107 protein-coding genes and 1 tRNA gene (1 of these 108 cut by a window edge) are annotated in these 112,849 nt (G+C 70.7%); 67 read left to right on the plus strand and 41 right to left on the minus strand.

Going from position 1 to position 112,849, the window contains the following annotated elements:
• Positions 1-88: 88 nt before the first annotated feature.
• Positions 89-445 carry a cupin domain-containing protein gene (locus AB0C73_RS18735; RefSeq protein ID WP_362531023.1) on the minus strand — a complete coding sequence of 119 codons (357 nt, stop codon included), beginning with the start codon at positions 443-445 and terminating at the stop codon, positions 89-91.
• Between the two features lie 450 nt (positions 446-895).
• Between AB0C73_RS18735 and AB0C73_RS18740 the strand changes: the two genes are divergently transcribed.
• From AB0C73_RS18740 to AB0C73_RS18755, 4 genes are all read left to right on the plus strand, one after another.
• Positions 896-1,804: a hypothetical protein gene (locus AB0C73_RS18740; protein ID WP_362531026.1), complete on the plus strand. Its 909-nt coding sequence runs from the start codon at positions 896-898 to the stop codon at positions 1,802-1,804.
• On the plus strand, positions 1,788-2,984 hold the full coding sequence (locus AB0C73_RS18745; RefSeq protein WP_362531029.1) for a hypothetical protein: 1,197 nt from the start codon (positions 1,788-1,790) through the stop codon (positions 2,982-2,984). Before AB0C73_RS18740 ends, AB0C73_RS18745 begins: the two co-directional genes overlap by 17 nt.
• A 74-nt stretch (positions 2,985-3,058) precedes the next feature.
• On the plus strand, positions 3,059-3,979 hold the full coding sequence (locus tag AB0C73_RS18750) for a pseudouridine-5'-phosphate glycosidase (RefSeq protein ID WP_362531032.1): 921 nt from the start codon (positions 3,059-3,061) through the stop codon (positions 3,977-3,979).
• Positions 3,976-4,890 carry a PfkB family carbohydrate kinase gene (locus AB0C73_RS18755; protein WP_362531035.1) on the plus strand — a complete coding sequence of 305 codons (915 nt, stop codon included), beginning with the start codon at positions 3,976-3,978 and terminating at the stop codon, positions 4,888-4,890. Before AB0C73_RS18750 ends, AB0C73_RS18755 begins: the two co-directional genes overlap by 4 nt.
• Here AB0C73_RS18755 and AB0C73_RS18760 read toward each other — a convergent pair.
• The gene (locus AB0C73_RS18760; protein WP_362531038.1) at positions 4,887-5,522 is read right to left on the minus strand and encodes a uridine kinase; all 636 of its coding nucleotides are present in this window, start codon (positions 5,520-5,522) and stop codon (positions 4,887-4,889) included. The two genes, AB0C73_RS18755 and AB0C73_RS18760, sit on opposite strands and share 4 nt — an antisense overlap.
• Positions 5,523-5,649: 127 nt before the next feature.
• Positions 5,650-6,309: a winged helix-turn-helix transcriptional regulator gene (locus tag AB0C73_RS18765; protein ID WP_362531040.1), complete on the minus strand. Its 660-nt coding sequence runs from the start codon at positions 6,307-6,309 to the stop codon at positions 5,650-5,652.
• 84 nt (positions 6,310-6,393) lie between these two features.
• Here AB0C73_RS18765 and AB0C73_RS18770 point away from each other — a divergent pair, with 84 nt between their 5' ends.
• From AB0C73_RS18770 to AB0C73_RS18780, 3 genes are all read left to right on the plus strand, one after another.
• Complete coding sequence (locus AB0C73_RS18770; protein WP_362531042.1) at positions 6,394-7,605, plus strand: pyridoxal phosphate-dependent aminotransferase; 1,212 nt, start codon at positions 6,394-6,396, stop codon at positions 7,603-7,605.
• Between the two features lie 106 nt (positions 7,606-7,711).
• The gene (locus AB0C73_RS18775) at positions 7,712-8,170 is read left to right on the plus strand and encodes a hypothetical protein (RefSeq protein ID WP_362531044.1); all 459 of its coding nucleotides are present in this window, start codon (positions 7,712-7,714) and stop codon (positions 8,168-8,170) included.
• A gap of 60 nt (positions 8,171-8,230) precedes the next feature.
• A complete protein-coding gene (locus AB0C73_RS18780) occupies positions 8,231-8,896 on the plus strand; it encodes a DUF2293 domain-containing protein (RefSeq protein WP_362531046.1) in 666 nt (221 codons plus the stop codon).
• A gap of 383 nt (positions 8,897-9,279) precedes the next feature.
• On the opposite strand, the gene AB0C73_RS18785 is transcribed toward AB0C73_RS18780, so the two are convergent.
• Positions 9,280-10,086, minus strand: coding sequence for a chaplin (locus AB0C73_RS18785; protein WP_362531048.1), 807 nt, complete (start codon positions 10,084-10,086; stop codon positions 9,280-9,282).
• A 180-nt stretch (positions 10,087-10,266) separates the two neighbouring features.
• Between AB0C73_RS18785 and AB0C73_RS18790 the strand changes: the two genes are divergently transcribed.
• On the plus strand, positions 10,267-10,707 hold the full coding sequence (locus AB0C73_RS18790; protein WP_362531050.1) for a hypothetical protein: 441 nt from the start codon (positions 10,267-10,269) through the stop codon (positions 10,705-10,707).
• 46 nt (positions 10,708-10,753) lie between these two features.
• Positions 10,754-12,112 (plus strand): hypothetical protein, encoded by a 1,359-nt coding sequence (locus AB0C73_RS18795; protein ID WP_362531053.1) that lies wholly within the window; start codon positions 10,754-10,756, stop codon positions 12,110-12,112.
• On the opposite strand, the gene AB0C73_RS18800 is transcribed toward AB0C73_RS18795, so the two are convergent.
• The 4 genes from AB0C73_RS18800 to AB0C73_RS18815 form a co-directional block, all read right to left on the minus strand.
• Positions 12,109-13,011 carry a tetratricopeptide repeat protein gene (locus AB0C73_RS18800; protein ID WP_362531056.1) on the minus strand — a complete coding sequence of 301 codons (903 nt, stop codon included), beginning with the start codon at positions 13,009-13,011 and terminating at the stop codon, positions 12,109-12,111. The genes AB0C73_RS18795 and AB0C73_RS18800 overlap by 4 nt on opposite strands.
• 478 nt (positions 13,012-13,489) lie before the next feature.
• Positions 13,490-13,975, minus strand: a complete 486-nt coding sequence (locus tag AB0C73_RS18805) for a hypothetical protein (protein WP_362531058.1) — start codon at positions 13,973-13,975, stop codon at positions 13,490-13,492.
• A 44-nt stretch (positions 13,976-14,019) separates the two neighbouring features.
• The gene (locus AB0C73_RS18810; RefSeq protein WP_362531061.1) at positions 14,020-15,381 is read right to left on the minus strand and encodes an SWIM zinc finger family protein; all 1,362 of its coding nucleotides are present in this window, start codon (positions 15,379-15,381) and stop codon (positions 14,020-14,022) included.
• Entirely contained in the window at positions 15,378-18,263 is a 2,886-nt protein-coding gene (locus tag AB0C73_RS18815) for a DEAD/DEAH box helicase (RefSeq protein ID WP_362531063.1), read from the minus strand. The genes AB0C73_RS18810 and AB0C73_RS18815 overlap by 4 nt, the downstream gene beginning before the upstream one ends.
• Before the next feature lie 204 nt (positions 18,264-18,467).
• Here AB0C73_RS18815 and AB0C73_RS18820 point away from each other — a divergent pair, with 204 nt between their 5' ends.
• Positions 18,468-18,803, plus strand: coding sequence for a hypothetical protein (locus AB0C73_RS18820; RefSeq protein ID WP_362531066.1), 336 nt, complete (start codon positions 18,468-18,470; stop codon positions 18,801-18,803).
• Here AB0C73_RS18820 and AB0C73_RS18825 read toward each other — a convergent pair.
• Positions 18,793-19,524 carry a class I SAM-dependent methyltransferase gene (locus tag AB0C73_RS18825; protein ID WP_362531069.1) on the minus strand — a complete coding sequence of 244 codons (732 nt, stop codon included), beginning with the start codon at positions 19,522-19,524 and terminating at the stop codon, positions 18,793-18,795. The two genes, AB0C73_RS18820 and AB0C73_RS18825, sit on opposite strands and share 11 nt — an antisense overlap.
• Positions 19,525-19,657: 133 nt before the next feature.
• Between AB0C73_RS18825 and AB0C73_RS18830 the strand changes: the two genes are divergently transcribed.
• A complete protein-coding gene (locus AB0C73_RS18830) occupies positions 19,658-19,927 on the plus strand; it encodes a DUF6343 family protein (protein WP_362531071.1) in 270 nt (89 codons plus the stop codon).
• Positions 19,928-19,977: 50 nt separating this feature from the next.
• On the opposite strand, the gene AB0C73_RS18835 is transcribed toward AB0C73_RS18830, so the two are convergent.
• From AB0C73_RS18835 to rpsA, 4 genes are all read right to left on the minus strand, one after another.
• Positions 19,978-20,349 (minus strand): tetratricopeptide repeat protein, encoded by a 372-nt coding sequence (locus tag AB0C73_RS18835; protein WP_362531074.1) that lies wholly within the window; start codon positions 20,347-20,349, stop codon positions 19,978-19,980.
• A 148-nt stretch (positions 20,350-20,497) separates the two neighbouring features.
• Positions 20,498-21,103 carry a dephospho-CoA kinase gene (coaE, locus tag AB0C73_RS18840; RefSeq protein WP_362531077.1) on the minus strand — a complete coding sequence of 202 codons (606 nt, stop codon included), beginning with the start codon at positions 21,101-21,103 and terminating at the stop codon, positions 20,498-20,500.
• A 31-nt stretch (positions 21,104-21,134) separates the two neighbouring features.
• Positions 21,135-22,073: a PAC2 family protein gene (locus AB0C73_RS18845; protein ID WP_362531079.1), complete on the minus strand. Its 939-nt coding sequence runs from the start codon at positions 22,071-22,073 to the stop codon at positions 21,135-21,137.
• 173 nt (positions 22,074-22,246) lie between these two features.
• The gene (gene rpsA, locus AB0C73_RS18850; protein WP_362531081.1) at positions 22,247-23,740 is read right to left on the minus strand and encodes a 30S ribosomal protein S1; all 1,494 of its coding nucleotides are present in this window, start codon (positions 23,738-23,740) and stop codon (positions 22,247-22,249) included.
• Positions 23,741-24,097: 357 nt separating this feature from the next.
• On the opposite strand from rpsA, the gene AB0C73_RS18855 reads away from it, so the two are divergent.
• Positions 24,098-24,931, plus strand: coding sequence for a methyltransferase domain-containing protein (locus AB0C73_RS18855; RefSeq protein WP_362531083.1), 834 nt, complete (start codon positions 24,098-24,100; stop codon positions 24,929-24,931).
• Positions 24,932-25,044: 113 nt separating this feature from the next.
• Positions 25,045-27,615 (plus strand): ATP-dependent helicase HrpB, encoded by a 2,571-nt coding sequence (gene hrpB, locus AB0C73_RS18860; protein WP_362531086.1) that lies wholly within the window; start codon positions 25,045-25,047, stop codon positions 27,613-27,615.
• On the opposite strand, the gene AB0C73_RS18865 is transcribed toward hrpB, so the two are convergent.
• The 3 genes from AB0C73_RS18865 to AB0C73_RS18875 all read right to left on the minus strand — a co-directional run bounded on the left by AB0C73_RS18865 (position 27,599) and on the right by AB0C73_RS18875 (position 30,650).
• Positions 27,599-28,591 (minus strand): DUF3068 domain-containing protein, encoded by a 993-nt coding sequence (locus AB0C73_RS18865; RefSeq protein ID WP_362531088.1) that lies wholly within the window; start codon positions 28,589-28,591, stop codon positions 27,599-27,601. The genes hrpB and AB0C73_RS18865 overlap by 17 nt on opposite strands.
• Before the next feature lie 11 nt (positions 28,592-28,602).
• Positions 28,603-28,743 carry an SPW_0924 family protein gene (locus tag AB0C73_RS18870; RefSeq protein WP_362531091.1) on the minus strand — a complete coding sequence of 47 codons (141 nt, stop codon included), beginning with the start codon at positions 28,741-28,743 and terminating at the stop codon, positions 28,603-28,605.
• Between the two features lie 161 nt (positions 28,744-28,904).
• Complete coding sequence (locus AB0C73_RS18875; protein WP_362531093.1) at positions 28,905-30,650, minus strand: lytic transglycosylase; 1,746 nt, start codon at positions 30,648-30,650, stop codon at positions 28,905-28,907.
• A gap of 194 nt (positions 30,651-30,844) precedes the next feature.
• Between AB0C73_RS18875 and AB0C73_RS18880 the strand changes: the two genes are divergently transcribed.
• The gene (locus AB0C73_RS18880; RefSeq protein ID WP_362531095.1) at positions 30,845-31,708 is read left to right on the plus strand and encodes a DUF4184 family protein; all 864 of its coding nucleotides are present in this window, start codon (positions 30,845-30,847) and stop codon (positions 31,706-31,708) included.
• Between the two features lie 350 nt (positions 31,709-32,058).
• Here the strand turns inward: AB0C73_RS18880 and polA are convergent, their stop codons facing one another.
• A complete protein-coding gene (polA, locus tag AB0C73_RS18885; protein WP_362531098.1) occupies positions 32,059-34,779 on the minus strand; it encodes a DNA polymerase I in 2,721 nt (906 codons plus the stop codon).
• A 189-nt stretch (positions 34,780-34,968) separates the two neighbouring features.
• Here polA and AB0C73_RS18890 point away from each other — a divergent pair, with 189 nt between their 5' ends.
• The 9 genes from AB0C73_RS18890 to AB0C73_RS18930 all read left to right on the plus strand — a co-directional run bounded on the left by AB0C73_RS18890 (position 34,969) and on the right by AB0C73_RS18930 (position 45,784).
• Positions 34,969-37,251 carry an FdhF/YdeP family oxidoreductase gene (locus AB0C73_RS18890; RefSeq protein WP_362531100.1) on the plus strand — a complete coding sequence of 761 codons (2,283 nt, stop codon included), beginning with the start codon at positions 34,969-34,971 and terminating at the stop codon, positions 37,249-37,251.
• Positions 37,252-37,323: 72 nt separating this feature from the next.
• Positions 37,324-37,833: a hotdog fold thioesterase gene (locus AB0C73_RS18895; RefSeq protein ID WP_362531103.1), complete on the plus strand. Its 510-nt coding sequence runs from the start codon at positions 37,324-37,326 to the stop codon at positions 37,831-37,833.
• A gap of 188 nt (positions 37,834-38,021) precedes the next feature.
• Positions 38,022-38,906: a trypsin-like serine protease gene (locus AB0C73_RS18900; RefSeq protein ID WP_362531106.1), complete on the plus strand. Its 885-nt coding sequence runs from the start codon at positions 38,022-38,024 to the stop codon at positions 38,904-38,906.
• On the plus strand, positions 38,903-39,343 hold the full coding sequence (locus AB0C73_RS18905; protein WP_362531109.1) for a hypothetical protein: 441 nt from the start codon (positions 38,903-38,905) through the stop codon (positions 39,341-39,343). The genes AB0C73_RS18900 and AB0C73_RS18905 overlap by 4 nt, the downstream gene beginning before the upstream one ends.
• A gap of 481 nt (positions 39,344-39,824) precedes the next feature.
• Positions 39,825-41,060: a branched-chain amino acid ABC transporter substrate-binding protein gene (locus AB0C73_RS18910; protein ID WP_362531112.1), complete on the plus strand. Its 1,236-nt coding sequence runs from the start codon at positions 39,825-39,827 to the stop codon at positions 41,058-41,060.
• A 131-nt stretch (positions 41,061-41,191) separates the two neighbouring features.
• Positions 41,192-42,124: a branched-chain amino acid ABC transporter permease gene (locus tag AB0C73_RS18915; protein WP_362531114.1), complete on the plus strand. Its 933-nt coding sequence runs from the start codon at positions 41,192-41,194 to the stop codon at positions 42,122-42,124.
• Between the two features lie 5 nt (positions 42,125-42,129).
• The gene (locus tag AB0C73_RS18920) at positions 42,130-44,013 is read left to right on the plus strand and encodes a branched-chain amino acid ABC transporter permease (RefSeq protein ID WP_362531508.1); all 1,884 of its coding nucleotides are present in this window, start codon (positions 42,130-42,132) and stop codon (positions 44,011-44,013) included.
• Positions 44,014-44,018: 5 nt separating this feature from the next.
• Positions 44,019-45,071: an ABC transporter ATP-binding protein gene (locus AB0C73_RS18925; RefSeq protein ID WP_362531116.1), complete on the plus strand. Its 1,053-nt coding sequence runs from the start codon at positions 44,019-44,021 to the stop codon at positions 45,069-45,071.
• Positions 45,068-45,784: an ABC transporter ATP-binding protein gene (locus AB0C73_RS18930; RefSeq protein WP_362531118.1), complete on the plus strand. Its 717-nt coding sequence runs from the start codon at positions 45,068-45,070 to the stop codon at positions 45,782-45,784. Before AB0C73_RS18925 ends, AB0C73_RS18930 begins: the two co-directional genes overlap by 4 nt.
• A 113-nt stretch (positions 45,785-45,897) precedes the next feature.
• Here the strand turns inward: AB0C73_RS18930 and AB0C73_RS18935 are convergent, their stop codons facing one another.
• Entirely contained in the window at positions 45,898-46,569 is a 672-nt protein-coding gene (locus AB0C73_RS18935) for a response regulator (protein ID WP_362531120.1), read from the minus strand.
• Positions 46,570-46,693: 124 nt separating this feature from the next.
• Here AB0C73_RS18935 and AB0C73_RS18940 point away from each other — a divergent pair.
• Positions 46,694-46,766: transfer RNA gene (locus tag AB0C73_RS18940), tRNA-Leu, on the plus strand.
• Positions 46,767-46,844: 78 nt separating this feature from the next.
• On the opposite strand, the gene pyk is transcribed toward AB0C73_RS18940, so the two are convergent.
• Positions 46,845-48,275 (minus strand): pyruvate kinase, encoded by a 1,431-nt coding sequence (gene pyk / locus AB0C73_RS18945; RefSeq protein WP_362531122.1) that lies wholly within the window; start codon positions 48,273-48,275, stop codon positions 46,845-46,847.
• A 135-nt stretch (positions 48,276-48,410) separates the two neighbouring features.
• The gene (locus AB0C73_RS18950; protein WP_362531124.1) at positions 48,411-49,112 is read right to left on the minus strand and encodes an SIMPL domain-containing protein; all 702 of its coding nucleotides are present in this window, start codon (positions 49,110-49,112) and stop codon (positions 48,411-48,413) included.
• A gap of 115 nt (positions 49,113-49,227) precedes the next feature.
• Here AB0C73_RS18950 and AB0C73_RS18955 point away from each other — a divergent pair, with 115 nt between their 5' ends.
• Positions 49,228-51,024: a 5'-nucleotidase C-terminal domain-containing protein gene (locus tag AB0C73_RS18955; RefSeq protein WP_362531127.1), complete on the plus strand. Its 1,797-nt coding sequence runs from the start codon at positions 49,228-49,230 to the stop codon at positions 51,022-51,024.
• A gap of 19 nt (positions 51,025-51,043) precedes the next feature.
• On the opposite strand, the gene AB0C73_RS18960 is transcribed toward AB0C73_RS18955, so the two are convergent.
• From AB0C73_RS18960 to AB0C73_RS18985, 6 genes are all read right to left on the minus strand, one after another.
• Positions 51,044-52,468: a SidA/IucD/PvdA family monooxygenase gene (locus tag AB0C73_RS18960; protein WP_362531129.1), complete on the minus strand. Its 1,425-nt coding sequence runs from the start codon at positions 52,466-52,468 to the stop codon at positions 51,044-51,046.
• Positions 52,465-53,838 (minus strand): aminotransferase class V-fold PLP-dependent enzyme, encoded by a 1,374-nt coding sequence (locus AB0C73_RS18965; protein ID WP_362531131.1) that lies wholly within the window; start codon positions 53,836-53,838, stop codon positions 52,465-52,467. Before AB0C73_RS18965 ends, AB0C73_RS18960 begins: the two co-directional genes overlap by 4 nt.
• 261 nt (positions 53,839-54,099) lie before the next feature.
• Entirely contained in the window at positions 54,100-56,583 is a 2,484-nt protein-coding gene (gene pepN / locus AB0C73_RS18970) for an aminopeptidase N (protein WP_362531133.1), read from the minus strand.
• 113 nt (positions 56,584-56,696) lie between these two features.
• The gene (locus AB0C73_RS18975; RefSeq protein WP_362531136.1) at positions 56,697-57,692 is read right to left on the minus strand and encodes an asparaginase; all 996 of its coding nucleotides are present in this window, start codon (positions 57,690-57,692) and stop codon (positions 56,697-56,699) included.
• 104 nt (positions 57,693-57,796) lie between these two features.
• Positions 57,797-58,102 carry a chorismate mutase gene (locus tag AB0C73_RS18980; protein WP_362531138.1) on the minus strand — a complete coding sequence of 102 codons (306 nt, stop codon included), beginning with the start codon at positions 58,100-58,102 and terminating at the stop codon, positions 57,797-57,799.
• A 262-nt stretch (positions 58,103-58,364) separates the two neighbouring features.
• On the minus strand, positions 58,365-59,171 hold the full coding sequence (locus AB0C73_RS18985) for a serine protease (RefSeq protein ID WP_362531139.1): 807 nt from the start codon (positions 59,169-59,171) through the stop codon (positions 58,365-58,367).
• Positions 59,172-59,403: 232 nt separating this feature from the next.
• Between AB0C73_RS18985 and AB0C73_RS18990 the strand changes: the two genes are divergently transcribed.
• From AB0C73_RS18990 to AB0C73_RS19000, 3 genes are all read left to right on the plus strand, one after another.
• On the plus strand, positions 59,404-60,237 hold the full coding sequence (locus tag AB0C73_RS18990; RefSeq protein WP_362531140.1) for a hypothetical protein: 834 nt from the start codon (positions 59,404-59,406) through the stop codon (positions 60,235-60,237).
• Between the two features lie 59 nt (positions 60,238-60,296).
• Complete coding sequence (locus AB0C73_RS18995) at positions 60,297-61,283, plus strand: ankyrin repeat domain-containing protein (RefSeq protein ID WP_362531142.1); 987 nt, start codon at positions 60,297-60,299, stop codon at positions 61,281-61,283.
• Positions 61,284-61,363: 80 nt separating this feature from the next.
• Positions 61,364-61,834: a HEAT repeat domain-containing protein gene (locus AB0C73_RS19000; protein ID WP_362531145.1), complete on the plus strand. Its 471-nt coding sequence runs from the start codon at positions 61,364-61,366 to the stop codon at positions 61,832-61,834.
• Here the strand turns inward: AB0C73_RS19000 and AB0C73_RS19005 are convergent.
• From AB0C73_RS19005 to AB0C73_RS19015, 3 genes are read right to left on the minus strand one after another with little or no spacing between them, the layout of a single operon-like run.
• On the minus strand, positions 61,831-63,393 hold the full coding sequence (locus AB0C73_RS19005) for a PE-PGRS family protein (RefSeq protein ID WP_362531146.1): 1,563 nt from the start codon (positions 63,391-63,393) through the stop codon (positions 61,831-61,833). The genes AB0C73_RS19000 and AB0C73_RS19005 overlap by 4 nt on opposite strands.
• A gap of 31 nt (positions 63,394-63,424) precedes the next feature.
• Positions 63,425-64,318: an SDR family oxidoreductase gene (locus AB0C73_RS19010; protein WP_362531148.1), complete on the minus strand. Its 894-nt coding sequence runs from the start codon at positions 64,316-64,318 to the stop codon at positions 63,425-63,427.
• Position 64,319: 1 nt separating this feature from the next.
• Positions 64,320-65,123 carry an SDR family oxidoreductase gene (locus tag AB0C73_RS19015; protein ID WP_362531151.1) on the minus strand — a complete coding sequence of 268 codons (804 nt, stop codon included), beginning with the start codon at positions 65,121-65,123 and terminating at the stop codon, positions 64,320-64,322.
• Positions 65,124-65,187: 64 nt separating this feature from the next.
• Between AB0C73_RS19015 and AB0C73_RS19020 the strand changes: the two genes are divergently transcribed.
• From AB0C73_RS19020 to AB0C73_RS19035, 4 genes are read left to right on the plus strand one after another with little or no spacing between them, the layout of a single operon-like run.
• On the plus strand, positions 65,188-65,940 hold the full coding sequence (locus AB0C73_RS19020) for an enoyl-CoA hydratase family protein (RefSeq protein ID WP_362531154.1): 753 nt from the start codon (positions 65,188-65,190) through the stop codon (positions 65,938-65,940).
• A gap of 11 nt (positions 65,941-65,951) precedes the next feature.
• Entirely contained in the window at positions 65,952-66,797 is an 846-nt protein-coding gene (locus tag AB0C73_RS19025) for a CoA-transferase (protein WP_362531510.1), read from the plus strand.
• Positions 66,794-67,519 carry a CoA-transferase gene (locus AB0C73_RS19030; protein WP_362531156.1) on the plus strand — a complete coding sequence of 242 codons (726 nt, stop codon included), beginning with the start codon at positions 66,794-66,796 and terminating at the stop codon, positions 67,517-67,519. Before AB0C73_RS19025 ends, AB0C73_RS19030 begins: the two co-directional genes overlap by 4 nt.
• 10 nt (positions 67,520-67,529) lie before the next feature.
• The gene (locus AB0C73_RS19035; RefSeq protein WP_362531159.1) at positions 67,530-68,576 is read left to right on the plus strand and encodes a nitronate monooxygenase; all 1,047 of its coding nucleotides are present in this window, start codon (positions 67,530-67,532) and stop codon (positions 68,574-68,576) included.
• Positions 68,577-68,616: 40 nt separating this feature from the next.
• Here the strand turns inward: AB0C73_RS19035 and AB0C73_RS19040 are convergent, their stop codons facing one another.
• The 4 genes from AB0C73_RS19040 to AB0C73_RS19055 all read right to left on the minus strand — a co-directional run bounded on the left by AB0C73_RS19040 (position 68,617) and on the right by AB0C73_RS19055 (position 72,453).
• On the minus strand, positions 68,617-69,774 hold the full coding sequence (locus AB0C73_RS19040; RefSeq protein ID WP_362531161.1) for an acetyl-CoA C-acetyltransferase: 1,158 nt from the start codon (positions 69,772-69,774) through the stop codon (positions 68,617-68,619).
• A gap of 19 nt (positions 69,775-69,793) precedes the next feature.
• Positions 69,794-70,384: a TetR/AcrR family transcriptional regulator gene (locus AB0C73_RS19045; protein ID WP_362531513.1), complete on the minus strand. Its 591-nt coding sequence runs from the start codon at positions 70,382-70,384 to the stop codon at positions 69,794-69,796.
• Positions 70,385-70,474: 90 nt separating this feature from the next.
• On the minus strand, positions 70,475-71,260 hold the full coding sequence (locus AB0C73_RS19050) for an SDR family oxidoreductase (protein WP_362531163.1): 786 nt from the start codon (positions 71,258-71,260) through the stop codon (positions 70,475-70,477).
• Positions 71,257-72,453: an acyl-CoA dehydrogenase family protein gene (locus AB0C73_RS19055; RefSeq protein ID WP_362531515.1), complete on the minus strand. Its 1,197-nt coding sequence runs from the start codon at positions 72,451-72,453 to the stop codon at positions 71,257-71,259. The genes AB0C73_RS19050 and AB0C73_RS19055 overlap by 4 nt, the downstream gene beginning before the upstream one ends.
• A 68-nt stretch (positions 72,454-72,521) precedes the next feature.
• Between AB0C73_RS19055 and AB0C73_RS19060 the strand changes: the two genes are divergently transcribed.
• On the plus strand, positions 72,522-73,685 hold the full coding sequence (locus AB0C73_RS19060; protein WP_362531166.1) for an acyl-CoA dehydrogenase family protein: 1,164 nt from the start codon (positions 72,522-72,524) through the stop codon (positions 73,683-73,685).
• Positions 73,685-74,671, plus strand: coding sequence for an acyl-CoA dehydrogenase (locus tag AB0C73_RS19065; RefSeq protein WP_362531169.1), 987 nt, complete (start codon positions 73,685-73,687; stop codon positions 74,669-74,671). The genes AB0C73_RS19060 and AB0C73_RS19065 overlap by 1 nt, the downstream gene beginning before the upstream one ends.
• Here AB0C73_RS19065 and AB0C73_RS19070 read toward each other — a convergent pair.
• Positions 74,668-75,204: a pyridoxamine 5'-phosphate oxidase family protein gene (locus AB0C73_RS19070; RefSeq protein ID WP_362531172.1), complete on the minus strand. Its 537-nt coding sequence runs from the start codon at positions 75,202-75,204 to the stop codon at positions 74,668-74,670. The genes AB0C73_RS19065 and AB0C73_RS19070 overlap by 4 nt on opposite strands.
• A gap of 195 nt (positions 75,205-75,399) precedes the next feature.
• Between AB0C73_RS19070 and AB0C73_RS19075 the strand changes: the two genes are divergently transcribed.
• Together AB0C73_RS19075 and AB0C73_RS19080 are read left to right on the plus strand one after the other, a co-directional pair.
• Positions 75,400-77,115, plus strand: a complete 1,716-nt coding sequence (locus AB0C73_RS19075; protein WP_362531174.1) for a recombinase family protein — start codon at positions 75,400-75,402, stop codon at positions 77,113-77,115.
• 1,027 nt (positions 77,116-78,142) lie between these two features.
• Entirely contained in the window at positions 78,143-78,295 is a 153-nt protein-coding gene (locus AB0C73_RS19080) for an HNH endonuclease signature motif containing protein (protein WP_362531177.1), read from the plus strand.
• On the opposite strand, the gene AB0C73_RS19085 is transcribed toward AB0C73_RS19080, so the two are convergent.
• Both AB0C73_RS19085 and AB0C73_RS19090 read right to left on the minus strand, forming a co-directional pair.
• The gene (locus AB0C73_RS19085; RefSeq protein WP_362531180.1) at positions 78,285-78,803 is read right to left on the minus strand and encodes a hypothetical protein; all 519 of its coding nucleotides are present in this window, start codon (positions 78,801-78,803) and stop codon (positions 78,285-78,287) included. The two genes, AB0C73_RS19080 and AB0C73_RS19085, sit on opposite strands and share 11 nt — an antisense overlap.
• A 38-nt stretch (positions 78,804-78,841) precedes the next feature.
• Positions 78,842-78,985, minus strand: coding sequence for a hypothetical protein (locus AB0C73_RS19090; protein ID WP_362531183.1), 144 nt, complete (start codon positions 78,983-78,985; stop codon positions 78,842-78,844).
• Positions 78,986-79,956: 971 nt separating this feature from the next.
• Here AB0C73_RS19090 and AB0C73_RS19095 point away from each other — a divergent pair.
• From AB0C73_RS19095 to AB0C73_RS19140, 10 genes are all read left to right on the plus strand, one after another.
• The gene (locus AB0C73_RS19095) at positions 79,957-80,250 is read left to right on the plus strand and encodes an HNH endonuclease signature motif containing protein (RefSeq protein WP_362531518.1); all 294 of its coding nucleotides are present in this window, start codon (positions 79,957-79,959) and stop codon (positions 80,248-80,250) included.
• A 15-nt stretch (positions 80,251-80,265) separates the two neighbouring features.
• Entirely contained in the window at positions 80,266-80,748 is a 483-nt protein-coding gene (locus AB0C73_RS19100; RefSeq protein WP_362531186.1) for a P27 family phage terminase small subunit, read from the plus strand.
• Positions 80,723-82,426: a terminase TerL endonuclease subunit gene (locus tag AB0C73_RS19105; protein WP_362531188.1), complete on the plus strand. Its 1,704-nt coding sequence runs from the start codon at positions 80,723-80,725 to the stop codon at positions 82,424-82,426. Before AB0C73_RS19100 ends, AB0C73_RS19105 begins: the two co-directional genes overlap by 26 nt.
• Positions 82,427-82,481: 55 nt before the next feature.
• On the plus strand, positions 82,482-83,912 hold the full coding sequence (locus AB0C73_RS19110; protein WP_362531191.1) for a phage portal protein: 1,431 nt from the start codon (positions 82,482-82,484) through the stop codon (positions 83,910-83,912).
• Positions 83,913-83,953: 41 nt separating this feature from the next.
• Positions 83,954-84,892: a hypothetical protein gene (locus AB0C73_RS19115; RefSeq protein WP_362531193.1), complete on the plus strand. Its 939-nt coding sequence runs from the start codon at positions 83,954-83,956 to the stop codon at positions 84,890-84,892.
• Between the two features lie 9 nt (positions 84,893-84,901).
• Positions 84,902-85,507, plus strand: a complete 606-nt coding sequence (locus AB0C73_RS19120; protein ID WP_362531195.1) for a hypothetical protein — start codon at positions 84,902-84,904, stop codon at positions 85,505-85,507.
• Positions 85,508-85,586: 79 nt separating this feature from the next.
• Entirely contained in the window at positions 85,587-86,543 is a 957-nt protein-coding gene (locus AB0C73_RS19125) for a major capsid protein (RefSeq protein WP_362531196.1), read from the plus strand.
• Positions 86,544-86,737: 194 nt separating this feature from the next.
• Positions 86,738-87,271, plus strand: a complete 534-nt coding sequence (locus tag AB0C73_RS19130) for a hypothetical protein (RefSeq protein ID WP_362531198.1) — start codon at positions 86,738-86,740, stop codon at positions 87,269-87,271.
• Positions 87,268-87,612 (plus strand): hypothetical protein, encoded by a 345-nt coding sequence (locus AB0C73_RS19135; RefSeq protein WP_362531201.1) that lies wholly within the window; start codon positions 87,268-87,270, stop codon positions 87,610-87,612. The genes AB0C73_RS19130 and AB0C73_RS19135 overlap by 4 nt, the downstream gene beginning before the upstream one ends.
• Positions 87,612-87,860, plus strand: coding sequence for a hypothetical protein (locus tag AB0C73_RS19140; RefSeq protein ID WP_362531202.1), 249 nt, complete (start codon positions 87,612-87,614; stop codon positions 87,858-87,860). Before AB0C73_RS19135 ends, AB0C73_RS19140 begins: the two co-directional genes overlap by 1 nt.
• Before the next feature lie 398 nt (positions 87,861-88,258).
• Here the strand turns inward: AB0C73_RS19140 and AB0C73_RS19145 are convergent, their stop codons facing one another.
• Positions 88,259-88,834: a hypothetical protein gene (locus tag AB0C73_RS19145; protein WP_362531205.1), complete on the minus strand. Its 576-nt coding sequence runs from the start codon at positions 88,832-88,834 to the stop codon at positions 88,259-88,261.
• Positions 88,835-88,903: 69 nt separating this feature from the next.
• Between AB0C73_RS19145 and AB0C73_RS19150 the strand changes: the two genes are divergently transcribed.
• From AB0C73_RS19150 to AB0C73_RS19240, 19 genes are all read left to right on the plus strand, one after another.
• Positions 88,904-89,467, plus strand: coding sequence for a hypothetical protein (locus tag AB0C73_RS19150; RefSeq protein ID WP_362531208.1), 564 nt, complete (start codon positions 88,904-88,906; stop codon positions 89,465-89,467).
• 30 nt (positions 89,468-89,497) lie between these two features.
• On the plus strand, positions 89,498-89,812 hold the full coding sequence (locus AB0C73_RS19155) for a hypothetical protein (protein WP_362531209.1): 315 nt from the start codon (positions 89,498-89,500) through the stop codon (positions 89,810-89,812).
• A 388-nt stretch (positions 89,813-90,200) separates the two neighbouring features.
• Complete coding sequence (locus AB0C73_RS19160; protein ID WP_362531211.1) at positions 90,201-92,597, plus strand: phage tail tape measure protein; 2,397 nt, start codon at positions 90,201-90,203, stop codon at positions 92,595-92,597.
• Between the two features lie 6 nt (positions 92,598-92,603).
• The gene (locus AB0C73_RS19165; protein WP_362531213.1) at positions 92,604-93,458 is read left to right on the plus strand and encodes a hypothetical protein; all 855 of its coding nucleotides are present in this window, start codon (positions 92,604-92,606) and stop codon (positions 93,456-93,458) included.
• Between the two features lie 568 nt (positions 93,459-94,026).
• Positions 94,027-95,679 carry a hypothetical protein gene (locus AB0C73_RS19170; RefSeq protein ID WP_362531216.1) on the plus strand — a complete coding sequence of 551 codons (1,653 nt, stop codon included), beginning with the start codon at positions 94,027-94,029 and terminating at the stop codon, positions 95,677-95,679.
• Between the two features lie 13 nt (positions 95,680-95,692).
• Positions 95,693-95,950, plus strand: coding sequence for a hypothetical protein (locus tag AB0C73_RS19175; protein WP_362531218.1), 258 nt, complete (start codon positions 95,693-95,695; stop codon positions 95,948-95,950).
• An 80-nt stretch (positions 95,951-96,030) separates the two neighbouring features.
• Entirely contained in the window at positions 96,031-96,750 is a 720-nt protein-coding gene (locus AB0C73_RS19180; RefSeq protein ID WP_362531220.1) for a peptidoglycan-binding protein, read from the plus strand.
• 172 nt (positions 96,751-96,922) lie between these two features.
• Positions 96,923-97,180, plus strand: coding sequence for a hypothetical protein (locus AB0C73_RS19185; RefSeq protein WP_362531223.1), 258 nt, complete (start codon positions 96,923-96,925; stop codon positions 97,178-97,180).
• The gene (locus AB0C73_RS19190) at positions 97,177-97,758 is read left to right on the plus strand and encodes a hypothetical protein (RefSeq protein ID WP_362531226.1); all 582 of its coding nucleotides are present in this window, start codon (positions 97,177-97,179) and stop codon (positions 97,756-97,758) included. The genes AB0C73_RS19185 and AB0C73_RS19190 overlap by 4 nt, the downstream gene beginning before the upstream one ends.
• Before the next feature lie 142 nt (positions 97,759-97,900).
• Complete coding sequence (locus AB0C73_RS19195) at positions 97,901-98,737, plus strand: hypothetical protein (RefSeq protein ID WP_362531228.1); 837 nt, start codon at positions 97,901-97,903, stop codon at positions 98,735-98,737.
• A 92-nt stretch (positions 98,738-98,829) separates the two neighbouring features.
• A complete protein-coding gene (locus AB0C73_RS19200) occupies positions 98,830-99,528 on the plus strand; it encodes a hypothetical protein (RefSeq protein ID WP_362531230.1) in 699 nt (232 codons plus the stop codon).
• 110 nt (positions 99,529-99,638) lie between these two features.
• On the plus strand, positions 99,639-100,118 hold the full coding sequence (locus AB0C73_RS19205) for a DNA cytosine methyltransferase (protein WP_362531521.1): 480 nt from the start codon (positions 99,639-99,641) through the stop codon (positions 100,116-100,118).
• Positions 100,119-100,627: 509 nt separating this feature from the next.
• Complete coding sequence (locus AB0C73_RS19210) at positions 100,628-100,909, plus strand: hypothetical protein (RefSeq protein WP_362531232.1); 282 nt, start codon at positions 100,628-100,630, stop codon at positions 100,907-100,909.
• Positions 100,910-100,977: 68 nt separating this feature from the next.
• On the plus strand, positions 100,978-101,163 hold the full coding sequence (locus AB0C73_RS19215; protein ID WP_362531235.1) for a hypothetical protein: 186 nt from the start codon (positions 100,978-100,980) through the stop codon (positions 101,161-101,163).
• Positions 101,156-101,680 (plus strand): hypothetical protein, encoded by a 525-nt coding sequence (locus AB0C73_RS19220; protein ID WP_362531237.1) that lies wholly within the window; start codon positions 101,156-101,158, stop codon positions 101,678-101,680. The genes AB0C73_RS19215 and AB0C73_RS19220 overlap by 8 nt, the downstream gene beginning before the upstream one ends.
• On the plus strand, positions 101,667-104,102 hold the full coding sequence (locus AB0C73_RS19225; protein ID WP_362531239.1) for a phage/plasmid primase, P4 family: 2,436 nt from the start codon (positions 101,667-101,669) through the stop codon (positions 104,100-104,102). The genes AB0C73_RS19220 and AB0C73_RS19225 overlap by 14 nt, the downstream gene beginning before the upstream one ends.
• Positions 104,103-104,170: 68 nt before the next feature.
• On the plus strand, positions 104,171-106,024 hold the full coding sequence (locus tag AB0C73_RS19230; RefSeq protein ID WP_362531244.1) for a DNA polymerase: 1,854 nt from the start codon (positions 104,171-104,173) through the stop codon (positions 106,022-106,024).
• A 396-nt stretch (positions 106,025-106,420) separates the two neighbouring features.
• Complete coding sequence (locus tag AB0C73_RS19235) at positions 106,421-107,227, plus strand: hypothetical protein (protein ID WP_362531246.1); 807 nt, start codon at positions 106,421-106,423, stop codon at positions 107,225-107,227.
• Between the two features lie 903 nt (positions 107,228-108,130).
• Positions 108,131-108,313: a hypothetical protein gene (locus AB0C73_RS19240; protein ID WP_362531249.1), complete on the plus strand. Its 183-nt coding sequence runs from the start codon at positions 108,131-108,133 to the stop codon at positions 108,311-108,313.
• A 51-nt stretch (positions 108,314-108,364) separates the two neighbouring features.
• On the opposite strand, the gene AB0C73_RS19245 is transcribed toward AB0C73_RS19240, so the two are convergent.
• Both AB0C73_RS19245 and AB0C73_RS19250 read right to left on the minus strand, forming a co-directional pair.
• Positions 108,365-108,565 (minus strand): DUF397 domain-containing protein, encoded by a 201-nt coding sequence (locus AB0C73_RS19245; RefSeq protein ID WP_362531251.1) that lies wholly within the window; start codon positions 108,563-108,565, stop codon positions 108,365-108,367.
• The gene (locus tag AB0C73_RS19250) at positions 108,562-109,401 is read right to left on the minus strand and encodes a helix-turn-helix transcriptional regulator (RefSeq protein ID WP_362531254.1); all 840 of its coding nucleotides are present in this window, start codon (positions 109,399-109,401) and stop codon (positions 108,562-108,564) included. The genes AB0C73_RS19245 and AB0C73_RS19250 overlap by 4 nt, the downstream gene beginning before the upstream one ends.
• 1,391 nt (positions 109,402-110,792) lie before the next feature.
• On the opposite strand from AB0C73_RS19250, the gene AB0C73_RS19255 reads away from it, so the two are divergent.
• Positions 110,793-111,371 carry a hypothetical protein gene (locus AB0C73_RS19255; protein WP_362531256.1) on the plus strand — a complete coding sequence of 193 codons (579 nt, stop codon included), beginning with the start codon at positions 110,793-110,795 and terminating at the stop codon, positions 111,369-111,371.
• A 3-nt stretch (positions 111,372-111,374) separates the two neighbouring features.
• Here AB0C73_RS19255 and AB0C73_RS19260 read toward each other — a convergent pair whose 3' ends face one another.
• A complete protein-coding gene (locus AB0C73_RS19260; protein ID WP_362531259.1) occupies positions 111,375-111,779 on the minus strand; it encodes a hypothetical protein in 405 nt (134 codons plus the stop codon).
• A 469-nt stretch (positions 111,780-112,248) separates the two neighbouring features.
• Here AB0C73_RS19260 and AB0C73_RS19265 point away from each other — a divergent pair, with 469 nt between their 5' ends.
• A complete protein-coding gene (locus AB0C73_RS19265; RefSeq protein WP_362531262.1) occupies positions 112,249-112,653 on the plus strand; it encodes a hypothetical protein in 405 nt (134 codons plus the stop codon).
• Here the strand turns inward: AB0C73_RS19265 and AB0C73_RS19270 are convergent.
• On the minus strand, positions 112,650-112,849 hold the 3' portion of the coding sequence (locus AB0C73_RS19270; RefSeq protein ID WP_362531264.1) for a GntR family transcriptional regulator. Its footprint extends 67 nt past the window's final position; 200 of the gene's 267 nt are visible here — the last part of the coding sequence; its start codon lies beyond the right edge, outside the window; its stop codon occupies positions 112,650-112,652. The two genes, AB0C73_RS19265 and AB0C73_RS19270, sit on opposite strands and share 4 nt — an antisense overlap.

A 112,849-nucleotide genomic window follows, 5' to 3' on the forward strand; every position in this document is an offset into this window, starting at 1 on the left:
TTTCCTACCAGACCCGCGAAACCCCCTCGGAAGGAGGGGCGTTCGCGGGGCGGCGCGGCCGGAGCGGCCGGAGCGGCCGGAGCGGCCGTCAGAGGCTGATGTGGTACGCCTTGCGCAGGGTCTCGTGCACGGTCCAGGTGGTGCGGTCGCCCTCGCGCAGCACACACGCGTCGCCGGGGCCGACCTCCAGCGTCTCGCCGCCCTCGACCTCGACCGTGGCCCGGCCGCTCACGACGACGAAGAGCTCGTTCGCCTCGGTGTCGGTGACCACGCCGGGGGTGATCTGCCAGATGCCGCGGATCTGCTTGCCGTCGGCGGACTCCCACAGGACCTTCCCGGTCACCTCGGGGGTGCCGGAGACGACCTGACCGGGGTCGAGCGGCTCGGGCTCGAGCTCGGCGTCGGGGATGTGGACGGCGAAGGACGGCTGTGCGTGAGTGGTCATGGGCGGTGACTGTAACGGGGGTTCGGGGTCGCTCCGCCTCCGGGACCTGCTGGAATTCCGCCCTCCGTCCGCCGCTCCGACCAGGCACTTCGTCAACCCGCACGACACGACGGAATCCGCACGGGGGGTTTGCGGCGCGCCCGTGCGCCAAGGAGCGGCCCGGGGGTGCGTGGCGGGTCCGGCCGGCACTGATTCCGCAGTCGTTCGCACGCGCGTGTGATGGGTTGCGCGACGGCGCGTGCGGGTGAAGCACACCGAAAACCGTCCGCCGTACGGGCGGTGCCCGTGGGCATCACCGCTGGTCCGGGAAGGCGCCTTTGGTAGCGCCAATGTTGGTCCGGGGGATCGCGTCGCGCCCCCTGGCAGTGCGGGCGCACGGACGTCACACTCCCCCAGAGCCACACTCCCCCACAACCCCACAACTCCCCCCACTCCGGACAGGAGAGTGCGATGTCGGCCACCCCCACCCTTCTCCGCGCCGCCGTCCTCGGCGCGGCGGCCCTGCTGACCGCCGCCACGACCGCCCCCGCCGCCACAGCCTCCGCAGCCGATCCCGGCGCCGGCGCCGGCGCCGACTACAAGGCCGCCCACGACACCCTCGGGCCGCAGCGCCTGACGCCGGCCCAGCTCCGGCTCTCCGCGGTCAAGCAGGCCGCAGCGGCGAGATCGTTCGAGGAGGCGGACGCCCTCGGCGCCTCGGGGGCCATGGGTGCCCCGGGCACCACAGGCACCGCGGACGGCACGGGAGCGAACGGCGCCCTGGGCGCGCTCGCCGGATACAAGCTCTCCGGCGGGATCCACCAGTCGCAGCAGACCTCCTATTGGTGCGGCCCGGCCGCACTCGTGATCACCCAGTCCGCGCACGACGAGGTCGGCGGACGCTCGCAGAAGGACGCGGCGACGCTTCTGAAGACGACCACGTCGGGCACCGCCTGGTACGGGATCGACATCAACGTGCCCGATCCCACCGGCTATCCGATGGCCGACGCCCTCAATTACCGGCTGCCCGGCGCCGGATACGTGCCCAAGGCCCTGCCCTACACCCCCACCGCGGCCGACAAGACCGCCTTCAAGCAGCACATCACCCACGACACCGACTACGACTACGCCATCGCGGGCAACGCCTGGGAGGTGCCCGGAGGCCCCCATCTGGCCGGACATCCCAACATCGAGATCTTCCACTGGGTCGCGATCGACGGCTACAACACGGACACCGCCGCCGGCGAGGTCAACTACCTCGATCCGGTCGGCGGGGTGAGCACCAGCGTCATCTCCTGGGCGGGCCCGGTGCCGAAGTCCGCGCACATCTCCTCCGACACCCTGACGACGATCATGGGCGGCCGTGGCTACGTCTGGTAGCCCCACGCCCGGTCGGCGGGCAGGCGTCCCGGCCCGGTCGCTGCCGCTCCTCCTGGCGGGCGCCCTCCTCGCGGGGTGCTCGCCGGGCGGCGGGCCACGGCCCGACCCGCCGGGCCCGTCGCCGACGCGGGCCGCCGCGTCGGCGGCGGGCCCCGCCTGCGAGGTGCCGCTGCCGGACACCTGGCAGCGGGCCTTCGCCGCGGGCGAGTACCGGCAGCCCGCCGGGCAGCGCGCGGTCCTCACGGACACCGGCCCCGGCTGGACGGCACTCCAGCTCACCGGAAGCGGTCAGGAGGGCGGACGCCGGGCCGTGCTCGTACGGGGCGGCGAGGCCGCGCCCCGCACCCTGCTGAGGTTCGCCGACCCCGTCGAGCACCAGCTGCTCGCCGCCGACTTCGACGGGCGCCGGTGGGCCGCGTTCGCCGTCCTGGAGGGCCGGACCCTCGACAGCCCGTGGAGTCTGTACGTGTGGGACGCCGTCACGGGTACGGCCCGGCGCCTCGCCCGCGCCGACCGGCCCGGCCCGCTCCCCCGCCCCGTGGTGCGCGACGGCACCGTGGTGTGGGCGCAGGGCACGGGCGCGGGGCGCGCCACGGTGTTCGCCGCGCCGGCGGCCGGCGGCGGGCACGCGCGCGCGTGGCGCACGGCGGTCCTGGACACGCCGTTCACGGCGGGCGGTCTGCTGGTGTGGCGGGAGGCCCAGGGCGGCCACACCCGGCCGGTGGCCGTGACCCTGAAGGACGGGCGTCCGGCCGCGCTGCCCCCGCCGATCGCCGCCCTGCGTGATGTCCGCGCCCTCGTCTCGGACGGCACCACCTGGGCGTGGGTGGCGGGCGAGGCGGCACCGCGCCTGATGGTCTGGCGCCCGGGCGACGTCCGGCCCTTCGCCGCCGTGACCGCCTCCCCCGCCGTGGACGGCATGGACCAGCTGCGGATCGCGGGCCGGTTCGTCACCTGGCGCACGCCGGAGACCTCGTACGCCCTGGACCTCGGGCGCCCGGTCCGTACCCCCGGCTCCGGCTCGTACACGCGGATCACGCCCCCGTACGGCTACGCCGCGGCCTCCGGGAACGCGCTGGCCGTCGCGTACAGCCTCGGGAACGCCAAGACCGCCGACGCCCGCCCGGTGATCCGGGTGGTGGACGCGGCCCGGCTGCCCGGACTTCCGGGCTGTGGCTGAGGAGCCCTGTGGCCGATGTTCGCCATGTTCTTCGGTGAGGTTTGCGGGGCGGGTGGCCGCGCCAGAGATCCAGCATGTCCACGATGTCCACACAGGTGTCCGAAGAGGTACGGGAGGCGCTCCACGCGGGGCGTCCGGTCGTCGCGCTCGAGTCGACGATCATCGCCCACGGTCTGCCGCGCCCGCGCAATCTGGCGGTGGCCGGGGAGCTGGAGGCGCTGGTCCGGGACGGCGGTGCGGTGCCCGCGACGATCGCGGTACTGGACGGCACGGCCCGGATCGGTCTGGACGCGGCGGGCCTGGCCCGGATCGCCGAGGACCCCTCGGTGCGCAAGCTCGGCCACCGCGACCTGGCGCCCGCGCTCGCGAGCGGTGCGTCGGGCGCGACGACCGTCTCGGCGACGGCCTGGCTCGCCGAGTCCGCCGGCATACGGGTGTTCGCGACCGGCGGCCTCGGCGGGGTGCACCGGGAGTGGACCGAGACCCAGGACGAGTCGGCGGACCTGCGGCTGCTCGCCGAGGTCGGCATCACGGTGGTGTGCGCGGGCGTGAAGTCGATCCTCGACGTGCCCGCGACCCTCCAGCGCCTGGAGACGCTGGGCGTGACCGTCGTCGGCTACGGCACGGAGACCTTCCCCGGTTTCTATCTGTCCTCCTCCGGCGAGGGCGTCGACTGGACGGTACGGACCCCGGCGGAGGTGGCGCGGGTGATGCGTGCCCGGGACGAGCTGGGCGGGCCGCGCGGAGCGCTGGTGGTCGGCAATCCCGTACCGGCCGGGCAGCAGCTGGACCCTGCCCTGCACGACCGGGTCCTCGCGGCGGGGCTCGCGGCGGCGCGGGAGAAGGGGATCACGGGGCAGGCGGTGACGCCGTTCCTGCTGGAGTATCTGACGGTGCACACGGACGGCGCGTCCCTGGAGGCGAACCTGGCGGCGGTACGGGGGAACGTGGCGCTCGCGGCGCGGATCGCCGCCGCGTACCGCGACCTGCCGTGACCGGCGCGGGCCCCGGGCCCGGGGCGCTGCTGGTGGTCGGGGACGTGGTCACGGACGTGGTCGCCCGGTACGACACCCCGCTCGCGCCGGCGACCGACACGGCGGCCCGGATCCGTACCGTGCCGGGTGGCGCGGGGGCGAACGTGGCGTGCTGGGCGGCGCGTTCGGGCTGCGCGGACGTGCAGCTGCTCGCCCGGGTCGGCGCCGACTCCGTGTCCTGGCACGACCGGGAGCTGCGCCGTGCGGGCGTCCGGCCGCTCCTGGTGACGGACCAGGAGGCACCGACGGCGACGGTGATCGCCCTGGTCGGAGTGGACGCGGAACGCACCTTCCTGACGGACAGCGGGGCGGCGCTGCGCCTCTCGCCCGGCGACTGGTCGCCGGACCTGCTCGACGGGGTCTCCCGGGTGCATCTGTCGGGCTACCTCTTCTTCGCCGACCGCAGCCGCGCGACGGCCGTCCGCGTCCTGCGGGACGCCCGCGCGGCGGGCCTCCCGGTGAGCGTGGACCCCGCCTCCGCCGGCTTCCTCGCCGGCCTCGGCCCCGACGCCTTCCTCGCCGCGACGGCGGGCGCCACCTGCCTGCTCCCCAACACCGACGAGGCCCGTTTCCTGACCGGCCGCCCGGACCCGGCCGATGCCGCGGCGGCCCTCAGCCGCCGCTACCCCCTGGTCGCCGTCACCCTCGGCTCCGCCGGCGCCGTCCTCGCCGCCGACGGCCGCGTCACCGCCCACGTCCCGGCCCCACCGGCCTCCCCTGTCGACACCACCGGCGCGGGCGACGCCTTCACCGGCGCCTTCCTGGCCGCCCTCCACACCGGCGCCGCCCCGTCCGAAGCGGCCACGGCGGGCTGCGCGGCGGGCGCCCGGGCGGTGACGACGGTGGGCGGCAGGCCCGGCCGTACGCCTTAGTCCCGCCAGCCCGTCCAGGCCGGCCTGCGCGCGTCGTCCGTGCGGATGACCGCGTCGGCCGTGTCGGCCGGGGCGACCTCCGACTCGTAACGGGCGAAGGCGGGCAAGGTCCAGGCCTGTTCGGTGCGGCGGGCCAGGGCGCCGGGCGAGAGACGGAGGTGGAGGCACAGGTCGAAGGGGAACCAGTGGCCGAGCAGGAAGGGACCATGGAGCAGCAGGACGCCGCCGGGCGGGAGGGCCACGGCGGGGGTGCGGGTGGCGCGGTCGGTCTCCGGGTTCCGCAGATCGGGCAGCACCCGCCCGCTGCCGCCCGGCTCCAGCGGCCCGAACACCTCGCGCCACAGCGCCCCGGTGTCGTACCAGTCGCTGTAGTACGCGTCGGGGTCCTCCTTGCCGTGTTCGAAGCGCAGCGACTTCGGGCGCAGAAAGCCGCCGGTCCCGACGACGAGCACCGACCGGCCGCGCAGCCGCAGCACCGCAGCGACCCGTTCGGCGAACTCCCCGCCCGCGGCGGCGGGGGCACCGTCGACACCCACCTTGACCCAGTCGCCGCCATCCCCGGGCTCGGCCCGGTCGACGCGGTCGGCCACGGTGTCGGCCAGCCGCTCCCAGCTGATCGCTTCGAATCGCATCCGCCCCATCCTGCCGTACGGAAACCGAATCCCGGCGCCCCGGCTTGACCTTGCCACTGGCGACAGGGTTCGACGCTCTCCGCATCCGGCATCGGCCGGGCCACCGTGACCAGCGACCAGCACACGCTCACGGGACAGGAACCGGGTCCGTCAGCTCCGCCCGGCCCGACTCCACCGCCTCCGCGAGCGTCAGTTCGCCCTCCGCCAGCGCCCGGCAGGTCGCCGCGTCGGTGCGCAGGCGCACCTCCGCGTCCGGCGCCGGGCCGTCCCCGTACGCGAACCGCCCGTCCGCCCCGCTCCGTACGTGGAACTCGCCCTCGTCGAGGGTCACATGGACGACCTTCGCGCCGAGTCCCGCGAGCACGTCGAGGAGCGGGATGGCGAACCAGTGCGCGCGGACGGCGTCGGTGGGGCGGAGTTCGCCGAGGGCGGGCGCGCCCCACGCGGCGAGGGCGCGCAGCACGGGCAGCAGCTCGCGGCCGCGGTCGGTGAGCTCGTAGACGTACGCGGCGACGGGCGGCGCGAGTTTGCGGCGGGTGACGAGTGCGGCGCTCTCCATGTCCTTCAGCCGCCCGGCGAGCATGTCGGTGCTGACGCCGGGGAGATCGGCGTGCAGATCGGTGTAGCGGCGGGGCCCGGCGAGGAGTTCACGGACGATCAGCAGGGTCCACCGGTCGCCGACCGCGTCGAGGGCGCGGGCTGCGGCGCAGTACTGGTCGTAGCTCCGGCGGCGGGAGGAGGGGCGCGACGGGCGCGGCTGAGGCGACTGAGGCGGCTGAGCTGGCATGCGACGCAGTCTAGACATGTTGTTGGACTTTCCAAGCTCGAACTTGGTAAAACCAAGCATCAACACTTCTGGGGAGGTCGGCGCATGGAGTTCCGGCAGTCGAGCAAGCTCAACGAGGTCTGCTACGAGATCCGCGGCCCGGTCATCGAGCAGGCCAACGCCCTGGAGGAGGCGGGCCACAGCGTTCTGCGCCTCAACACCGGAAACCCCGCGCTCTTCGGCTTCGAGGCGCCCGAGGAGATCGTCCAGGACATGATCCGGATGCTCCCGCGGGCGCACGGCTACACGGACTCCCGCGGCATCCTCTCCGCCCGCCGCGCCGTCGCCCAGCGCTGCCAGTCGATGGGTCTGACGGGTGTGGACGTCGACGACGTGTTCCTCGGCAACGGCGTCTCCGAGCTGATCTCGATGGCCACCCAGGCGCTCCTGGAGGACGGCGACGAGGTCCTGATCCCGGCCCCCGACTACCCCCTGTGGACCGCCGTCACCACCCTCGCCGGCGGCCGCCCCGTGCACTACCTGTGCGACGAGTCCGCCGGCTGGTACCCCGACCTCGACGACATGGCCTCGAAGATCACCGCCCGCACCAGGGCCGTGGTGATCATCAACCCCAACAACCCGACCGGCGCCGTCTATCCGAAGGAGATCGTCGAGGGCATCCTCGACCTCGCCCGCCGCCACGGTCTGATGGTCTTCGCCGACGAGATCTACGACCAGATCGTCTACGACGAGGCCGTCCACCACCCCACCGCCGCGCTCGCCCCCGACCTGGTCGTGCTCACCTTCGGCGGTCTGTCCAAGACCTACCGCGTGGCCGGTTTCCGCTCCGGCTGGATGGTCGTCACCGGCCCCAAGGAGCACGCCCGGAACTATCTGGAGGGCCTGACCATGCTGGCCTCCATGCGTCTGTGCCCCAACGCGCCCGCGCAGTACGCCATCCAGGCCGCGCTCGGCGGCCGGCAGTCCATCCACGAGCTCACCGCCCCCGGGGGCAGGCTGCGCGAGCAGCGCGACCTGGCCTGGCGCAAGCTCAACGAGATCCCCGGCGTGAGCTGCGTCAAGCCGCAGGGCGCGCTCTACGCCTTCCCGCGTCTGGACCCGGACGTGTACCCGATCCACGACGACGAGAAGTTCGTCCTCGACCTGCTGCTCCGGGAGAAGATCCAGGTGGTGCAGGGCACCGGCTTCAACTGGCCGCATCACGACCACTTCCGCATCCTCACCCTGCCGTACGCCGACGACCTGGACGCCGCCATCAGCCGCATCGGGCGCTTCCTCGCCGGCTACCGGCAGTAGGGCCGACCGACGGCCCCGGCGACCGGCGGGACCCGCAACCAGCCCGTTCCTGCGATGATCTGACGGATCATCGCAGGAGTGGGAGTGAGGGAGGGGCGAGTCCGTCATGGATGCCGCACTGATAGCCGTCGTCGGAACCCTGCTGGGTGTCGTCGCCACCCACTGGTTCCAGGGCCGGGCCGCCGAGCGCACGGCCGCGCTCGCCCGGACCGAGCAGCTGCGGCAGGAACGGATCACCACCTACAGCACCTTCGCCGGCGCCGTCGTCGACTACCGGCAGAGCCAGAACGACCGCTGGTTCAAGGCCCATAGGGAGCCGGGCTCCGAGGAGGCCGAACAGTCCCGGTACGCCTCGTACCGGCAGCGCACCGCCGCCCGGCAGGCGCTCTTCCGGGTGCAGCTGATCTGCGAGGACCCGGCGACCCGCCGCCGCGCCGAGGCCGCCTTCGAGGCGACCCACTGCATGCACGAGGCGACGGACGACACCGACCGCGTCCGCCGCTCGGACGAGGCCAAGGAGGCCCTGGCCCTGTTCATCGAGGCCGCGGCGCCCGGCGTGCGCTGAGGCCGACGGGTCGAGCGGCACTCGGGGATGCACCGGCGTACGCGCGGGTAGAACTCCGGAGTGGATCTCGTCGCCCCCGTCGTGGTCGAACCGCTCCGGCGGCGCCGCTGCTCGGAATGCCGCCAGGGCCCTCTGGCGCGCATGATCGTCGAGTTCAACGCGCCCGTGTGCCTGGACTGCGCCGACCTCGGCCATCTCGTCTTCCTGCGCCGCGGGGACACCGCGCTCACCCGCCGGGCCCGCGAGGGCAGTGCGCTGTGGGCGGTGGTCGTACGGCACAACCGGCGCCGTACGCGGTACGAGCGCCAGGGCCTGCTCGTCGAGGAGGCGGCGCTCGCCCGGGCGGAGGCCGCCTGCCTCGCCGACGCCGAGGCCCGGGCGCGCCGCCGGGCCCGGGACGCGGCACGCCGGGCGGCGCGGGACGCGGAGGTCACGGCGGCCCTGGAGGCGGAGATCCTGCGCCTGTTCCCCGGCTGCCCGGCCGAGCGCGCGGAGCGGATCGCCGCGCACGCCTCGGCGAAGGGCAGCGGCCGGGTGGGACGCACGGCGGCCGGGCGGGCCCTCGACCCGGGCGCGGTCACGGCCGCGGTGCGGGCCGCCGTACGTCATGTCGACACCGACTACGACGCGTTGCTGATGGCCGGGGTGCCCCGGCACCAGGCGCGGGCGCGGATCGCGCCGGCCATCGACACGGTGCTCCGGTCCTGGCGGGCGGCGGCAGGCTGAGCGGCCCGGGCTCAGGGGTCCGGGCCGAGGGGTCCGGGCCGAGGGGTCCGGGCCGAGGGGTCCGGACTCAGAGGCCTGAGCTGAAGGGCCTGGACCGAAGGGACCGGGGCTGACGGGGCTGGACCGAAGGGACCGGGGCTGACGGGCCTGGACCGAAGGGCCTGGGGCTGACGGGGCTGGACCGAAGGGCCTGGGCTGAGCTGAGGGGCCTGGGCTGAGGGGCGCGATGACGCGGCGCCCTGAACTCGGCCCCTGGCCCCGTACGGCCGCGGAAGCGTGGGCCCCTGAAGGCAGGGAACGGAGGGCCCGGTGGCCCCCAAGTCGGGAGCGGTACGGCCGGTGTCAGGCCTGGTCGGCGCGGGTCAGGCCTGATCAGCCACCTGTCAGGCCTGGTCGGCCGCGCGACGGGCCCTGCGGTAGAGGAGCGCGCCGCCGAGCAGCAGTGCGGCGCTCGCCGCGCCGGCGAGGCCCACGGTGTCCGCGCCGGTGCTGGCGAGCGCGACCTTGTGCGACTGCGGGGCGGGGCCGGGCACCTGCTCGTGGCCGGGGGCGGGCGGCACGTTGCGTCCCGGGGTCGGCGGACGGGGGGTCGGGGTCTCGGGGTGCTCGCACTCCTCCTCCGGCTGCCCGGACTCGTTGACCGAGGTGTTGCCGAAGACCGGGTTGCCGATGCCGACGACGTTCAGCGAGTTGCCGCTGAGGTTGACGGGGAGGTCGACCGGCAGCTGCAGGCCGTTGCCGGAGAGCACGCCCGGGGAGCCCTCGGCGTGGCTCTCGGCCGTCGCGCCGCCGCCGTTGTGCGAGCCGCCGTGCGACGCACCGCCGTGCCCGTCACCGCCGCCGGCGCGGGTGCCGGAGTCGGACGAGCCGGCCCGCGGGGTGCCCGGCAGGTCCTTGTGGGCCGGACCGCCGGCCTGGGCGCCGGAGTCGTCGGCCCGCGAGCCGCCGGAGGTGTTCGCACAGCTGTTGCCGAACGCCGGGTTGAGCAGTCCGACGACGTTGACGGTGTTCCCGCACACGTTCACCGGCACGTGCACCGGCAGTTGCACCGTGTTGCCGGAGCCGACGCCCGGGGAACCTGCCGCGACGCCCTGGGCCGTGGAGTCGGCGTGGGCTGCGCCCGCCGACAGCGCGAGGGCGCCGCCGGTGACCAACAGTGTGGCCAGACCACTTCGGCGGATGTGCCTCATGGTTTCCTGCCTTCCGGATATGTACACGGGCACTCGCCCGTACCCGAAATAACGCCATCCATGACGTGGCCGGATCCGGCACCCCGCGTCTTTCACTCCAACGAGGGAGTGTGCGGCGGGCGATCAAGCTCCGACGTGGGGCGTTGCCGGTGGGCTACCGTGGCGCAAAAGGGGGTTGAGGTGACGGTGGGGCGGGAGCGGCTGCGGGTTCCGGTGGGGCGCGACGCGGCGCACTGGCGGACGCGGGCGACCAGGCGCACCGTGCTCCTGGTCGTCCACAACGTCACCTCGGCGACCCGACTGCTCGACGTGCTGCCGCTCTTCGACGACGCCCCGGACGTGCAGACCCTCGCGACCTGCACCGGCTCCTCGCCGTTCCTCGCCGGGGTCGACGCGCTGCTCGACCGGGCCGGGCTGCCGGTGGTGCCCTGGGAACAGGCGAAGGAGCTGGCCGCGGCCGGCGGCGTCGACCTGGCCGTGAGCGCGAGCTACGGCGGTGAACTCCAGGCGTTTCACGGGAAGTTGACCATCCTCTCACACGGCACTGGATACAATAAGAGGCTGGCGACACCGGACACCGGACACCGGACACCGGACACCGGACACCGGACGCGAGGGTGAGGGTGAGGGTGAGGGCGGGGGTGAGGGCTCCGCGCCCGTGTTCGGGATGGCGCCCGAATGGCTGCTGCACAAGGGCGAACCGCTCGCCACGGCGACCGTCCTCTCCCACCCCGAACAGCTCGACCGGCTGCGCCGCGCCTGCCCCGAGGCCGCGAAGACCGCCGTCCTCGCCGGTGACCCCTGCTTCGACCGGATGCTCGCGCTCCGCCGCCGGCGCCCGGCGCTGCGGCGCGCGCTCGGCGCGGGCGACGGACGCCGGCTCGTCGTCCTCAACTCCACCTGGGGCCGCGCCTCCCTGCTCGGCTCGGACGCCTTCCCCGCGCTGCTGCGGGAGTTGACGGAGACCCTGCCGGTGGACGAGTACCGGCTGTGCGCCGTGCTCCACCCCAACATCGGGTACGGGCACGGTCCCGGCCAGGTGCGCGCCTGGCTGCGCCGGGCCGCCGCCTCCGGTCTCACCCTGATCGATCCGCTCGGCCCCTGGCGGCAGACGGTCGCGGCGGCCGACTGCGTCATCGGCGACCACGGCTCGGTCACGTACTACGCCGCCGCCCTCGGCCTGCCCGTGCTGCTCGGTGCCTTCGCGGACCGGGAACTCGACCCGGCGTCCCCGGTCGCCGCGCTCGGCCGGGCGGCGCCGCGCCTGCGGCCGGGGAGCCCGCTGCGGGCGCAGCTCGACGCGGTGATCGACGGGCATGTGCCGGGGCGGTACGACGGGTTCGCGGCGCTCGCGAGTTCGGACCCGGGCGGGTCGGCGGGGCTGCTGCGGACGCTGTTCCACTCCCTGCTCGGCACCCCGGAGCCGGTACGCCCGGCCGCGCTCCCCTCGCTGCCCGTCCCCGGGACCGCTCCGGGCGAGGACGCCCTCGGCGCACCGGATCTCACGGTCCCGGTCAGGGTCCTCACGAGCGTCGTCGTGGACGGCGGCTCGCCGGAAGGCCCGCCCGAGGTCGCCGTCACCCGCTACGCCGACCCGTCCGCCGAGCCGATGGACGGCCAGGACACCGACGACGACGCCGCCCATACGGTCGTGGACGACGACACCGCCGACGCGGGGCGGCTCTCGCTCGCGGACCTGGTCACCGACCGGGGCCTGGCCGGCGACCCGCCGGGCCCGCGCGCCGCGGAACTCCTCGCGGCCCATCCGTATGCCGCGCTCGCCGCCGTACGCACCGGCCCCGGGCACTGCCTGGTGCGCGACCGGGAGGGGACGCTGCTCGAACTCGCCGCGCTCCCCCGCCCGGACGGCTTCCCCGACCCGTGCGATCCGTTCGCGTACGCCTCCGCCGTCCACGCCTGGCGGGCGAGCGGGCGCCCGCTCGCCGGTCTCGCCGCCGCGGGCCTCCTCGTGGTGACGACGGGCGCGGTGCGCCACCGGGTGGCGGTACGGGCCGTTCCGGCCTAGGGGGTGCCGGTCGCGTCGAGTTCGGCGCGCAGGGCCGCCGCGCGGGGCGAGCCGAGGCGTTCGTGCCGCTCGGCCGCCTCGGTGAGGAAGCGGCGGTACTCGGCGGGCGTGGTCGCGGCACGGGCGCGCAGTTCGGCGATGTCCGCGTCCTGGACCGGGGCCTTCTCCCCCGCCATCCGCTCGGCCGCCTCGGTGAGGAGCAGGGCGGCGAGCTCGGGATCGCCGGCCGCGAGAGCCGCCTGGCCGCGGCTGGTGAGGACGCGGGCCTGGTTGTACGGGTCGGGGACGGGCAGCTCCGCCATGGCGCGCCCGGCCTGCTCCAGGGTGGCGGCGGCCTCGGCATGCCGCCCCTGGCCCGAGAGGGCGCGGCCCCGGTGGTGGGCGAGGAGAGCGCGGGCGCGCGGGTCCTCGGTGAGGGCCTCGGCGGCCGTGAAGCAGGCCTCGGCCTCCTCGTACCGGCCCTGCTCCAGACGTACCAGGCCCATGGACTCGACCGCCGTCGCCTCGCCCCGGCGGTGGCCGCAGCGCCGGTCGGCCTCGGCGGCGGAGGTGAAGGCCCGCTCGGCCTCGTCGAGGCGTCCGAGGCCCTTGAGCGCGAAGCCGAGCTGGGCGTGCATCCGGCCCTCGGCCTCGGGCGTGGCGGAGCAGCGGGCGGCGGCGCGGACGCCGAGCCGGTGGGTGGCGAGCCAGTCCTGGTGGTAGCCGTGCCGGAGGAAGAGGCTCCAGAGCGCCTCGCACAACTGCCAGGTGAGGTCGTCGAGTCCGTACTCGTCGGAGGTCCGCACCGCCTCGACGAGGTTCTCGCGCTCGGCGAGCAGCCAGTCGGTGGCCTGCTCGGCGGTACGGGCGTCCGCGGGCAGCCGGTCGTAGGCCGGGCCGAGGTGCCAGCGGCCGGGCATGACGCGGGCGTCCGCGGCGGCGGCAGCGGCCAGGTGGTGGCGCAGCAGGCGCCCGACGGCGGCGGCCGAGCGGGCGTGGCCGTCGATGCGGAGGGCGCGGCGCTCGGCGTGGGCGCGCAGCAGGTCGTGGCGGACTTGCCGATGCCGCCGGTGCCGGTGAGGACGACCACGCGGGGTGCGGGGTCCGCGTCCGGGCCATCCGTGTCGTCCGCGCCGTCCAGCAGGGCCATGAGACGGCCGAGTTCGTCATGTCGGTCGGTGAAGTGGCGGGCGGCGGGCGGGAGTAACCGGGGTGCGGGGCTGCCGGGGACGAGCGCCGGGACGGCGGCGGCCACGGTCAGGTGCTCGATACGCCCGGCCTGGACGACGGGCCCGTGGACGGTGCCGCCGACCTCGTTGCGCACCAGGGGGTCGGGGAGAACCGGGTCGGGGGTCACCGGGGCGGAGAGTGCCGGGTCGGGGGTCGCCGGGTGGTGGGTCACGGGCGGGGGCCGTCCGGGGTGCCGCCCCCGCCTGTGCCGCCGGTGTCGTGGACGGTGTGCATCCGGTTCACCGTGCCGACCTGGAGGACGATGCCGTGGCTTCCTCCGGTGAGGGTGTTGTTCACGGTGGTGACGTGCTGCGGCGCGGCGGCCTCGGGTCCGGCCAGCTCGGCGAGGATACGGCGCAGTTCGGCAGCGGCCTCGGGGTCGGCGAGCAGGCTGCGGCGCATCCGGGCGCGCCATTCGACGCGGGCCTCGGTAAGGGCCTCGCCCGCCGCCTCCTGGTCACCGCCCTGCTCGGCGCGGAGCAGTTCGCCTCGGGCGGCCTCCAGTTCGGCGCCGACCGTTTCCGCGTCGCCGCCGGAGCGGGCGGCGAAGAAGGCGGCGACCCGGGTCCGGGCCCGCTCCCAGCCGTCGCCGACCATCTGCTGGACGAGGGCGGTCGCCCCCGCTGTCGCCAGTGCCACCAACTCGGCTTCCACCGGGCCCCCTTCGCCGTGCCGCGTGTCTCCCGTCAGCCTATCGGTCACCTCCCCAGGAGGTCGGTGATCACACCGACCGGATCGGCGTCGGGGGTGCCGCGCGGCCACCAGTCCTCGCGATCGGCGTCCGACTCGTAGCCGTACCAGAGGCCGTCGCGGCCGAGGCGCAGCTGGAGGGAACGGGTGGACAGGCGGTTGCGCCAGGGGCGGAAGGCCGGCAGGTCGGCGGCGAGCAGGACGGGTCTGGCCCGGTCGAAGGGGCCGGCGGGCGGATCCCAGGGCTCCTCCAGTACGGCGAGTCCGGCGGAGCCGCCCTGCCGCCAGGCGGCCACGGCCCGGGCCAGGTCGGTGGGGGTGCGGTCGAGGGCGTACGCAAGGTCGCGGTAGAGGGCGCGGGTGGAGGCGGTGAGGCCGGAGCCGGGGTGGGCGGCGGCCAGCCGGACCGCGTCCTGCCAGGGGGTGAGGGCGGCGACGGGGTCGTGCCCGGTGGTGAGGAAGGCGTGGGCGCGGGCGGCGGCCTCCCCGGCGAGGAGGTCGAGGGCGAGCGGGTCCGGCGCGTCGGGGTCGGCGGGGAACACGGCGGGCCGGCCGGGCCGGGCGGGTGCGGGGAACGGCGGTGGCAGCGGCAGCGGGGTGTGCCCGGTGGTGGGCGCGAGCACGGTGCGGGCGAGGACGGTGGGCAGCGTGGGGACGGCGGAGGCGGTCTCGGCGGCGCTGCTCTCGACGGCGGCGCGGACGGCGTTGCGCCGGGTGAGTCCGGCGAGCAGTTCCTGCTCGCCGCGGCCGCGCATGAGGAAGAGGACGAAGGGGTCCTCGTCGAGAATCCGGGCGGCCTGGTAGCAGAGGGCGGCGGCGTGTTTGCAGGGGTAGCCGTCGTCGGGGCAGGTGCAGTCGGGGACGAGGTCTCCGGGGGCGGGCAGGAGTCCGGTGACGGCCTCCAGGGCGTGCGGCACGTCCTTGTCGAGGAGGGCGGCGATGTGCTCGGGGCGGGCGGCGGCCTCGTCGAGGAAGCGTTCCCAGTCGTCGTCGCCGAGGGTGCGCAGCCGGATCTCCGCGCGGTACGGCCGGGGCCGGCTGCCGTGCACATAGGCGACGACACGGCCGGGGGTGACGGTGATCGCGTCGACGTGGCCGCGCTGGGCGTAGGCCCTGCCGCGGGCGAGCCGGGCCTGGTCGAGCGCGGTGTCCTCCAGGGCGTCGACCCAGGCGTTGCCCCACCAGCTGGCGGCGAACCGCCCGTCGGGGGCCTCGCGGGGGGCGAGCTGCGGGAAGGTGCGGCGCCGGTCGTCGACGCGGGGCGGGACGGCGGCGCCCGTACGGGCGCGGGTGCGGGCGGCGGGGCGGGGGCTGCCGGGGCCGTCGGCGGGGCGGAGGCCCTGAGGGCTGCGGGGGCCGTGGGGGCTCATGCGGGCCTCCTCAGGGACACCAGATCGGCCAGTTCGCGGTCGGTGAGCTCGGTGAGGGCGGCCTCGCCGGTGCCGAGGACGGCCTCGGCGAGAGCCCGCTTGGCGCGCAGCATCTCGGCGATGCTGTCCTCGACGGTGCCCTCGGCGACGAGCCGGTGGACCTGGACGGGCTGGGTCTGTCCGATCCGGTAGGCGCGGTCGGTGGCCTGCTCCTCGACGGCCGGGTTCCACCAGCGGTCGTAGTGCACGACATGGCCGGCCCGGGTGAGGTTGAGGCCGGTGCCGGCCGCCTTGAGGGAGAGCAGGAAGACGGGGACCTCGCCGGCCTGGAAGCGGTCGACCATGCGCTCGCGCTCGGCGACGGGCGTGCCGCCGTGCAGCAGCTGGGTCGGGACGCCCCGGGCGGCCAGATGGTCCTCCAGGAGCCGGGCCATCGACACGTACTGGGTGAAGACGAGCACGGCGCCGTCCTCGGCGAGGATCGTGTCGAGGAGCTCGTCGAGCAGGGCGAGCTTGCCGGAGCGGCCGGCGAGCCTGAGCCGCCCGGTCGCGGCACGCGCGCCGGAACCGGCGACGCGCTCCTTGAGGAAGAGCGCGGGGTGGTCGCAGATCTGTTTGAGCGAGGTCAGCAGTTTCATGATCAGCCCGCGCCGGGCCATGCCCTCGGCGCCCTCGATCTGCGCCATGGTCTCGCGCACCACGGCCTCGTAGAGCGAGGCCTGTTCGCGGGTGAGGGCCACCGGGTGGTCGGACTCGGTCTTGGGCGGCAGCTCGGGGACGATGCCGGGGTCGGACTTGCGGCGGCGCAGCAGGAACGGGCGGACCAGCCGGGCCAGGCGCTCGACCGCCTCCTCGTTCTCGATCTCCTCGGTGTTCTCCACGGCGCGGGCGTGCCGGGAGCGGAAGGCCTTGAGGGGGCCGAGGAGGCCGGGGGTGGTCCAGTCGAGGAGGGCCCACAGTTCGGAGAGGTTGTTCTCGACGGGGGTGCCGGTGAGAGCGACCCGGGCGGGGGCGGGCACGGTCCGCAGGGCCTTGGCGGTGGCGGAGAAGGGGTTCTTGACGTGCTGGGCCTCGTCGGCGACGACCATGCCCCAGTCCTGCCCGGCGAGGCGCTCCGCACTGGTGCGCAGGGTGCCGTAGGTGGTGAGGACGAAACCGCCGTCGACGTCGTCGAGGCTGCGCTCGGTGCCGTGGAAGCGGCGGACGGGCACGCCGGGGGCGAAGCGCCGGATCTCGCGCTGCCAGTTACCGAGGAGCGAGGCGGGGCAGACGACGAGGGTGGGTGCGGTGCGGGCGCGGCGCAGATGGAGGGCGATGAGGGTGACGGTCTTGCCGAGGCCCATGTCGTCGGCGAGGCAGCCGCCGAGGCCGAGCGAGGTCATGAGGTCGAGCCAGGCGAGGCCGCGCAGCTGGTAGTCGCGCAGGGTGGCGTCGAGTCCGGGCGGCGGGGGCACGTCCTCGGGTCCGGCGAGCAGCCGGTCGCGCAGCGCGGCGAGGGCCCCGACGGGGACGGCGGGCACGCGCTCGCCGTCGACCTCCGCGGTGCCGGTGAGGGCGACGGCGAGCGCGTCGACCGGCTGCAGCAGGCCGAGTTCGCGCTTGCGGGCCTTGCGGACGAGGTCCGGGTCGACGACCACCCACTGGTCGCGCAGCCGCACCACGGGCCGGTGGGCCTCGGCGAGGGCGTCCATCTCCCGGGCGGTGAGCGGGTCGCCGTCGAGGGCGAGCTGCCAGTTGAAGCGCAGCAGTTCGGTGCTGTCGAAGAAGGCGGTGCCGTCGGTGGCGGAGCCGGGCGCGGTGCGGTCGGGGCGGACGACGGCGGAGGCGGTGAGCGAGCGGGCCAGGTCGCGTGGCCAGTGGACGACGACCCCGGCGTCGGCGAGCCGGGCGGCGGCCGGGCCGAGGAGCTCGTACAGCTCGTCCTCGGTCACGGACATCACGTCGGGCACGTCCCGTTCGAGGAGGCGGCCGAGGGGCGGCCACACGCGCGCCGCCCGGCGCAGCGCGAGCACGGCGTCGATCCGGGCGCGCGGCCCGAAGCTCTCGTCGCCCTCGCCGGCCCACAGGGCGGAGGCGTCGATGACGAGGGTGGGGTCGGCGAGGCTGTGCACCTGGAGCAGCGCGGCGGCGGCCTGCCGCTCCCCGCCGTCGGAGGCGTCCGTCTCGCCCGAGAGGTCGAAGAGCTCGAAGGGTGACAGGTCGAGGCGGAGCGAGATCCGCACGCCCGCGTCCATGCCGGCGGCGGCCTCGGCGGCCCAGGCGCGCGCGTGCGGCAGCCGGCTGGGCTCGCGGGCGGCGAACGGGGCGCCGGCGGCGTGGGGCGCCGCGGGGGTACGGGGCAGGGTGTCGGCGACGGCGTCGAGGAAGGCGCGGACCAGGGCCTCGGGCTCGGGCAGCCGGAGCGGGCCGGGGCCGGGGACGGGCGTGGCGTGGGCCTCGTAGGGCATGGCGGCGGCGATGGCCCGCAGATGGGCGATGTCGTCGGCGTCGAGCGGCCCGGCCCGCCAGGCGTCGTGGTCGTCGGCGGTGAGTCCGGGCAGCAGCCGGCCGCGGGCGACGAGGTGCAGGGCGTGCAGGGCGGCGGCGCCCCAGCAGGCGGTCGCGGGGTGCGCGGCGGGGTGGTGGCGGGCGGCCACCAGGTGGGGCAGGGCGTCGGCGACCGGCAGCAGCACGGCGGGCACGGTCCGGGAGCGGGCTCCGGTGCCGTGCCGCCGCACCACGGTGAGCTCGCCGCGCTCGGCGGAGGCGGGAGAGGCGGGAGAGGCGGGAGAGGCGGGTGGGGGTACCGGCCCGCCGTCCGGGGCCCAGAGGGCGATGCGGCCGTCCCGGGGCAGGGCGGCGGGCAGGAAGACGGCGGCGGCGCCGACGAGGACTGCGGTCACGACCCTGCTCACCTCCCGTTCCGTGTTCCGTGTTCCGTGACGGATTCCGACTGGACCTCCGACCTTACGGGTGGGGTCTGACAACGGCCTCGCACGGCGGCTCCCCCGACCGGCCCAGCAGAACATGCCGCCCGCCCCGGGAGGCGGGAGGGTGACGGAGAACAGGCCTCGGCCGCCCACGCCCGACAGACGAGGATTCCCGCCATGTCCCTTCACCGGCGTCTCTCCATCGCCAGCGGGGCCGCCCTGCTCACGTTCGCCCTCGCGGGCTGCTCCGGTCTCGGCCGCAGCATGGTGGGCACGGTCAACTACGAGACCGGGCGCGAGCTGGTGGTGACGGTGACCAGCCCCTCGGTGAACGGCTGCCACCGGCTCGCGCCGACAGGCGCGACCAAGGTGGAGAACGCGACGCTGGTGGACATGCAGCTCTACCGGACGCGGGACTGCAAGGGCAAGGACCCCATCTACCTGCCGAGCAAGACGTCGAACGAGATCGCGCCGGGCACGCTGCCCTGGCGCAGCTACAGCGTCATCCACTGACGCCCGGTACGGGGCGGGCGAGCACCCAGGTGCCGTCCTCGGTCAGATACCGCCCGACGGCGAGCCCGGCCGCCGCGAGGTGCCCCTCGAAGGCCTCGCGGTCGAGTCGGCGGGACAGGAAGGTCTGGGTCCAGCGCACGTCCGGGAAGACGTACTCGCACCGCACCCGGTCCACGCCGTCACCGACGGGCTCGGTGGCCGCGATCCGAACGGTGTATCCGGCCGGATCGTGCCGCTCGCGCGGCACGTCGTCGTGGTAGTCGGCGCCCTCGCGCTGGACGAGGACGAGCCCGTCGTCCTTCACATGCCGCCAGCAGGCCTCCAGGAGGCCCTGCCGGGTCCGGTGGTCGGCGGTGTGGACGAGGAACGAGCCGAGCACGACGGCGTCGAACCGCTTCGGCAGCCGCAGCTCCTCGATGGGGCTGAGCACGGTCTCGACGTCCGGGGCGCGCTCGCCGACGACGGCGAGCATTTCGGCGGACTCGTCCACGGCGGTCACGGCGAAGCCGCGCTCGGCGAGCGGCACGGTCACCCGGCCCGCTCCGCTGCCCAGCTCCAGGAGTGTGGCGCCGGCCGGCAGCACGGCCCCGATCACCTCGGGTTCGGTGCCCGCCGACAGCCGCCGGTAGAGGTCGACGGCGCAGCCGTCCGGGGTGATCGGCCCGGGACCGGTCCCCTCGTGCCCGGTACGCCTCCACTCCGTGCCGTGCGGTTCGCTCATGCCTGTCACGTCCTCTCGGCGGTCGGTCGCTGATCGGGGTGATTGCGGATCGGAGCGATTGCTTTCGGATCGCGCGTGGTGGGTAGATGCTGGGAGTGCCCGAAGGGTCGCCTTACCCGGGAGGTGCGAGGTCATGCGTACGGGCAGTGAACCGGTGACCGCGCGCAGTGCGCTGCGGATGCGGTTCTGGCTGAGTCTGTGGGGTCTGCTGTGGGCCGCCTTCGGAACGACGCTGTTCTCGCTGGTCGAGGAGCCGGGCTGGGCGGCGGCGTGCGGGGTGCTGTTCGTGGTGGCGGCCGTCGATCTGATCGTGGTCGGCCATCACATCCGGCAGGGCCCGCACTGGCAGCCGGGGCGTGACATCCCGCCCTACGAACCCGACCGCGGCGGACGGGGCCGCTGAGGGCCCGGCAGGTCGGCGTCCCGCCGGGGCGAGGGGGCAGGAACGGCGGCTCAGGCCTTGGCGGGGCCGAAGCGGGCCGCCTCCAGGTATTCCGGCTTGGGGTCGAGCGCGGCGGCGAGCCGGAAGTGGCGCAGGGCCTGGTCGGGGCGGCCGGAGCGTTCGAAGGTGCGGGCGAGCGCGAAGTGCGCGAACGCGTTGTCCGGCTCCCGCTCCAGGACCAGGCCGAACTCGAGCTCGGCCGAGCGGAGTTGTGCGGCGGCGAAGAAGGCACGGGCACGCAGCAGCCGGGCCGCGGTGTTCTCGGGGTGCGCGGCGATCACCGAGTCGAGGAGCTTGACCGCGCCCCTCGGGTCCCGGGCGGCGAGCAGCTGTTCGGCGGCCCGGTAGTCGATGACATGGGTCTCCGGGTTCCTGTCGGCCACGGCAGTTCCTTCCCTTCGCTCCGGCGGTTCAACAGCGGGTACGACAGCCGTATTCCGTCGGGGACCGCGGCACCGGGCCCCGTGGAGGGCATCCCTACCCAGTCCGCGGGCGGGTGCGACCCTCGGGGCCGTGGCGGTTTTCCGTCGGTCAGCGGCTCTCGGCGGCGCGCTGCCGCAGCTCTTCCCAGACCTTGCGCACCTGCGGCTCCAGCTGCTCCAGGGGACCGTCGTTGTCGATGAGCAGGTCGGCGACGGCGCGGCGCTGGGCGCGGGTGGCCTGGGCGCCCATCCGGGCGCGGGCTTCCTCCTCGGTCATGCCACGCAGCCGGACCAGGCGGTCGAGCTGGGTCTCGGGGGCGGCGTCCACGACGACGACCAGGTCGTAGAGCGGGGCGAGGCCGTTCTCGGTGAGCAGCGGCACGTCGTGGATCACGACGTCGTCGGCTCCGGCCCGGCTCTCCAGCTCGGCGGAGCGGGCGCCGACGAGCGGGTGCACGATCGCGTTGAGGGCGGCGAGCCGCTCGGGGTCGGCGAAGACGATCGCGCCGAGACCGGGCCGGTCGAGGGTGCCCTCGGGGGTGAGAATGCCCTCGCCGAACTCGGCGACGACGGCGGCGAGCCCGGGGGTGCCGGGCTCCACGACCTCGCGCGCGATGCGGTCGGCGTCGATCAGGACGGCGCCGTACGAGACGAGCAGCCGGGACACTTCGCTCTTGCCGGCGCCGATACCGCCGGTCAGACCCACCTTCAGCATGAGCGGCAGCTTAGATCGCGCCGCCCGGGGGCTACGCGTCGCCCTCCCGTTCGGCGAGGAAGCGCTCGAACTCGCGGCCCAGCTCGTCCGCGGAGGGCAGGTCGACGGGCTCGGCGACCAGGCTGCCGCGGGTCTCGGCGCCGGCCACCGCGTCGTACTGGTGCTCAAGGCCCTGGACCAGGGCGGTCAGCTCCTCGTCGCCCTCGCCGATCTGGCGGTCGATCTCGGTCTGGGTGCGGCGGGCCTCGGTGCGCAGGGCGTGCGCGACGCCGGGCAGGACCAGGCCGGTGGCGGCGGTGACCGCCTCCAGGGCGGTGAGCGCGGCGTCCGGGTACGGGGAGCGGGCCACGTAGTGCGGGACGTGGGCGGCGACGCCCAGGGTGTCGAAGCCGCCCTCGCTGAGGCGGAACTCGATGAGGGACTCGGCGCTGCCGGGCACCTGGGCCTCGTCGAAGGGGCTGCGGTGGCCGGGCATGAGGTCGGTGCGGTTGCCGTGCGGGGTGAGGCCGACGGGGCGGGTGTGCGGGACGCCCATCGGGATGCCGTGGAAGTTCACGGCGAGCCGGACGCCCAGGCGCTCGACGATCTGGCGCACGGCGGCGGCGAACCGCTCCCACTCGACGTCCGGCTCGGGGCCGGAGAGCACCAGGAAGGGCGCGCCGGTGGCGTCCTGGACGAGGCGCACCTCGATGACCGGGGTCTCGTACGCGGTCCAGCGGTCGCGGCGGAAGGTCAGCAGGGGGCGGCGGGCGCGGTAGTCCACCAGGCGGTCGTGGTCGAAGCGGGCCACGAGCTGGTGCGGCAGGGTGTCGAGCAGGCGCGTGACGATCTGCTCGCCGGTCTCGCCGGCGTCGATGTAGCCGTCGAAGTGGTAGAGCATGACCAGTCCGGCCGACTCCTGGGCCAGGGCCATGTCGACCACGGCCAGACCCTTCTGGTCCCATTCGTACAAATCCTGGGGATCAAGCACGATTTCCGCTCCTCCTCGTGTTCTCTCCGTTCAACGCCCGCCACTCCGCGCCCATTCCCGCGCACTTCCTGAAAACGGCTCCCTGAAACGACTCCCTGAAAACGAACGAGGCCCGCCTCCCCGGAGGGAGACGGGCCTCGACGCTAGCTACTGGAGCTCAGCGGAGAGCCTGTTCAGCTCTGGCCGCCGGCCAGCTTCTCGCGCAGGGCGGCGAGGGCCTCGTCCGACGCCAGGGCGCCGGAGTTGTCGTCCGACTCCGAGGAGTAGGAGCCACCGGTCGGCGCGGCGGCCGGAGCGGCGTTGCCACCCTCGGCAGCGGCGGCCTCGTCGGCCTCGCGGGACTTGATGACCTGAGCCTGGTGCTGCTCGAAGCGCTGCTGCGCCTCGGCGTACTGGGTCTCCCAGGCCTCGCGCTGGGTCTCGTAGCCCTCGAGCCAGTCGTTGGTCTCGGGGTCGAAGCCCTCGGGGTAGATGTAGTTGCCCTGGTCGTCGTAGGACGCGGCCATGCCGTACAGGGTCGGGTCGAACTCGACCGAGGCCGGGTCGGCACCGAAGGACTCGTTGGCCTGCTTCAGCGAGAGGCTGATGCGACGACGCTCGAGGTCGATGTCGATGACCTTGACGAAGATCTCGTCGTTGACCTGGACGACCTGCTCCGGGATCTCCACGTGGCGCTCGGCCAGCTCGGAGATGTGGACCAGACCCTCGATGCCCTCGTCCACGCGGACGAACGCACCGAACGGAACCAGCTTGGTGACCTTACCCGGAACGACCTGGCCGATCTGGTGGGTACGGGCGAACTGCTGCCACGGGTCCTCCTGGGTCGCCTTCAGCGACAGGGAGACGCGCTCGCGGTCCATGTCCACGTCGAGAACCTCGACGGTGACCTCCTGGCCGACCTCGACGACCTCGGACGGGTGGTCGATGTGCTTCCAGGACAGCTCGGAGACGTGAACCAGACCGTCGACGCCACCCAGGTCCACGAAGGCACCGAAGTTGACGATCGAGGACACGACGCCGGAGCGGACCTGACCCTTCTGGAGGGTCGTGAGGAAGGTCTGGCGGACCTCGGACTGGGTCTGCTCCAGCCAGGCACGGCGGGACAGGACCACGTTGTTGCGGTTCTTGTCCAGCTCGATGATCTTCGCCTCGAGCTCCTTGCCCACGTAGGGCTGGAGGTCGCGGACGCGACGCATCTCGACCAGGGAGGCCGGGAGGAAGCCGCGGAGGCCGATGTCGAGGATGAGACCACCCTTGACGACCTCGATGACGGTACCGGTGACGATGCCGTCCTCTTCCTTGATCTTCTCGATGGTGCCCCAGGCACGCTCGTACTGGGCGCGCTTCTTCGAGAGGATCAGGCGGCCTTCCTTGTCCTCCTTCTGGAGAACCAGGGCCTCGATCTCGTCGCCGACCTTGACGACCTCGTTCGGGTCGACGTCGTGCTTGATCGAGAGCTCGCGGCTCGGGATGACACCTTCGGTCTTGTAACCGATGTCGAGCAGGACCTCGTCCCGGTCGACCTTCACGATGACGCCGTCGACGATGTCGCCGTCGTTGAAGTACTTGATCGTCTCGTCGATCGCGGCGAGGAAGGCTTCCTCGTTACCGATGTCGTTGACCGCAACCTGCGGGGTGGTGGCGGTGGTCTCGGTGCTGCTCGTCATGTGGGAAAGGGCTCCGGTTACGGACAGAAAGTCGTAGGTACTGCTACGCCGAGAGCCCGTATCGCACTGAAGAAGCCGGACAGCCAAGGAAGCGCCTTCCCGCCGAACGGGGGCGCCTCGAAAACCGAGGGGACTGCAACAGGTGCGAGCGCGGCCTGCTCCGTCTGAGGCGCGCAGGCCCGCAGCGCAACCTTTAGCATACGGGGGCGGCCGGACAGGGTCAATGCGCGAAGCGCACACCCGGGGCGGATCGCCGCATATCCGGCACAACTCGTGTCGGCCCAGGCCATCCTGGCCATGGGCGGCCGCTCGCATCTACGCGCGCGGCTCTGAGCGCAAACTACATCGACGGGCGAGATGAACCAAGAGTACGGACACGAAGACGGGCCCGAGGACGACGCGGAGGCCGTCCGGCGTGACGCGGGGGACACGGAGAGCAGCCGTGCCAGCCGCGGCTGGTGGGACCGGAACGCCGACGAGTACCAGAGCGAGCACGGAGCGTTCCTCGGGGACGACCGGTTCGTGTGGGGTCCGGAGGGCCTGGACGAGGCCGAGGCCGGGCTGCTCGGGCCGGCCGCCGGGCTGAAGGGGCTCGACGTCCTGGAGATCGGCGCGGGCGCGGCGCAGTGCGCGCGCTGGCTGGCCGCCCAGGGGGCCCGGCCGGTGGCGCTCGACCTCTCGCACCGGCAGCTCCAGCACGCGCTGCGGATCGGCCCCGAGGTGCCGCTGGTGGAGGCGGACGCGGGCGCGCTGCCGTTCCGCGACGGCAGCTTCGACCTGGCGGTCTCTGCGTACGGCGCGGTGCCGTTCGTGGCGGATCCGGTTCGGGTCTTCCGCGAGGTGCGCCGGGTGCTGCGGCCCGGCGGGCGCTGGGTGTTCTCGGTGACGCATCCGATCCGCTGGGCGTTCCCGGACGAGCCGGGCCCCGAGGGCCTGTCGGTGGCGGCCTCCTACTTCGACCGGACGCCGTACGTCGAGCAGGACGAGCACGGGAACGCGGTCTACGTCGAGCACCACCGGACGCTCGGGGACCGGGTGCGGGACGTGGTGGCCGGCGGCTTCCGGCTGGTCGACCTGGTCGAGCCGGAGTGGCCGGCCTGGAACAACCAGGAGTGGGGCGGCTGGTCCCCGCTGCGGGGGAATCTGATCCCCGGCACGGCGATCTTCGTCTGCGAGCGCGCCGACGGCTGACCCCGGGGGCGGCCGCCCGCCGCCGCCCCTTCTCCCCTGTATTAGTCGTATGAATCGGGGAGCCTGTGGACAACGGCGCGCACCGGGTCGGCGGGTCGTACGAGACTTGCCACGTGATCCGAAACGACGCACTCGACCTGCTTCCCGTCCGCCATGCCGTCCCCGAGCTGCTGACCGCGCTCGCGGAGCGCGGCACGGCGGTGCTGCACTCCCCGCCCGGGACCGGCAAGACCACGCTGGTCCCGCTGGCCCTCGCGGGGCTGATAGGGGACGGGCCGGAGCGACGGGTCCTGGTGGCCGAGCCGCGCCGGATGGCGGTGCGGGCGGCGGCGCGGCGGATGGCCTGGCTGCTCGGCGAGGAGGTTGGCGGGGCCGTCGGTTTCTCCGTGCGCGGGGAGCGGCGGGCCGGGCCGGCCACCCGGGTCGAGGTGGTGACCACGGGTGTGCTGCTCCAGCGGCTCCAGCGCGATCCGGAGCTGACCGGGGTGGACGTGGTGCTGCTCGACGAGTGCCACGAGCGGCATCTGGACGCGGACACGGCGCTGGCGTTCCTGGTGGATGTACGGGCGACGCTGCGGCCGGAGCTGCGGCTGATCGCCGCGTCGGCGACGAGCGACGCGGCGGCCTGGGCGGATCTGCTGACCGTGCTCGACGGCGGCGGCCCGGCGCCGGTGGTGCGTGCCGAGGGCAGGATGCACGGTTCCGCGGTCCATTTCGCGCCGCCGCCCGCCGGGGTGCGGCCGGCGCACGGCACGTGGGTGGATCCTGCGCTGCTGCGGCATGTCGCCGCGACGGTCCGGGAGGCGCTGGAGCGGCACGAGGGCGATCTGCTCTGCTTTCTGCCGGGCACCGGGGAGATCGCCCGGACGGCCGGGCTGCTCGCCGGCCTGGACGCCGAGGTGCTGCAGCTGCACGGGCGGGCTCCGGCGGCGGTGCAGGACGCGGTGCTGCGGGGTGGCGGGCCGGGCGGGCGGCGCCGCGTGGTGCTCGCGACCTCGGTGGCGGAGTCGAGTCTGACGGTGCCGGGTGTGCGGATCGTGGTCGATTCCGGCCTGTCCCGGGAGCCGCGGATGGATCATGCGCGGGGGCTGGGTTCGCTGGCCACGGTGCCGGTCTCCGTGGCGGTCGCGACCCAACGCACCGGGCGGGCCGGGCGCGAGGCCTTCGGGACGGTGTACCGCTGCTGGTCGGCGGCGGAGGACGCGCGGCTGTCACGGTTCCCCGCGCCCGAGATCAAGGTGGCCGATCTGACCGACTTCGCGCTCCGGGCGGCGTGCTGGGGCGATCCGTCGGCGGCCGGGCTCGCACTGCTCGACGCGCCGCCGGCCGGGGCGATGGCGGCGGCCCGGCAGGTCCTGACGGCGATCGGCGCCGTGGACGAGGAGGGGCGGGCCACGGACCGGGGACTGCGGATGTCCCGGCTCGGGCTGCATCCGCGGCTGGGGCGGGCGTTGCTGGACGGGGCGCCCGAGGTGGGGGCCCGGCGGGCGGCGGAGGTCGTGGCGCTGCTGAGCGAGGAGCCGCCGCGGGAGTACGGGGACGATCTGGCGGCGGCCTGGCGCGAGGCGCGCCGGGGCGGTGACGGCTACGGGGCGCGCTGGAAGGCGGAGGTACGGCGCCTTGAGCGGTCGGCCGGCGAGGCGGCGGGGGCTGCCGGGGCGGGCGGGTCCGTGGGGGCCGGGGCGTCCGGCACGGCTGCCGGGGAGGACGCGGTGGCGGGTCTGGTGACGGCGCTGGCCTTCCCGGAGCGGGTGGCGCGGGCGCGGGAGCAGGGCGGCTGTCTGATGGTGTCGGGCACCGGGGCGCGGCTGGCGGAGGGTTCGGGGCTGCGGTCCGCGCCGTGGCTGGCGATCGCGGTGGCGGACCGGACGGTGCAGAGCGCGGTGGCGCGGGTGCGGCTCGCGGCCGTGGTGGACGAGACGGTGGCGCGGCGTGCGGCGGGGCATCTGCTGAGTGCGGGCGAGGAGGTGCGCTGGGAGGACGGGGATGTGGTGGCCCGGTCGGTGGAGCGGCTGGGGGCGGTGGAGCTGACGGTGCGGCCGCTGCGGGACGGGGCCGGTCCGGCGTTGGTGCGGGCGGCGCTGCTCGACGGGCTGCGCCGGGAGGGCACGGGGCTGCTGCGGTGGTCCCGGGAGGCGGTGGAGCTGCGGAGCCGGCTGGCCTTTCTGCACCGGGAGTTGGGCGAGCCGTGGCCGGATGTGTCGGAGGAGGCGCTGCTCGGGAGGGCCGCGGAGTGGCTGGAGCCGGAGTTGTCCCGGGCGCGCCGGAGGGCCGATCTGGGGCGGATCGACGCGGGTGAGGGGCTGCGCCGGCTGCTGCCGTGGGCGACGGGCGAGGCGGGGCGGCTCGACGAGCTGGCACCGGAGCGGATCGAGGTGCCGAGCGGTTCGCGGATACGGGTGGAGTACGGCGGGGAGCGACCGGTGCTGGCGGTGAAGCTCCAGGAGATGTTCGGGCTGGCACGGACGCCCCGGGTGGCGGGGGTTCCGGTGCTGGTGCATCTGCTCTCCCCCGCCGGGCGGCCGGCGGCGGTGACCTCGGACCTGGCCTCGTTCTGGCGGGAGGGCTACCGGGCGGTGCGGGCGGAGCTGCGGGGGCGCTATCCGAAGCATCCGTGGCCGGAGGACCCTTCGGTGGCGGAGGCGACCCGGCACACCAGTGCCCGGCTCAGACGGGAGCGGTGACCGGGGCCGGCCCGGGGCGGGTGTCGGGGGCGCGGGCGCCGCGGGAGCGGGCTTCGAGCCAGAGGGAGAGGGCGAACAGGAGAAGGGAGAGGAGGGTGAAGCTCCAGGGGAGATAGGAGACGAGCATCAGGACCATGAGGCGGTTGCTCTTGACCAGGCCGACGACGTAGGCGATGTAGTCCTCGCGCATCTTCACGTGGCCGGCGAAGACGGTGACGGTGTCCTGGCCCATCAGGGCGCGGGCGCCCCGGAGTTCCTCGCGGTGGATCTCCTCGCCGTTGACCGGGGCTCCGGTGACGGGGTCGATCCAGAACATGCGCTTGGTGGTGTACCAGCGGGTGAGGCCGGTCTTGGCGAGGACGTCGGGGGTGATGCCCTGGACCGGCATGGTCTTGGGCATGGGGACCTTGGTCCAGGGCACGGTCTGCTCGAAGTAGTAGACCTCCAGGCCGCGGAAGGTGCGGGTGCCCCGGTAGTGGATGGGGGCCGAGGTCCGGGTCTGGGCGTCGAAGTACTGGTAGTCCCGCTTCTCGGTGAGGAAGGGCCACTTGAACTCGATGCCCTCGCGGCGGACCGGGTCGCCGTCGACCGTCTCGCCGGTGGCATGGACGGGGTCCTGGGTGTGGGCGTCGAAGATGTAGCGCTCGGGGATCTTGGAGACCATCTTGCCGTCGGGGCCCAGGACGTAGGAGAGGGAGTCCCAGACGACGACGTCGCGGCCGGCGTCGCGTTCGATCTTCCTGGACTCCTCCACGTTGCCCTTGAGGGTCTGGACGATCGTGATCTTGTCGACCTGTTCGGCCTTGAGGGTGGAGTAGTTGAGCAGGGTCGCGGGCTTCGCCTCCAGGACGGTCTCCTGGTACTGGTTCGGCGGGATCCTGGCCAGCCGGGGGAAGGCGTACCAGCGCATGGTCGGGGCCATGGCGGCGAAGAAGACGGCGAAGGCGAGCAGGACCAGGCCGGCACGACGGCGCATGGGGCGGCCCCTCACTTCTTGGGGCCGGGATCGGCGGTGAGCAGGGGCAGGGGCGAGGTGGGCCCGTCCGGCGGCAGATCGACGAAGGAGAGGAGCAGGATGAACAGGAGGACGGGCACGAGTCCGATGACGGCTGCGGCAAGGGCGCGCAAGGTCGGCCTCCCGGCGCTCGATCTGATACTTCGTCAGGGCTGGGGCACCGTAGCAACGCGGCCGCGAGATGAGAACACGTTTCACTCAGAACGCGGGCCGCCCCCGGGTCCGGTGGGGACACGGGGGCGGCACGGGAGCCGGGCGGGCAGCGCCCGGGCGGTCAGGGTGTCGGCGTGGGCGACGGGGTGCCGGTCTCGGACTCCGAGGGCGACGGGGTGGGCGTCGGGGTCGGGGTCGGCTCGGGCTCCGGGGCGTTGACGGTGAGCACGACGGTCATCGTGCCGCCGCCGGGCGCGGTGAGCCGCAGCGTGAAGCTGCCGGCCGTGTCGCCCGCGAAGATCTCCGGGAGCGTGAGCGTTCCGTCGGTCCCGGTCTTCACGGTCAGAGTGCGCACCGCGGTGCCGTCGGTGTCCTTGAAGAAGGGGCCACCGGTGACGGGCGTCGGGTCGTCGGCCGAGGTGACGAAGGTGGCGGTGAGGGCGACTCCGGCGGCGACGGCGCCGTTGTCGGTGGCCTTGACCTGGACCCGGTCGGCGAAACTGCCGCCGGTGACGGCCGCGAGCTCCTTGGCGTCGAGACGGGTGAGGGTGTCGGCGGAGCGCTCGGCGACGGTCGCCGCGAACTCGACCGCCTTCAGGCTCTTGCCGGCCACGGCGGCGCTGACGGTGAAGGCGCCGGTGCGCTCACCGGCCTTCAGGGTGGGGGCGACGGCCTTGCCGTTCGCGCCGGTGACGGAGGTGACCTCCCGCGTGCCGACCGAGAACCGGGCGTCGGTGTCGCCGACGATCCGGAAGGTCACCCGGACACCGGAGACCGGCTTGCCGGCCGCGTCGACGGCGAGGACGGTGGCCCGGGCGGCGAACTCGCCGCCCGCGGTGGCGGTGAGACCGGCGGTGCCGTCCTTGCCGAGCCGCGCCACCCTGCTCGCGGGGTCGGTGGTGGGCTTGGGTGTGGGCGTCACCGGCTTGGAGGGGGTGGGCTTCGGTGTGGCCGGCGTCGGCTTCGGGCTCGGCTTCGCCGTCGCGGGGGACGTCGGGAGCGGCCGGGTGCCGGACGGGGTGGTGGGGTTGTCGCTGCGGTCGCCGGGGAGCTCGCCCATGCCGTCGGGCACCTGGTGGGTGCCGCGCTTGTAGTACTCGAACCAGGAGAGCACCGTGCGCAGGTACTCGTTCGAGCGGTTGTAGCTGAGGATCGCCTTGTCCAGGTCGGCCTGGAGGGCGAGGTTGCGGTCGTTGGCGCAGAGGTAGAGACCGGCGGCCTGGGCCGCGTCGTAGATGTTGCTCGGGTCCTTCTTCCCGTCGTTGTTGGCGTCCTGGCCCCAGGTCTTCCAGGTGGACGGGATGAACTGCATCGGGCCTATCGCCCGGTCGTGCGTCGTGTCGCCGTCGTACAGGCCGCCGTCGGTGTCCGAGATGTCGGCGACGCCGACACCGTTGAGGACCGGGCCGAGGATCGGGGAGAGGGTGGTGCCGTTGGCGTCGACCTTGCCGCCGCTCGCCTGGCCGGACTCGACCTTGCCGATGCCGGCGAGGAGCTGCCAGGGCAGGTTGCAGCCGGGGTCGGTGGTCCGTATGGACTGCTCGGCGCGCTGGTAGGCGGCGAGGACGGTCGCGGGTATGCCGGCCTGGGCGGGGCCGGTGATCAGCGGCTCGTTGGTGGGCGCGCCGGGCTTGTTGGGGGTGTTCAGCGGGGGCAGCTTGGTGTAGTACGGCGAGTCGCCGGAGGCCGAGCCGTCCGGGGGCGTGGTGGTGTCGCCGGCGCCGATCGGCAGATCACCGCTCGCGCCGTCGGTGAGCGGCGTCGTCGTGTTCGGCGCCTGCGAGGCGGCGAGCGCCGCGACGGCGGCGGCCACGACCGCACCGCTGGTGGCTCCCCTGCGCAGCCGGCGGCCCAAGTGCGCTGCCATACGTGTGGTCCCTCCCCGTGTGCCCCGTCCGCGCTCCCCGCGCGGCTCCGACCGCCGACCCTATGCCAACTCCGGTCACGCGAACACCGCGAGCTGACCGTGTTTCACTGTTTCGTCACTACTTGGCCGCCCGGTCTTTCTCCGTGGGCCGCTCATGAATACTGAGGGGGCACTTCGGATCGAGGGGGAGCTCCGTGCCGTTCACACTCAGCCATGCCGCGGCGGTCCTGCCGGGCGTCCGCCGCGACGGCAGGGCCCGGGGCCCGCTGGTGGCCTCGGCGCTCGTGGCCGGTTCCTTCTCCCCCGACATGACGTACTACGCGGCCTCGGTCATTCCCGGCGCGATGCTGTTCGGGGACGTCACCCACTCCTTCCCCGGTGTCGTCACCGTCGACGTGCTCATCACGGCGGCGCTGGTGGGGCTGTGGCTCCTCGTGCGCGAGCCGCTGGTGGCGCTGCTGCCGCGGCGGTGGCGCGGGCGGGTGTACGGCGTCGTGCGCGGCCGGCCCTGGGCGGAGCGCCGTCCGGCCGCGCTGGCCGGGTGGTTCGTGCTCTCGGCGGTGATCGGCGCGACCACGCACGTGGTGTGGGACGCCTTCACCCATCTCGACCGCTGGGGCACCCGGGTGATCCCGGTCCTCGGCGAGGTCGTGGCCGGCTTCCCCGTCTACTTCTACGCGCAGTACGGGGGTTCGGCGCTGGCCCTGCTGCTGCTCTGCTGGTTCACGCTGCGGGCCCTGCGCGCGGTCCCGCCGGACGCGCCCGTGCCCGCGCGGGTCCCGGTCCTGGACCGGCGCGGGCTGCTGCTCGCGGGCGCGGTGATCGGGGGGTGCGTGGTGGTGGGGGCGGTGCAGCGGGTGCTGCGCTCGTATGCGTACTGGGGTGGGACCGGGAGGATCGTCGACCTCGTTCCGACGGTGTGCTTCGGGGCGGGGGCGGGGTTGTTGCTGGGGGTGGTGCTGTACGGGGCGGGGGTGCGGGTGCGGCTTCGTTCTGTACCGGTACGTGAGGCCGTGGCGCCCCGTACCCCCGAGCGCACCGGTCCCGGCCCTCGCTGACCCTGCCCCGCGCCGGTTGCGGGGCACCCCGCCGCCCCCCGTTGTGGGCCTGCGCCCGGCAAGGGCGGTGCCCGCCCGCCGCTCCCCCGTTGTGGGCATACGTTCCGCAGGGGCGGAACGGGTGGGCACAACGGACGGCGCCCCTTGCCGGGCCTAGGCTCCCTGCGCCTGGACGTTCACCCCTTGGGCGCCGCACTGGTGGTGCGGGTCCAGGCACAGGTGCGGAACGCGCCCGCAGGGGCGCCGTCCCGTGTGCCCACCCGTCCCGCCCCAGCGGGACGAATGCCCACACGGGGGGGGGCAGCGGGGCGCCCCGCAACGGGTGGGCACCGCCGCGTGGGTGGGGGGTGTCAGTGGGCTGCCGAGTCCCAGTTCGGGCCCACTCCGACCGAGACGTCCAGGGGGGCGCGGAGGGTGACCGCGTGGGACATGGCGGTGCGGACCAGGGGCTCGACCTGGGCGCGTTCGCCGGGGGCGAGTTCCAGGACGATTTCGTCGTGGACCTGGAGGAGCATGCGGGAGGCGAGGCCGGCCTCGGTGAGGGCGCGGTCGACGTCGAGCATGGCGACCTTGACGATGTCGGCGGCGGTGCCCTGGATCGGGGCGTTGAGGGCCATCCGTTCGGCGGCCTCGCGGCGCTGGCGGTTGTCGCTGTTGAGGTCCGGGAGGTAGCGGCGGCGGCCGAGCATGGTCTCGGTGTAGCCGGTGGCGCGGGCCTCGTCGACGACGCGGTGCAGATAGTCGCGGACACCGCCGAAGCGCTCGAAGTAGGTGTCCATCAGGCCGCGCGCCTCGGCCGGTTCGATGCCCAGCTGCTGGGAGAGGCCGAAGGCGGAGAGCCCGTACGCCAGGCCGTACGACATGGCCTTGATCTTGCGGCGCATCTCGGCGTCGACGGCGGACCGCTCGACGCCGAAGACCTGGGAGGCGACCGTGGTGTGCAGGTCCTCGCCGGAGGTGAAGGCCTCGATGAGGCCCTCGTCCTCCGAGAGGTGGGCCATGACGCGCAGTTCGATCTGGCTGTAGTCGGCGGTCATGAGGGCCTCGAAGCCCTCGCCGACCACGAAGCCGTGGCGGATGGCGCGGCCCTCGTCCGTCCGTACCGGCACGTTCTGCAGGTTGGGGTCGGTGGAGGAGAGACGGCCGGTCGCGGCGACGGTCTGGCTGAAGGTGGTGTGGATGCGGCCGTCGGCGGCGACGGTCTTGATCAGGCCCTCGACGGTGGAGCGCAGCCGGGCCTGCTCGCGGTGGCGGAGCATGATGACCGGGAGCTCGTGCTCGGTCTGGCCGGCGAGCCAGGCCAACGCGTCGGCGTCCGTCGTGTAACCGGTCTTGGTCTTCTTGGTCTTCGGCAGGTTGAGCTCGCCGAAGAAGACCTCCTGGAGCTGCTTGGGCGAGCCGAGGTTGAACTCGTGGCCGACGGAGGCGTGCGCCTCCTTCACCGCCTGCTGCACGGCGCCGGCGAACTGCTGCTCCAGGGCCTCCAGATGGTCGCGGTCGGCGGCGATGCCGTGCCGCTCCAGGCGGGCGAGGAGGGCGGAGGTGGGCAGCTCCACCTGGTGGAGGAGGTCCTTGGCGCCGACCTCCGCCAGCTTCTCCTCGAAGGCGGCGCCGAGGTCCAGGACCGCGCGGGCCTGGCTCATCAGGGCCTCGGCCTCGGCGGTGTCCTCGGCGCCGAAGGCGAGCTGGCCGTCGGCGGCCGCGGCCGGGGCGAGCTCGCGGCCCAAGTACTCGACGGACAGGGCGTCCAGGGCGAAGGAGCGGCGGCCGGGCTTCACCAGGTACGCGGCGAGCGCGGTGTCCATGGTGACGCCGGCGACGCTCCAGCCGTGCTCGGGGAAGACCCGCATGGCGCCCTTGGCGTTGTGCATGACCTTGGGGCGCTCGGGGTCGGCGATCCAGGCGGACCAGGCCTTCTCGTCGGCCTCGTCGAGCTCGGTCGGGTCGAACCAGGCGGCGGCGCCTCCACCAGCCGCGAGCGCGACCTCGGTGACGCTGCCGGTGCCGAGGGCCCAGCTGTCGACGGTGGCGATGCCGAGCGGCTGTCCGCCGTGCTCGGCCAGCCAGCCGGCCAGCTCGCCGGAGCCGAGGACGGTGAAGTCGAGCTCGACGCCGGGGGCGGGCGCGGCCTCGGCCTCCTCGGCGGTGCCGGGGTCGACGGCGAGGAGCCGCTCGCGCAGCGAGGGGTTGCGGATCTCCAGGGTGTCGAGGACGAGGGCGACGGCCGTGCGGTCGTACGGCTCGCGGGCGAGGTCCGTCACGGTCTTCGGCAGCTCGACGTCGCGGACCATCTCGGTGAGGCGGCGGTTGAGCTTCACCGACTCCAGATGGTCACGGAAGTTCTGGCCGGCCTTGCCCTTGACTTCCTCGGCGCGCTCCACCAGTTCGGCGAAGGAGCCGAACTGATTGATCCACTTCGCGGCGGTCTTCTCGCCGACGCCCGGAATGCCGGGCAGGTTGTCGGACGGGTCGCCGCGCAGGGCGGCGAAGTCGGGGTACTGCGAGGGCGTGAGCCCGTACTTCTCCTGGACCTTCTCCGGGGTGAAGCGGGTCAGCTCGGAGACGCCCTTGGTGGGGTAGAGCACGGTGGTGTGGTCGGAGACGAGCTGGAAGGAGTCCCGGTCGCCGGTGACGATGAGGACCTCGAAGCCCTCGGCCTCGGCCTGGGTGGCGAGGGTGGCGATGACGTCGTCCGCCTCGAAGCCCTCGACGGCGAAGCGCGGGGCGTTCATGGCGTCGAGCAGCTCGCCGATCAGCTCGACCTGGCCCTTGAACTCGTCGGGGGTCTTGGAGCGGTTCGCCTTGTACTCGGTGAACTCCTCGGACCGCCAGGTCTTGCGGGACACGTCGAACGCGACGGCGAAGTGCGTGGGCGCCTCGTCGCGGAGTGTGTTCGCCAGCATGGACGCGAATCCGTAGATCGCGTTCGTCGGCTGCCCGGTCGCGGTCGTGAAGTTCTCCGCGGGCAGTGCGAAGAACGCCCGGTACGCCAGGGAGTGCCCGTCCATGAGGAGCAGGCGCGGACGGTTCTCTTCGGTCATATCGGTCTTCTTCGCTGCTGTCTCGGCCACGGGACGATCCTGCCACGCGCGACTGACATTCCCGTCCACCTTCCCGTCCCCCCTCCCGTCCACCGCGCCCCCGTCGCGACTCCACCGCGACTCCGCTCCGGCCGTGACCGCCCGCGCATGGTCCGATGTCAGGGGTGCGTGACAGGATTGGCCCGTACGACAGCTTTGTTTCGCTCAAGGGAGAGCGTGATGGTCAGCAAGCCGCCCGCCGGTGACCCGGTCCAGGACGCGCCGCAGGTCGAGCCGCCGCAGCATGCCGCGGCCGGGCTGCCCGCCGTCGCGCACACCCTGCGGATCGCCCAGGCGCAGATGGGCGTGCGGCGCACCGCGCGGACCCTGCTCAAGGTCAACCAGAAGGACGGCTTCGACTGTCCGGGCTGCGCCTGGCCCGAGGGTGACAAGCGGCATGTGGCGGAGTTCTGCGAGAACGGGGCGAAGGCGGTCGCCGAGGAGGCGACGCTGCGCCGGGTGACGCCCGCCTTCTTCGCCGCGCACCCGGTGGCGGACCTGGCGGAGCGCAGCGGTTACTGGCTGGGGCAGCAGGGCCGTATCACCACTCCCATGTATCTGCCGGAAGGCGGCGACCGCTACGAGGCGGTGAGCTGGGAGCGGGCGTTCGCGATCATCGCGGAGGAGCTGACGGCGCTGTCCTCGCCCGACGAGGCGCTGTTCTACACCTCGGGCCGGACCAGCAACGAGGCGGCGTTCCTGCTCCAGCTGTTCGCCCGCGAGTTCGGTACGAACAATCTGCCGGACTGCTCCAACATGTGCCACGAGTCCTCGGGCTCGGCGCTGAACGAGACCATCGGCATCGGCAAGGGCAGCGTCTCCCTGGAGGATCTGCACCGGGCGGACCTGATCATCGTCGCCGGGCAGAACCCGGGGACGAACCATCCGCGGATGCTGTCCGCCCTGGAGAAGGCGAAGGCGGCCGGGGCGCGGATCATCTCGGTGAACCCGCTGCCCGAGGCCGGTCTGGAGCGGTTCAAGAACCCGCAGACCCCGCACGGCCTGCTGCGGGGCGCGGCGCTCACCGATCTCTTCCTGCAGATCCGGATCGGCGGCGACCAGGCGCTGTTCCGGCTGCTCAACAAGCTGGTCCTGGAGTCGCCGGGCGCGGTGGACGAGGAGTTCGTCGCCGCGCACACGCACGGTTACGAGGAGTTCGCGGCGGCCGCGAAGGAGGCCGGCTGGGACGAGACGCTCGCGGCGACCGGTCTGTCCCGGGCGGAGATCGAGCGGGCCCTGGAGATGGTGCTCGCCTCGGAGCGGACGATCGTCTGCTGGGCGATGGGCCTGACCCAGCACAAGCACTCGGTGCCGACCATCCGCGAGGTGGTGAACCTCCTGCTGCTGCGGGGCGCCATCGGGCGGCCGGGCGCGGGCGTGTGCCCGGTGCGCGGGCACTCCAATGTGCAGGGCGACCGCACCATGGGCATCTTCGAGCGGCCCTCGGACGCGTTCCTCGACGCCCTGGACAAGGAGTTCGGGATCGTCTCGCCGCGCCATCACGGTTATGACGTGGTGCGGGCCATCGAGGCGCTGCGCGACGGCGACGCGAAGGTGTTCTTCGCGATGGGCGGCAACTTCGTCGGCGCGACCCCGGACACCGAGGTCACCGAGGCGGCGATGCGCAGGGCGCGCCTGACGGTGCACGTGTCGACGAAGCTGAACCGCTCGCACGCGGTGACCGGCACCCGCGCGCTGATCCTGCCGACCCTGGGCCGCACGGACAAGGACGTGCAGAAGAGCGGCCGCCAGTTCGTGACGGTCGAGGACTCGATGGGCCTGGTGCACGCCTCGCGCGGCAATCTGCCGCAGGCGAGCCCGCATCTGCTGTCCGAGCCGGCGATCGTGGCGCGGATGGCGCGGGCGGTCCTGGGCGGGGCCTCGGCGACGCCGTGGGAGGACTTCGAGGCGGACTACGCGACGATCCGCGACCGCATCGCGCGCGTGATCCCCGGCTTCGAGGACTTCAACGCCCGGCTGGCGGCGAATCCGGGCGGTTTCGCGCTGCCGCACGGCCCGCGCGACGAGCGGCGCTTCCCGACGGCGACCGGCAGGGCGAACTTCACGGCGGCGCCGGTGGAGTACCCGAGGGTGCCGGAGGGCCGGCTGCTGCTGCAGACCCTGCGCTCGCACGACCAGTACAACACCACGATCTACGGCCTCGACGACCGCTACCGCGGCATCACCGGCGGCCGCCGCGTGGTGCTCGTCCATCCCGAGGACGCGACGGCGCTCGGCTTCGCGGACGGGGCGTACGCGGATCTGGTGAGCGAGTGGACCGACGGCAGCGAGCGGCGGGCGCCCGGCTTCCGGGTGGTGCACTATCCGACGGCCCGTGGCTGCGCCGCCGCGTACTACCCGGAGACGAACGTGCTGGTGCCGCTGGAGTCGACGGCCGACGTCAGCAACACCCCCGCGAGCAAGTCCGTGATCGTGCGTCTGGAAGAATCCGCAACCGCCTAAGCGTTTGCTCAGGCAGCTCGGAAGAGCGATGGAAGAGAAGTCCAGCCGTACGACGACGAACGGAGCCCGCCCATGGGTGAGCAGCAGCACGTGAAGTTCCCGCAGGAGGTCATCGACGAGTACGCCTCGCTCGGCGTGGACCTGCCGGCGCTGTTCTCGGCGGGCCACCTGGGCAACCGGATGGGTGTGCAGATCCTGGAGGCCTCGGCGGACCGGGTGGTCGGCACCATGCCGGTGGAGGGCAACACCCAGCCGTACGGGCTGCTGCACGGCGGCGCCTCGGCGGTGCTCGCCGAGACGCTGGGCTCGATCGGTTCGATGCTGCACGGCGGGGTGTCCCGGATCGCCGTGGGCGTGGACCTGAACTGCACGCATCACCGCGGGGTGCGCAGCGGCCTGGTGACCGGTGTGGCGACGCCCGTGCACCGGGGCCGGTCGACCGCCACGTACGACATCGTCATCACGGACGAGCACGACAGGCGGGTCTGCTCGGCGCGGCTGACCTGCATGCTCAAGGAGGTCGGCGGCAACGACGCGCAGCACCTCCCGGAGGCCGGCCGCCTCGACGGCGCCGGCGCCTGAGCCGACCCACGGCCCGGTACGGAACGTCCCGTACCGGGCCGCGGTGCGTTCCGGGGTCCGGCAGACATCAACTCCCTTGTTCCCGTGCCCTCTTGCCCTCGCGCGCGGCAGCGGCTTCACTGGCCGGTCTCCCCCACAGGAGAAGCCCGATCCACTCACACCCGAGTTCATCGACCAAGGGGTTCTTCTTGACCGCCGTACGCACCACGACCGTGGCGACCGCCATGACCGCCGCGGCCTGCGCTGCCGTTCTCGCCACCGCGATCCCGTCCGCAGCGATCAACTCGTACAACGCGACGCCCGCGCCCGAGCGCACCGAGGTCGGCGCGCTGGTCGCGACCTGGGACAACGACGACGACCCGAGCACACCCGACCGGGTCGACTGGGTCTGTTCCGGGACCATGATCGACGCCGACACCTTCCTCACCGCGGCGCACTGCACGACCGACTGGCCGGAGAACGTGCGTTTCTACGTCTCCCTCGACCAGGACGTGCAGGCGGGCCTGGACGCGGCCGCCGCCGCGCATCCGGGCGACCCGGCCGCCGTGGCGCGCGCCGTGGCCGTCGAGGGCGTCGCGCACAGTCACCCCGCCTACCCCGGCCCGGCGGCCGACACCCACGACATCTCGGTGATCGAACTGCCCGCGGCCAAGATCAAGGAGCGCTGGAGCTTCAAGCCCGCGGCGCTGCCGACGGCGGGCGCGCTGGGTGCGCTCGGCCCGCGGGGACTGAACGCCACCTCCTTCCTCGTGGCGGGTTACGGCACCCAGGAGGCCGAGCGCGGGCCGGGCGGCCAGACCCACCCGGGCGGCGGCGTCCGGATGAAGGCACCGGTCTCCTTCGACGCCCTGAACGACGCGTGGATCCGGCTCGCCATGACCGCGCCGCAGGGCAACGGCGGTGCCTGCTACGGCGATTCGGGCGGACCGAACTTCGCCGACCTGGGCGGACGGCTCACCCTGGTGGCGACCACGATCACGGGTGACACCCCCTGCTACGCCACGAACGTGGTGTACCGGCTCGACACCCCGGGGGCCCGCGACTTCCTGAAGCCCTTCGTCCAACTGCCGTGACCCCTCACCGCTCCCGCCCGGCCAGGGCCGCGCTCGCCGCGGCCCTGGCCGGCTGCGTACTGGTCCTGCCGACGGGCTGCGGGCGGGCCTCCGACCGGTCCGCGGACCCGGAGCCGACGGCGAGTTCCCCGGCGGACGTCTGCACAAGTCTCGTGTCGTACTGGGTGAAAGAGGCACTGAAGGGCAGCAAGTGGGCGGGGCTCGACTGGGAGCAGAAGGGGATGTCCAACGAGCAGTACGAGATCCATGACGAGGTGCTGATCGCGGCGCGGGCCGAGGAGGCGCGGTCGGGGCGCGCGGCGGCGTTCGCGCTCACCGACCGCGAGACCCGGCGACGGTGCGAGGCGGCGAAGGGTGCGACGGGAAGTTCGGAGAACTGGCGCCCGCCCAGCGAACAGCGCGTACCCACCAGCGGTAACCGGCCATCACCGTCGTGACTCTCCGTGATGGGCAGGCGAAGAGGCACCGGTGGTGGAGCGGAATGCTCCGGTCAGCCGTTCCGTCCGCTCAGTTCAGAGCCGGTGTCCGATATCCGGAGAGTCACTGATCGATCACGTCAGGACCATGGAGCATTCAAGCCCCTTAGCGGAACTGGGCGTTCTCTGGGCGTTCTCAGCATGTGAACACCATGTTGCCGACCGTTGTGCCCGAGTTTGCCCGTGGCCTGCGCACCGGTTCCCCCTGTCGGCATAACAAGACAGTCACATCCTGACGTCGGCGCTCCCGGTCTTTCCCCGGCTGCGCTTAGAGTCACGGCCAGTCACCGCGCCGCCGGGCGCTTGCTCTGCACGGCCCCCCAGCTCCACCCCGTACGGCCCGGCATCGAAAACGGCACCTCTCAGCTCCCCAGCTCCACAGCTTCACGCTTTACGGCACCGCCTCAGCTCGAGGGGGCCGCGCCAGGGAAAGGAAACCTTCGTGCGACACCGTTCTTTGCTCATCCTGACCAGCGTTCTCACCACGGGTGCGCTCACCCTCACCGCCTGCGGTTCGCGCGACGAGGGCAAGGGCGGCGGCGACAGCGCCGGCGGCGGCACCACCGTGGTCATCGGCGTCGACGCGCCGCTCACCGGCTCGCTGTCCGCGCTGGGCCAGGGCATCAAGAACTCCGTGGACCTGGCGGTCCAGACCGCCAACAAGAACAAGGAAGTCCCCGGCGTCACCTTCAAGCTCGAGGCCCTCGACGACCAGGCGGTCCCGGCCTCCGGCCAGGCCAACGCCACCAAGCTGGTCGGCAACAAGGACGTCGTCGGCGTCGTCGGCCCGCTGAACTCGGGCGTCTCCCAGCAGATGCAGGGTGTCTTCGCCGCCGCCAACCTGGCCCAGGTCTCCCCGGCCAACACCAACCCGTCCCTCTCCCAGGGCGACAACTGGGGCAAGGGCGACTTCAAGCGCCCCTTCAAGACCTACTTCCGTACCGCCGCCACCGACGTGGTCCAGGGCAAGTTCGCCGCCCAGTACCTCTTCAAGGACGCGGGCAAGAAGAAGGTCTTCGTCGTCGACGACAAGCAGACCTACGGTGCCGGCCTCGCGACGATCTTCTCTGACGAGTTCAAGCGCCTCGGCGGCCAGGTCGTCGCGACCGACCACGTCACCGTGAAGGAGACCGACTTCTCCTCCACCGCCGACAAGGTCAAGGCCTCCGGCGCCGACTCGGTCTACTTCGGCGGCCAGTACCCCGAGGGCGGCCTGCTCTCCGACCAGGTCAAGAAGACCGGCGCCAAGGTCCCGGTCATGGGTGGCGACGGCATCTACGACCCGGCCTTCATCAGCGCCTCGGGCGAGGCCAACGACGGCGACCTGGCCACCTCGATCGGCTACCCGGTCGAGAAGCTCGACACCGCCAAGAAGTTCATCGCGGACTACCAGGCGGCCGGCTACAAGGACCCGTACGCGGCCTACGGCGGCTACTCCTACGACGCCGGCTGGGCGATCATCCAGGCCGTCAAGGCCGTCGTCGCCGCCAACGGCGGCAAGGTCCCGACCGACGCCCGCGCCAAGGTCACCGAGGCCCTGGGCAAGGTCTCCTTCGACGGTGTGACCGGCAAGGTCTCCTTCGACGAGTACGGCGACACCACCAACAAGCAGCTCACGGTCTACAAGGTCGAGGGCGGCAAGTGGATCGACGTCAAGAGCGACACCTTCAACCAGTAAGCACCACCGTCCCGGCGCCGCGCCGAGTGCCCAGGCGCCGGGAGCCCCGCACGACCTGAACCACGCCGCGCGAGGGCGCAAACAGCGCCCTCGCGCGGAGTCTTATCCGACAAGCTCATCGGAGGCCTGCGGTGAACGAACTGCCGCAACAGCTGGCCAACGGTCTGGCCCTCGGTGCCCTCTACGGCCTCATCGCCATCGGGTACACCATGGTCTACGGCATCGTCCAGCTCATCAACTTCGCCCACGGCGAGATCTTCATGATCGGGGGCTTCGGCGCCCTCACCACCTACACCGCTCTGCCGAGCGGAACGTCCCTCCTGGTGGCGATCCCGCTCATGATCCTCGGTGGCGCGATCGCCTCCGTGGCCGTCGCCACCGCCGCCGAGCGGTTCGCCTACCGGCCGCTGCGCAACGCGCCCCGGCTCGCCCCGCTCATCACCGCGATCGGTCTGTCGATCGCGCTCCAGCAGCTGGTCTGGCAGTTCTACCCGGACGCCAAGAAGGCCGTCAGCTTCCCCGAGTTCAAGGGTGAGGCCTTCCAGATCACCGAAAGCCTCCAGATCCAGCGCGCCGACGCCTTCGTGCTCGTCCTCGCCCCGCTGTGCATGCTCGCCCTCGGCGTCTTCGTCTCGAAGAGCCGCAGCGGCCGCGCCATGCAGGCCACCGCGCAGGACCCGGACACCGCGAAGCTGATGGGCATCAACACCGACCGCATCATCGTCATGGCCTTCGCCATCGGTGCCGCGTTCGCCGCCGTCGCCGCGGTCGCCTACGGCCTCGACAAGGGCCAGATCAACTTCGAGATGGGCTTCATCCTCGGCCTCAAGGCCTTCACCGCGGCCGTCCTCGGCGGCATCGGCAACATCTACGGCGCCATGGTCGGCGGCGTGGTCCTCGGCATCGCCGAGTCCCTCTCGATCGCCTACATCGAGGACATCCCCGGCATGCAGCAGCTCGGCGGCGGTGCCTGGTCCAACGTGTGGGCCTTCGTCCTCCTCATCGTCGTCCTCCTCGTGCGGCCCCAGGGCCTGCTCGGCGAACGCGTCGCGGACAGGGCGTGAGCACCATGACCAACACCTCCACCGAGACCACCCCGGTCATCCCGATCCCGCAGGCCGCCGCCCGTGCGATCACGATCGCCGGCTCCGTCGTCGCCATCGCCTCCGCGTTCCTCGCCTGGACCTGGACCACCGCCTTCCCCGGCAACCTCACGGTCTACGGGTACCCGGCCGCCCTCCAGATGCTGACCCTCGTCGGCGGGGCCCTCACCCTGCTCTTCGCCCTCGCCGGATACGGCATACGCGGCCTGGGGTGGCTCAACCCCGTCGGCAGCAACAACGTCACCTTCTTCGTGGCCTTCGGCTCGCTGGCCACCACGCTCTACACGCTGGGTGCCATCTCGGCCGAGCTGGGCGGACTGGCCAACCTGGAGCCGGGTGGCTTCGTCGCCGCGGCCGGTGTCGTCATCGCCTTCATCGGCGTCCTCGGTCTGCCGCTCGACCGCAAGAGGCCGGAAGACATGCCCCGCAGGGGCTGGCTCTTCACCCTCTTCTTCGGTGCCCTCTTCGGCGTCGCCTTCTACGCCCTGTACCGCTACATCCGGCTCGGACGCGCGGAGCGCAAGGCCGCCCCGGCCAAGCGGCTGGCGTCCTGGGCCGAGGTCCTGATCATCGTCGCCGTCTTCGCCCTGGGCCTCTTCGTGGTCACCTTCGGCATCGACACCGACGACTCGGAGCCGCAGCTCTTCATCGCGTACCTGATCCTGGTCGCCTTCTCGGTCACCGCGCTGGTCAAGTCCGGGCTCACCGCCCGCCTCTCGCAGATCACCGCGCGCAACCGCCAGGTGACGATCACCGCCAGCCTCGTCATGGCGATCGCCTTCCCGTTCATCCAGCAGAGCGGCGACACGTACACGCTGATCGCGGTCAACATCCTGATCTTCGCGACCGTCGCCCTCGGCCTGAACATCGTCGTCGGCCTCGCCGGCCTGCTCGACCTCGGTTACGTCGCCTTCCTCGGCGTCGGCGCCTACACCGCCGCACTGGTCTCCGGAGCCACCTCCTCCGCCTTCGGCGTCCAGTTCCCCTTCTGGGCCGCGGCGCTCACCGGCATGGCGGCCTCGCTGGTCTTCGGTGTCGTCATCGGTGCCCCGACCCTGCGGCTGCGCGGTGACTACCTGGCCATCGTGACCCTCGGCTTCGGTGAGATCTTCCGCATCGCCATGGGCAACCTCGACGGCACCTCGGGCCCGCAGATCACCAACGGCCCGAACGGCATCCCGAACATCCCGCAGCTGGAGTTCTTCGGCTACAACTTCGGCGAGCCGCACACGATCCTGGGCATCACGCTCGGCGCGTACGCGAACTACTACCTGCTCATGATCCTCATCATGGCGCTGGTCGTGGTCGTCTTCTCCCGCGCCGGCAACAGCCGGATCGGCCGCGCCTGGGTCGCGATCCGCGAGGACGAGACCGCCGCCACCGCGATGGGCATCAACGGCTTCCGCGTGAAGCTCGTCGCCTTCGCCCTCGGCGCGGCCCTGGCCGGCCTCGCGGGCACCGTGCAGGCGCACGTCAACACCACGGTGGTCCCGGAGAACTACGTGTTCGCCGGTCCCGTCCCGCCGAACTCCGCCTTCCTCCTGGCGGCGGTCATCCTCGGCGGCATGGGCACCATCTCCGGTCCCATCGTCGGCTCCGCGCTGCTGTTCCTGATCCCGGCCAAGCTGTCCTTCCTCCAGGACTACCAGCTGCTCGGCTTCGGCATCGCGCTGATCCTGCTGATGCGCTTCCGCCCCGAGGGCCTCATCGCCAACAAGCGGGCGCAGCTGGAATTCCACGAGAACGACGACGAGGCCGGCGTACCGGAGCAGCGTCAGTCCGCGGACGCGGACGCGGACGCTGACGCCGACGCCAAGACGGACGCCGGTGCGGCGAAGGCAGGGGCGTGAACGCCATGACGACCACCACCGAGACCGGCACCACGGCGACGGCCACCGGCGCCACCGTCCTCGACGCCAGCGGCGTGACCATGCGCTTCGGCGGTCTGACCGCCGTCCGCAATGTCGACCTGACCGTCCGCGAGGGCGAGATCGTCGGTCTGATCGGCCCCAACGGCGCCGGCAAGACCACCTTCTTCAACTGCCTGACCGGTCTGTACGTGCCCACCGAGGGCCAGGTCAGCTACAAGGGGACGGTGCTGCCGCCGAAGCCGCACCTGGTCACCCAGGCCGGCATCGCCCGTACCTTCCAGAACATCCGTCTCTTCTCCAACATGACGGTCCTGGAGAACGTCCTCGTCGGACGCCACACCCGGACCAAGGAGGGCCTGTGGTCCGCGCTGCTGCGCGGCCCCGGCTTCAAGCGGGCGGAGGCCGCCTCCCGTGAACGGGCCATGGAACTCCTGGAGTTCGTGGGTCTGGCGAACAAGGCGGAGCACCTGGCGCGCAACCTGCCGTACGGCGAGCAGCGCAAGCTGGAGATCGCCCGAGCGCTCGCCAGCGACCCCGGTCTGCTCCTGCTCGACGAGCCGACGGCCGGCATGAACCAGGCCGAGACCCGCACCACCGAGGAGCTGGTCTTCGCGATCCGCGACCTCGGCATCGCGGTCCTCGTCATCGAGCACGACATGAAGTTCATCTTCAAGCTGTGCGACCGGGTGGCCGTCCTCGTGCAGGGCGAGAAGCTCGTCGAGGGCACGGCCGAGGTCGTCCAGGGCGACGAGCGCGTCGTGGCCGCGTACCTCGGTACGCCGTACGAGGACGCGCCCGGCGCGGAGGAGCTCGCCGAGGTCGAGGCCGCGGAGGCGCACGCCGAGGAGGCTCACGCCGAGGCCGAAGAGGCCGCCGAGGCCGAAGAGGCCGCCGAGGCCGAGCCCGAGGCCGCTGCGGACGACACCGACGCCGAGGCCGAGCCCGAGGCCGACGCCGAACCCGACGCCCCCGAGGACGCGGCTCCCGCCGCCGACGCGGACAGCGCGGACAGCACCACCGAAGGAGACTCCAAGTGACCGCACTTCTGGAGGTCGAGGACCTCAGGGTCGCCTACGGCAAGATCGAGGCCGTCAAGGGCATCTCCTTCTCCGTCGAGGCGGGCCAGGTCGTCGCCCTGATCGGCACCAACGGCGCCGGCAAGACCACGACCCTGCGCACCCTGTCGGGCCTCCTCAAGCCCACGGCCGGCAAGATCACCTTCGACGGGCAGCCGCTCAACGGCGTCCCGGCCCACAAGGTGGTCTCGCTGGGCCTGGCCCACTCCCCCGAGGGCCGGCACATCTTCCCCCGGCTCACCATCGCCGAGAACCTCCAGCTCGGTGCCTTCCTCCGCAAGGACAAGGACGGCATCGAGAAGGACGTGCAGAAGGCCTACGACCTCTTCCCGATCCTGGGCGAGCGTCGCAAGCAGGCCGCGGGCACGCTCTCGGGCGGTGAGCAGCAGATGCTGGCGATGGGCCGGGCGCTGATGTCCCAGCCCAAGCTGCTGATGCTGGACGAGCCCTCGATGGGTCTCTCCCCGATCATGATGCAGAAGATCATGGAGACCATCGCGACGCTGAAGTCCGAGGGCATGACGATCCTGCTCATCGAGCAGAACGCGCAGGCCGCGCTCTCGCTCGCGGACCAGGCGTACGTGCTGGAGGTCGGCACCATCAAGCTGTCCGGCACCGGCCAGGAGCTGCTCGTGAACGACGACGTGCGCAAGACGTACCTCGGCGAGGACTAGCACCCACCAAGGACAGAAGGCCCGCCCCACGACGATGTGGGGCGGGCCTTCTTCTTGCGTACGGCGTGCGGCGTGCGGCGTACGTACGGGGCGGGGCGCCGGCAGCCCGTGGCCTACTGCTCCTTGGCCTTCGCCGCCTTCTTCTCCTCCGCGTCCTCGATGACCGCCTCGGCGACCTGCTGCATCGACATGCGGCGGTCCATGGAGGTCTTCTGGATCCAGCGGAACGCGGCGGGCTCGGTCAGCCCGTACTGCGTCTGCAGGACCGACTTGGCGCGGTCGACGAGCTTGCGGGTCTCCAGGCGCTGGGAGAGGTCGGCGACCTCCTTCTCCAGGGCGCGCAGCTCGGCGAAGCGGGAGACGGCCATCTCGATGGCCGGCACGACGTCGCTCTTGCTGAACGGCTTCACCAGGTACGCCATGGCGCCGGCGTCCCGGGCGCGCTCGACGAGTTCGCGCTGGGAGAAGGCGGTGAGCATGAGGACCGGGGCGATGGACTCGCCCGCGATCTTCTCGGCGGCCGAGATGCCGTCGAGGACCGGCATCTTCACGTCGAGGATGACGAGGTCGGGGCGGTGCTCGCGGGCCAGCTCGACGGCCCGGGCCCCGTCGCCGGCCTCGCCGACGACGGTGTACCCCTCCTCCTCCAGCATCTCCTTGAGGTCGAGACGGATGAGGGCCTCGTCCTCGGCGATGACGACGCGGGTCGTCAGCGGCGGGACGTGCGACGCGGGCGCGGTGGCGTCGTCGTCGGCGGCGGGCTGGGGCGACTCGGGGGCGGTCACGCGGGCTCCTCGTTCAAGGCCTCGTTCCCTGCGGAAGCGAGGCGGATACAGCTCCCCATGAGCCTACCCACCTCCTGTAAGGTAGGGGCACGGCGGGTGACCGCCGCCCTTTGTTTCGAAGGAAGCCCCGGTAGCCCAGCGGTAGAGGCAATGGTCTCAAACACCATCCAGCGTGGGTTCGAATCCCACCCGGGGTACATTAACCAGTTTTCCAAGGTCACGCCCCGGCTGCGGCTTCCGGGGGACGGCCGGTCCGGGATCCACCGGTCCGGTGATCAGTTCCCGACCGGATCCCCGATGTGGTGGACCCGGACCATGTTGGTCGAGCCGGGGACGCCGGGCGGCGAGCCGGCCGTGATGACCACGATGTCCCCCTTCCGGCAGCGCCCGATCCGCAGCAGCTCCTCGTCGACCTGGGCGACCATGGCGTCGGTGGAGTCGACGTGCGGACCGAGGAAGGACTCGACGCCCCAGGTCAGGTTGAGCTGGGCGCGGGTCGCCGGGTCCGGTGTGAACGCGAGCAGCGGGATCGGCGAGCGGTAGCGCGACAGGCGCTTGACGGTGTCGCCGGACTGGGTGAAAGCGACCAGGAACCTCGCCCCGAGGAAGTCGCCGACCTCGGCGGCGGCCCGGGCCACCGCGCCGCCCTGGGTGCGGGGCTTGTTGCTCTCGGTCAGCGGCGGCAGGCCCTGGGCGAGGATGTCCTCCTCGGCCGCCTCGACGATCCGGCTCATGGTGCGCACGGTCTCGATGGGGTACTTGCCGACGCTGGTCTCGCCGGAGAGCATCACGGCGTCGGTGCCGTCGATGATCGCGTTGGCGACGTCGGAGGCCTCGGCGCGGGTGGGGCGGGAGTTGTCGATCATCGAGTCGAGCATCTGGGTGGCGACGATGACCGGCTTGGCGTTCCGCTTGGCGAGCTTGACGGCCCGCTTCTGCACAATCGGCACCTGTTCCAGGGGCATTTCGACGCCCAGGTCGCCACGGGCGACCATGATGCCGTCGAAGGCGGCCACGATGTCGGCGATGTTCTCGACGGCCTGCGGCTTCTCGATCTTGGCGATGACGGGGATCCGGCGGCCCTCCTCCGCCATGACCCGGTGCACGTCCTCGACGTCCCGGCCGCTGCGGACGAAGGAGAGGGCGATGACGTCGGCCCCGGTGCGCAGGGCCCAGCGCAGGTCCTCGACGTCCTTCTCGGACAGGGCGGGCACGGAGACGGCGACCCCGGGCAGGTTGAGCCCCTTGTTGTCGGAGATCATGCCGCCCTCGACGACCCGGGTGCGCACCCTCGGGCCGTCGACGGCGGTGACCTCCAGGGTCACCCGGCCGTCGTCGACGAGGATGCGCTCACCGGTGGTGACGTCGTCCGCGAGGCCGGAGTGGGTGGTGCCGCAGCCGTACTGGTCACCTTCCATCGGCTCCACGGTGATGGTGAACTCGTCGCCGCGTTCAAGGAGTACGGGTCCTTCACGGAATCGGCCGAGACGGATCTTCGGGCCTTGAAGGTCGGCGAGGACACCGACGCTGCGACCGGCCTCGCTCGCCGCCTTGCGGACGTGCCGGTAGCGCTCCTCGTGCTCGGCGTGTTCGCCGTGGCTGAGGTTGAGGCGGGCCACATCCATTCCGGCCTCGATCAACGCCTTGATCTGGTCGTATGTTTCGGTGGCGGGCCCAAGGGTACAAACGATTTTTGCTCGGCGCATAAGGCGAGAGTAGGGCTTACCAGCGGGTAGCGAAGCGGCCGCGCATGACGACCCAACAACCTTTCCGTGAAAGGTTGTTGACAAGACTTGAATTTGCGCGCGGGTCTGCTCCGATGAGCGGAATTCCGGCCCTTCTCAGAGCGCCGGAGGGCTCATCACGAAGCGCGCGGCAACCTCCGCGACCACGGTCTGCCGCTGCGGTTCCAGGTCCAGCGGCGCGGGCTGGTCCACCGATTCCGCCGCGAAGGCCATCCGCATCCCGCCGCCGCCCGGGCGCCCCGGCACCGCGGCCCCGGCGAGCCCGGTGTCCGAGAGTTCGAGCAGCGCCACGAGCGAGGCGCCGAGCGCCTCCGCGTACTCCCTGCCCCGCCGCACCGCCTCCCGTACCGCCTGCCGGCGCGCCTCCGCGTACGCCGGGGAGTCCGGGCGCAGCGCCCACCACGGCCCGTCGACCCGGGTCCACTCCAGGTCGGCGAGGCGGGTGGTCAGCTCGCCGAGCGCGGTGAAGTCGGTGAGCTCGGCCGACAGGCGCACCCAGCCCCGGTAGCCGCGCACCTTCTCGCCGCGCCCGCGCCGGGCCTGCTCCGGGGTGACGGACAGGGCGCCGGTCTCCAGGGCGGTGACGGCCTCGCCGTACGACTTGAGCAGGGCGATGGCCTCGGCGTTACGGTCCGTCAGGGAGGCGAGCACCGAGGCCCGGTCGGTGCCCCCGGCCCGTACCGACACAACGATCCGGGCGAGCTCCGGCTCCACCTCCAGACGGCCCTCACCGCGGACGGTCACCTGGGGCGCCTCGGGGGTCGGGTGGTCTCCGGGGGCCGGCGGCTGCTGTGTCATACCGAACACTTTCCCACTCCGTAACCCGAAAGGCCTGTTGCGACGGTGCGGTCTGAGCCAGAATCTACGCGCGTTGTGCGCCCTTGGGGGGCGCTTGATCAATGGGGAGACACACATGCCGCTGAACCGCCGGGCCTTCTTGGAGAGCTCTGCCGCCGTCGGAGCCGGAATCGCCCTCACCGCCGGGGCCGCCGCCCCCGCCGAGGCCCACGAAGCCCGCCCCCGGCCGGCCAAGCGGTACTCGTTCACCGTGATGGGTACCACCGACCTGCACGGAAACGTCTTCAACTGGGACTACTTCACCGACAAGGAGTTCGACGACAAGGCCCACAACGACGTCGGCCTCGCCAAGATCTCCACCCTGGTGACCCAGGTGCGCGAGGCCAAGGGCCGCCGCAACACCCTGCTCATCGACGCCGGTGACACCATCCAGGGCACCCAGCTGTCCTACTACTACGCCAAGGTCGACCCGATCACGAAGGCCGGCGGCCCGGTCCACCCGATGGCCCAGGCCATGAACGCCATCGGCTACGACGCCGCCGCGCTCGGCAACCACGAGTTCAACTACGGCATCCCGGTCCTCCGCAAGTTCCAGGACCAGTGCGACTTCCCGCTGCTCGGCGCCAACGCGCTCGACGCGAAGACGCTGCGCCCGGCCTTCCCCCCGTACAGCATGCACACGCTGTGCACCCCGCACGGCCGCGACGTGAAGGTGGCCGTGCTCGGCCTCACCAACCCCGGCATCGCCATCTGGGACAAGGCCAACGTCACCGGCAAGATGGTCTTCCCCGGTCTTGAGGAGCAGGCCGCGAAGTGGGTGCCCAAGCTGCGCTCCATGGGTGCCGACGTGGTGATCGTCTCCGCCCACTCGGGCTCCAGCGGCACCTCCTCGTACGGCGACCAGCTCCCGTACATCGAGAACGCGGCCGCTCTGGTCGCCGAGCAGGTCCCCGGCATCGACGCGATCCTGGTCGGCCACGCGCACACCGAGATCCCCGAGTACCGGGTCGCCAACAAGGAGACCGGCAAGCAGGTCGTCCTCTCCGAGCCGCTGAAGTGGGGCCAGCGCCTCACCCTCTTCGACTTCGACCTGGTGTGGGAGAAGGGCCGCTGGACCGTCGAGAAGGTCGGCGCCCAGGTCCTCAACTCCAACACGGCGGCCGAGGACCCGGAGATCACGGCCCTGCTCTCCGACGAACACAAGAAGGTCGTGGCCTACGTCAACCAGGTCATCGGCACCTGCACCGCCACCATGACCACGACCGACGCGCCGTGGAAGGACGAGCCGATCATCGACCTGATCAACGTCGTCCAGGCCGAGACGGTGAAGGCGGCTCTCGCGGGCGGTCAGTACGCGAACCTGCCGGTGGTCTCGCAGGCCTCCTGCTTCTCCCGTACGGCGGTGATCCCGGCCGGACAGGTGACCATCCGGGACGCGGCCGGTCTCTACGTCTTCGAGAACACTCTGGAGGCCCGCCTGATGACGGGCGCTCAGCTGAAGGACTATCTGGAGTACTCGGCGCGGTACTACGTGCAGACCGCGGCGGGTGCGCCGGTGGACACGGCGAAGCTGACGAACGCGAACGCCACCCCGGACTACAACTACGACGTGCTGTCGGGTCTGACGTACGAGATCGACATCGCGAAGCCGGCCGGCTCCCGGATCGTGAACCTGTCCTTCGAGGGTGCGCCGATCGATCCGGCGGCGCGGTTCGTGCTCGCCGTCAACAACTACCGGGCGAACGGCGGCGGCGCGTTCCCGCACGTCGCCGCCGCGCCGCAGCTGTGGGCCAACTCGGACGAGATCCGCAACACGATCATCCAGTGGGTGAAGGCGAAGGGGACGGTCGACCCGGCTCAGTTCGCGTCGGTCGACTGGAAGCTGACCCGCGACGGCGTCCCGGTGTTCTAGTCACCTCACCTCCCGGCTGTCACTGCTGTACGAGAGGCGTCAGCTTCCGGTCCTGGGCCGGAACGCTCGGCGCCTCTCGCGCGTCCAGGCCGAAGCTGGTGAACGCGGTGCGGCGCGGCAGCGGGTAGGGCTCCTTGCCCGTCACCGAGTTGAGGATGACCGCGCTGCGCCAGGCCGCGAGGCCCAGGTCCGGGGCGCCGACGCCGTGGGTGTGCCGCTCGGCGTTCTGCACGTACACGGAGCCGGTGACGGACTCGTCGAGGACGAGGCGGTAGTCGGTCTCGATCCGGGGCCGGCCCGCCGCGTCGTGCCGCAGATACGGGTCGAGGCCGGCGAGGATCCGGTCGACCGGGCGCTCCTTGTACCCGGTGGCCAGGACCACGGCATCGGTGACCAGGCGCGAGCGGGTGCCCTGCTGCAGATGCTCCAGGTGCAGCTCCACCTGCGTGGTGGCGACCCGCCCGGCGGTGCGGACCCGGACGCCGGGGGTGAGCACGGCGTCCGGCCAGCCGCCGTGCAGGGTGCGGCGGTACAGCTCGCCGTGGATGGCGGAGATGGTCTCGGCGTCGATGGCCTTGTGCAACTGCGCCTGCCGGGGCAGGAGTTCGTTCCTCACCTGCTCGGGCAGGGCATGGAAGTAGCGGGTGTAGTCCGGGGTGAAGTGCTCCAGGCCCAGCTTGGAGTACTCCATCGGCCGGAACGCCTCGGTGCGGGCCAGCCAGTGCAGCTTCTCCGCCCCGGCGGGCCGGGCCCGCAGCAGGTCGAGGAAGATCTCCGCGCCGGACTGGCCGGAGCCGATCACGGTGACGTGCCGGGCGGCGAGCAGCGCCTCGCGGTGGTCCAGGTAGTCCGCGGAGTGGATCACCGGCACGCCGGGCGCGTCGGCGAGCGGGCGCAGCGGCTCGGGGACGTACGGCTCGGTGCCGACGCCGAGGACGAGGTTGCGGGTGTACGAGCGGCCGAGCGCCTCGGCCTCGCCGTCGGTGTCGAGCTGGGTGAAGTCGACCTCGAACAGGCGCCGTTCGGGGTTCCACCGGACCGAGTCGACCTGGTGGCCGAAGTGCAGCCCGGGCACCAGGCCGGCGGCCCAGCGGCAGTACGCGTCGTACTCGGCGCGCTGGATGTGGAAGGTCTCGGCGAAGTAGAAGGGGAAGAGCCGCTCGCGGCTCTTCAGGTAGTTGAGGAAGGACCACGGGCTGGCCGGGTCGGCGAGGCTCACCAGGTCGGCCAGGAACGGGACTTGGAGGGTGGCTCCCTCGATGAGCATCCCGGGGTGCCACCGGAAGTCCGGCCGCTGCTCATAGAAGGCGGTGGCGAGACCGCCGGGGACGCCGTCGGCGAGGGCGGCGAGCGAGAGGTTGAACGGGCCGATGCCGACGCCCACCAGGTCGTACGGACGGTCGGGGGCGTGCTGGGGGGTGCTGCCGGTGCTGCTGCCGGTCATCGGTCGGAGCCGCCTTCCACGAGGGTGAGGATCTGTCGGAGGTCGTCGGGGGTGGCGTGGGGGTTGAGCAGGGTGGCCTTGAGCCACAGCCGCCCGTCGGCCACGGCCCGGCCGAGCACGGCGCGGCCCCGGGCGAGCAGCTCGCGGCGGATCGCGGCGACGGTCTCGTCCGGGGCGCCGTACGGGCGGAACAGCACGGTGGTGAGGGTGGGCCGCGCGTACAGCTCCAGGCGCGGCTCCTTCTCGACCAGGTCGGCGAGGTGCGCGGCGAGCTCCATGCACGCGTCGACGAGCCCGCCGAGTCCGCTGCGGCCGAGGGCGCGCAGGGTCACGGCGGTCTTCAGGACGTCGGGGCGGCGGGTGGTGCGCAACGACCGGCCGAGGAGGTCGGGCAGACCGGCACCGGTGTCGTCGTCGGCGTTCAGATAGTCCGCGGTGTGCGCGAGTACGGCGAGGTCGGCGGCGTCCCGTACGGCGAGCAGCCCGGCGGCGGCCGGCTGCCAGCCCAGTTTGTGCAGGTCGACGGTGACGGTACGGGCCCGGTCGAGGCCGGCGAGGAGGGGGCGGTGGGCGGCGCTGAACAGGACGGGGCCGCCGTAGGCGGCGTCGACGTGCAGTGCGGCGCCGTGCGCGGCGCAGCGCTCGGCGATCCGCGGGAGCGGGTCGATGAGCCCGGCGTCGGTGGTGCCGGCGGTGGCGACGACGAGGGGGCGGTGGGCGGTGGCCAGCGCGTCGGCAAGGGCTTCGGGGTCGATGGTCCCGCGCGGCGCGGGCACGACGAGGGGTTCGGGCAGTCCGAGGAGCCAGGCGGCGCGGTGGAAGGAGTGATGGGCGTTGGCGCCGACGACGGTCTGGACGGCGCCGTCCCGCTCACGGGCGAGGAGGAGGGCGAGGTGGTTGGACTCGGTGCCGCCGGTGGTGACGAGTGCGTCGCGGCTGTGCGGGGCATCCGGATACACCTCGGCCGCGAGCGCGGCCGTGACCAGCGCCTCCAGCGCGGAGGCCGCCGGGGCCTGGTCCCACGAGTCCATGGACGGGTTCAGCGCGGAGGCGGCCAGGTCCGCGGCCGCGGCGAGCGCGAGCGGCGGGGTGTGCAGATGGCCTGCGCACAGGGGTTCCGCGGGGTCCGCGGCCCCGGCCGCGAGCGTCCGGACAAGCGTCCGCAGCGCCTCGTCGGCCCCTGTACCGTCCTCCGGCAGCGCCACCCCGACCGCCTCCCGCACCCGGCGCGCCACCGTCTCCGGCCCACCACCGGGCAGCGGCCCGCCCCGCTCGCCGGCCCCGTCCCTGAGCGCACCGAGCACGACGTCGACAAGTGGACGCAGAGCATCGGGCCCGTGGGACCCACCGGCAAGGGGTGCGGCACGCATGGACGACAGGGTGCCGGGCGTTGTCGGGGTTTGTCCGGCGAGCGGGCCGGCGTGACCCGAACGAGGGACACGGGGGTGGACGGGGCCCCACTCGGGTCCCGGGCCCTGCCGCCCGGCGCCGGGCGCGGCGCCGAGTGGCGGACGCGGTGCCGAGCGGCGGACGCGGCGCGCGGCTGCCGCCCGGCGGCGGGCGCCGGCGTCGCCGACCGCGGGCGGCAGCCCGAGGCCGTACGACGGGCGCCCGCCCCCGGCCCGTGCGTCTCAGCCGCGCGCCCGCAGGGCTCGCGCCAGGTCGTCCAGTTGGTCGACCAGCTGGCGGCGGAGGGCCGGGATCATCGTGTCGTCGGCGAGGTGGTGCTCGCCGAGGGCGAGGGACTCCGGGTCGACCGCGAAGGCCGGGAAGGCGCGGCGGCCGGCGGCCTCCGCCATCGCCGGGCCGCGGCGCGCGGCCATGGCGATGGCGGCCGGGTAGAAGCGGGCCACGTAGTCCTGCGTCAGCTCGGCCTGCTCGGGCTTCCAGAAGCCCTCGGCGGTGGCGGTGAACAGGTAGTTCGACAGCTCGTCGGAGTCGAACATGGCCGACCACGCGGCGGCCTTCGCCTCGGCCGTCGGCAGCGCCGCGCGGCAACGGGCCGCGCCCTCCTGCCCGGTGGCGCTGGGGTCCCGCTCCAGCTCCGCGGCGATCGCGGCCTCGTCGGTCGCGCCGAGGACGGCGAGCCGGGCGAGGATCCGCCAGCGCAGCTCCGGGTCGAGCTCGGGGCCGCCGTGGACGGTGCCCTCGTCGAGCCAGGAGGCGATCTTGTCGGGCGTGGTGGCGCTGTCGACGCACGTACGGACGGCGGTCAGGCGCAGGCCGGGCGCCTCGCCGTCCTCGGTGCGCCGCAGCAGGGCGCGGGTGATCTCGCCGAGCGTGGCGAGCGCGGCCGGGCGGTCGGCGGCGGAGACGTAACGGTCGGCGATCTGCGTACGGGCGAAGCCCAGCACGCCCTGCACGACGGCGAGTTCGGTCTCCTCGGGGAGGTGCGCGAGGGCGACCTGGAGGTACTCGGCCGGGGCGAGGACGCCGTCGCGGACCATGTCGCGCAGCGCGTTCCAGACGACCGCGCGGCTGAGCGGGTCGGGGATGCGGGAGAGGCCGCGCAGCGCGGTCTCCTGCGACACCTCGTCGAAGCGCATCTTGGTGTAGGTGAGGTCGCCGTCGTTGAGGACGACGAGCGCGGGGCGCGGGCCGTCGAGGTCGAGCGGGGCCTCCTGCGGGACGTCGACCCAGGCGCGCTCGCGCAGGAGGAGGTCACCGGCGGCGTCGCGGTCGTAGACGCCCACGGTCAGACGGTGCGGGCGGCTGCCGGCCCGGTCGACGGTGAGCCGCCACCGGTTGCCCTCGCCCTCCAGGCGCGGGGTGAGGACGTCGACGCCGGTGGTGCCCAGCCACTGCTCGGCCCAGGCGTGCACGTCGCGGTCGGTGGCGGCGGCGAGGTTGTCGACGAAGTCGGCGAGGGTCGCGTTGCCGAACTTGTGCCGCTTGAAGTGGATGTTGATGCCGGCGAGGAAGTCCTTCTCGCCGAGCCAGGCGACGAGCTGGCGCAGCGCCGAGGCGCCCTTGGCGTAGGAGATGCCGTCGAAGTTGAGCAGCGCCGACGCGGTGTCGGGGACGGCGTCCGCGGCCGGGGCGACGGGGTGGGTGGAGGGCCGCTGGTCGGCCTCGTAACCCCAGGCCTTGCGGGTGACGCCGAAGTCGATCCAGGTGTCGGCGAAGCGGTCGGAGCAGGCCTCGTTGACGGTCTGGTAGCCCATGTACTCGGCGAAGGACTCGTTCAGCCAGATGTCGTCCCACCAGCGCAGGGTGACGAGGTCGCCGAACCACATGTGCGCCATCTCGTGGGCGATGACCATGGCGCGGTGCATCCGCTCGGTGTCGGTGACGGCGGAGCGGAACACGAACTCGTCGCGGAAGGTGACGAGGCCGGGGTTCTCCATGGCGCCCGCGTTGAACTCGGGGACGAAGGCCTGGTCGTACGAGTCGAAAGGGTACGGCTCGGCGAACTTCTCGTGGTAGCGGTCGAAGCAGGCCCTGGTGATGTCGAGGATCTCGTCGGCGTCGGCGTCCAGGTGGGGCGCGAGCGAGCGGCGGCAGTGGATGCCGAAGGGCAGGCCGGCGTGCTCGGTGCGCACCGAGTGCCAGGGGCCGGCGGCGACGCAGACCAGATAGGTGGAGATGAGCGGGGTGGTGGCGGCCGTCCAGCGGCCGTCCGGCTGCTGCTCGGTGATGCCGTTGGACAGCACCGTCCAGCCCTCCGGGGCGGTGACGGAGACGTCGAAGACGGCCTTGAGGTCGGGCTGGTCGAAGGCGGCGAAGACGCGCTGCACGTCCTCCATGAACAGCTGGGTGTAGACGTACGCCTCGCCGTCGGTGGGGTCGGTGAAGCGGTGCATGCCCTCGCCGGTGTGCGAGTAGCGCATGGTGGTGCGGATGCCGAGGGTGTGCTCGCCCTCGGTGAGGGTGAGCGGGAGGCGGTTGCCGTCGAGGGCGGCGGGGTCGAGCGGCGTGCCGTCGAGGACGGCGGAGTGGAGCGTGTCCGGCTTGAGCTCGACGAAGGTGTCCCCGGCGGCGCGGGCGGTGAACCGGATGAGGCTGGTGGACTCGAAGGTCTCGTCGCCGGTGGTGAGGTCGAGGTCCACCGTGTAGTGCTGGACGTCGAGGAGCTGGGCACGGGTCTGCGCTTCGTCGCGCGTCAGTACGGACATGGGGGTCATGCTGCCCGAAGGTGATCCTCCGGGGGAGGGGGGTTCACCGAGAGCTCAGGAGTTCCCACGGGAGAGTAACTCCGTGCGGTGAGGGAACTCCGTGCGGGAGGGCCTCAGGCCAGGCCCGCCCCGTCCAGGTGGGCGAAGACGGCGGAGATCCGGGGGCGGTCGTAGCCGGCCGGGCCCTTGGCGCCGCTGGAGAGCAGGGTGTGCAGGAGCAGCCGGGCCTTGACGGGGGTGAGCGGTCCGGCCGGGATCAGGCCGCGGTGCAGCAGGTCGTACTCGGAGCCGGGGCCGCGGTAGGTGTGGGAGAGGGTCGCGCCGGCGCCGGTGCGGGAGGCGAGGACGACCGGGATGCGCTCGGCGAGCGCGGCGAGGGGTTCGACGAGCCACGTGGGGACGTGCCCGGCGCCGAAGGCGGCGACGACCAGGCCGTCGTACCGGTCCGCGAGCCCGTCCAGGAGTTCGCCGCGGTCGCCGAGGGAGAGGGTCAGCAGGGCCACCCGTACGGCGGGGTCGAGGCGCAGCGGGCAGGCGCGGGCGGGCACGACGGGGCGGAGCAGGATCCGCGGCTCGCCCTCGACGACGGCGCCGAGCGGGCCCGCGCCGGGCGAGGCGAAGGTGGCGACGGAGGTGGTGTGGGCCTTGTGTGCGAAGCGGGCGGCGTGGATCTCGTCGGCGAGGACCACGAGCACGCCGAGGCCGCGGCAGCCGGGGTCGGCGGCGACGGCGAGGGCGGAGGCCAGGTTGGCGGGGCCGTCGGCGCCGGGCTGGTCGGGGCGGCGCATGGCGCCGGTGACGGCGATCGGCTGATCGGTGGTGCACAGCAGGTCGAGGAGGAAGGCGGTCTCCTCCAGGGTGTCGGTGCCCTGGACGACGACCACGCCGGAGCCGGCGGCGACGGCCGCGGCGACCTCGTCGGCGAGGGCGGCCAGGTCCTCGAAGGAGAGGGAGGAGCTGGGGACCCGCCGGAAGTCCCGCAGCTCGACGTCGACGTCCTCGGGTACGACGCCGAGCTCGGCGAGCACCTCGGCCCCGGTCATCCGGGCCGCGTCACCGCCCCGCGCGGAGATGGTGCCGCCCAGGGTGAATACGGTGACGCGTGCCATGTGCTGTGCCCCGTTCCTCGGCGCCCTGTGCCGGCGGCGCGCTGTGTCTGTCGGCCGGGTGACTGGTCGGCCGGCGTGCTTCGTCGGTCAGCCTGCTTCGTGGTTCAGCGTGCTTCGTCGGCGATCGTCTCGTGGTGCCGGATGACCTCCGCGATGATGAAATTCAACAGCTTCTCCGCGAACGCCGGGTCCAGTTTCGCGTTCTCGGCGAGTTGCCGCAGCCGGGCGATCTGGCGGGCCTCGCGGGCCGGGTCGGCGGGCGGCAGGTTGTGCTCGGCCTTGAGGACGCCGACCTGCTGGGTGCACTTGAAGCGCTCGGCGAGCATGTGGACCACCGCCGCGTCGATGTTGTCGATGCTCTCGCGCAGCCGGGTCAGCTCGGTCCGGACGGACTCGTCGATCTCGCTCATGACCAGGGACCCTATCCGGATCCGGTGAGGATGGCGGGCGGGTGTTCGGTATCCGGAACGGTGCGACTCCAGCCGCCCGGCACGGTACGCCTGCCCCCGGGGCGGACCGTCCGGATCGGTCCGCCCCGGGGGCGTGTAGCGAGTGAGCCGAAGGGGCGCGCGGGTGTCGAAAGGGAGAGCGCGCGGAGGCTGCGAGGAACGAGCAGGCGAGCACGGTCGACCGTCGACACACGCTGAAGCGCCCCGGAGGTGAACCGAGCTCTTAAAGAGCGGCCGCGGCGGACTTGATCGCCGAGGCGAAGGTGGACACCTCGGTGTAGACGCCGGGGTAGCCGGGCCGGGCGCAGCCCTCGCCCCAGCTCACGATGCCGACCTGGACCCAGGCGTCGTTGTCGTCCTTGCGGAACATCGGGCCGCCGGAGTCGCCCTGGCAGGTGTCGACGCCGCCCTCGTTGTAGCCGGCGCAGATCTCCTCACCGGGCACGAGGGAGCTGCCGTAGGCGGACTGGCAGTCGGCGTCCGAGACGAAGGGGACGGTCGCCTTGCGCAGGTAGCGCTGCTGCGCGCCGCCCTCGCGGGTGGCGCCCCAGCCGGCCACGGTGAAGGTGCCGTTGTTGTAGGCGGTGGTGTCGGCGATCTTCAGGTTGGCGAGTCCGTTGATGGGCGAGGCGAGCTTGATGAGGGCCCAGTCCTTGCCCTGCCCGTTGTAGCCGGGGGCCTGGTAGACCTTGGTCGAGCGGACCTTGATGGCGCTCGACGAGCGGAGGTCGACGACGCCGGCGGTGGCGGTGATGCTCGTGTTGTTGCCGGAGCCGGAGACGCAGTGGGCGGCGGTGAGGACCACCTGGGGGCTGATCAGGGAGCCGCCGCAGCCCATGGAGAGCCTGACCATCCAGGGGAACTCGCCCTGGACGGCGCGGGTGCCGCCGACGACCGGGGCGGGCGCGGCGGAGGCGGTGCCGGCGGGCTGAAGGCTGACGGCGGCGAGGACGACGGCACCGGCCGCGGCGAGCTTCTGCAACGCGCGGACCAGTCTGTTCTTCTTCTGCATGTGCTGCATGTGCTGCATGCGACTGCCTTCTTTCGTGGGGGGTTGATCTTGATGGCATGAGCCCGTCAAGACCTGGTCCGGATTATGGACATCGGCCAACAGGCGTCACAAGAAGCCCTTTTCGGCCAGCCGGGGGACGGCCTGGGGCAGGGCAGGGAACGGCCCGGACCGGGTCAGGGAACGGCCCCGGGGCGGCGTGGGGGCGCCGGGGGCGCGCCGCCGTACCCTGGAGCGCAGGGGGTGAACCGGGATGCCGCACAGCGACGAAGTCTCCCCCGTCGTGCACGGGTTCCCGCACCTCGACACGGTGCGCTCGGCGATCACTGCGCTCTACCGGCGACTCTCCCCGGACGGCGTACGCCGCTACGACGTCAGCATCCCGGCCTCCGACGTCCTCATGGACGCCACCGACGGGCTCCATCTGGGCGCCCAGCGGGTGGCCCGCGCCCTGGTCCGGCACCTGGGGCTGCCCGAGGCGCGGATGGTGGTGAGCTTCCGGGCGATGGAGCACGCGGCGAGCGTCGAACTGGGAGCCGGCCCCGAGTACTTCGTCGAGCTCAACGAGCGCTTCGCGCGCCCCGCCCACCAGCGCGACATCGGCGCCGCGCTCGCCCACGAGATCACCCATGTGCTGCTGCACCGGCTCGGACTCGAACGGCCCACGGTCGCCGGGAACGAGATCCTGACGGACGTCGTGACCACCTACCTCGGCGCGGGCTGGCTGCTCCTCGACGCCTTCCGGCAGGACGGGATGTCCAGTCAGAAGCTGGGCTATCTGACCCCGGAGGAGTTCGGCTATGTGCTCGCCAAGCGGGCCGCGCTGTTCGGCGAGGACCCGTCGCCGTGGTTCACCAGCGCCGTGGCGTACGAGGCGTGGGTACGGGGCCGGGACGAGGCCGCCCGGGACTGGCGCCGCCCGCCGCTGGCGGGTGCGGGCTGGGCCGCGCGGCGGCGGGCCCGTACCCATGGCGCGGACGGTGTGTTCCCCTGCCCGGTGTGCGGGCAGCGGCTGCGGGTCGCGGGGACGCGGCGGGTGAAGGCGCGGTGCGGGGTGTGCGGGACGGTCCTGGACTGTGCGCCGTAGCAGGCGGTGAGATCGTATTCATTTGCGCCGTTCGGGTGTCCCGGGTGAGGGTCGGGCGCATGAGCACGCTGTTCGACACGTTGTGGGACGAGTCCGGGGAAGAGACCGGGGAGGCCGGGGACGACGCGGTGGTACGGGCGCTGCGCGCGGGCGCCGACCCGGAGGCCCGCGACGCCGACGGGGAGACGCCGCTGTACCGGGCGGCCGTCACGAACCGGCCCGGCGCCGTCCGTCTGCTGCTCGCCGCCGGGGCCGACCCGGGGCGGGCGAGCGGAGCCGACGACGGGGACCTGCCGCTGTGCGGGGCGGCCTGCGGCGGGCACACCGAGGTCGTCCGCGCCCTGCTCGCGGCGGGCGCCGAGCCGGATCAGGAGGAGGGCTACGGCTTCACCGCCCTCGCCTGGGCCGTTCGGCTCGGGCACACCGAAGTCGCGCGGGCGCTCCTCGCGGCGGGCGCCGCACCCGACCGGCCCGACCCCGACGGGCTCCCGCCGCTCGTCGCCGCCGCCCGGCGCGGCTCGGTCTCCCTCGTCCGCGCCCTGCTCGACCACGGTGCGGGCCGTCGGCGCGAAGCCCTCGACGAGGCCCTCGACGAGGCGCGGCGGTGGATCGGCGCCGACATGGCGGCGGTGCTGCGGCGCGGCCTGGTCGAGAGCGGCGGGGCCGCGGACACGTACGAGGCGGTGGTGCGGCGGGTCCCCGAGGACGGCGGCGTCACCGTGGTGGTGGAGCTCCTCCGCGAGGACGGCGCCCCGAGCCGCGGCGACGAACGCCAGACCTCGCACGCGGCCATCGCCACCCTGCTTGAGGGCGCGCTCGGCACACCGGCGCGCCGGAGGAACTGGCCGAGCGGGCGCTGCGCTGCGGCGACCCCGGGCAGGACGACTGGACGACGGCGGTCGACGCGCTGGCCGCCGGCGCGGCCGAGACGGTCTTCGTCACGGCGACGGCCTGGTGCGCCGGCCCGGACCCGCTGCGGCGCGCGCTCGGCGCCCTGGTCCTGGCGGCCCTGCCGGGGTACGCGGCGGGGGCGGTGCCGGTGTTGAGGCGGCTGGCGGAGGCGGAAGCGGAAGCGAAGGCGGAGGCGGAAGCCACGGCCGGCGACGCCCGGGAGCCCGCGAGGTCCGTGGCCGTGGCGCTCGGGCGGTGCGGCGACGGCAGCGCCGTACCCGAACTGCTCGGTCTCGCCGCGCATCCCGACGCCGAGGTACGGCGGGAGGTGGCGGCGGCCCTCGCCGGGATCGTCCCGGCCGGGCACCCGGAGGCCGCCGGGCGGATCGCCGCCCTGAGCCGCGACCCGGACCCGCGGGTGCGCGACTGGGCGACCCTCGCGCTCGCCGAACTCCCCGACGACACCCCGGCCGTACGGGAGGCCCTGGCCGCCCGGCTCACCGACCCGGACCCGGAAACCGCCGCCGAGGCCGCCCGGGGCCTGGCCATCCGCCAGGACCCGCGCGCCGTCGACGCCCTGGCCCGTCTCCTCGCCGACACCGACCCGGAGGGCCCGGCCCGCGAGACGGCCCTGTCGGCCCTGGAGCATGTGGCGGACCCGCGGACCCGGACGCGGCTGGAGTGGACCACGCCGAGGTGCCGCTAGGGGCGAGGGGGCGCGGACGCCTTCGCCGCCCTCGTCGCCTTCCGCTGCTCCTTCTCCTGTTCCATGAGCTCGATCATGCGGCGCATGACCGGGAGGGGCAGGGCGGGGTTGCACGAGGCGTCGTTGGCGGTCTTCGGGTCGGTGAGCAGCCGCATCAGCACGTCGAGCGGCAGCGGGGCGGACCGGCGCGCCCGGAGCCGTACGCCGTCGTCCGGGTCGTCCAGGAGCCGTACGGCAGTCCCGGGCGAGATCCGGGGGTCCCGCGCCGCGTCCCCCCGCACCTCCGCCGACTCGTCGCGGGCGAGCGTCTCGACCAGTTCGGGAGTCGACTCGGGGTCGTCGAGCGCGAGCCGCCGCAGCCGCGGGTTCGGGTCGGCGGCGAAGCGCAGCAGGCCCGCGCGCGGGAAGTTGGGGTGGGTGCGCGGGCGGCCGGGGAAACTGAGGCTGCCGTCCCACCAGTGCCACACCTCCAGGAGCATGTCACCGGGTGCGTCGTCGCAGGACTCGGCGAGGAACAGGCGCACGGTCGGGTCCTCGTCCCGCGCCAGTCGCTCGACCACGTCGGCGGGCAGGCGGGGCGCGCGGGCGACGCTGCTGCGGACGAAGGGGTGGCTGGAGGCGGCGAGCCGGCGCATGGCCTCGGGGTCGTCATGGAGCTCGGCGACCCATGGCAGAGCCCAATTGCGTGACTCCCCGGGGCGGAACGGGTGGCGGACTCCCGCCCTCTGTTCCTCTGTCAGGTCGGCGCGCAGGGAGACGATGCGGCGTACGGACTCGTCGTCGTCCGTGAGGAGGAGGGCGAGTGCGGCCGGGGCGAGCAGGGAGTTGAGGGCGAGCGAGGTGCGGGTGGGCTCGTCGCCGTCGCGGGCCAGTTCGGCGGCCCAGGCGGGTGCGAGACGGCAGGTCTCCAGGATCCGCTCGCGCGACGCGCCGAGCGCTTCGAGGACGGCGCACCTGTCGGCGTCGAGCGGCACGTCCTGGTGGTGCCGGAGGAGCGCGGCCGTGCGGACCTGTGCGTCGGAGTCGGCGAGCAGCGTCTCGCGCACGGCCTGTTCCAGGTGCGGCCAGGCGGGGGCGCAGGCGGCGGCCCGCACCTGCGTGTCAGGGTCGGCGGCGAGGGCCCGCAGCTGGGGCGCGGTCAGGCCGGGCAGACGGACGGCCTCGACCCGTACGAGCGGGGACGGGTCGGCGGCCAGGGCGGCGAGGCAGTCGGGGGTGAGCGGGGCGCGGGCGTCCGCGACGAGCTCGACGATCAGCGCCCGCTGCGTGTCCCCCGTACCGCCCGCGTCGCCCGCGTCGGCCAGGGCCAGCCGGCTCCACTGCTCGCGGGTGAGATCCGGCCGGGTCTCGGCGAGACCGGCCCGCATCTTCCAGGAAGTGTGGCCGATGGCCGCTTCGATGACGGCCACCGGCAGGTCCCTGCGGTAGAGGAGCTGAGGCCAGACGTCGAGGAGCCGGATCAGGACGTCGTCCGGGGCCACCGGGTTGCCGCCGAGCCCCCGCCAGTCCCGCGCGGGGCCCGCGAGTGTGTCCTTCGGCGCCTTCGTCACATCGCTCATGCCGTTGATCCTGCCGGACGCCGCCCCGGACTCAGGCCTGCGCTCCGTACACCGGCTGCGGCGGCTCCGCCGCCTCCAGGAGCCTCCGCGCCGCCTCTCCCGCCTCCGCCGGGGTCCAGCGCGCGCCCTTGTCGGTGGTCGGGCCGGGGCGCCAGCCCTCCATGACGGTCAGGCGGCCGCCCTCGGACTCGAAGACGCGGCCCGTGACACCGGCGGAGGCGGCGGAGCCGAGCCAGACGACGAGCGGGGAGACGTCCTCGGGGAGGGCCTCCAGGGTGGCGAAGGTCTGTTCGGTCATCCGGGTGCGGGCGGCGGGGGCGACGGCGTTGACCTGGACGCCGTAGCGGGCCATCTCGGCCGCCGCGACGAGCGTCAGTCCGACGATGCCGGCCTTGGCAGCCGCGTAGTTGCCCTGCCCGACGCTGCCGAGCAGCCCCGCGCCCGAGGTGGTGTGGACGACCCGCGCCACCACCTCCCTGCCCGCCTTCGACTCGGCGCGCCAGTGCGCCGCCGCGTGGCGCAGCGGCAGGAAGTGGCCCTTCACATGCACCCGGAGCACCGCGTCGAAGTCGTCCTCGCTCAGGTTGACGAGCATCCGGTCGCGCAGGAAGCCCGCGTTGCTGACCAGGGTGTCGAGGCGTCCGTACGTGTCGAGCGCGGTCCGCACCAGCGAGCCCGCGCCCTCCTCGGTGGCGATGTCGCCGTAGTGCGCGACCGCCTCTCCCCCGGCCGCCCGGATCTCCTCGACGACCCGGGCCGCCGGGCTGTCGGCGGCGCGGCCGTCCCCCGGGCTTCCGTCGAGGCCGACGCCGAGGTCGTTGACGACGACCCGGGCCCCCTCGGCGGCGAAGGCCAGGGCATGGGCGCGCCCGAGCCCCCGTCCCGCGCCGGTCACGATCACCACGCGTCCGTCGCACAGATCCATGTCAGCTCTCCTTCTTCGCGGTCGGCTTGTTGACGGTTGCGGCGTCCAGAAAGGCGGGGCGCTCCCCGCCGCCGTGCACGAGCAGCGACGCGCCCGTGACGTAACCGGCCCGGCCGGAGGCGAGGAAGACGGCGGCCTCGCCGATCTCGTCGGGCTCGGCGAGCCGGCCGAGCGGCACGGTGCGGCCGACGGCCGCGATGCCGTCGGCGTCGCCGTAGTGCAGGTGGGACAGCTCGGTGCGGACCATGCCGAGGACGAGGGTGTTGACCCGCACCTCGGGGGCCCATTCGACGGCCATGGAGCGGGCCAGGTTCTCCAGGCCGGCCTTCGCGGCGCCGTACGCGGCGGTGCCGGGCGACGGGCGGGTGCCGCTGACGCTGCCGATCATGACGACGGAGCCGCGCGCGGCGCGCAGCAGCTCGTACGCGCCGAGGCACGCGGTCAGCGGGGCGGTGAGGTTCAACTCGACGACGCGGGCGTGCCGTTCGGCCGCGCTCGCCCGCCCGCCGCCGGCGCGGTCGTCGGCGAGCAGGCGGTACGGACTCCCGCCCGCGTTGTTCACGAGGGTGTCGAGCCGTCCGTACCGCTCCCCGACCCCCGTGAAGAACTCCGCCACCTCGCCGGATCGCCGCAGGTCGAGCGGTGCGAACACGGCCTCCCGGCCACCCGCCGCGACCGGCTCGTCCGGCGGCCTGCGGGCGCAGACGACGACCTCGGCGCCGGCCCGCAGGAGGGCTCGGGCGATGCCCGCGCCGACGCCGCGGGTTCCGCCGGTGACGACGGCGACCCTCCCGTCCAGCTCCATCGGCTGCTACCTTCCTCCCAGCGTCACCTAACAAACGTTTGGTGGAAAGGTAGCTGATCCGCTCATGGGTGTCTCCACCTCGCACTCGGCCAAGGGCGTCGCACTCGTCACCGTCGCCTTCCCGCCCGTCAACGCCCTTCCGGTGCACGGCTGGTACGAGCTGGCCGACGCCGTCCGCGCCGCCGGGCGCGACCCGGACATCCGCTGTGTCGTGCTCGCCGCCGAGGGCCGCGGCTTCAACGCGGGCGTCGACATCAAGGAGCTCCAGCGCGACCCCGGACACTCCACGCTCCTCGCTGTCAACCGGGGCTGCGCGGAGGCCTTCGCCGCCGTCTACGACTGCGAGGTGCCGGTGGTCGCCGCGGTCGGCGGCTTCTGTCTGGGCGGGGGCATCGGCCTGGCCGGCAACGCGGACGCGATCGTCGCCGCCGAGGACGCCACCTTCGGGCTTCCGGAACTCGACCGGGGCGCGCTCGGCGCCGCGACCCACCTCGCCCGGCTCGTGCCCCCGCATCTGATGCGCGCCCTGTACTACACCTCGCGCACCGCCACAGCCGCCGAACTGCACGCCCACGGCTCGGTGTGGAAGGTGGTCCCGCGCGAGGAACTCCTCACCTCAGCCCTGGAGTTGGCGCACGAGATCGCCGCCAAGGACGGCACCCTGATCCGGCTCGCCAAGGCCGCCATCAACGGCATCGACCCGGTGGACGTGCGCCGCAGCTACCGCTTCGAGCAGGGCTTCACCTTCGAGGCCGGCCTGAGCGGCGTCGCCGACCGGGTCCGCGACACCTTCGGAAGGGACGGTGAGGAGCGGTGACCGACAAGACCATGGGCAAGACCATGACCGTGGACGAGGTCGTGGGGCGGCTGTCCTCCGGCATGACGGTCGGGATCGGCGGCTGGGGCTCCCGGCGCAAGCCGATGGCCCTGGTCAGAGCGCTGCTCCGGTCCGAGATCACGGACCTCACGGTGATCTCGTACGGTGGCCCCGACGTCGGCCTGCTCGCCGCCGCAGGCCGGATCCGCCGGCTCGTCGCGCCCTTCGCGACCCTCGACTCGATCCCCCTCGAACCGCACTTCCGGGCCGCCCGCGAGCGCGGTGCCTTCGCGCTCACCGAGCTCGACGAGGCGATGTTCATGTGGGGCCTGCACGCCGCCGCCAACCGGCTGCCCTTCCTGCCCGTGCGGGCCGGCCTCGGCTCCGACGTCATGCGGGTCAACCCCGAGCTGCGCACGGTCACTTCGCCGTACGCGGACGGCGAGGAGTTCGTCGCCGTGCCCGCGCTGCGCATGGACGCGGCCCTGGTGCACCTCAACCGCGCCGACCGGCTCGGCAATGCCCAGTACCTGGGCCCCGACCCGTACTTCGACGACCTGTTCTGCGAGGCCGCCGACACCGCGTACGTCTCCTGCGAGCGGATCGTGGAGTCGTTCGGCCCGGACACCGTGCCGCAGACCCTGCTCGTCTCCCGGCACTCTGTCACCGGCGTCGTCGAGACCCCGAACGGCGCCCACTTCACCTCCTGCGTGCCCGACCACGACCGCGACGAGCCCTTCCAGCAGCTCTACGCGACCTCCCCCTGGCCCGAGTTCGCCGCACGCTTCCTGTCCGGCAAGAGCGAGGACGACTACCAGGCGGCCGTACGCGCCTGGCGAGAGGAGCAGCAGAAGTGACCACCGACGTGATCACCCGCGCCGAGTACTGCGTGGTCGCCTGCGCCGAGGCCTGGCGCGGTGACGGCGAGGTGCTCGCCAGCCCCATGGGCCTGATCCCCGGCTTCGGGGCCCGCCTCGCCAAACGCACCTTCTCCCCCGACCTGCTGCTCACCGACGGCGAGGCGCTGCTCGTCGGCCTCGACGGGCGGCCCGAGGGCTGGCTGCCGTACCGCAGGCACCTCACCATGGTCACCGGCGGAAAGCGGCACGTGATGATGGGCGCGAGCCAGATCGACCGCTACGGCAACCAGAACATCTCCTGCGTCGGCGACTGGGACCGGCCCGCCCGCCAGCTCCTCGGGGTGCGCGGAGCACCCGTCAACACCCTGAACAACCCGGTGAGTTACTGGATCCCCCGGCACTCGCCCCGCGTCTTCGTCGAGCGCGTCGACATGATCAGCGGAGTGGGTTACGACCATGCCGTCGGCCCGTACCACCGCCTCCCCCGGGTCGTCACCGACCTCGCGGTGCTCGACTTCGCGACGCCCGACCACCGGATGCGGCTCGCCTCCGTGCACCCGGGCGTGAGCGTGGACGACGTACGGGCCGCGACCGGCTTCGAGCTCGCGATCGACGGCGAGGTGCCCACGACACGGGAGCCCACCCCCGACGAACTGCGCCTGATCCGCGAGGTCATCGACCCGGCCGGGCTCCGCGACCGCGAGGTCAGGTCCCGATGAAGGCCTCCCGATGAAGACCGCGCTCACCGAACTCGTCGGCATCGAGCACCCGATCGTGCAGACCGGCATGGGCTGGGTCGCCGGGCCCCGGCTCGTCTCCGCCACCGCCGACGCGGGCGCCCTCGGCATCCTCGCCTCCGCCACCATGACCGTGCCCGAACTCCGGGCCGCCGTACGGGAGGTGAGGTCCCGCACCGACCGGCCCTTCGGGGTGAATCTGCGGGCCGACGCGGGCGACGCCCGCGAGCGGGTCCGGATCATCGTGGAGGAGGGCGTCCGGGTCGCGTCCTTCGCCCTCGCGCCCTCCCGTGAGCTGATCGCCGAGCTCAAGGACGCCGGGGTGGTCGTGATCCCGTCCGTCGGGGCGCGCCGGCACGCCGAGAAGGTGGCGGCGTGGGGCGCGGACGCGGTGGTCGTGCAGGGCGGCGAGGGCGGCGGGCACACGGGCGAGGTCGCGACGACGGTGCTGCTTCCGCAGGTGGTGGACGCCGTCGGCATCCCGGTGATCGCGGCGGGCGGCTTCCACGACGGGCGCGGTCTGGTCGCCGCGCTCGCGTACGGCGCGGCGGGCGTCGCGATGGGCACCCGTTTCCTGCTCACCTCGGACTCGACGGTGCCCGACGCGGTCAAGGCGCTGTACCTGGCGGCGACGGTGAAGGACATCACGGTCACGACCGCCGTCGACGGCCTTCCGCACCGGATGCTGCGCACCGAGCTGGTCGCCGCGCTCGAACGGGCGGGCCGGGTACGGGCGTTGGCGCAGGCGGTACGCCGAGCCGCCGGGTTTCGCAGGATCGGCGGGCTGTCCTGGGCGGCGATGGTCCGGGACGGGCTCGCGATGCGCCACGGCAGGAACCTGTCCTGGAGCCAGGTCCTGCTCGCCGCGAACACCCCGATGCTCCTGAGGGCCTCCATGGTCGAGGGCCGCACCGATCTCGGCGTCATGGCCTCCGGGCAGGTCGCGGGGGTGATCGAGGACCTGCCGAGCTGCGCGGAACTCGTCGCCCGGATCATGTCCGAGGCGGCGCAGGTGCTCCGTACCCTTCCGCCCGCGTAGGAGCCCGCGCCCTTGACGGGCGCGGGTCACAACGCTCTGCTCAGAGCCGCTCGATGATCGTCACGTTCGCCTGTCCCCCGCCCTCACACATGGTCTGCAGCCCGAACCGGCCGCCCGTGCGTTCCAGTTCGTGCAGCAGGGTCGTCATCAGCTTCACGCCGGTCGCGCCGAGCGGGTGGCCGAGGGCGATGGCGCCGCCGTTGACGTTGACGCGCTCGGGGTCGGCGCCGGTCTCCTTGAGCCAGGCGAGGACGACCGGGGCGAAGGCCTCGTTGATCTCGACCAGGTCGATGTCCTCGATGGTCATGCCGGTCTTCTTCAGGGCGTACGCGGTGGCCGGTATCGGCGCGGACAGCATCCGGATCGGATCCTCGCCGCGCACGCTGAGGTGATGGATCCGGGCCCGGGGCGTGAGCCCGTGCTCGCGCACCGCCCGCTCGCTCGCGATCAGCATCGCCGCCGCTCCGTCCGACACCTGGGAGGAGCAGGCGGCGGTGACGGTGCCGCCCTCGACGAGCGTCGGGAGCCCGGCCATCTTCTCCAGGCTGGTGTCACGGCGCGGACCCTCGTCCACCGTCACGGCCCCGTAGGGCACGGTCTCCCTCTCGAACCGGCCCTCGTCGATCGCGCGCAGCGCCCGCCGGTGCGAGCGGAGCGCGAACTCCTCCTGTTGCCGCCGGGTGATGCCCCACTTGGCGGCGATGAGCTCGGCGCCGTGGAACTGGTTGACCGGCGCGTCGCCGTAGCGGGCCCGCCAGCCCTCGGATCCCGCGTACGGGCCCTGGGTGAGGCCGAGCGGCTCGGCGGCCTGCCGGGAGGCGAAGGCGATCGGGATCATGGTCATGTTCTGGGTGCCGCCGGCCACGACCAGGTCCTGGGTGCCGGAGAGCACGCCCTGGGCGGCGAAGTGGACGGCCTGCTGGGAGGAGCCGCACTGGCGGTCGATCGTGACGCCGGGGACCTCCTCGGGGAGGCCGGCGGCGAGCCAGCAGGTGCGGGCGATGTCCCCGGCCTGCGGGCCGACGGTGTCGAGGCAGCCGAAGACCACGTCCTCGACGGCGGCCGGGTCGATGCCGGTGCGGGCGACGAGGGCCTTCAGGACATGGGCGCCGAGGTCCGCCGGGTGGACGGCGCCGAGCCCGCCCTTGCGGCGGCCCACCGGGGTGCGGACCGCGTCGACGATGTAGGCCTCGGCCATGGCTGTTCCTCCTGGGTGATCAGTCGATACGTACGGCGATTCCGTCGAGCACCATCGACAGGTACTGGCGGGCGATCTCCTCCGGGCTGTGGTGGCCGCCCGGGCGGTACCAGCTCGCGGCGACCCAGACGGTGTCGCGCACGAAGCGGTAGGTGAGCCGGATGTCGAGGTCGGCGCGGAAGACGCCGGACTCGACCCCGCGCTCCAGGGTGCCGAGCCAGGCCTTCTCGAACCTGACCTGCGAGTCGGCGAGATAGTGGAAGCGGGGCTGGTCGGTGAGGTGCCTGGCCTCCTTCTGGTAGATGGCGACGGCGGCGCGGTGCCGGTCGATCTCCCGGAAGGACTCGGTGACCAGGGCCTCGATGGTCTCCCGGGGGCCGAGCCCGGCGGCGAGCACGGTGTCGTACCCGTCCCAGAGCTCGTTCAGGAAGGTCGAGAGGATCTCGTCGAGCATCGATTCCTTGGAATCGAAGTGGTAGTAGAGGCTGCCCGCGAGCATGCCCGCGGCGTCGGCGATCTTGCGGACGGTGGTGGCGTTGTAGCCCTGGGCGGCGAACACCTCGGCGGCGGTGTGGAGGAGTTCCGTGCGCCGCTCGGGCGAGGCGGTCACCTGGGTCTTCTTCGGGCTCTTCGGGCTCTTCGGGCTCTTCTGGGAAGGCTTGCTGGATGGCTTTGTCGTCGGCACGCTCCCATTCTGGTCCTAGGCGCGCCGGCTGCTGACGGAGACCGTCTCGCCGGTCATGTACGAGGAATAGGCACTGGCCAGGAAGACGATGACGTTGGCGACCTCCCAGGGCTCGGCGTACCGCCCGAAGGCCTCCCGCGCGGTCAGCTCCTCCAGGACCTCGGCCGAGGTGACCTTGACCAGGTGGGGGTGCATGGCGAGGGAGGGGGCGACGGCGTTGATCCGGACGCCGTACGCGGCGGCCTCGACGGCGGCGCAGCGGGTGAGGGCCATGACGCCGGCCTTGGCGGCGGCGTAGTGGGCCTGCCCGGCCTGGGCGCGCCAGCCGACGACGGAGGCGTTGTTGACGATCACGCCGGTGCGGCCGGTCTCCCGGAAGTGGCGGAGGGCGGCGCGGGTGCAGCGCATGGTGCCGTTGAGGGTGACGTCGAGGACCCGGTTCCACTGCTCGTCGCTCATGTCGGCCAGCTCGGTGGTGCCGCCGAGCCCGGCGTTGTTGACGAGGACGTCGAGGCCGCCGTGGAGCCGCGCGGCGCACGTGTAGAGGTTCTGGACCTGGCTCTCGTCGGTGACGTCGCAGAGCTGGGCGGCGATCCGGTCGGCGCCGAACTCGGCGGCGAGCGCGGTCTCGGTCTCCTTGAGGCGGCGCGCGTGGGCGTCGCTGATCAGGACCCGGGCGCCCTCCTCCAGGAGGCGGCGGGCGGTGGCGCCGCCGATCCCGGCGCCGGCGGCGGCGGTGACGACGGCGCTGCGGCCGGCGAGCAGACCGTGCCCGGGAACGTACTCCGGTCTGGTGCTCATGCGCGGGGCTCCTTCGGGAGGCCGAGCACCCGCTCGGCGATGATGGTGCGCTGGATCTCGCTCGACCCGGCGTAGATGGTGTCGGCGCGGGAGAAGAGGAACAGGCGCTGCCAGGCGTCGAGTTCGTACGGTTCCCCGGCGGCGAGGGTGGCGGCGGCGCCGCGCACGTCCATGGCGAGTTCGCCGAGGTCGCGGTGCCAGTGGGACCAGGAGAGCTTGGCCATGGACGGGTCGGTGCCGCGCAGGGCGCCCGCGCGCAGGGTGCGCAGTCCGGCCCAGGAGCGGACGAGGCGGTCACGGATCAGCGGGTCGGCGGCGGCGCCGTTGGCGCGGGCGAGGGCGACGAGGGCGTCGAGTTCGCGGCGGAAACCGACCTGCTGGCCGAGGGTGGAGACGCCGCGCTCGTAACCGAGGGTGGCCATGGCGATCCGCCAGCCGTCGCCGGGGGCGCCGACGACATGGGCGGCCGAGGTGCGGGCGCCGTCGAAGAAGACCTCGTTGAACTCGCTGGTGCCGGTGAGCTGCACGATGGGCCGGATGTCCACGCCGGGCTGGTCGAGCGGGACGAGGAGGTACGAGAGCCCGGCGTGCGGGCGCGAACCGGGGGCGCGGTCACCGGGGGTTCCGGGGGCGAGGACACCGGGGGTTCCGGGGGCGGTGCGCGGCTCGGTCCGCGCCAGGACGAAGCACCACTGGGACTCATGGGCGAGCGAGGTCCAGATCTTCTGGCCGTGCACGACCCACTCGTCGCCCTCGCGGACCGCGCGGGTGCGGACGGCGGCGAGGTCGGAGCCGGCGCCGGGCTCGCTGTAGCCCTGGCACCACAGCTCCTCGACGGCCCGGATCGCGGGCAGGAAGCGGGCCTTCTGCTCCTCCGTGCCGTGGGCGACGAGGGTGGGGCCGAGGAGCTGTTCGCCGATGTGGTTGACCCGGGCGGGCGCGTCGGCGAGGGCGTACTCCTCGTGGAAGGCGATCTGCTCCTCGATGCTCGCGCCGCGCCCGCCGTACTCCTTCGGCCAGCCGACGCAGGTCCAGCCGTGGGCGGCCATGTGCCGCTCCCAGGCGAGCCGTTCGGCGAACGCCTCGTGTTCGCGGCCGGGCCCGCCCAGACCCTTCAACCCGGCGTACTCACCGGCGAGTTGGTCCTTGAGCCAGTCGCGTATCTCGGCGCGGAACTCCTCGGCGCCGCTCATGGCGCTACTCATGGCGCTGCTCATGGCCGCACGGTAACCTACCAAACACTTGTTAGGGAAGGATGCCGATGGACCTGAACAGTTCGCCCGAGGAGGAGGACTTCCGGGCGGAGGCCCGCGCCTGGCTGCGCGCCCATGTGCCGGCCGAGCCGCTGCCGTCCCTGGAGACCGCGGAGGGCTTCGCCGCCCATCGCGCCTGGGAGGCCGAACTCGCCGCCGGGCGCTGGTCGGTGGTCTCCTGGCCCGAGCGGTACGGTGGCCGGGGCGCCGACATCTTCCACTGGCTGGCCTTCGAGGAGGAGTACTACGCGGCGGGCGCACCCGGCCGGGTCGCGCAGAACGGCATCAGCCTGCTCGCCCCCACCCTCTTCGAGCACGCCACCGAGGAACAGCGGGCCCGCATCCTGCCGTCCATGGCGACCGGCCGGACGATCTGGGCGCAGGCCTGGTCCGAGCCGGAGGCCGGCTCCGACCTCGCCTCGCTCACCTCGCGTGCCGTGCGGACGGAGGGCGGCTGGCTGCTCTCCGGACAGAAGACCTGGTCCTCGCGGGCCGCCTTCGCCGACCGAGCCTTCGGGATCTTCCGCACCGACCCGGGCCCGGCGGCCGAGGGCCGCCCGCACCGGGGGCTCACGTATCTGATGTTCGACCTGCGCGCGCCCGGTGTGACCGTGCGGCCGATCGGGCGGCTCGACGGCAAGCCGGCCTTCGCCGAACTGTTCCTGGACGAGGTGTTCGTGCCGGACGAGGACGTGATCGGCGAGCCCGGGCAGGGCTGGCGGATCGCCATGTCCACCACGGGCGACGAGCGCGGGCTCACGCTCCGCTCCCCCGGCCGGTTCCTGGCCGCCGCCGACCGGCTCGTACGGCTGTGGCGGGACCGGTGCTCACGTGGCGATCCCGAGGACACGGCGCTGCGGGACCGGGTCGCGGACGCGGTGATCGGGGCGCGGGCGTATCAGCTGTTCACGGCGGCAGGGGCCGCGCGGTTCGCCGCGGGAGAGACGATCGGGGCCGAGTCGAGCCTCAACAAGGTGTTCTGGTCGACGTACGACCTCGCCCTGCACGAGACCGCGCTCGATCTGCTCGGCGTGGAGGGGGAGTTGGCCGATGGCGCGTGGGCCGAGGGGCATGTCTTCTCGCTCGCGGGGCCGATCTACGCGGGCACCAACGAGATCCAGCGCGACATCATCGCCGAGCGCCTGCTCGGCCTTCCGAAGGGCCGCCGCTGATGCGCTTCCTGCCGACCGAGGAGCAGCGCGCCTTCGCGCGCTCGCTCGACGCGATGCTGACCGCCGCCGGCACCCCGGCGGCGGCCCGGGCCTGGGCCGCGGGCGACCACGGCCCGGGGCGGGCGCTGTGGGCGCGGCTCGGGGAGGCCGGGGTCTTCGCACTGGCGGTCCCGGAGGCGTACGAGGGCGTGGGACCGCTGCCCGTCGAGCTCGCCCACGCCTTCCTGGAGTCGGGCCGGCACGCGGTCCCGGGCCCGCTGGTGGAGACGGTCGCGGCGGCGGCCCTGCTCACGGACCTTGCCGAGCGGGGCGAGACCGGCCCGGCCAAGCGCTTCCTGGCCGGGCTCGCCGACGGCACGACGGTGGCGACGCTGGCGATGGACGAGGTGTCGCCGTACGCGCTGGATCCGGACGCCGCCGACCTCGTGTTCGTCGTACACGGCGAGGAGCTGCGGCTGGCTCCCGGGCATCAGGAGATACGGGTCTCCGCCGATCCCGTACGGCGCCTGGCGCGCCCCGCACCGGGCGGCGAGCTCCTCGCGGCGGGCCCGGTCGTGACCGCGGCGGCCCGCCACGCCCGGGACTGGGCCCTGCTGGCGACGGCCGCACAGAGTCTCGGGCTCGGTCTCGCGCTCCTGGACCGGACGGTGGCGTACGCGAAGCAGCGCACCCAGTTCGGCGTGCCGATCGGCTCCTTCCAGGTCGTCAAGCACCGCCTGGCGGACACCCTGATCGCCCTGGAGTTCGCCCGGCCCCTGCTCTTCGGGGCGGCGCTCACCTTCGCGCGCACCGATCTCGCGGCGGCGAAGGTCACGGCGGGCGAGGCCGCGCACCGGGCCGCCGCCACCGCCCTCCAGATCCACGGCGCGATCGGCTACACCGAGGAACTCGACCTCTCCCTCTGGCTCCGCAGGGCCCGCCCCCTGCGCGACGCCTGGGCCACCCTGTCCTGGTGCCGTTCCCAGGTGCTCGCGACGCGCCGTTAGCGGGGGTCCTCCCGGGGCGGGCTCTCGTCGTTGCCGCGCCGGAGCGTCCGTACCCCGCGGCCCGGGGACCAGGTGCGCAGGACGATCTCCTCGCCGTCGACGTACGTCCGGACGACCTCCGTGAGCTCGACCCGGAAGACATGGAACGGCATCGGCATGCCGACCTCGGTCGCGTACCAGTCCAGCTTCTCCGGGTCGGCGATCTCGATCGCGAGACCGGAGATCCGGACGTCGCCGCCGCCCATGCTCGTCCCCTCCCCGGGGTTGGCGAGCAGCGAGAAGCGCGGGTCGCGTCGCAGGTCGAGGGCCTTGCGCGAGTTCGGCATCATGCCGAGGTACAGCTCACCGGCCCGGAAGTCGGCCTCGATGCCGCTGAGCCGCGGCGAGCCGTCCTTGCGCAGGGTGGCGAGGGCGTGATGCGTGTACTGGCCGAAGCGCTCGCGGACCGTCGCGGCGAGCTCGGGTTCGGCGGCCTCGAAGGCCGCCCAGGTGATCGGTGCGACGGCCTGAGCGCTGGTTCCGGTGTCTCCCATGGTTCCAGGAGACACCGGAATCCCGACACCTTCCGTCCGGATTACTCCGGGCGCTCCGCCTTGCTCCGCTCGATGCAGAACTCGTTGCCCTCGGGGTCTCCCAACACTCCGTTCTAGCGGTTCTGGAGTGTCCGCATGGTGGCATCGGTCCTGGTCAAGCCCGGTAGCGGGAACCCTCCCGTCCCTACAGAGGGGATGACGACCAGCACCCCGAGGAACCCACTTGCGGGCACGGTCTACTCCGAGACCCTGCGGGGTGTGCGGTGTGTCCGTCTGTCCGTGCTCACCGATGAAACGACCAGCCCGGAGCGGCAGCGCGAAGCCGACGACATAGCGGCAGCCACACACAACATCAGCTTCGGCGAGGGTGACACGCTCCGCGAAGCCGTCGACCTTGACGTATCGGCGTCCAAGGTCAGCCCGTTTGACCGCCCGCAGCTCGGCGCGTGGCTTGCCCGTCCGGATGACTTTGACGTCCTGGTGTGGTGGCGCTTTGACCGTGCCATCCGGTCCATGAGCGACATGCAGAACCTTGCCCACTGGGCGCGGACGCACCGAAAGGTTCTGCTGTTCGCCGAGGGCATCGGCGGGGGTCCGATGATTCTGGACTTCCGGAACCCGATGGACCCGATGTCCGAGCTCATGATGCTCATGCTTGCCTTTGCCGCTCAGGTGGAGGCGCAGAGCACCAAAGAGCGTGTCACCGGCGCCATGGCTGCCATGCGCAAGATGCCGCTCCGGTGGCGTGGTGGCGGTCGTCCGCCGTACGGCTACATGCCCGCCCCCATGCCCAAGGAACACGGCGGAGTGGGCTGGACGCTCGTCCCCGACCCGGAAGCCGTGGCGATCATTGAACGCATCGTCCGGGAACTGTTCGACGGCATGACCGTCTCAGCCATCGCGGCGGGTCTCAACAACGATGAGGTGCCGAGCCCGCGGGATCACTGGGCTGTGAAGATGAACCGCGACAAGGGCGGGAAGACTGGCAAAGCCAAGGGATCCGTGTTCAAGTGGGCCCCCGCCGTCATCACACGGATGCTTCGTAGCGAATCGCTGCTCGGCTGGAAGATGCACAAGGGCAAGCCCGTGCGGGACGCCGAGGGCAACCCGGTCATGCAGACCGAACAGCCGATCATGACGCGCGCGGAGTTCGACGCGATCGGCGCTGTTCTCGACGCCCGCAGCATCGACAACCGCGAACGGCACGACACGGACGCATTGCTGCTGCGCGTGATCCACTGCGACTCATGCAGGGGCCGCATGTACCTCAGCCAGCAAGAGGGGAAGCGCGGCAACTACAAGTGCAACAGCCACGCCCGGGGCGATGCCTGCGAAGCCCCCTCCAACATCCGCGCAGACTGGGCAGACGAACACGTAACCGCCGAGTTCCTGCGGCTGGTCGGAGCGATAGAGACGAAGACGGTCGTAGAGATTCCCGGCTACGACCCCGCCCCCGAACTTGCCGCCACCCTGGCCGAGTTCAACGAGCACCAGGAACAGCAAGGGCGGCAGAAATCCAAGCACGCTGCGCGAGCATGGCAGGAACGGGCGGACGCACTCGATGCCCGCATAGCCGATCTTGAGACCCGTGAAAAGCGCGAAGCACAGCGCATCGTGACCCCCACGGGCAAGACCTTTGCGGACGAGTGGGCCGCCAAGGACACCGCGGGCCGGCGAGCCATGCTCGTGGAAACCGGGGTGCGGCTCGACGTACGGCGCGGCACTCGTGGAGGGTGGCGGAAGCTGGATACGCGGCGCGTGGACTTCACGATGAACGGTGAGCTGGACCCCGCTGCGGAAGCCCTTACGGGCGTCGCATCGGCGCTGGAATCCGAAGCGCGCGGAGACAAGCCGACCGAGGGCGCAAAGGTGCGGCTCAGCGAACCTGTCCGCGAACTGGTCGCCGCGTAGCAGCCCCGAGAGCCCCGGCCGGTCCCCACGACCGCCGGGGCTTTGCTGTGCCCGCAGCGGGCCCCCTGAACCCCGGATAGGCTCGATGTGCCCCGCGCCAACATGGCGTGCGCGGGGTAGGGCGGAGCATCTAGGACAAGTCCGAGAATGCAGTACACCCGCCCCGGCCAAGCCCCGGTAGTCCCTCGCGGACCGCCGGGGCTTTGCTGTGCCCGCAGCGGGGCCCACCAGCGGCGGAGCCATGACGGTATGACGGTTAGAGAGTGTTTCTCGTATGCACAAGAAAAAATATGGAGAAAACCGAACCGTGCATCGGAACGTCATCCCGTCATGCTCGGCCAGTGCGGGAATCCGTCCGTCCCTACTACTCCCGGAAGCAAGTGGACGCGTCGACCGCGCGACCGAGAGGGGCGCGGGAATCCGTCCGTCCCTACTACTTCCGGAAGAGGGACCAGGGACTACCGCGCACCCACCCCAAGGGGGAACCACGGCGGACCGAGTGCCCGACCCTCACACCAGCTCTGCCCGTGCACCACGCGCCCCGCGTTACCGGGGTGGCCGCGGGGGTCGTGCGGCAGAGCGCGGGGACTGCACCGCCCATGAGTAACCGGCTCGTCCGCGAGTCGCCGAAAGGGGTCGTAAGCGCGTGCAGTCCCCATCGTGTCCGGACCGGCCCCGCCGGCGAGGACGACCAAGCCCACCTGACCCAATAGAGCAGAGGTGCGCGGTACCGGCTCGGCTCGTCCGAGATATCGGCCGCAGAGTTCCGGGTTCGAGTCCCGGGGTGGGCGCGCAACAACGACGACCAGGCCGACGACGGCAAGGGGGACAGACCATGCGCTGTATCGACTGCGCGGAGCCGGCGACACACCGCCGACGCTGCAAGACCCATCACGGGGCGTACGAGGAACGACCGACCGTCCGCAACCGACGAGCACGGAGCCGGCGACGAGCGGCCCGGAACGATGCCGCGGCGCGACTCCGCCGGATCATCGAGCGGAAGGGGCACGCGTGGTGTGACTGGTGCATGGACGACTTCGCCACGGCGGACGTGGACGTGGACCATGTGCGGCCCCTCTCGATGGGAGGGACCGACACGGACGGAAACGTTCAAGTGCTGTGCCGGGGGTGTCACCAGCTCAAGACGAGCACGGAGTTCGGGGCGGACGCTAGCCGTTGACGTAGGCCCGCCACCCGTCCGGGACCCACGGGCCGCTTCGGGGGTAGTCGGGGCTGGTGTCGAGTTGCCGGGCCCATTTCATGAGCTCGGCCCACGCTGCGTCCGCATCACGCGACCACGCCGCAGGGGCGTTCCCCACTATGTCCAGCGCCATCGCAATGTGCTGTTCGGCTGCGCCGAGCTGGTCCCTTACACCCTCGGGCAGCAAGTCCCCGCGGGCATCGAGCATCGCGTAAAGCCGCTTGCAGCACTGTGCTAAGTGCTCGCGGATGGCTCGGATGTTCTCGGGGGTCGGACGGGGTGGCACACACCGTTCAAGGAGTTGTCCCGTGGCGAGGATGAACCAGAAGTGCCCTTCCTGGTGTAGCTGGTTGCGCCTGGTGTTGGACAGTGCCGAGTAGGGCGGGGGCGGGTGCTCACCGTCCCGTTTGGCGTCCGTGCGGGCTTGCTTAATCCACCGCTTCACCAGCGTGGTCACGTCCGATGGTTCGAAGCTCTCTGCTGCCATGTCTGGGTCTCTCTTGTGTCCGGTCCCCGGCTGCCTACCTAGCGCTGCGTCCACCACGTGATTGCTGCCCCGCCGGCGAGGGATGCCAGGGTGACGAGCCATCCGGGGATGCGCTGCGCGATGACATGGAAGCCGTAGAGGCGCAGTTCGAACACGGGCCGAGTCTCGGTCTTGGGAGTCATGACTACCTCTCGTGTGCTGGTGCCGTGGAGCGTAGGCAGGGGTGTCGGGCGTTCGGGAGGGGATTCAAGGCCCGGACCCCGTCAAAGGCGCCAAAGATCAATCAGAGATGTGAACGGCCGCTCTCTGGGTTGCGGAGATGACGGCAGAGGCTCGAAGTCTGGGGCGGGTAGCGCGTGACGCGTAGGGCGAAGGGTCGGACGCCAAGGTGCCTATCTGGACCGGCAGTTGCCTGATCCCGTCGGCTGATTTTGGAACGGTAACAAGACATCTCTTGTTCGCAAATTCGATCTCGGCTTTCCAGTCAGGGTTTTACAGGAGGTACCTCTATGCCCCGACGACCCCGCCCCCCGTGCTCGGTACCCGGGTGCCCCGAACTGACTGCCCGCGGTGGCCGCTGTGCCGCTCACGAGCGTGAGGCGAACGCACAGAGGGTGACACCGGGGACGAGCGCGTACGGGCGACGGTGGCCGAACATCCGGCGCCGCTACCTCTACGCCCATCCGTGGTGCGTTCTGTGCTCGAAGCCGGCGACCGTGGCTGACCACTTCCCGGAGTCGCGTCGCTCGCTGGTCGCGCGTGGCGTGTCCGATCCGGATGCGTGGTCTCGGCTGCGTCCGCTGTGCACGTCGTGCCACTCGCGGGAGACCGCGAAGCACCAGCCGGGCGGGTTTGCTGCCGAGCGTCGCTCTCAGCGTGAGGCGGAGCGTCCGCCGTACTGACCAGGGGGTGACCCCCCGCCCCTCCCGAGATTGCACGGCAGGGAGGCGTTTCTTTCGCATGGCTAATTGAACCGTTTTGGTGGGGTGATGATTTGCCCGAGCGTGCCGTCTTGAGTGATCGGATAGCCCGTCGAATACGTATTGACTCGACTTTGAGTTACAAGGGGACGCCGTGCGCGCTTTGGACCGGGCCGTTTAGCCGTAAGGGCTATGGCATCACTAATAGCGACGACAACGAAACCACGGTGCAGGTGCATCGTGTCACGTATGAGGCTGCCAACGGGCCCATACCTGTTGGGCTCGTGGTTGATCACCTCTGCCGAGTTCCTGCGTGTGTAAACCCTTTCCATCTTGAGGCAGTTACGAACGCGGAGAATGTTCGGCGAGGGTCGAACACGAAGCTCACCATGGCGGACGCCGTGGCAATACGCGAAGAGTTCGCGCGACCCGATCCGCGCACCAAGCAAGCTGTAGCCGATGCCTACGGCGTGAGTCGCACGGCGATACGGCTGCTGCTCGCCGGAGAAACCTGGGTCGCTGCGTAAGGGAGGTGGTGAAGCATGGCCGTTCCGGGTCAGAAGCCCAAGCCTCATATTCAAGCGGTGCGCGAGGGCACGTTTCGCGCCGACCGGCACAGCGAGGGTGCGCGCTTCGCCCCTGCCGAGCCGATCGAACCGGACTGGGACGAGCTGTTGCCGGGCGACTCCGCCGAGGACGTGCGGGGGAAGGCTCGCGACGTGTGGCGCCGGACGATTCCCGCCCTGGTGGTGGCAGCCGGCTTGACCGACTCGCAGCGTGAAACGGCCATTGAGTACTGCCTGACGGTGGCTCGGCTCTGGCAGGCAGAGCGGGAGCTCTCCCGCACGGGGCTGGTAGTCGAGACAGATCGCGGGAACGTGAAATCGCCGTGGGTGACGATTGCCCACCAGTACCGGAGTCACTTCCGCTCGCTGGTGGGTGAGCTTGGGCTCTCGCCCGCGTCGGCAACCCGGATCACCCCGCCGGACTTTGGTGGGGATGATGACGGAGACGTATTCGATTGACGGTCTTCCCGTACCGCTGGACGCGCTGCGCGAACTCGGGCTCTCCGAGGACGAGATAGCCGACGCTTGCCGCTCTCGCCCCCTGGTGGTCGCAGCGCAAGCCGCGGACGCTTCGGGCGCGTACTTCGATGTGTCCGCCGCTCGGCGAGCCGTGGACGCAATCCAGTCGTTCAAGCACACGAAGGGGCGTTGGGGTAACTCACGGCTCAAACTCTCGCCGTGGCAGATCGTTTGGGTAATCGCCCCCATCTTCGGATGGCTCGCGTATGACCCGGAGCTGGGCCGAGCGGTCCGCGTGATCCGCTCGGCGTGGATCGAGGTTCCGCGCAAGAACGGCAAGTCCACACTTTCATCCGGTATCGGTCTGGTGCTATTGCTCGCCGACCGCGAGATCGGTGCAGAGGTGTACGCGGCTGCCGGCTCGCTCCCACAGGCAGAACGCGTCTTCGATGACGCTAAGCGTATGGCGCTCACTTCCCGTGCTGTACGGGGGCGTGTAGAGGTTCTGCGGGGCCTTATCCGAGTCCCGCGTACGGGCGGTCTCTTTCGGGCCCTCTCGAAGATCGCCGAGACCGCCCACGGCTTGAACGTGTCCGGCGCGATTGTGGATGAGGTGCACGTGCACAAACGGCGTGACCTTATCGACGCGATCGAGACCGGCACCGGTGCCCGGGATCAGCCACTAGTCATTTTCATTACGACGGCGGATGAGGGTACCGAGGGCAGCATTTACGACGAGAAACACACGTACACGCGCCGCTGTGCGGACAACGTGGTTTCGGACCCCGGGCATTACGGGGTCATCTGGGCTGCCGAGGAGAGGGACGATCCTTTCGCAGAGGGCACGTGGCGTAAGGCGAATCCGGGGCTTGGTGCGTCTCCCTCGCTCGCGTACATGCGGCGTGAGGCGAACAAAGCCAAGAGCACTCCGAGTTACTTCGCAACGTTCTGCCGCCTGTCTCTCAACAGGCGTATGCGGGCCGCTTCGCGGTGGCTGCCGCTCTCGCTGTGGGACGAGAACGACGGAACGGTGAACGACAAGGTTTTTCGGTATCGGCGGGCGTGGGGCGGGGTCGACCTTTCTGCGGTGTCCGATCTCTCGGCGTGGGTCCTTGCGGTTGAATCCCGTGTGCCCGGTGTCGAGTTGGAACTAGTGGCTCGCTTCTGGCTGCCCGAGGAGAGGGCCGACGAGCTGGAGCAACAGCTACAGGTGCCTATCCGGCAGTGGGCCCGCGAGGGGCTGATCACGCTTACCGAGGGCGACGCGATCGACTATGGCGCCATCGAGAAACAGATAGTCGCGGACTGTCGCCGGCTGGACGTACAGCGCATCAGCTATGACCGCATGTTTGCGGGGCAGCTCGTCCAGCGCATCGAGAACCGGACCCGCGGTGTCGACGTTGTCCCGGTCGCGCAGACCTACCTTGGAATGTCCCCTGGCTGCAAGGAACTTGAACGGCTGCTACGCGAGGGCCGAATACGACACGGCGGTAACCCCGTGCTCCGCTGGAACGCCTCCGTGGTCGAGGTGTACCGCGACGGCAACGACAACATGCGCCCGGTCAAGCCGGACCGCGGAAAGTCTTCCGCCCGCATCGATGGGATAGCCGCTGCCGTCATGGCGCTTGACGGCTACGTGCGTCGACCGCTCAAACGCCCTCGCGCCGCTAGCGCATAGACCGCCCCGTACGGGATCAGCCGGCCGGGGCTTTTTCATGCCCGAAGGGGGGAGCATGGCGGAGACTCCGCTACAGATGACGGTCCGGCTCCGCGCGAAGATCGAGCGACGGAAGAACGAGACGCGGAAGTGGTCCGACGCGTACGAGGGAAAGCAACCCCTGCTGTTCGCGTCACCCGAGTTCAGCGCGCAGACCGGCGGACTGTTCGAGGAATTTTCCGATAACTGGTGTGCGACCGTCCCGGATGCCACGGTGGAACGGCTTATGCCGCTCGGATTCCGGCTGGAAGACGGGACGGTGGACCAGGCTGCCGCTACGGCGTGGCGGAAGTCCGAGTGCGACGTAGAGATCGGCCTAGCGCTTCTGGAAGCGCTCATCACGGGCCGCTCGTACGCGCTGGTGTGGAAGCCGGACGGGATCAATACCGAGATCACGTTTGAGCACGCGGCAAACGCGATCGTCGAGTATGTGCCTGGTCGTCGCCGGCTGCGCGCTGCGGGGCTGAAAGCGTGGCGGGACGGGGAGTGGGAGTTTGCCACTCTCTTCACTCCTGACATGGTGTACCGGTGGCAGCGTCGGGGCCGCAGTGATGTGTGGACCGGACGTACTGTGGGACTGTCCCGCGGCGAGCCCTCGCATATCACGAATCCTCTCGGGGTCGTCCCGCTGGTGGAACTGCCCAACCGGGGCCGACTTCATGGAAAGCCGCGCTCCGAGCTGGTGACCGTGCTCCCGCTACAGGATGCGGTGAACACGCTGTGGGCGCACATGATGACTGCTTCGGATGGTCTCGCGCTGCCCGCTCGCGCAATCCTCGGGATGGATCGGCCCGTTCGGGAGATCATCGACCCCGAGTCCGGCGAAGTCGTCGGCGAGGAAGACGAGCCGATTGGACAGTTCCGGTCGGACCGGCTGCTGTGGCTGGAGAAGGAAGGCGCATCGATCGCCGAATTCTCCGCCGCCGATCTCGACAACTACTTGCGCGTTATCACCAAGGCAGTCGAGCACATTGCGGCGCAGACCCGCACGCCCGCTACGTACCTAAGTGGGCAGCTCATCAACGTGAGTGCGGATGCCCTCGCCGCATCGGAAGCCGGTCTAGTGGCCAAAGTGACCGAGCGGCAACGGCAGTTCGGTGCGGCGCTGCGGGAAGTGATGCGGCTGGAAGCCCTCGCGGCCGGCGAGCGGGGACGGGCTGAATCCCTCGCGCTCGGCACGGTGATTTGGCGGGACCCGCAGTTCCGTTCGGACTCCCAGTATTCGGATGCGCTCGTCAAGCTCAAGTCCATTGGCGTACCGGACGAAGCTCTGTGGGAGCGGATTCCGGGTGTTACCCCGGATGAGATCGCCCGGTGGAAGTCCATGCGCGACGACCAGGCGGCAGCGATTCTCGGCGGCAACGTGGCCGCGCTGTACGGGCCGAAGCCGGTCGAGGACGACCAGGGCGAGGACGAGCCCGCGGACGAGCTGCCGGACGCCGCGTAGTGGCTGACTCCGGAACGCTCGCACAGGCTCGGTACGCGGAGGTGCAGAGCATCACGCGGGGCGTGGTCGAGGCGGTGCAAGCGCTGTGGCGCGACGTGACCCCGGACCGCATCCTGTCCGCCATGTCCGGTGAGACAGGGCGGGCGATCCTCGCAGCCGTGACCGCGGGGCAGATCACCGCAGCGGCGGGTGCACAGGCATTCGTCACGGCATCGGTGCTCGCGCAGGGTGCGGCAGCCGGCCCGGTCGGTCTGCTGGCCCCGGGCGCCCTCGCGGGAGTCGCCGCGGATGCTCGTCCGCTTGCCACTCTGCTCTATGTACCGGCGATCAGTACGGCACAGGCTCTGGCCGGCGGGGCATCCGCGGAAGCGGCCTCCCTGGTGGGGCTGAACCAAATGGCTCTGTTGGTGTCGACCACGGTTGCCGACACGGCGCGTGCGGCTACGTCGGTCGCCATGGCTGCCGAGCCCCGGTGTGTGTCCTACGTCCGCGTGGTGCGGCTGCCCGCGTGTGCCCGGTGCATCATCCTCGCCGGCCGGACGTACAGCTACTCCACGGGCTTTCGTCGGCATCCGCGCTGTGACTGCGGCATGGAGCCGATGACGGATGCCGAGTGGCGAGCGAGCAAGTCCCCCGAGGAACTGTTCGCCGAGATGAGTCCCGAGGACCAGCGCAAGCGGCTCGGGGCTGCGGGGGTCAAGGCTCTGGAAGCCGGGGCCGATCTCGGGCAGCTCGTCAACGCGCGCCGAGGAATGGCGATGGCGACGACGAGCCGGGGGCCGATGCGGGTCACCACGGAGGGGACGACGAAGCGCGGCATCGGCGGCAAAGCGCTGCGGTCCGGATTCGAGAAAGAGTCCGGTAAGCGGTACATGCGCGCCAAGGAAGCCCGGCTCATGCCCGAGACGATTTTCAAACTTGCTGGCGACAGCCGAGAGCACCAAATAGCGATGCTCCGGAAACACGGCTACATCACATAAGGGGGACTCATGCCCAACAACCCGAACCCGAATCCCAACCCGACCGGCCCGGAGCCGAAGCCGAAGCCGGGCGAGGGCGCCCCGAAGCAGGGCGGCAACCCGCCCGAGGGCGCACCGGGCGTGAAGCCGGGCGAGAGCGGCAGCGACTCTGCGGCCGAACTGACTGCCGAGCGTGCTGCCCGCAGTGCCGCAGAGAAGCGCGCTACGGACGCCGAAGCCGAAGCCGCGCGGCTCCGCCGGTCGAATGCGGCGACCAGAGGCACCGACCTTGACGCGATGCGCGAGGAGATCCGGGCCGACTTCATGGGGCAGCTCGTCCGCGCGGAGCTGCGGGCGGCAGCAACCGGCAAGCTCCGTGACCCGGCGGACGCGCTCGCCCTGGTCGACCTTGACGGGTTCACCGGCACGGCCGGCGACGTGGACGCCGCGGCAATCGCTGCCGCAGTGGACCAGCTCGTCAAGGACAAGCCGTATCTCGCCGCGGAGTCGACGCCGCCGGGCTCGGCCCCGTGGGGTGACGTGGGCTCGGGGCAGCGCGGCAGCACGGACCCGAAGGACGAGCCCGCCGCGTCGCCGCTCGATCGTCTGCGGGACGCGTACAGCACTGCCGAGTAGTCCGTACCACTCACACAGACCGAGGGACACACGAAACCGTGCGTCCCTTTTTTCATGCCCAAAATCAGGGGGATAGCACATGGCGCTTTCGCTCGCCGAGTCCGCGAAGCTCAGCACCACCAATCTTCAGCGCGGTGTCATCGAGACTTTCGTACAGGAATCGTCCATCCTGGACCGTATTCCGCTCATGTCCATTGAGGGCAACTCGTACAGCTACAACGAGGAGTCCACGCTTCCGGGCGTCGCTTTCCGTAGCGTAAATGAGGGTTACACCGAGTCCACGGGAACCGTGAATCAGAAGTCCGAGAGTCTTGTCATTCTCGGCGGTGACGCGGACGTGGACCGATTCATCGTCAAGACCCGCGGCAACCTGAATGACCAGCGCGCCATTCAGACCCGCATGAAGGTCAAGGCTGCGGCATATAAGTTTCAGGACCACTTTTTTAACGGCGACGTGGCGACGGAGCCCAAGGGCTTTGACGGTCTGCGTAAGAGGCTCACCGGCTCGCAGGTTCTTTCCGCGGGCGCGAACGGTGCTCCGATCGTCGGCAACGGTGGCTCCGATGCCCACGCGTTCTTTGATCTGCTGGACGGTCTCGTGGGCTCCGTCCCGGGCCTGAGCAGCACCAACGGTGCCATCTACGCCAATCGCCAGGTGATCGCCAAGATCAAGTCAGCGGCTCGCCGGCTCGGCGGCTACGAGATGGTCCGTGAGGCTCTTACCGGAAAGCTCGTCGCGACGTACAACGGTATTCCTCTGCTCGATCCGGGCCAGACTGCCGCAGGCGCGGACATCCTTCCGCAGAGCGAGACGCAGGGCACGGCCACCGACGCGTCCAGCATTTACGCAGTTCGCTTCGGCCAGACCGAGGACGACCAGGCCGTGACCGGTCTCACCAATGGCGGGGTCATGGTGGACGATCTCGGGCAGCTCGAAACCAAGCCGGCCTACCGCACTCGGATTGAGTTCTACTGCGGGCTCGCCGTATTCGGCGGTAAGGCTGCGGCTCGCCTTAACGGCGTTCTCGCCAAGTAATCGGAAGGGGTACGGAATTGCCGCCGCGTAAGCGTGCAGCGTCCGCCCCTCAGATTCCGCACACGGATAGGTGCGACACCCCAACCCGAGTCGAAAGCTTTCCGGCTATCGACTCGGGCGGGGCTGCGCGGACCGTGACGCGGTGTCTGGCGTGCGGCGCACAGACAGTCAAGTAACAAGGGGAGGTAACGCGAATGGCACTCCCCGCACTGGCCACCGTGGACCAGCTTGCCGCGTGGTTGCAGCGTGAGCCGGCCGAGCTGCCCGAGGGCGCCGCTCTGGTCCTCGATGTGGCGTCCGCGGTGGTCCGCCGGGAAGCCCGGCAGAGCTTTACCCGCGGGACCAGCTCGGTCACGCTCTACCCGAATGCCGGGTGGGTGGTGCTGCCACAGCGTCCCGTGATCTCCGTGCAGTCGGTCCACCAGGGCGGGCAGCTCGTCCCGCCGGACCGGTGGCAGCTCGTCCGTGACCGGCTCGCCGTGGACGACGACCAGGCCGTGAGCGTCACCTACGCCCACGGCTACGCGTACGTGCCCGGGGACGTGCTCGGCGTGGTGCTCACCCTCGCCGGCCGAGCGCTCACGAACCCGTCCGACCTACGGCAGGAATCCGTGGGCTCGGTCTCGGTGACCTACTCGGCCGAAACCATCGGGGCATCCCTCGCCCCCGCGGACCGGGACCTACTCGCCCGCTACCGGCGACGTGTCGCGGTGGTGAGGCTCCGGTGAGCGTCCACTACACACAGACCGTCGTCGTGCTCAGGGCCCCGTACGTGGTCGACCGGTACGGCAACGAGACCAGTGAACGGGACTGGGCGGCAGCGACCAGGACGACCGTCCGCCGCGTGTCCGTGCAGCCCGACGTATCCGCCGAGGACACCGGGGACCGGCCCGTGGTCGTCACCGGGTGGCGCTTGACCACGCGCCGCGGGGTCGACGTCGACCTACAGCCCGGGGACCGCGTGGTGGCACTCGGCCGGCTGCTCGACGTGGACGGCGACGTGGCGCGCTGGACGCTCTCGGGCCGACACCACCACACCGAAGCACGCCTGAAGGAGGTGATCGGCTGATGCGCTTCCGCCCGAACCGAGTCGGGATCACCTCCCTGATGAAGTCGGACGAAGCCGGGGCCGAAGTCCGCCGAATCGCCGAGCGCATCGCATCCGCCGCGGAGTCGACCACGGGGGGCGACTTCCGGACCGACTCGGCATTGCGCGCCCACCGATGGCGTGCTGCCGTGATCGGCGACTACTCGCGGCACAACGCTGCCGAGCGCACGCGGCGGGCTCTGCTCGGCGGGATGGACGGTGCCGAGTGAGCACCCGCCCCGTGGTCGTCATGCCGGACGCGGTGGCCGTGTTCACGGGCTATCTCCGGTCCGCCCTCGCGGCAGCCGGCGAGCCCGTCCCCGTGGTTTCCCGCATCCCGTCTCCGCGGCCCGCTCGGTTCGTCCGGGTGGAACGTGTCGGGGGTACACGAGTGACCCCGGTATCCGACCGGCCCCGGCTCGATGTCCACGCATGGGCCGACACCGAAGCCGCCGCCGCTGATCTCGCCGAGCTGGTCCGCGCCTTGGTCCACGTCATCCCCGGAGTTCGGGACGGGGTCACGATCTACACCGTGCGCGAAGTCGGGGGCCCGCAGTGGCTACCCGACCCCGAGTCAGGCTCTCCCCGATACGCGTTCGCCGTGGAAATCCACATGCGCGGGCGGATTCTATCTGCCTAATCTCGCGCTTCCGTCGTCCTCAAGAGCAGCTTGAGCAAGTCGCTCAAATTCACCCACTTTCTCTTCGAAAGCAGTCGCAGAGTTTTGTACAAACATGAGAGCCTCATGGCGGTCTCTTCTGTCGCTCTCACTCATCACGACACCCTGAGTTTCAAGCATTCCCATCACGATAAACACACGCGCCTCGCGTGAGACCTCGCTCGCTAGCTCTTCCAATTTCTGTGCGGCCATGCCCACTTGATCAGGACCCGACAGGACAACGTCAAGACGGGCTCCCTGTAGCGCTTTCCAAGCTGTTTGCAATTCTTGAGAGAATTGATCCGTCACGACATGGCTCGATTCGCGGTGACCGACGGAACGCTTCACCAAGTCCCGCACGGTATATGCGGCACTCGCGAACTCTCGGTAATGGGATTGCCGGGACTGAAGCCGCTCCTTTCGATGCTGGGATCGAGCAGTAATACGGGCAACCTCCCGTTGCGCCCAACCTGCTGCTACTGCGGCACCGGTTGTTGCCACTGCGCCCGCCAATGCGCCAAGTACGGCGGCCAATCCTGCGTCCATGGGCGCACATCGTACAGCCGCACGCGTTGCGTTGCGGCGACTACCCGAGACCTAACTAGGGGGACCTCCATGTCTCTTAGCGCCAACGCGGTTCGCGTTGCTGTGACCGGTGCCGCATACGTGGCACCGCCCAAGACCACGGTTCCGACCGATTCGGAATCCACATGGAATGCCGCTTTCACGGATATCGGTTGGATCTCCGATGACGGCATTACCGAGTCCAACTCTTCCGACTCTTCCGAGATCAAGGGTTGGCAGGGCGGGCAGACCGTCCGCAAGGTGATCAGCTCGTCCGAGATGACGTTTTCCTTTACCGCCATCGAGACGAGCAAGACCGTGCTTGAGCTCTACCACAAGGGCTCAAAGGTGATCACCACGACCGGTAAGTCCGTGCTTGCCGTAAAGGCCCCGGGGCCGGACCGCCGGACTTTCGGATTCGACGTCATCGACGGTGACGCACATATCCGCATCGTGATCCCGGACGGTGAAGTCACCGAGACCGGAGACATTACTTACAAGGGCGACGAAGCCATTGCGTACGAGCTGACCGTTACGGCCTATCCGGGCCCGGACGGCACGGTGGCTTTCAAGTACAGCAATGACCCCGCGTGGTCTGCCACGCCGCCCACCTAATCCGTATACGACAATTCTTCAGGGGGAACCATGACTACTTCCGCTTTCGACCTTGACGTATGGGTTAAGGAATCTCGCCGCGAGCCGTTCCGCTTCACCGTGTCCGGTCATCTCTTTGAGATGCCGTCGGCCGGCGAGCTGGACAAGTCCATTCTCCGCAAGGTGAATGTGGACAACCCGTCCGCGCAGGACATTGACACTCTCCTGTGCGCCGGTCTCGGTACTGAGTGGCCGATCTTCGAGGAAATTCCGCTGCCGCTCGGCGCCCTCGGAGAGCTTTTCCGGCGCTGGCAGGCGCACGAGGGTGTTCCGCTGGGGGAATCGTCGGCCTCTGCCGGCTCCTGAGTGAGCACGGAGAGGCCATCGAAGCGGACCTAGCGCGCTACTACCACGCCGATATCCGGGACCTTTTCCGGACCGGCTCGCGGCTTACGTGGCGACGGGTGCGGGCGCTGGTGGCCCATCTGCCCGCGGACTCCGCGCTAGGGCGCGCACTGGCCGGCGAGGACTCGGCTTGGACACTGGAGACGCAGCTACTCGCAGCGCTGCACGACCGGCTAGCGGAGGCGAATTGGCAGCGCGCGAACGAGGGGGCCAAGAACCCGTCCCGTCGCCCAACTCCCATTCCCCGCCCTGGTGTTCGCCCCGAACGAATCGGCGGCACCGAGAGGGACCCGCGCGAAGTCGCCGCGTATCTCGCCCGGTTGCAGCCTGCCCCGGGGGGTGATGGCTAGTGGCCGTGGAAGTCGGCATGGGGTACGTGTCGATCGTCCCCGAAGTCCAGGGCTTCGCCGAGGAACTACAGCGGCAGGTGACCGGTCCCGCCGAGGGTGCGGGGCAGGATGCGGGCGGGGCGGCCGGCGAGGGCTTCACCGGGACAATGGGCGGAGTCCTGAAAGGCTCGCTCGTCGCCGTTGGTATCGCTGCCGCTGCGGTGCTCGCCAAGGGTTTCATGGATGCCCTTGACCAAACCCGTATCGACGGCCGAATACAGGCGTCCCTAGGCAGCACCCCCGCACAGGCGAAACGCTACGGCGAAGCCGCGGGGCAGCTCTACGCGCACGGTGTCACGGAGTCCGTGGAGGATGCCGCATCGGCAATCTCGGGTGTCATGCGCTCGGGCATCCTCCCGCCGGATGCGACCAACGCCCAGATTGAAGAGATCACAGGAAAGGTTTCCAACCTTTCCGACGTCTTCGAACTGGACTTGGGTCAGACCAGTAATGCCGTTGGCCAGATTCTCAAAAACGGGCTTGCCAAGGACGGGTCGGAAGCGCTCGACATTCTGACTGCCGGAATGCAAAGGATGGGTCCCCGCGCCGATGACATGGCGGACACATTCAACGAATACAGCACCAAGTTCCGTGATCTCGGATTGTCTGCCGCGGACGCTATGGGGCTTATGTCCCAGGGTCTCAAGGCAGGCGCCCGAGACACGGATACCGTAGCCGATGCTCTGAAGGAATTTCAGATCAGGGCGACGGACGGCAGTAAGGCGAGTGCGGAAGCGTACAAGGCTATCGGGCTCGATGCCGAGGAGATGACCAAGAAGATTGCCGCGGGTGGCCCCGGAGCCCGCGAGGGTCTGCAACAGGTCCTTGACGGACTGAAAGCCATTAAGGACCCTGCCGAGCGGAGCGCGGCAAGCGTCGGACTTTTCGGAACGAAGAGCGAGGATTTGGGTCAGGCTCTTTATGCGCTGGACCCGAAGACCGCCGTAAAGGCACTCGGGGACACCGCGGGCGCCGCCGGCAAAATGGGTGACGCGCTGCACAACAATGCGTCGACCAAGGTCGAGCAGTTCAAGCGGATGCTAGAAGTCGGCGTAACAAATTTCATCGGGAACAACGTGCTCCCGCCGCTGATCTCGCTTGCGTCCACCGTCGGTGGCGTTCTCGGCCCCGCTCTCGGCACCGCTAAGACGGTGGTCGGGGGGTTCTTCGGGGCGTTCGCTTCGGGGGCCGGCGGGCAGTCGATTGCCGGTCTCGGGCAAACCGTGCTCGGGCTCGGGACGACGATCCGGGACACCCTCGCCCCGAGCGTGTCCGCCCTCGGGCAGCTCTTCGTTACGACGGTGCTTCCAGCGCTGCAAAGTGTCTGGACAACCGTTTCCACGCAGTTGTTCCCTGCTTTCATGACGCTGTACGGGGCGATCTACAGTGCGCTTACGCCGATTCTGACGGCGCTTGCCCGGATCTTCACCGAGACGATCATTCCTGCCGCTATGCGGATCTACGCGGTGATCCTGGAGAACGTACAGCCGATCTTTTCGGCGCTCTCCGAGTTCATCACGACCCGTGTTGTTCCGGCGGTTCAGATGATCGGCGGCAAGCTGTCCGAGCTGGTGCAGAAAGCACAGCCCGTGATCTCGGTGGTGACCACGATTGTTACGTGGCTTGCACAGTTCGGCGCGAAGATCCTGGGTGCCGTTATTCCGGTCATCATCCGACTCGCCGGCCCGATCTTCTCCGCGCTGTTCTCGGCAATCGGAACAGCGATCGGGTGGATTGGCGACATCATCGGATTCGTCGGCCGGATGGGTCAGTCGTTCGTCGACAGTGTGCGAGCGGTGGCCGACTTCGCCAAGAACGCCAAGGCGAAGTTTGATGAATTCGTCAAATGGATGCGCGATCTGCCCGGCAAGATAACCCGTTCACTCGGCGACTTCGGGAATCTGCTCGGTCGCATGGGCGGCGATCTCGTCCGGGGCCTCTGGAACGGTGTTTCACAGCTCACCGGATGGCTCAAGGACAAGCTCTACGGGTGGGCCAAGTCCGCCATTCCGGGGCCGATCGCTTCGGCGCTCGGGATCAATTCCCCCTCACGGCTCATGCGGGACGCAATCGGCCGGTGGATTCCGCCGGGCGTGGTCGACGGAATCGATAGGACACAACACGTGCTCGACGCACGGCTACGGGCCATGGTGACCGTGCCGCGCATCGACACCGCGCGGGCAGCGGGCCGGGTCAGTCCGTCGCACAGCGTCGCCGAATTCGCCGCCGGCTGGTGGGGGGAAATGCGGCGTGCGCTCGCCGAGCGCGAGGACCGGCGCGAAATCGTCCTCAATGTCGGGGCGCAGGAAATCGCACGTGCCGTGGCGGCAGGAAATAGACAGATAGCTAGGAGGTGATCCCGGATGTGGATCGGAGCACCCGGCAGCCTTCGGCAAATCCGGGACGGCGCAAAGACCTTTGACCGTAGCCCCGACGTCGGAGTAGCAGAATTCCGCTCTCTGGCCGGCGGGGTCACCACGTGGGCACCGTCGCTGATCACACGCCGCTACAAGATCGCGTGGGAAGCGATGACCCCCGAGGATGCCAACCACATTGACGGGCTCGCCCGCCAAGTGGCGTACATGGGGCCCCTGGTGGTCCTGGACCCGCTCGCATCCAATCTCCTGACCGGGCGCCAATCCCGCGGAAAGGGAGTGGCCACACAGTGGGGCTATAACACGTCGGAAGTCACGATGGTTGCGATCAACGCTCCGCCGGTAAGCCAGGTGGCTTATGTGACCGCGCTCCCTGCTAGCGGGGCAACGGAAATCGTGTGGCTGAATCCGTCGTGGTACGGCTACCCCGTTCCCGGCGGACAGCCCGTGACGTGGTGGCCTTACACCTTTTCGTATAGCCCGGCTGCTCCTGCCGTGGAGGGGTTCTATCTGCACTGGTACAACTCGGCGAACACGCTTGTCAGTTCATCCATGCAAGCCGATCCCTCGCGGCCCCTGGTCGCTTCCCCGCCCGCCGGTGCCGTATTCGTGCGGCCTGCCGTCCGGCTCAAAGCAACGGGGTTCTACTCCCTCGGACAGTCGGTCCTTTCCCTCGGGGATGCTTCTGCGGCTCTGCTCGCGGCGGTTTCCTCGCTACCGGTTGGCGAGGGAAGCCCGGGTTTCAGCATTACGGGATACCGGAATGTGGCAACACCGGGTAACGGGGCCTACCGGGATATCGGGCTTGACCTTGTGGAGGTGACCAGTAGTGCAGTCGGCTAGCCCCGCTCTTACGGCTGCTCTCGCCCTCGGGCAGCGCTCTGCCGCTCACGTGCTGCGGCTCGGCGGGCGGGACGTGTCGGGACAGGTGACGAGCTGGTCCCTGGACCGTGCGTACGCGACCGACCTACCGGAGGCCGTGAGGGCTTTCAGCGGGTCCACCAGCGCACAGATAAGCGCAACGGTGACGGGTACGGGCGGCAGCTCCGCACCGGCGCTGTACGGGCCGTGGGCGCCCCGCAGTACCGGGGACGTAGCCCGCCCGGGGCAGTCGGTCGTACATGGATGGGGCATCAACGGCGAAGCTCTTGACAGCTTCCGCGGCACCGTCCGCGCCCGCTCGGCCGAGTCGGGAACGGACGCGGTACGTGTGACTGCCCTGGACGGAGCCGAGCGGCTTCGGCAGCCGGCCCGGCTGCCCTACCCCGATATCCCACTTAACAACGTCACCCCCTGGAGCCCGGCGCTCTACTGGGTCACGTCCGCAACCTGGGTTGTCGACCACCTACTGAGAGACGCAGGAATCCACACGTGCCCGCCACCACGAAGTTCCGCAATCTTCTATGCGGCAATGCATGGTGGTGCGGCTGCGAATATCGGCCGGCTTGACTGGCTCAATGGAATTTGGAGCTTCTGGAACAAAAGCGCAGCGCCGTTCGAAAGCGCAATGGACGGAACTTTCACCACGGCAGACGCCAACTACCTTCCTGCCGCAGCGGTGGTGAACCGCCCGGCAAACGGGCTGTGGCTGGAAGGATGGGTCGGAAACGCGGCGGGAAATCCCGACAAGAGTCAGGCTTTCCGGTATCGGCTCCAATACGACATCGGCGGCAACTCGCGGTTCGTTTCGTTTGAAGTGAACTTCCTGACCGGGGTACTGACAGCAAGCCACGGGGCGAGCAGTGACCCACTGCAAAACCAGCGGGTCACATGGACCACTGCAACGGCCATCGGCACAGCAAATTTCCACTTCGGCTGGTGGCTCGAATGGAACTCATCTGGTGTACCCACCGTCACTCCGAGCATTACCCGCGAAGACGGCACCACGTGGACAGGAGCGGGGCAAAGCCTTGCAACATCTCCTTCCCCGCCCGGAGAGTTGCGCGCCGTACATATCGTGGTTGACAACATCTGCGTAGAGGCATTGCAGATTTCCCAGCTTCCTGCCCGCCCGGTCACAGCTGCGGAACGAACTCTCACCGGGACGTGGACCAAAGGGGCGACGCTCGGTGTCCCGGGGTTTCCCATGCTTACCTTTCCGAAGGTAAGCGGAGACGCGTGGTCGGTCATCACGGATATTGCTCGGGCCACGCTTTCAACGGTCGAGCTTGACCGGTCTGGATTTGTTCGGTGGCAGGACTACACCCGGTGGGCAGAAACTCCCACCATACCCGCGGTGACTGTCTCATCCGCACGGGAGATCGCCGGTCTGACAGTCTCCGATGAAATCGACGCATGCCGGAACGACATTTCCGTGCGGTGGCATAGCTGGGTCGGACACACCTATGAACTTGCAGGAATCGAGGACAAGCCGGCAGCCGCGATTGCCGTCCCCGCAGGTACCACGCTTGTTCGCAGCATGCCCATTACCGAGGACCGCTACGACCCTACGAATCCGATGATCTCGGCCGATCTGAACGGATTTGGGAATCTGATCATCCGGACAACGGCATCCACGACGGCACCAGTGGTGCGCGGAGGGGCTGAGTTCAGCATTCGGAGGGACGGCGGCACGGTCTATCTGACCGTCCGGAACCGCACCACGAGCACGTTCTACTATCACGCCTGCAATCTCGTCGCGCCAAAGCCCGCCGGAAACACGCCTGTTACTGCTCTCGCAGTGGAACGCGATGCACCAAGTCAGGGCGCGTATGGAGTCCAGTCCTACGAGCACGATGGAACACCGTGGGTGCAGTACGCAGAGGACGCGGAGAATCTGGCCGGGGCTCTGCTGAAAGCGTCCGCGGTCCCTTCCCCGCAGCTACAGAGCGTGGAAATCCTGCCCGACCCAAGAATCGACCTAGGGGACGTCGTGCGCGTGGTCGACACCACGGGGGCCGCTCTGGACACCCTCGCGTGGGTCGTCGGCATCCGAACCGAGGGCAGCGGGACCAGCGTGCGGCAGACGCTCACGCTCCGCGGAGCCAAGAACAACGGGATGCCGACAGACACGGGACTGACCCCGGACCCGCCCACACGCCCCGGGGCACCACCGCCGGCATAGGAAGGGGGGGGACATGGCAGACGAGCACGACGACCCGCTGGGGGTCGTCATCGGAGCCCGAGAAATCTATGACGAAGTGGTGGGGCTGCGCGAGGACGTGCGGTCCCTCGGGCAGGAGGGGGAGAGCGTGACGGAGACGCTGGAGGACCACGAGACGCGGATTCGCGGGCTCGAATCCGAGCGAGCGAAGTACGTGTTGCCGGTCGCGCTGATTACCGCCGTGGCGACCGTCGTTGCCGCCGGGCTCACGGTCGCGAAGCTCTCCGGCTAGACCTCAGCACCAGCACCAGCACACGCCCCGTTCCGGGCTTACCGGGCGGGGCTTTTTCATGCCCAATTCGAGGGGGATTCATGGGATCTGTTGACGGAATGATCAGTGCCGCGACGGCAGCGCTCGGCTACAAGGAGGGGCGTAACAACGACACTCCCTATGGCAAGTGGTACGGGCTGAACTACAACCCGTGGTGCGACATGGCCGTATCCAAGTGGGCTGCCGACAGCGGAAATTCCGCCGTGGTCGGCAAGTTCGCCTACTGCCCCAGTCACGTGAACTGGTTCAAGGCCCGAGGGCAGTGGCACGGCCGGACGGCTGCCGCTAAGCGCGGGGACATCGTGTTCTTCTCCTGGGACGGGGGCCCGGTCGCCGATCACGTGGGCGTGGTCACCGAGGACGCTGCCCCGGGCGCCGACATCCGCACAATCGAGGGCAACACGTCCGCGGGCGCCGCGGGCTCGCAGGGCAACGGGGACGGCGTGTACCGGCGGACCCGAGCCCGTTCCCTGGTGCTCGGCTTCGGCCGGCCCGCGTACGACAAGCCCCGCGGCTTCGCGCCCTTCCCGGGCACCGCTTGGTTCAAGCGCAACCCTCGCTCGCCGCTGGTCACGGCCATGGGCAAGCGGCTGGTGGCTGTCGGCTGCTCCGCCTATCGCACGGGCCCCGGTCCGCAGTGGACCGACGCAGACCGACTCTCGTACGCGAAGTGGCAGCGAAAGTGCGGCTTCACCGGGGCCGACGCGGACGGGTGGCCCGGCAAGACGACGTGGGACCGACTGAAGGTTCCGGCGGTCTGACACCGCCCGTGACAACGGTCCCCCTCGGCGGGGACCAGCTCGGGGCCGACGCGCCCCGCACCCATCACACAGCGTGTCGAGCGGTGGTCTGCGCTGCCCCGGTTTCGACCGGATGACAGCTGACCCGCTCGGCGCGCTCCCGTACACGCACAGCAACAACGAGGAGACACCCATGACTTTCATCAAGACTCATCCCGCCCGCCTCTACGCCGTGGCGGTCGCCGCTCTGGCCCTGGTGGCGCACTACCGGCCCGAGCTGCCGTCCGCGCTCGTCCTCGGTCTCGTGGCTGCCGTCCTCGGTGTCGGTGAGGCGGTCCAGCGCACCGAGAACGGCAAGACCACTGCGGCCGGCTCGCCCGAGCTGGTCCCGAACGACGACCAGGCCGACAAGCTCACCGAGCACCAGGACACCGAGGGCGCCGCGCAGTGACCTACCGACACGTGGCGCTCATGGGCCGCGCGGGCTCCGGCAAGGACACCGTGGGGTCCCGGCTCGTCTCGCAGCACGCGTTCGCCCGTATCGCGTTCGCGGATCCGCTGCGCTCCCTCGCGCTCGATGTGGACCCCATCGTGGGACACGAGCCGACCGGCTTCGAGCCGATCCCGCTCCGCCTGTCCGACATGGTTCGGCGGGACGGGTGGGACCGGGCCAAGGGGCGCCCGGAAGTGCGCCGTACGTTGCAGCGGCTCGGGCAGGCAGTCCGCGACCAGGACGAGCGTCATTGGCTCCGCGCCGCCCTCGCAAAGGTCGACGTGGCCGAGCGGTGGAATCTGCCCGTGGTCGTCACGGACTGCCGGTACGAGAACGAAGCCGAAGCGCTTCGAGCCCGCGGCTTTCTCCTGGTGCGCATCGAGCGACCGGGACAGCACGGCCCCGCCGGCGAGGACCAGCGGCAGCACCGCAGCGAGACCGAGCTAGACGACTTCCCCGCGGACATCGTGCTGACCAATCGCGGGTCCGTGGACGAGCTGCACGCGCTCGCGGACCGGCTCGCCGTACCGCGCTGATCAGCGCGAAGGGATGACGGCATGACGACCAGACCACGGTTTTGGTTTTCTCTCTATTTTCTTAGACGCATACCAAAAAGACTCTGAACCGTCATGCCGTCATCCCCCTTGCCACCACAACCACTTACGAGGGGGACCAGTCATGCCCAGAGCTATCCGGACCATTAAGCGCGGTGGCTCGCGCTTCTACGTCAACCCGAGCACCGCTGAAAAGGTGCCGGGCGTTACGTCTATCGTCTCGATGCTCCCAAAGCCCTACCTGACTTTCTGGGCTGCGCGGATGACCGCGGAAACGGCGGTCGAGAACCTTGACGCCGTGCGGGCTATCGCCGAGCGCGACCCCGCCGGCGCAGTGGACTTCTTGCGCAACGCGCACGTCCGCTACACCAAGCTGCGGGCCCGAGTCGGCTCGGACGCTCACGACATGTTCGAGCGCATGATTCGGCTGGAAGAGATCGGCCGAGTCCATCCGGATTTGGAGCCGTACCGGCTCGGCTTCGCCGAGTTCCTTACTGCTGTGCGCCCGCAGCTGGTCCGCGCCGAGGATGTGGCCTGGTCGGATGAGCACCGTTACGCGGGATCTTTTGACGCCATTGTCCGCGTGCGGCTCGGCGAGGACGGCAAGCCCGACCACGAGCACGGCGAGTGGCACACGCTCGTAGTCGACTGGAAGACGTCGAAGTCCGCTTACCCGGACGTGGCTCTACAGCTTGCCGCCTATGCGCACGCCGACCGCCTGATTTCTCCGGACGGTACATCCGAGCCCATGCCGAAGATTGACGGTGCTGCCGTACTGCACATCACGCCTGAAGGATGGGTGTTCAAGCCGGTCCGCATCGATGAAGAGATCTTCAATGTCTTTCTGACGCTGCGGCACGTCTTCCACTGGGACCGCGACCTTTCCAAGACCGTTTTCGGTGTCCCGATCGCCGAGAGCGTCCGCCGGCTTGTCACCGGAACGCAGCGGCGAGCCGCGTAAACCATCCTGCAGGACGCTCAAAACTTCAATTTCCGGACGAGCGCAACTCGGCGACTCGTCCTTTTTCATGCCCAAAACCAGGGGGATACAGAATGGCGCTGCGCATTTTCGAGACCGACCCGGACGCGATGCCGAAGGGTTCTTTCTCTGACGACACGGTGGGCCGCTTCCACTCGGGCCGCTCCGTGAACGGGATTCCGGAAGCGCTTTCGGCGTGGAAGGTGTCCACGGGTGACCCGGAAGTGGCCGACGCTATCGCTCAGCTCATGGGCGGTACCCCGGTGGAGACCGATTCCACGTCGGAGAATTTCATTGAGATTCTGACCGACGCCAAGCGCGTCAAGGTGGTGCTCGCCGGCCCGGACGCGATCACGTCGGACATGAAGCTGTGGAACGGCAACGTTCTCATCCATCACTGTGACGGAGTCGAATTCATTTCTCCGGATGAGGACCGGGGCAAGCCGTGCGGCTGCCCGGCGCTTATGGAGGACCGCAAGAACGCGTACAAGGCGAAGCGGGGTCCGGGTCCGTCCATTGCAGTATCGTTCCGGCTCGCCGAGGATTACGACCTTGGCCTTTTCCGCTTCCAGACCGGCTCGTGGAAGCTCGCAGAGTCCCTGCACGAAATCGGCAACGCACTCGACAAGGTCAAGGGCGAAGCCCTCGCCGAGCTGGGCATTGAGCTGGTGGAGTACACCACCAAGAAGGGCCGAGACGTGTCCTACTTCAAGCCGGTCGTGAAGGTCCTCAAGTCCTGGTCGGACGCCGTGACGGAGCCGACTCCGTACTAAGCCGGCCGAGGGGCCCGGCACGGTTCGGGCCCCTCTTTCACGGGGGTATTCACATTCCGATTCTGGAACTGTGCGCCGGATACGGGGGCATCGGTCGGGCCGTAGAGGCACTGACCGGAGAGAGGATCAGATACGTTGCGGAAGTCGATCCGTACGCGTCTTTGATCCTCGCGAACCGGTATCCGCACGCACCGAATCTCGGGGACATCACCACATACGACTGGTCCACCATTGCTGGAGAGGTGGACATCATTACGGCAGGGTTCCCCTGCCAAGACATTTCCAATGCGGGACGACGGGCGGGGATTCACGGTGAGAGGTCGGGTATCTGGGAAAGCGTACTCGGGGCCATTCGCATTCTTCGACCACGGCTCATTTTCCTGGAGAACGTATCCGCCATCCGAAACCGGGGCCTCGCGCACGTACTCGCGGGACTGGCCGAGGCACGGTATGACACAAGATGGTGTTGCCATCGGGCGTCCGCAGTTGGAGCCGCCCACTACCGCGATAGATGGTTTCTCGTCGCTTCCCCTACTCCCCACCCCTCTGGCGTCAGACGCCACGAAGGGGCCGGACTTCGCGAGGGATGAGCGGGACGGTAGCGGCGGGCAGGATCTCGTTACCGCCGTGGCGCGCCTATTCGACAAGGAACGCGCACACAAGCTCTTCAAAACCCCGACTGCGAATCTCGGATCGAATGGCGCCCCTCAGCACCCGGATAAGCGACGCGCGGGCGGGCACGGGCCGACTCTCGATGATGAGGTTTCCTATCTGTTGCCCGTGGACCCGGAAGTGGCCGAGGAAACCCCGGGAGCCTTTCATAGTCCCCGCGAGTGGTGGGCGGACTACGCGCCGGCTGTGCACCGGTGGGAAGTGCTCATGGGTACACCTGCGCCGATCCCGGTTGAGTTCGGCCCTCGTGGGGGTCGTCGTCTCGCCGCAGTGTTCGCGGAATGGCTTATGGGGTTGCCGCGGGGATGGATCACACACATTCCGGGGCTCAACCGTGCTCGGCAGCTAAAGGCAGCCGGAAACGGAGTGGTGAGCCAACAGGCTTTCGCGGCCTATCTGCATCTACTGAATCACAAGGGGGACGAGCATGGGTAAGCGAGGGGTAGTCACCGACTACAGCGGCGAAGAGCTGTATCGGGATGATCTCGTGGCGTATGCCGCTCGGCAGGGGAACCGAGTGCGCATGGTGGACGCGATCGTGGACAAGGTGACCACGCGGCTTGTTGACGGTCGGCTCCGCGCAATGCTGCGGGTGCAGCCGACCGGAGTTGAGTCCGGATTCACCAAGCGCCGGTCGCTCCGCAAGGAATGGATTTCCGCCGAGCATGTCCGGCTCATCATTCCGGGCGTAGCCGGCGAGCGTAAGTAACACGACCAGGCAGAGGGCCGGGCGACCGAAACACAGGTTGTCCGGCCCTCTGCTGTGTGGGGGGACGAATGATTTACGAGATAACCGCCGACCACGCGCCCCCCATCGGGGATGTGCGCGAACTGTCGGCGGGCGACGAGCTTCACCTTTACGACGGCTGGAAGACGCGTCCGGACTGGCTGCGGTATCTCGCCGCAGCGGCTCACGCCATGGGCCGGGGCTGCGTGATCCGGCAGGGGGCCGACCGTGGCTAACCCGCACAAGACCAGGGGGACCGCGTGGGAGAGCGCGATTCGCGACTTCCTGAACCGCTTCCTGGGGCTGGTCGACGAGACAGGCGCCCTCCGCGATCCCATGTCGGGCGACAACATCCGCCGGGCCGCGCAAGAGGGCGCCCGGGACGTCGGAGACATCCACGCAGCCCCGTTCATCATCGAGGCAAAGGACGTGGCGAGCCGCGCCGTCCCGACATGGCTCCGCCAAGCGGAAGTCGAAGCCGTGCACGCGGGCTTCCCCCATGGCGTGGTCGTGCACAAGACCCGCCGTGCCCCGGTGCACGCGGGCCGGGTCCACTTCACCGTCCGGACATGGACGCGGGTCCGGCTCGCCCTCGGGCACACCAGCCGGAACACGGCCGAGCTGTACGGCTGCACCTTCACCGTGCGCGGTCTCGACACGGACCGCTGGTACGTATCCATGAGCCTCTGGGACTTCGCCTCCCTGCTCGCGGACTACCGGGCTCACTCGGGGGTGGCCCGTGCTCTTCGCTGATCTGCTCTCCCGCTTCCGCGACGTGGACGAGCACCAGGACGGCGGATATGCAGCCCGCTGCCCTGGGCACGACGACTCCCGCCCGAGTCTGCGTATCTGGCGGGGCGAGGACCTGAAAGTCAGGATCACGTGCCGCGCCGGCTGCGACACCGCGGACGTCATCCGAACGGTGGGGCTCGGCTGGTCGGATCTGTTCGACGCGACCGGCCCCGGCAACACCGTGTCCGCCGGACGCCCCGAGCTCGTCCCCGCCCGCCTGGTCGCCGGTCTCGCCGCGTACGTCGACCGCACCACGGCAGCTCTCGGCGACTGGTCGTCCGAGTGGGCCGAGCGCGCCCGCGGCTATCTCGCCGACCGGTTCGGGCTCGATGTGGAGACCGCGATTGAACTCGGCATCGGCGTGGACCAGGGCGACCAGGGCGCCGGCTTCGACTACCTGTCCCGGCAGTACCGGGCCCACCCCCGGCTTACCGTCCCCCTCCACGGATGGGACGGGGTGGCCCGAGGACTCCAGGGACGGGACCTCTCCGGCCACTGCCCCGCGCGGTGGCTCTCCCTGATCAACCCCAAGGGGCTCCGATGGGCCCCGTACGGCGTATTCCGAGGGGCAGGCGGCTACGGCACGGTCCTGATCTGTGAGGGGCCCGGAGACGCGCTCACCGCCGTTGCGTGCGGCTATGACGCTGTGGCCATCCGTGGAGCATCGCTCGCCGGCTCGCCCGAGCTGGTGGCCGAACTCGCCGAAGGACTGCGCGGACAGCTCGTCATCCTGGCCGGCGACAACGACCCGTCCGGGAACGGATTCACGGCACGGCTCGCGGCCGGACTCGCCGAGCACGGAGTCGACGCGCTCCGGCTCGAAATCCCGCGCGCCGGATGGGACTTGACCGACTGGCGCGAGGACGACCCGGGCGCGTTCGCGACCGAGCTTCACCGCGCGGTCAAGGCAGCCCGCCCCGTGCGGGACTCCGCGGACGTCGAGGACGAAGCCCGCTCCGCCGAGCTTGCCGAGCGCACCGGAGCCGAGTCCGTCACCCGGGACCAGGGCGCCGAAGCCGCGGAGATCCTTGCCCGGCTCGTCGGGCAGCTCGGCGAGTCCGACGCCATGAACGCGCACGCGCTCGTCGCATGGTGCGGGGGCAGGATCCGGTACGCGCCCGGTCTCGGCTTCTATACGTGGGACGGGTCGATGTGGGTCCGCTCGGACACCCGCGTACGGCAGGAAATCCACCGCATGGGCGCCGCGCTCGTCCTCGCGGGGCAGACCCAAGCGGCCCGCGGGTACACGATGACCAGCCGCATTGACGCGCTGATGACCGAACTCAAATCCGTGCCGTCCGTGCGGGTGGAAGCAGCCGACTTCGACAACCGCCCTGATCTGCTCGCCTTCCGCAATGGCGTGGTGGATCTCCGTACGGGCCGACTCCGCCCGCACAACATGCGCGACATGCTCACGTACGGGCTCGACCTGAATTACCGGCCCGAAGCAACGTGCCCGCGGTGGGAATCGTTCCTTTGCGAGATCTTCCCGGGGATGCCGGACATGCCCGCCTATATTCAGCGGCTTGTGGGCTACGGCATTACCGGGCACGTCACCGAGCAGAGTTTTGCGATCATGTGGGGCAAGGGTGCCAACGGTAAGAGCGTGCTTGTCGACACTCTCACGGCAGTATTCCGCGCCATCACGAAGACCACCCCTTTCGCGACGTTCGAAGCAAAGCCGAGCGGGGGCATTCCCAACGACATTGCGGCACTCAGGGGCGCACGATTGGTCATGGCGTCCGAGGGTGAGAGCGGGGCACCCATGTCCGAAGCGATCCTAAAGCGGGTCACCGGCAAAGACATGATCTCTGCCCGCTATCTGCGGCGCGAGTTCTTCGAATTCAAGCCTTCTTTCCTTCTGATGCTCGCAACCAACCACAGGCCCAAGTTCAAGAGTCAGGACGAGGGGCTTTGGCGACGCGTCAAGCTCTTGCCTTTCGTGCGCTACTTCGCTCCCCACGAACGGGATACCGAGTTGGACACGAAGCTACTGGAGGAAGCCGAGGGCATTGCCGCATGGGCGGTGCGCGGGGCTGTCGACTGGTACCGGGGCGGCCTGCAAGACCCACAGGTGATCACGGGTGCGTCCCAGGAGTACCGGGCGACGAGCGACCAGCTAGCCGGCTTCTTCCCCGGGGTCCTGGAGCACGCCGACGACGACCAGGTAATGCACGGCACCGACGCTTTCAATGCCTATTTGGAGTGGGCCGAAGCCGAGAACCTACCGGCGCGTGAGCGGTGGACCCGACGAGCGTTCTATGACGCCATGGAAGAACGCGGAGTGCACCGACGAAAGACCATGCGTGGTATCGCGCTCGTCGGACTCCGTGAGGCTGACATAAGCCCCGACGCGACCGGGCCGGGAATCTTCGCCAACTGACGCACAACCACATACGCGGGTCGTCCACCGAAACAGGTGGGCGGCCCGCTTTTCGTTTAGGGGGACCCATGCTGACTTACCGGCACACCGTAGCCGGCGAGCCGGTCACCGTGAACGTGCCCGAGGACACAGCCGATCTCGCAAAGTTCTGGAAATGGCTGTACCGGGCCCGAGCACGCGGACCGATCGCACTGGACACCGAGACAACCGGACTCAACATCTACGCGGCCGGCTACCGGCTCCGCACCGTTCAATTCGGCGACGCCCACGAAGCATGGGTGCTGCTGTACGAGCGGGGCGGACACCACGCGCAGTACGCCCGTGAGGCAATCCAGCGGTGCCGCGAAATCCTCATTCACAATGCCGCATTTGATTGGCTCGTCCTGGACAAGCACGCGGGCATACGACTGGAAGACCTCGCGCCGCACACCACGGATACGCGCATCCTCGCCGCCCTCATCGACCCGCGGCAGCCGTCCGAAGGCGGAGCCGGAACCGCACTCAAGCCCCTTTCGGCAAAGTGGATTGACCCCGCAGCCCCGGACACGCAGGGCGGGCTTACGCGCGTTTTCAACTCCCTCGGGTTCACGAAGGAAACCGGGTGGGCCGGTATCCCGCTCACGGACCCAACTTTCCTGCTCTACGCGGGACTTGACGTCATCCTCACGGCCCGGCTCGCCCCGGTGCTCCGCCGAGAGCTGGACAGGCTCGGCGTCCGGCACCAGCTCGTCACGTACGAACACGAGATAGCCCGCATGTGCGCGGTCATGCAGCGCGCGGGGCTGCTCGTGGACCAGGACTACACGTCGACCCTCGCGGGCCGGCTCGCCGAGGAGGCCGAACGCTACTCCGCGGTGGCAGCCCGGTACGGCGTGACGTCGGTCGGCAGCCCCACACAGGTGGCGGAAGCACTCGCGGGCATGGGTGAACACCTCACAGACCGGACCAAGGGCGGGGCCCTCGCCACCGACAAGACCGTCCTACTCCCACTTGCCGACCTTGACCGGGACTGGCAGCGCATCGGGGCCCGAGAGCCCAACTTGCTCGCGGACGCCGTACTGAGAGCCAAGCGAGCCGGCAAGTGGGGCAAGACCTACGCCGAGGGGTTCCTGGCAAACCTCTCTGCTGCCGGACGGATCCACCCGGCCATCTCACCACTCGCCGCACGCACGGGCCGTATGAGTGTCACGGCGGGACTGCACCAGCTTCCGAGTTCTGACCACGTGATTCGCCGCGCGATCCTCGCCGAGCCCGACCACGTATGGATCTCCACCGACTTTCAGGCAGTGGAAATGCGTGTCCTCGCCGCCCTCGCCAACGTCCGCCGCATGAAAGAGGGATTCCTCAGCGGTGGCGAAAAGTTCGATATCCACACCTACACGGCCCGCCTGATCAAGGGCGACCAGGCCACGCCCAAGGACCGGAAGGTATATAAGGGCGCGGGATTCGGAAAGGTATACGGCGGCGGAATCAGCACGATTTCGAAGCAGACCGGCACCCCAGAATCCGAGATCGCGCAAGCCGTAGCCGCGTACGACCGGGCCTTTCCCGAGATCAAACGGGCGTCCTCGCGATGGCAGCGACAGGCTTTTCAGAACCGAATGGTATTCATCTCGGCTACCGGTCGCCGGCTCCCGCTGGACCGGGACCGCACGTACAGCGTGGTGAATTATGCCTGCCAGTCCGCGGCGCGCGATCTGCTCGGGCAAGCCATGCTCAATGTCGAAGCCGCGGGGCTACTCGAATACTGCCGCCTGCCCATCCATGACGAGCTGTTGGCATCCGTCCCGCGCCGTGACGCCGAGGACGCCGCGAGGGAGTTTCAGCGCTGCATGTCCATGGACCTGTACGGCGTGCCGATCACCGCTGACGCCGAGATCGGCGGTCGCTCGTGGGGCTCCCTGTACGGAGCCGACTACTGACCTGCCCCCTGACCTGCGTAGATACCTCGTTCTGTGCGCACGCGGACACGCAAGCCGTGGGAAGGGTTGCCCCCTGTTTCATCACGAATCGAGCAATGACGACCCGTCAGATAACGGTCACAGGCTCAATCTGGACCCTATGTCCCAGTAAGCGAAGATAACGCATGAATCTGTGACGTTGTCCGCTCCGCGGTGCCGACCTAATTTCGGTGCCACGCAGCGATACGGCAATGCGCAAGCCCCGTCCTGCTAATCCGGGACGGGGCATTCTCATGCCCTTTTGTAAGGCGCATTGAATTCGAGCCGTGGGGCTTCCATGCCCTTTCTCGCTCCGTTCCGGGAATCCCTCCGTCCCTACGGAGGGGCAACCAAAACTCCCACCCGGAACGGTGCCCCTTGACTCAGCTCACCCATTCCCAGATTTGTGCCGCAAAGGAAAACGACCTTGCCGCGGTGACGGCAGTAATACGTGAAACCGAAGCGCTCGTGTCCGCTAAGGCCCGGAAAGTCTCCGGCGTCAACGGAAACAGTGACCTGATCGAAGATCTGACGCAGACCGGCCGTATCACGGTATGGCAGGCAATCACCACTTTCGCTGGCAGCGAGCCCGCACAGTTCATGGCGCACATTGACCGAGCAGTCACCCGGGCCATGGAAGACGCGCGACGGGAAGATATCCGCCCCGGTGTCGTTCCGCGCGTGGCAAAGGCATTCGAAGATGCGATCTCAAAGGCTGGCGGCGACCCATACAAAGCCGAACGGATCGCAACCACGGACGCCATGGGGCAAGACAAGATGAGCCCCGAACTTGCGCGAGCGGCGCGGCTTTCATGGCTCGGGCTCGACTCCCTGGACCGACCTTTCAGCGTGCCCCTGCTGGGTCCGGGCGTGACCCTCGGGGACGTGGTGGCAGCCGAGATGGAAGCGCCGGCCGAGCTGGTCACCACTGCCGACATCGCGTCTCACCGCCGAGAGGTCATCCGCGACCAGGTTCACCGCGCCCTCGGTGCGCTCTCCGAGCGGCAGCGCCACGTCCTGAAAGCCGGCTTCGGCGTAATTCCCGTGGCGCAGTACCAGCCCGGAGCCGACGACGACGAACTCGCGGCAGACATGGGATGCACTCGGTATCAGGTGCAGCAAGCCCGCACCAAGGGGAGCAAGCGGTTCGCCGAGCTGTACCGAGCTGGTGCACGCGCATGGTGACGCTGCCGACCCGAGACGGCGGGACTGTGACCGTCACTCGCTGCGGCGCCCTGGTGGACATCCATGTTCGGAACGCCGAGGGCCGGACGGTGGCCACCGTTGTTCACCGAGCCGGCGAAGCCGCACGGCTGCTCTCCGCCGCACGCCGAGTGCCCCGACATGACGGATTGCGGCTAGACCAACGCTGACCCTGGTCTGAGCTTGCCGCTGCGAGCCAACGCGGTTCACTCCTCAACGACCCCGTACGGCATGGACGTTGACTTTCGGCCATTACAGGAACCAAACCCCGGGGTCGGTTATGTGCTCTGACCTGCACATCCCTTCACCAAACCCCCTTGCTCGTGTCTCGACCGTGACCTACTGTTGTTGGCCACACCGCAAAGGTGTTCGATTAATGGGGGTGGGCATGTCTTCCGAAGGGGCCACGATCACGACTAGCCGGGTACCGGCCGGACCCACGGCCGAACTGAGGGTGGAAGTTTTCCAAAGCGGACCCGGCGGAATCTTCTGGGAGTGGGTACCGGCTCACGACGTGCCCCCACAGCGGGTGGTCGTCTACACGGAGAGCGCCCTTGCGGCGCAGCTCGCCATGTTTGGGCCGCGCGTTGCTGGGCTCATGGAAGCGTCGCCGGAGGTGACGTGGAGGATCACGGCGCACTGTCTGACCACGGGCGCTGTGGTGGGTGAGTGGACGTGGGCCCGGTCTGGGGAGTCCGGCCGCTGGGTCCCGGCCGGCGAACTGTGGTGCGTGTGGGATGACCGCATTCGGGTGGAAGCCCTGGAACGGGCGAGCGCCCGCGCCGCGCAGACCGGGGGCGCCGCGTGATTACCGCCGTTGCCCCGACTCGCACGTTTGTCGACGGCTACGAGTCGAAGCCCGATGCCTACACCCAAGCTATGCGCATGGCTTCCGTGCTGGTGAAAGCCGGTCTGACGGAGCGGTACGGCGTGAGCGTGCACCGCATCCCCGTTTCCCGCGGTGACGAGGGGTGGGGCGTGTGGCTCACGGACCGCACTCCCGACCAGGACCCGCCCAAGGGTCTGCCTTTCCTGCCCCCGGCTCGCCGGTTCGCCCCCGCAGCATGACAAAGCCCCGCCCTACTCCCAACTCGGGGGTGGGGCGGGGCTGTTGTGCTTTCAGGCGCCGAGCTGCCCGCCCTTGACGCTCTCGATGAACGCTGCAAAGACGCCGGCGGGCACGTCCAAAACCGGGCCGCTCGGGGTCTTTGAGTCGCGGACGGGGACCACCCCGAGCGTGCGCACCAGGTTGTGGGCGACCTCCACGCAGTTGCCATCGTTGTTGCTGTGGGAGGACTTGAACCACTGCGGGTCGTTCACGGATAAGCCTTTCGTGCCTCGCGGATCATGGCCACCGATGCCGCATGCGGTAGGGCCTCGGCCTGCAACTGATGGTAGGTCTTGAGCAGCCTGATCACCGAGTCCGTGTTGCGTTCCATGTGGCCCCGGATCTGCGACTCCGCGTACGCGAGTACCGACATGTCCGGCAGGGTCAACAGGTTGAGCGGCAAGTCAAAGGCTCGATGCTCACCGATCGCGTAAGGAGCGATCTGTACAACGGAGTTGGCTTGCTCCGCAAAGGTCAGAAGCTGGTCAAGCTGCTCGGCCATGACTTCGGGTCCTCCGACCTGGCGGCGGATGCAACTCTCGTCCAGGACTATCAGCATCATCGGAGGGGTGGGGCGGACTAGGGCCGCTTGTCGCTCGGCGAGGAAGCGCACACGGCGGTCAGCACGCTCGATTGAGATAGAACCGCGACGTACGTTGCTATCCGCTAGGCACCGGGCGTACCCGGACGTCTGGATCAAGCCCGGGATGATGCCGATCTCGTACAAGCGGATCTCTACCGCTTTCCCCTCGTTGGCGACGTATTCGGGGAACCCTTCCAGGAGCGGACCCGGCCGCGTCTTCTGCCACTCGCGCTCTAGTGAGTCGACAGACCCCTTCGTGCCAAAGATCTCGTCCATCTGCACCGAGAACGGAAGGGAGGGTGGCTTCCGAGTAGTTTCAACAGCGGAAATATGCTGGCTGGAATATGCCGATCGCGCGGCCACATCCTCCTGCGTCCACCCTCGTTGATCGCGCAACCTGCGTAAAAGCGCGCCGTACGCAGCTTGCGGGCTGGACGTGGGATCCAACTCCTTACGGTTGGCCACAACTCTTCCTTCCGATCAGGCCAGTTGAAGGACTCTCGACTCTAGGTCACGCTGACGGCCCCTGGTAGTGGAAGCGCTACGGAGAGGAGCGGTCGTGCCCGAGCGCACCGAGCACCACAGCCCGCAGCCGGCATCCCTGCCCGTTCTCGGATCGTTCGTGGTCGACACCCACGAGGGACCTCGAATTGGCAGGGTGACCGCGTACGACGGCGGGTCTCTGCACCTGCGTCCCCCCGGCGGGGGAATCGAGTGGATCGCGGAGCCCCGTGACGTGCGTCCGCCCTCGGACGAGGAGTGGAACAAGATTCGGATTCTTACGACCCCGGTTCCGGCGGTTGAACGGTGAGGAAGACCTACGGGTACGTGCCGCACCGCATCCAACGAGCCCCCGACTCCGAAGCCACCGCGGCAGCACGGTGCTTGCACGACTTGTGCCCGTGGTCGGCCGAGCCGAGCACGGACGTGGGTCACGTGGACGACCAGTGCATGCAACACATGGGACTGAACACGGACCACACCCGCTTTGCCCGCACGTTCTCGGACGTAGCGGTGGTGGCGCGGGTGGAAGAAGTCACGTGAGGCTCGCCGCCGTAGCAGTGACGGTCGCCGGCTCCGCCCTGCTGCTCGCCCTCGCCGTGGCTGTGGTCAGGTGAGCCGCCAACTCTGCTGGCAGGCAGCTCAGTTCGCCGCCGGCTTCGTACTCGGCTTCCTGCTTATCGTCCGCCCCTAGTCTCCGCTCTCCCCATCTGTGGTCCCGACCAGGCGGGGAGAGCGGACCCACCCGAGAGTGATCTCATGCGCAACGAACGATTACCCGCCACAGCCTTACAACGCGGGGACCGGGTTGTCTCAGCCGATGGAACCTTGCGGGTTGTCGACCGGGTGCAGCGGCGCCGCGGCAACGCACACGTGTGGGTCCTGGTGGACTGGGTGGGCTCCGTACGAGCCCGGTCCGTGTTCCACTCGGCCAGACCAGTTCACGTACGCCGCGGGCCCGCTCCGGCCGTACCTGTCACGCTCCCTGACGGCATCCGCGTCTTGGTGCCGTGACGACGACTCCCCGTCCACACGGGCGGGGTCGTGCAGTCCTGCGAGTCCAGCCCCCGACCGGACGGACGGCTGACGAACTCCCCCTTGCGAGGAAGCCCTTAGGGAGCTCTGGGCTTTCACAGCGGCGCCGCCGGCTCCCTTCTCGGTCGGCGGTGGGGGACTTGCACACCGGGTCCCGCCCCGTTTCTCCCCGGGCGGTGGCGGGGCCCGCACATGGACTCCGCCCCTCGGTTCGGCCCCTGTCTGCGGGGAGGTCCCAAGCTGAGGGAGCGGGCAAGACCCGGTCGGCTGCGTGCCGTCCGGTACTGGAAGAACCGCGATCGAACCGAAGGAGAGTACAAGTGACGACCCTTCCCGACCCTCAGCACGTGGCCGAGCGTGCACGGGAGATTCTGACGGCCGTAGAGGCTGACCCGGAGTTCTCCGCGTTCAAGGCTGCGTCCCTCAGGTACGACGAGGATTGGACCTGTTTCAGCGGCGGACCGGTCATCCGCGAGTACGACCAGGCGACCGACGCAGCCCCGCTGTTCGTGGAGGGGCTGCGCGCCCTCTGTCTCAAGGCCGCCGTATTTGAGGCGACCGGCGACGAGCGCGCGGCGGAAATTCCCGTCGCCGTGCCCGTGGACGAGATGACGCACGCCATGATCGCTCAGCCTCAGATCCTCGCCCGCATCACGGCGCGGCTCGGAGTGCAGATCATCCACCAGACCGACCAGGAGCACACCGACTGGTCCACGGGCGACTACACCCACGAGGCGTACGCGCTCGCGTGGGGCGAGCCGCCGGCCCGGTACTGGCTCGCGCACGCGGAGGTGACTCGCCGGCTCGGCATCCTGCGCGAGCGGTACGAGGCGGCGGGCTTCCGTCGCATGGGGCTCAGCCACAGCATCACGTTCGAGCCCGAGCCGGTTCCGGCGTAGCGGCTACCCGAGGGCCTGCCGGAGCACGGTGAGCGGGTCCAGCTCGGGGAAGCGCATCCCGACCTGTTCGTGTGCCTGAGAGATCAGGTCATCGAGCAGAACGGGCGCCACGTTCCACAGCACGTCACGCAAGTACGGCACCACTTCGGAAGGGTCGGGCGGTAGGTCCAGCTCGACGGTAAGGGGTACGCCCTCGCTCTTGTAGCGACCGGCGGGCAGCCCGACCTTTTCGGGGTGGACACAGACCGGTGTTCCATCGCTCAAGTACCGGTGTCCATCGTCCTTGTTGAACGGGCATTCCGGAGTCGGGCGCTCGAACACATCGAACGCGCCAACAGCGTGGACCCGGGACGGACAGATGCCGCACGCGCGGTGGTGTACGTCGCCGTTCACGAAAGGCTCGGGCATGACCGGAGCCTAGCTTTCGCCAGCACCACAGACGCCCGTTCCGGGCCGCTTCCACACCCTCTGGGTGACAAGCGCCGGACGGGTTGCATGACCCGTTGCGGGGCCGCTGGGCTGTTCCGCAGTGGATGAGTGGTCTGCCCACGGTGCGCACCGTGCAAGACCACGCGGCGCCCCGTCCGTGCGCTACCCCCGTGGTGCATGGGCGGGGCTGTCCTGTCCGCATCCCATCCCAGGAAGACGAGCCGTGTCCCTGCCCATTCCCTACGTCGCTGCCCGTTCCAGTGATCTTCCCCCGTACTTTTCAGACCTCTGCGTGGAGGTGCCGCACTCCGGTGTGCCACACATCGCGTACATGCACCCGCGCCCGGATGATCGCGACGCCCACGGAAATTTGTGGGCACGGCTGGAGCGGGTCCCTGGTGGGCGCCCGGCTCTCGGCAGCATGGACCCGCTGCGGCAGCGTGAGTGCATGGACAACTTGCTGTGCCAGGTGTGCGCGAAGCCGGCCGAGCGGGAAGACGGCACGCTGTTCATCGAGTGGCAGCACCCCGAAGCCCCGCCGCTGCGCCTGAACAGGATTCGTACCTGTCAGCCACCCCTCTGCCCGCCGTGCGTCCGCTTGTCGCTGCAACACTGCCCGCACGTGCGCAACGAGCCGACTGCCGTTGTGCTGTGCGCCCGCTCGTCCGTGGTGAGCGGGGTCTCTGGAACCGTGTACTCCCTAGACCCGCTGTTCACGAAGTGGATCCCGTCCGATCGAGACGTGTATTCGAGTTACACCAAGCCCCGGTATCCGGGGATGCTTGCCCAACGGCTCTACCGCAAGCTGCGTGGCGTAACGGTGCGGGACCCAAACAGTCTGTCTGCGGACTAGAGCGCGTCGCCCTGGTCGTCGCCCTCGCTACCCGAGCCGGCGGCAGGGGCTACGAATGAGCCCTTCCCCCACCGCGTGATGATCAGTCCGCGATCACGCGCGATACCGATAGCCCGTCGGGCAGTCATCCGCGCCACTCCGTGACGCTCGCAGAGCTCTGCCTCTGACGAGACCGGATCACCCGGGCGCTTCCCCT

Origin of the sequence: Streptomyces sp. NPDC048623 (assembly GCF_040650755.1) — a bacterium.
Lineage (GTDB): Bacteria > Actinomycetota > Actinomycetes > Streptomycetales > Streptomycetaceae > Streptomyces.

Bases quoted from the DNA above. Each gene is read 5' to 3' on its own strand.
- AB0C73_RS18735 (WP_362531023.1), bottom strand. From the start codon at position 445: ATGACCACTCACGCACAGCCGTCCTTCGCCGTCCACATCCCCGACGCC.
- AB0C73_RS18740 (WP_362531026.1), top strand. From the start codon at position 896: ATGTCGGCCACCCCCACCCTTCTCCGCGCCGCCGTCCTCGGCGCGGCG.
- AB0C73_RS18750 (WP_362531032.1), top strand. From the start codon at position 3,059: ATGTCCACGATGTCCACACAGGTGTCCGAAGAGGTACGGGAGGCGCTC.
- AB0C73_RS18760 (WP_362531038.1), bottom strand. From the start codon at position 5,522: ATGCGATTCGAAGCGATCAGCTGGGAGCGGCTGGCCGACACCGTGGCC.
- AB0C73_RS18765 (WP_362531040.1), bottom strand. From the start codon at position 6,309: ATGCCAGCTCAGCCGCCTCAGTCGCCTCAGCCGCGCCCGTCGCGCCCC.
- AB0C73_RS18770 (WP_362531042.1), top strand. From the start codon at position 6,394: ATGGAGTTCCGGCAGTCGAGCAAGCTCAACGAGGTCTGCTACGAGATC.
- AB0C73_RS18775 (WP_362531044.1), top strand. From the start codon at position 7,712: ATGGATGCCGCACTGATAGCCGTCGTCGGAACCCTGCTGGGTGTCGTC.
- AB0C73_RS18785 (WP_362531048.1), bottom strand. From the start codon at position 10,086: ATGAGGCACATCCGCCGAAGTGGTCTGGCCACACTGTTGGTCACCGGC.
- AB0C73_RS18795 (WP_362531053.1), top strand. From the start codon at position 10,754: ATGGCGCCCGAATGGCTGCTGCACAAGGGCGAACCGCTCGCCACGGCG.
- AB0C73_RS18800 (WP_362531056.1), bottom strand. From the start codon at position 13,011: ATGCCCGGCCGCTGGCACCTCGGCCCGGCCTACGACCGGCTGCCCGCG.
- AB0C73_RS18810 (WP_362531061.1), bottom strand. From the start codon at position 15,381: ATGAGCCCCCACGGCCCCCGCAGCCCTCAGGGCCTCCGCCCCGCCGAC.
- AB0C73_RS18820 (WP_362531066.1), top strand. From the start codon at position 18,468: ATGTCCCTTCACCGGCGTCTCTCCATCGCCAGCGGGGCCGCCCTGCTC.
- AB0C73_RS18825 (WP_362531069.1), bottom strand. From the start codon at position 19,524: ATGAGCGAACCGCACGGCACGGAGTGGAGGCGTACCGGGCACGAGGGG.
- AB0C73_RS18830 (WP_362531071.1), top strand. From the start codon at position 19,658: ATGCGTACGGGCAGTGAACCGGTGACCGCGCGCAGTGCGCTGCGGATG.
- coaE (WP_362531077.1), bottom strand. From the start codon at position 21,103: ATGCTGAAGGTGGGTCTGACCGGCGGTATCGGCGCCGGCAAGAGCGAA.
- rpsA (WP_362531081.1), bottom strand. From the start codon at position 23,740: ATGACGAGCAGCACCGAGACCACCGCCACCACCCCGCAGGTTGCGGTC.
- AB0C73_RS18855 (WP_362531083.1), top strand. From the start codon at position 24,098: ATGAACCAAGAGTACGGACACGAAGACGGGCCCGAGGACGACGCGGAG.
- AB0C73_RS18865 (WP_362531088.1), bottom strand. From the start codon at position 28,591: ATGCGCCGTCGTGCCGGCCTGGTCCTGCTCGCCTTCGCCGTCTTCTTC.
- AB0C73_RS18875 (WP_362531093.1), bottom strand. From the start codon at position 30,650: ATGGCAGCGCACTTGGGCCGCCGGCTGCGCAGGGGAGCCACCAGCGGT.
- AB0C73_RS18890 (WP_362531100.1), top strand. From the start codon at position 34,969: ATGGTCAGCAAGCCGCCCGCCGGTGACCCGGTCCAGGACGCGCCGCAG.
- AB0C73_RS18895 (WP_362531103.1), top strand. From the start codon at position 37,324: ATGGGTGAGCAGCAGCACGTGAAGTTCCCGCAGGAGGTCATCGACGAG.
- AB0C73_RS18920 (WP_362531508.1), top strand. From the start codon at position 42,130: ATGACCAACACCTCCACCGAGACCACCCCGGTCATCCCGATCCCGCAG.
- AB0C73_RS18925 (WP_362531116.1), top strand. From the start codon at position 44,019: ATGACGACCACCACCGAGACCGGCACCACGGCGACGGCCACCGGCGCC.
- pyk (WP_362531122.1), bottom strand. From the start codon at position 48,275: ATGCGCCGAGCAAAAATCGTTTGTACCCTTGGGCCCGCCACCGAAACA.
- AB0C73_RS18950 (WP_362531124.1), bottom strand. From the start codon at position 49,112: ATGACACAGCAGCCGCCGGCCCCCGGAGACCACCCGACCCCCGAGGCG.
- AB0C73_RS18955 (WP_362531127.1), top strand. From the start codon at position 49,228: ATGCCGCTGAACCGCCGGGCCTTCTTGGAGAGCTCTGCCGCCGTCGGA.
- AB0C73_RS18960 (WP_362531129.1), bottom strand. From the start codon at position 52,468: ATGACCGGCAGCAGCACCGGCAGCACCCCCCAGCACGCCCCCGACCGT.
- AB0C73_RS18965 (WP_362531131.1), bottom strand. From the start codon at position 53,838: ATGCGTGCCGCACCCCTTGCCGGTGGGTCCCACGGGCCCGATGCTCTG.
- pepN (WP_362531133.1), bottom strand. From the start codon at position 56,583: ATGTCCGTACTGACGCGCGACGAAGCGCAGACCCGTGCCCAGCTCCTC.
- AB0C73_RS18975 (WP_362531136.1), bottom strand. From the start codon at position 57,692: ATGGCACGCGTCACCGTATTCACCCTGGGCGGCACCATCTCCGCGCGG.
- AB0C73_RS18980 (WP_362531138.1), bottom strand. From the start codon at position 58,102: ATGAGCGAGATCGACGAGTCCGTCCGGACCGAGCTGACCCGGCTGCGC.
- AB0C73_RS18985 (WP_362531139.1), bottom strand. From the start codon at position 59,171: ATGCAGCACATGCAGCACATGCAGAAGAAGAACAGACTGGTCCGCGCG.
- AB0C73_RS18990 (WP_362531140.1), top strand. From the start codon at position 59,404: ATGCCGCACAGCGACGAAGTCTCCCCCGTCGTGCACGGGTTCCCGCAC.
- AB0C73_RS18995 (WP_362531142.1), top strand. From the start codon at position 60,297: ATGAGCACGCTGTTCGACACGTTGTGGGACGAGTCCGGGGAAGAGACC.
- AB0C73_RS19005 (WP_362531146.1), bottom strand. From the start codon at position 63,393: ATGAGCGATGTGACGAAGGCGCCGAAGGACACACTCGCGGGCCCCGCG.
- AB0C73_RS19010 (WP_362531148.1), bottom strand. From the start codon at position 64,318: ATGGATCTGTGCGACGGACGCGTGGTGATCGTGACCGGCGCGGGACGG.
- AB0C73_RS19015 (WP_362531151.1), bottom strand. From the start codon at position 65,123: ATGGAGCTGGACGGGAGGGTCGCCGTCGTCACCGGCGGAACCCGCGGC.
- AB0C73_RS19020 (WP_362531154.1), top strand. From the start codon at position 65,188: ATGGGTGTCTCCACCTCGCACTCGGCCAAGGGCGTCGCACTCGTCACC.
- AB0C73_RS19025 (WP_362531510.1), top strand. From the start codon at position 65,952: ATGGGCAAGACCATGACCGTGGACGAGGTCGTGGGGCGGCTGTCCTCC.
- AB0C73_RS19035 (WP_362531159.1), top strand. From the start codon at position 67,530: ATGAAGACCGCGCTCACCGAACTCGTCGGCATCGAGCACCCGATCGTG.
- AB0C73_RS19040 (WP_362531161.1), bottom strand. From the start codon at position 69,774: ATGGCCGAGGCCTACATCGTCGACGCGGTCCGCACCCCGGTGGGCCGC.
- AB0C73_RS19050 (WP_362531163.1), bottom strand. From the start codon at position 71,260: ATGAGCACCAGACCGGAGTACGTTCCCGGGCACGGTCTGCTCGCCGGC.
- AB0C73_RS19055 (WP_362531515.1), bottom strand. From the start codon at position 72,453: ATGAGCGGCGCCGAGGAGTTCCGCGCCGAGATACGCGACTGGCTCAAG.
- AB0C73_RS19060 (WP_362531166.1), top strand. From the start codon at position 72,522: ATGGACCTGAACAGTTCGCCCGAGGAGGAGGACTTCCGGGCGGAGGCC.
- AB0C73_RS19065 (WP_362531169.1), top strand. From the start codon at position 73,685: ATGCGCTTCCTGCCGACCGAGGAGCAGCGCGCCTTCGCGCGCTCGCTC.
- AB0C73_RS19070 (WP_362531172.1), bottom strand. From the start codon at position 75,204: ATGGGAGACACCGGAACCAGCGCTCAGGCCGTCGCACCGATCACCTGG.
- AB0C73_RS19075 (WP_362531174.1), top strand. From the start codon at position 75,400: ATGACGACCAGCACCCCGAGGAACCCACTTGCGGGCACGGTCTACTCC.
- AB0C73_RS19080 (WP_362531177.1), top strand. From the start codon at position 78,143: ATGGACGACTTCGCCACGGCGGACGTGGACGTGGACCATGTGCGGCCC.
- AB0C73_RS19085 (WP_362531180.1), bottom strand. From the start codon at position 78,803: ATGGCAGCAGAGAGCTTCGAACCATCGGACGTGACCACGCTGGTGAAG.
- AB0C73_RS19090 (WP_362531183.1), bottom strand. From the start codon at position 78,985: ATGACTCCCAAGACCGAGACTCGGCCCGTGTTCGAACTGCGCCTCTAC.
- AB0C73_RS19100 (WP_362531186.1), top strand. From the start codon at position 80,266: ATGGCCGTTCCGGGTCAGAAGCCCAAGCCTCATATTCAAGCGGTGCGC.
- AB0C73_RS19105 (WP_362531188.1), top strand. From the start codon at position 80,723: ATGATGACGGAGACGTATTCGATTGACGGTCTTCCCGTACCGCTGGAC.
- AB0C73_RS19110 (WP_362531191.1), top strand. From the start codon at position 82,482: ATGGCGGAGACTCCGCTACAGATGACGGTCCGGCTCCGCGCGAAGATC.
- AB0C73_RS19120 (WP_362531195.1), top strand. From the start codon at position 84,902: ATGCCCAACAACCCGAACCCGAATCCCAACCCGACCGGCCCGGAGCCG.
- AB0C73_RS19125 (WP_362531196.1), top strand. From the start codon at position 85,587: ATGGCGCTTTCGCTCGCCGAGTCCGCGAAGCTCAGCACCACCAATCTT.
- AB0C73_RS19130 (WP_362531198.1), top strand. From the start codon at position 86,738: ATGGCACTCCCCGCACTGGCCACCGTGGACCAGCTTGCCGCGTGGTTG.
- AB0C73_RS19140 (WP_362531202.1), top strand. From the start codon at position 87,612: ATGCGCTTCCGCCCGAACCGAGTCGGGATCACCTCCCTGATGAAGTCG.
- AB0C73_RS19145 (WP_362531205.1), bottom strand. From the start codon at position 88,834: ATGGACGCAGGATTGGCCGCCGTACTTGGCGCATTGGCGGGCGCAGTG.
- AB0C73_RS19150 (WP_362531208.1), top strand. From the start codon at position 88,904: ATGTCTCTTAGCGCCAACGCGGTTCGCGTTGCTGTGACCGGTGCCGCA.
- AB0C73_RS19155 (WP_362531209.1), top strand. From the start codon at position 89,498: ATGACTACTTCCGCTTTCGACCTTGACGTATGGGTTAAGGAATCTCGC.
- AB0C73_RS19165 (WP_362531213.1), top strand. From the start codon at position 92,604: ATGTGGATCGGAGCACCCGGCAGCCTTCGGCAAATCCGGGACGGCGCA.
- AB0C73_RS19170 (WP_362531216.1), top strand. From the start codon at position 94,027: ATGCATGGTGGTGCGGCTGCGAATATCGGCCGGCTTGACTGGCTCAAT.
- AB0C73_RS19175 (WP_362531218.1), top strand. From the start codon at position 95,693: ATGGCAGACGAGCACGACGACCCGCTGGGGGTCGTCATCGGAGCCCGA.
- AB0C73_RS19180 (WP_362531220.1), top strand. From the start codon at position 96,031: ATGGGATCTGTTGACGGAATGATCAGTGCCGCGACGGCAGCGCTCGGC.
- AB0C73_RS19185 (WP_362531223.1), top strand. From the start codon at position 96,923: ATGACTTTCATCAAGACTCATCCCGCCCGCCTCTACGCCGTGGCGGTC.
- AB0C73_RS19195 (WP_362531228.1), top strand. From the start codon at position 97,901: ATGCCCAGAGCTATCCGGACCATTAAGCGCGGTGGCTCGCGCTTCTAC.
- AB0C73_RS19200 (WP_362531230.1), top strand. From the start codon at position 98,830: ATGGCGCTGCGCATTTTCGAGACCGACCCGGACGCGATGCCGAAGGGT.
- AB0C73_RS19210 (WP_362531232.1), top strand. From the start codon at position 100,628: ATGGGTAAGCGAGGGGTAGTCACCGACTACAGCGGCGAAGAGCTGTAT.
- AB0C73_RS19215 (WP_362531235.1), top strand. From the start codon at position 100,978: ATGATTTACGAGATAACCGCCGACCACGCGCCCCCCATCGGGGATGTG.
- AB0C73_RS19230 (WP_362531244.1), top strand. From the start codon at position 104,171: ATGCTGACTTACCGGCACACCGTAGCCGGCGAGCCGGTCACCGTGAAC.
- AB0C73_RS19240 (WP_362531249.1), top strand. From the start codon at position 108,131: ATGGCTTCCGTGCTGGTGAAAGCCGGTCTGACGGAGCGGTACGGCGTG.
- AB0C73_RS19260 (WP_362531259.1), bottom strand. From the start codon at position 111,779: ATGCCCGAGCCTTTCGTGAACGGCGACGTACACCACCGCGCGTGCGGC.
- AB0C73_RS19265 (WP_362531262.1), top strand. From the start codon at position 112,249: ATGGACAACTTGCTGTGCCAGGTGTGCGCGAAGCCGGCCGAGCGGGAA.